The sequence below is a fragment of the Rhizobium sp. WW_1 genome (genome assembly GCF_003610155.1).
In the GTDB taxonomy this organism is placed as follows: domain Bacteria; phylum Pseudomonadota; class Alphaproteobacteria; order Rhizobiales; family Rhizobiaceae; genus Rhizobium; species Rhizobium tropici_A.
Genome location: NZ_RAIN01000002.1, coordinates 1 through 112,216, shown reverse-complemented (window position 1 = coordinate 112,216; position 112,216 = coordinate 1). Strand labels below are relative to the sequence as shown.

Below are 112,216 nucleotides of genomic sequence, written 5' to 3'. Positions count from 1 at the left end.
AACGACCGTCTCGAGCGCTATTTGCGGGTGCAACTGACCCTGTCGAACGGCAAGGAAACGGCAGACCGCGAGCATCGCCACCTGCTGGCCCTCTGCGAAGCGGGCGATGTCGATAGGGCGGCCGCATTCTTGACCGATCATATCATGCAGGCTTGCCGGTCGCTCCTCCACCATCTTCCCAACCGCCGCAGCTGACTTGTGGGCGGCAAAGCATCCAGCCCCCGGCGGGTAGGTTGCGCAGTCACCCTTCATTCTCCAGATCCGTCTTGAGCCTGTCCAGGATTGTCACGGCATGTTCGGCATAGCTGCCGATCCATCGATCGTGGATGTGCTTGATCGGCAGCGCGTTGAGATGATTCCAGCGCTCGCGCCCTTCGCGGCGAGTGATGATCAGGTCGGCGTTTTCCAGCACCTTGAGGTGCTGCATCACCGTGCAGCGATCCATGTCGGCGAAGGTCTCGCAAAGCATGCCGGTGGTTTGCGCCTCGTGCTTGAGCCGATCCAGCATCGCCCGTCGGCGGGGATGCGCCAGCGCTTTGAAAATCAGGTCGTCGTCCGGCTCGCTTGACATGTTATATTTTTATAACATATTTTGGCGTCGTGCAATGAGAAAGGGTTTGATGAAGCGGAAGTTCGAGAATGCGTGTCGGGCCGACAAACCGGTGCAAGCGGCAAAGTCACCAGCCACTGCTCTCGCGCACCGCCAACCAAATGCTGCTGAAACCTTGAGGAAAAGACATGACAACGACGATCTATGGCGGCATCGATATCGCCATGAAGGTGCCGCCGCATCAATATCAGGCTATGCTCGCCTTCTATCGCGACGTCGTCGGCCTGACGCCGATTACCGACAAGGCGCCCGCCGTGGGCTTCGAACTCGGGCCGAACAAACTCTGGCTCGATGAGGCGCCGGGGCTTAGCCAGGCCGAGATCTGGCTGGAACTCTTCACCGAGCGCTTCGATCAGGCCGCTGAACGGCTTGAGAAGGCTGGCGTCGTGCGCTGCGATGCCATAGAGCCGTTGCCGGAAGGCTTCAAGGGCGGCTGGATCACCAGCCCGGCCAATATCATCCACATGGTGCGTGAACCGAACGCCTGGTGATAGTGACGCGCACTCAGCTTATGCGAGGAGTGCGCTCTAGCCAGCGCGCATTAGGGTGTCGGCGATCGGTCCAACTTGGCTCAATGGCTTAGACGACTGTTTCGCCGCCATCGACGACGAGGATCTGGCCTGTCATATAGGAGGAGCGGTCGGAAACGAGGAACAGGATTGGCTCGGCAATTTCGGAGACGTCGGCCCATCGTCCGAGCGGTACTTTTTCGGCGATATAGCCCTCGATGGCGCTGCGTCCTCCCATCTGCGCAATGAATGGCGCATTGAACGGGGTGTCGACCCAGCCGGGGCAGAGCGCGTTGACGCGGATGCCGAAACGGGCATAGTCGCCGGCCATCTGCCGGGTCATGGCGATGACCGCATGCTTGGAGGTAGTGTAGGCGATCATCTCGCGGTCATAGAGCACGCCTGACGACGACGAGGTGTTGAGAATGACACCCTTGCCCGCTTTCTTCATGACGGGCATGACGAAGCGCGAAGCCATGAAATGCGCGCGGACATTCAGGTTCCAGGACGTATCGAAGCCGGAAACCGCGACCTCCTCCAGATTGCCCGCTACCTGAGAGCCTGCATGATTGTGCAGGATATCGATGCGGCCGTGCCGTGCTGCGATCTTGGCGATACCGGCATCGAGCGCCTGGTCATCCATGACGTCGACAACGAGGCTTTCGGCAGTTCCGCCAGCCTTCGCGATCTGGCTTGCGGTTTCCTCGGCGTTTGCCGAATCGATGTCGGCGACGATCACATGCGCACCTTCGCGCGCCATGATCAGCGCGCCGGCGCGGCCGATGCCGGAGCCGGCTCCGGTGACGATTGCGACCCGATCCTTGAGTATCATGTGTTTTCCCTGGTCAGTTTGTCGTTGTCTTTTCGCGCATCAGGAAGCGCGCGATGAGAATGAGGCAGAGCGATGCGATCAGCACCATGGTCGCGATCGCATTGATCTCCGGCGTGACGCCGCGGCGGATCGAGGCGAAGACGTAGATCGGCAGCGTCGTATTCGACCCCGCGACGAAGAAGGCGATGATGAAATCGTCGAAGGAGAAGGTGAAGGCGAGCAGGAAGCCGGCGAGGATCGACGGCATGATCTGCGGCAGCACGATCTGCCGGAAGGTGGTCAGCGGCGTCGCGTAGAGATCGCTTGAGGCCTCGACGATATCGCGGCCGAGACTGGCAATGCGCGCTTTCACGATCATTGTCACCAAGGCCATGGTGAACAGGCCGTGCGCGGCGATGATCGAGCCGTAGCCGAGCGCGAATTTCGGCGGCTGGTCGCCGGGCCAGACGGCCGCGATCAGCGGATTGATGATGCCGAAGACTTCGACCAGCGCCACCAGCGTCGCAATCCCGATGACGACACCCGGAACGACGATCGCAGCGGCAAAGAGCCCGTCAAAGACCGCTCGCATGCCTGAACTGAGCCGTTCCAGGCCGATCGCCGCCATCGTGCCAAAAATCGCGGCCAGCGCCGCGCTTGTGAAGGCGATGATAAGGCTGTTTTGCAGCGCTTCCATGAGGAAGGTGTTCGATAGCGCCCGCCCGTACCATTGCGTCGAAAAGCCGGTGAACTCGCTCGCGTTCCGCCCGGCATTGAAGGAGAACAGCACGACGAGCGCAATCGGCGTATAAAGGAAAAGATAGACGAAAGTAACGAGTGCGCGCATCAGACGAGATCCACCTGGCGGGTGCCGGCAACGCGCCAGGCGATGCGCATCGCAACCAGCAGCACGATGACGACGACGGCAACGAGCGTCACGGCGATCGCCGATCCGAACGGCCAGTTGCGTGATTGCAAGAAGAGATCGACAAGCGCATTGCCGATGAAGAACACCTTGCCGCCGCCCAGCAGCTGCGGGATCAGATACTCCCCAAGCAGGAGGATCGTCACCAGCGCCACGCCGGTCATGACGCCGGGCAAGGATAGCGGTAGCGTAATGCCGAAGAATGTCGAAATGGGCTTGGCGCCGAGGTCGGCGGATGCCTCCAGCAGCCGGCGGTCGAGTTTTTCGAGGCTGACATAGATCGGCATGATCATCAGCGGCAGATAGCCGTAGACGATACCGAGCAGCACAGCACCCGGCGTATTGATGAGCCTGACGTTCTCGATCCCGAAAAACTCGAGCAGATGAGGAATACCGCGCGCGCCGAGCAGGTACATCCAGGCATATGTGCGCACTAGCAGGCTGGTCCAGAACGGAACGACGACAAGCGAAACGAGCAGCAGGCGGCGCTGCGGACTTGCCTTGATCGCCAGATAATAGGCGACCGGATAGGCAACGAGCAGGCAGGCAGCCGCGCCGATCGGCGCAAGGATTAGCGTATTGATAAACGCAGCCGAGCGCGAGCCGAGATTGGCGAATTGCGCGAAGGTGAAGGCAGCCTGATAGCCGCCTTCCGGCGCACGCTCGCCAAAGGCGAAGACGATGATGGCGATGAAGGGCAGCACCAGGAAGACGAACAGCCAGATACTGGCCGGACCGACAAGGGCGGCGGTGACGAGGCGCCGTTTGGTGGCAGGGTTAAGGGGCATCGAAAAGTTCTTTATCCGCCGGTTCTAAGCGCGAGGCCGGCCCCTTGCCGTCATGACGGCAGAGGCCGGAGTTGGGCGAGGGCGATCAGGCCGACTTGAAGCGTGCCATCAGCTCGGCGCGGCTCGGGTCGGTGAGCGTAACGGCGGCACCGAATTCGAGCGGTGTCAGGGCGGCCTCATCCGGATAGACGATCTTGTTCGAGGTGATATCCTTCGGCAGCAGCGCGATGACGCGGCTGTCAGTGGTCGGCGCGCCGTTGGCGATGTGCTCCTTCACGGCGTTCTTCGGGTCCATGAGATAGTTGAGAAGCGCATAGCCGGCGGCCTTGTTCGGCGCATCCTTCGGAATGGCGTAGTAGTCGGTCCAAATCTCGCCGCCGTCCTTGCCAAGCACATAGGCAAGCTCGGGCATGTCACGGTTAAGCTGCGCGCCGTCATTGGTCCAGCACATCGTCAGCCACGCGTCCGTCGAACGCATCGAGGGCTGGTAGTCGGAGTTGATGGCGAAGAGATGCGGCTTGACCTTGATCAGCAGCTCCTCGGCTTTGGCAAGCTCTTCGGGTTTGATCGAGTTGAAGTCGTAGCCGAGGGAAACGAGCGCGCTGCCGATGGTGGTCAGCTGGTAATCATGCACCATGGCGCGGCCATCGGCATCGGTTTGGGCGATTTCGAAGAAATCCTTCCAACTTGTAAGCGTCTTCTTGATCTTCTTGGTGTTCACGGAAAAGCCGGTCGTGCCCCAGTTTTTCGGCACGGCATAGGTCTTGCCGTCGATCTGCCCTTCCTTGGTGAAGCGTGGGCTTTCCGTTGTCTGGCTGAAGTTCGGAACCTTGGAAAGATCCAGTTCCTCGATGAGGCCGAGCTTGTGATAGGTCGAGATCGTGTAATTGGTCGGCACGAAGAGCGACCAGCCGGAGGCCCCGGCCTGGAGCTTTGCCAGCATTTCCTCGTTCGAGCCGAAGACGTTGACCTCGACGGCGACGCCGGTCGCGGCCTTGAAGTTCTCGAAGGTCGCGGGGTCGTGATAGTTCGGCCAGGTGGCGATCGACATCTGCGTGCCGAGTTCGCCGGCGGCATAGGCGGGCGTCGAGAGCGCGCCGGGGAAACGCGAGAGTACCGCGGTCGCAAGGCCGAGGCCAGTGATGTTCAGGAAGTGACGACGGCTGACGGAGCCGCGCTTCAGGCGCATGAATTCGTCCATGAAGCCTTCGGCCGAGATGGGGAGATTGTCCTTGTAATCCTTGCTCATGATGCTGTTCCCTTGTTTTGGCTTATGCATTCGATGCTGGAAAGACATGTAAGGTCTTGGGATCGAAACCGAGGAAGACTTCCTCGCCGGGACCCACGAGATCGCTCTCGTTCATGCTGCGTCGATCCGAGGTGATCAGGAAATCGCCCAGCCCCGGAACGGTCACCGCATATTCGGCCGAGGAGCCCAGGAAGATGCGGTGGGTCACCGTGCCCTTGAAGGACATGCCTGATGCGGCCATGTCGCGGCTCAGATGGATCGCCTCCGGGCGGAGAGCGGCGATGGCCGCTCCCGGCGCAAGCCGTTTGCCCGCCGAAAGCGCGGAGCCGTCTGCAAGACGAAGCGTTTCGCCGTCAGCCTCCATCGTCGCTTCTATGCGGTTCGTCTTGCCGACAAAATCGGCGACGAAAAGATCGGCGGGACGGTCATAAACCTCCTGAGGCGTGCCGAGCTGGCGGATGCGACCGGCGCTCATCACGCAGACGATATCGGCCATCGACAGCGCCTCTTCCTGATCGTGAGTGACGAGAACGAAGGTAATGCCGAGTTCGCGTTGCAGCGTCTGAAGCTCGATCTGCATGGCCGAGCGCAGCTTCTTGTCGAGGGCGGCGAGCGGCTCGTCCAGCAGGAGCACGGAGGGGCGGTTGACGATGGCGCGCGCCAACGCGACGCGCTGCTGCTGTCCGCCCGACATTTCATGGATGCGCCGCTTGGCGAAGCCGCCGAGGCGAACCATCTCCAGCGCTTCGGCGACGCGCCGGTCGATTTCGGCAGCGCCGACTTTCGGCCGCATCTGCTTCAGCCCATAGGCGACATTCTGTGCGACGTTGAAATGCGGAAACAGCGCATAGTGCTGAAAGACCATGTTGACCGGGCGCCGGTAGGCTGGCACGCCGTTCATCTCGCGCCCGTCGATCAAAACGGTTCCTTCGCTCGGCTGTTCGAAGCCGCCGATCATGCGCAGGCACGTCGTCTTGCCGCAGCCGGAAGGCCCGAGAAGCGCCAGGAACGCGCCCTTGGGCACATTGAGATTGATGTCCGTTACGGCGGTCACGGCGCCATAGTTCTTCGTGACCGAACGGAATTCGATATCGTTCGTTGAAGCGGATGCCACGTCTGTTCCCTGCGGTTGGTCGGCAGTCTTTGATCTGCCTTATTGCCACCGTCGTTAAAGAAAGAGTAAGCCCGGGCTTCCTGCGAGGTATATACCCCGAAAGAGGTATTTTCGCGCAAAGAGGTTCGTGGAAGGTGTATATAGGGGCTGCGCTGAACTGTGCAGGGCGGCAAAGGGGACCCGTCATATGAGCACCGACCTTGAAGGACTGTTTACCGCCTTCAACGCCACGATCGGCCGATCGACGATGGCGGATGCCGAGTTCGGGGAGACGTTCCGCCAGATGATGGCGGCGCTGGTGCGGTTCGATTACGTCGTCGTTTTCGCCTATCGCGGCAAGGAACGGCCGATCGATCTCTACAGCACTTTCGACCGCGAGGAGCATGTCGTCTTCGTCACGCTCTACCAGGCCGGCCCCTATCTGCTGGATCCATTCTACCACACGGCCCGCGGCCGCCGGGAAGGCGTGCTCAGGATGCGCGAGCTGGCGCCGGATCGCTTCTTCTCCAGCGAATATTACCGGACCTATTATGTGCAGACGGGGCTTGCGGAGGAAATCGGCTTCTTCGTCAATGCCGACGAGGACATCACCATCGTCCTGTCATTGATGCGGCGTGAGAAGACCGGTGTTTTCCCGCCCGCGGAATTCATGACGCTGAAGAAGGTCGAGCCGCTCGTCGCAAGCATGGTCAGGCATTATTGGTCGGGCCTCGCCTCGCGCTTCGATGCGCAGTTGGCCGCCGGCAGCAGAAGCCGGCGCAGAAAGGGCGAGAACGAAACCGTCCCACCAGCCGAAGCCGTCTGGCGGGACCTCAATCTGACGAGCCGAGAGACTGCGATCGTTGATCTCGTCTTGCAGGGACACTCGTCGGAATCCATCGGGTTGAAGCTCAATATTTCAACCGGTACGGTGAAGGTTCACCGTCGCAATGTCTACCGCAAGCTCGGCATTTCCTCTCAGACGCAGTTGCTCTCGCTCTATCTGAAGAATCTAGCCTAGCGTCTCGGCGACTTAGTCCGACACGCGAGCGTCATGCCCTTCTCTTGTGAGCAGCCTTAACCACGGGCCGCAATGAAAGAGGCTCATGAGCAGATACATCGGCACCATCCCGCTGAGCATCGGACTGTCCTGCGCCGAGCAGATCATGTCGCCGCCTGCGCCATAGGCCGATAGGGCAGTCATAAAGGCGAAGCTTGGCGCTGCCGCCAATGCCAGCCACCGGCTGGCGTTGGCGGGTAGAGCAGGGACGGCGGCATAGCCGCCGACCCTTTCATTGTTTTCGGATGAGCTAGACATCAGTTTGCTCCATACCGATCGTGATGCTTCCACCAGACGCCGGTCTCGTTGCGGCCGAGCGGCGCGCGGTCGAGCCACTGATACATGCCCCAGAGACCGTCGAGGCCGCGGGCATAGGACGAATAGGTGTGGTAGATATCGCCGTTCTGGATGGCGAAGGCGCTGACGCCCGGCCGGTCGCGCGTATAGGTCGCGATATCCGTTCCCGTCATCGAGGCGATCTGTGCGACCGGGCCTTCGCTGCCACGCAGTTCCCATTGCTGCATCGTCTTGCCCGCCTGAGCGTCGGGCATCGGCGGTTCGCGGCGATAGTTGTATTCGATGCCGCCGCCGCGTTGTTCCTCAGGCGTGAACCAGACATTGAAATCATGGTTGAAATCGCTGTTGGCAGAAGAAGCCCAATCGAAGGTCCAGCCCATCCGCCGCTTAAACTCCTGCAGCTTTGCGAGTGGTGCGCGGGAAATAGCCGAGAAGGCGACATCGTGATTTTCAAGATGCACGGCGATGCCGTCGAAGCCGTCGGCGATCGAGGAGCAGGACGGGCAGCCGGCCGTGTAATCCGGTCCGAACATGAAATGATAGACGAGAAGCTGCGAGCGACCCTTGAAAAGGGCCGAGAGCGGAACCTCGCCCCTCTCGGTCTCAAGGCGATAATCCTTCTCCACCTTCACCCAGGGCAATTCCTGGCGGCGGGCGGCAATCTCGTCGCTGCGCCGGGTCAGCTCCTTTTCCTGTTCCAGCAGGGATAGTCGTGCCGAAAGCCATTCCTTGCGCGTTCCTGTCTTATGCATCGTCATGGTTCGTCTCCTCTTGCCTTTGTGAGGTTTGTCCTGTCGGCGCTGTATCTTGCCGGCCGATATGCGATACCTTACGGCTGGAGGCCCAACGGGTGGGAGTTACAAGTGTGACGGGATTTCGATGGACTCGCTGATCGTTGCGGCGGCTCAGGCGCTTGCTGCTGGCGATGCGTTGGGCGCGCTGAAGCGCGTGGCACTGCGCGACGACGGGCCGGCGCTGGCGCTGCGCGGCATCGCCATGGCACAGCTCGGCGATCTCGTCCGTGCAAAGACGCTTTTGAAGAGCGCGGCGCGTGCCTTCGGTCCGCGCGAGGCTGTCGCCCGCGCTCGTTGCGTGGTGGCCGAAGCTGAGATCGCCCTTGTCTCGCGAGATCTCGGCTGGCCGGAAAAGGCACTGGAGACGGCGCGGGCCGTTCTCGAGAAACATGGCGATCGCATCAACGCCGCCCATGCCCGCAATCTGCAGATACGCCGGCTGCTGCTGATCGGCCATCTGGACGAAGCGGAGCGGCTGTCGACGAAACTCGATCCATCGCCGCTGCCGCCCGCCGCAAGGGCAAGCCATGAACTGGCAGTCGCCGGCATCGCCATTCGCCGCCTTCGTATCGAACCGGCCCGTGCCGCCTTCGCGCGAGCCACAGAAGCAGCTCTCAAGTCGGGCATCCCCGCTCTTGCAATCGAGGTGAGCGATGCCACGCGCATTCTGCATGAACCGGCCGCCCGTCTGCTCGCGCAAGGGAGCGAGAGGCTGGTGTCGCTCGACGAGGTCGAGACGCTTCTGACGTCGGATGTTCTGGTCATGGACGCCTGTCGAAACGTCGTGCGCAGCGGCGCAGACATCATATCGCTTGCGAGCCGGCCCGTACTTTTTGCCCTGGCACGCGTGCTTGCAGAGGCGGCGCCAGCCGATGCGCCGCGCGCACTATTGCTCTCTCGGGCATTTCGCGCCCGCCACGCCGATGAATCTCACAGGGCACGATTAAGAGTCGAAATCGGGAGGCTCCGCGCCGCCCTGGAGCCGCTTGCCGAGATCAGCGCGACACAGCACGGCTTCGCTCTGATCTCGCGCGGAAAGCGCGACGTGGTTGTTCTTGCGCCACCCGTCGAGATCGAGAACGCCTCGCTGCTTGCCCTTCTTTCGGATGGAGAAGCCTGGTCGAGTTCGGCATTGTCGATTGCGCTCGCGACAAGTCCGCGCACGGTGCAGCGTGCTCTTGAGGCGCTTGCGGCAGAAGGCGTCGTACAGAGCGTTGGCAACGGCCGAGCGCGCCGTTGGATGATGCCGCCAGTCGTCGGCTTCCCGACAACATTGTTACTCCCGGGCCCACTGCCGAGCGACTAGGCTCCCGCATCATCGACAACAAACCGATCCCGACTGGAGGATGGAAGCATGAAAAGGTCCCAAGCGGAAATCATTCGCGAATACGGTCCCTTCGACAACGCGCCGCGCGTAAACGGCGTCACCTTCGACGGGCAGCACGTCTGGTTCGCCTCCGGCGAAAAGCTGCATGCCCTGAACCCGGAAAGCGGCGAGCAAGTGCGCACGATCGACATCGCCTCTCATGCCGGCACGGCTTTTGACGGCCGCTATCTCTATCAGATCGCCGAAGACAAGATTCACAAGGTCGACCCTCAGACGGGCAAGATCGTCGCGACCATTCCCGCACCGGGCAATGGCGGCGATTCCGGTCTTGCCTGGAGCGATGGCAGCCTGTGGGTCGGGCAGCATCGGGGCCGCAGGATCTACGAAATAGATCCCGAGACCGGCGGCATCAGGCGCACCATCGAATCCAATCGTATCGTCACCGGCGTGACATGGGTCGATGGCGAGCTATGGCACGGCACCTGGGAGGGTGACGAAAGCGATGTAAGGCGCGTCGATCCGGTGACCGGCGAAGTTTTGGAGCGGCTCGAAATGCCCGAGGGTGCTGGTGTCTCCGGCCTCGAATCCGATGGTAAGGACCGCTTCTATGCCGGTGGTGGCGGCAGCGGAAAAGTGCGAGCGCTCCGGCGTCCCCGCTAACCGACCGCCTCGACACTTGCGGACGTGCCTTCGGCATGTCGCGTCGCATGTCTTAAGTCTATCTGCGAGAGAGGCAGTTTCTTCGAGGCGGCCAAAGGTCTATGGGAAAGGAAATATCATCCGATAGGCATCCGATCCCATGAGACCCTTGCCCCAAGAAGCCTGGAATGCGTGGCATCCGGCCGAGCTGATGAAACGGCTTGGCACGGATATTCACTGGTATGTCGTCGGCGGCTGGGCGCTGGACCTGTGGCATGGGCGGCAGACGCGTGATCATGAGGATTTGGAATTTGCCGTGCTTCGTGAAGATATCGAGCGTGCCCGCTCACTGCTCGGGAAGCTCACATTCTTCACGGTTGTCGATGGCCAGATCGATTATCTTCCGTCATCGGTGCCGCCGGCAGCGCATGTTGCGCAGCTTTGGGGCGCCGACCCGGTGGAGGGGCGCTGGCGCGTCGACATGATGCCCGAACGCGGCACGCCTGCGACCTGGGTCTATAAGCGCGACCTTTCATTGACGATGCCCCGCAGTGCTATGATCCGCAAGACCAGTGACGGTCTTCCCTTTCTTGCTCCGGCCGCGATCCTGCTTTTCAAGGCCAAGCACCGGCGCGACAAGGATGAGAAGGATTTCGATCTCGCCTTACCCAGGCTTGCCGCTTCGGAAAGAGATGACTTACGCAGATGGCTGGAAAAGCTGCACCCGGATCACGACTGGATCGCGCGGCTTTAGAGCAATTCCGTGAGAAGTGCGCAGCGGCTTTCCGTCTGGAATTGCGCGAAAACAATGCACCACCAAAACCCGGGACCAAACACTTAATCCGAGGCGTCAAGGGCGTATTCGGCAGCTGTTTACGGTCCGCTGGTTTCGTTTTTCTTCTTCTCTTGATCTCGATGCCACTTGATGGCGAAGAACATGCCCGTGCCTAACACGAGAACCTTGAGCGGAAAGAAGACTAAAGGGAACCAATCCCACATTTTGGATACTTCCAAGCTATTACTTGACACATTTATCGTGGGGAGCACTACCTCAAAACTGCTGCATACGACATCAGCCATGTTGACGCAGATGAGATCATGACCTTCCCATTCACACGGCATAAGCGGTGCTATCATCCATTTCGCCGCAGCTGTCATCAATTCAAGATGAATCCCCATCGCGCTTGGAGTGGTTCAGAGATTTCATGAAACGTTGAACCGCTCTGGAAGCAATCGGGCAAGCAGCTCGCGTCTTCGCGTGTCTGCGGAACAGTGCGCATGGGCTGCCATGCGCCCTCCGCATGGAAGCCATGCCTTGCCGCTTCCGGCGTTCATTGCCATATTTCAGTCATCAACCGCATTTCAATCGTTTCCAAGTTGCAAGCTGCGCCGATCTCGACCGATGTCGTGACTGTTCGTGCGCGCCAAGGAGAGATCATGGATGACATCACGAAAAGTCTTGGTGAAATGAACCTGCAGGAGCGGGCCGACCTGATGGGGGCGGTCGCGGATGTACTGCAGGCCACCGCAGAAGAGGCCGAGGAGGATGGCGATGCGCTTGCCGCTACCAATTCGCTGTTTCTGGCATGCAATCTGCGCGGCTGTTCGTCCGATCTTGGCCCGAACGATCTGAAAGCCGCCGAACTCCTGCTGGAGCAGGGGATTACCTTCATTCATCTCCTGAACGGGCGCAAGAAAAGCCGCGAGCTGGTGCATTGAAGGCTGTGAGCATTCGAGAGCTAGGCCCGAAAGCATGGGGCCTAGCTCTATCAGATTGACGCGCAAAGGCGCGCCTTAGAAATTGAGCGGACGCTCGCCCTCTTCGTCGCGGATATAGGTCGGCAGGCCGATCCGGTTGAGGATGTTGAGGAAGGGCCTTGGCGGCAGCTCCTCGACATTTACCATCTTCTTCGCATCCCACTCGCCGCTGGCGACAAGCATGGCGGCGGCCACCGGCGGGACGCCGGCGGTGTAGGAAATGCCCTGGCTGCCCACTTCGTTGTAGGCTTCCTTATGGTCGGCCACATTGTAGATGAAGACCGTCCGTTCCTTGCCGTCCTTTAGACCCCTAACGAAATCGCCGATGCAGGTCTTGCCTTCGTATTGCGGCGCCAGCGACGCCGGATCGGGCAGGCAGGCCTTGACCACCTTCAGCGGAACGACATCGAGGCCTTCCGCCGTCTTGATCGGCTGTTCTGACAGAAGCCCGATGCTCTTCAGCACGGTGAAGACATTGATGTAGTGATCGGAAAAGCCCATCCAGAAGCGTACGTCAGCGCCACCCATGTTCTTCGCCAGCGAATGAACCTCGTCATGGCCGCAGAGATAGGCCTTGCGTTTGCCGACGACGGGCAGGTCGTATTCCTGACCGATCTCGAACATCTTGTTCACTTGCCACTGATTGTCCTGCCAGGAATAGACGACGCCGGTGAATTCGCGGAAGTTGATTTCCGGGTCGAAGTTCGTGGCGAAATACTTGCCGTGGCTGCCGGCATTGATGTCGACAATGTCGACATCCGTCACCGTGTCGAGGTACTCGTCCTTGGCAAGGCGCGCATAGGCATTCACCACGCCCGGATCGAAGCCGGCGCCCAGGATGGCGGTCACGCCCTTGTCGGCGCATTCCGCTGCCCGCTGCCATTCGTAATTTCCGTACCACGGCGGCGTCTCGCAGATCTTGCCGGGCTCTTCGTGGATCGCGGTATCTATGTAGGCCACGCCCGTGTCCATGCAGGCGCGTAGCACCGACATGTTGAGAAAAGCGGTGCCGACATTGATGACGATCTGGCAACCGGTCTTGCGGATCAGTTCCCTGGTCGCCTCGATGTCGAGCGCGTTCAGTGCATGGGCTTCGAGCACGCCCGGCTGCTTCATCGCCTTCTTTTCATGCACGCTCTCGATGATTGTGTCGCATTTCGCCTTGGTACGCGAGGCGATGTGGATGTCTCCCAGGACATCGTTGTTCTGGGCGCACTTGTGCGCCACCACCTGGGCGACGCCTCCGCCGCCGATGATGAGGACGTTCTTCTTCATGATATCGGATATCTCCTTCTATCCCTTCGATAAGCCTCAGGAGAGGCTCTGCTCATAGTCCGCGTAGGTGAATTCGCGAACCGTTCTGATGGTGCCGTCAAGTTCCTTGACGGCGATCGCCGGCATCTTCACGCCATTGAACCAGTTCTTTTTGACCATTGTATAACCCGCCGCATCCTGGAAAGAGATACGGTCGCCGATCTTCAACTCCTGCTCAAAATCGAACTCGCCGAAGATATCGCCGGCAAGGCATGACTTGCCGCAGACCATATAGCGATGCGGCCCGGCATTCGGCCGAAGCTTGGCGTTTTCGCGGTAGATCAGGAGATCGAGCATGTGCGCTTCGATCGAGCTGTCGACGACGGCGAGGTGCTTACCGTTGTAGAGCGTGTCGAGGACCGTCGTCTCCAGCGTCGTCGATTTGGTGATCGACGCTTCGCCGGGCTCCAGATAGACCTGCACGCCATAGTGCTGCGAAAAGGCGCTCAGGCGATCGGCAAAGGCGTCGACGGGATAATTCTCGCCGGTGAAATGGATGCCGCCGCCAAGGCTGACCCACTCGGCTTTCTTCAACAGGGTGCCGAATTTCGCCTCGATCTCGCCGAGCATGCGGTCGAACAGACCGAAATCCGAATTCTCGCAATTGTTATGGATCATGAAGCCGCTGATTCTGTCCATCATCCCCTCGACCTTTGTGGCATCCCATTCGCCAAGCCGTGAGAAGGGGCGGGCGGGATCGGCAAGGTCGAAGCTCGAGGAGCTGATCTGCGGATTGAGGCGTAGGCCGCGGACAACTCCTGAAGCCCTGTCGGCAAAGCGTTCCAGCTGGCTGATGGAGTTGAAGATGATCTTGTCGGCGTGAGACACGACCTCGTCGATCTCATAATCGGCGTAGGCGACCGAATAGGCATGCGTTTCCTTGCCGAAGCGCTGCTGGCCGAGGCGCACCTCATTGAGGGACGAGGAGGTCGTGCCATCCATATAATCGCGCATCAGGTCGAAGACTGCCCAGGTGGCAAAGCATTTCAGCGCGAGCAGCGCCTTTGCGCCCGAACGTTCCCGCACATAGGCAATCTTCTCCATATTCTGCAGGAGTTTTGCCTTGTCGATCAGGTAGTAAGGTGTCTGGAGCATTTCGCGCGGTCTTAGTCCTCGTTGCTGTCGAGGGGGTATTGCCGCAGTTGAGCACAATGATCAACCCTCCGACCGGCACCTTGATGCCGACCGAAGGGCTTCCTGGGAGGAAGTTTGCAATGGGTGGAAACGCCGCGGGCAGTTGCGCCACGGAAGCGAGCATCATTCAGGTACGATGCCCGGCTGATCGGACGGGAACTTGGCGATATCGGCAGCGGTGATGTTCAGATGCTGCTCGACGAGAGCCGGCGGCGTATGGGTGAGCCAGGACGACAGACCGATTTCCTGATACTCGGCCACCTTGAAGACGGCGACGAATTGCAGATCCGTCTTGCCGGTGTTCTCGATGATGTGGCCCTGGCTCTTCTTGACATAGCCGATGTCGCCGGGCCGGAAGTCGGCGGTCTGGCTGCGCGGGCCGGAATCGAAGACCGTCATGCGGCCCTCGCCCTTGATCCAGTACTGCCATTCGTCGGCATTCGGATGCCAGTGCATCTCGCGCACGCCACCGGGCTTAATCGTCTCGATGGCCGCGGCGATCGTCTTTGAGACTTTGAACGTGTTGCTGTCGGCAAGCTGGAGAATGCCTGAGGCGTTCTGCTTTATCGGCGCGGACGCGGTCAGCTTGTAGGTGAAGGGATAGGGCGGCAGGCCAGCCGAAGCAACGGCTTCCTGGTCGGCCGAGAGCGGGCCTGGTTCCTTGCCCTGGAATATCCAGAGATCCTGCAGTGGAATATTCTTGAATGTATCCTGAGGGACGCCGAAATTCTTGGCGAGTACATCGGGCGGAGTGTGTGCGAACCAGTCCGTCACCAAGAGCGTATTGTATTCGGACTGGTCGCCCTGGTCGAAGACGATCACGAATTCGCAGCCGTCAGGACCGAGCCCCTGCAGCGAGTGCGGGAAGCCGGCCGGGAAGTACCAGAGATCGCCGACGCCCACATCCTGCACATAGGCGCGTCCCTGTGTGTCGAGAACGGTGATGCGGCAGCGTCCGTTGGTCATGATCGCCCACTCGGCGGCGCGATGCCAGTGCATTTCGCGAATGCCGCCGGGGCCAAGGCGCATGTTGACGCCCGACACGGCTTCGGAAATGGCGAAGTCGGCCTTGGTAACTTGACGCGCCCAGCCGCCGTTCTGGATGCGTTTGGTGGCATTGTTGAATGAGCCCCAGAACAGCTGCATATCACCGATGTCGGTTGCGGGCGGACTTTGAAAGGAGGGAAACTGCTCGTAAAGCGCGGGGTTTTTCGGACCGGGATCGGAGAGGCCGGCCGGATTGGCGTTGATGGCACCTTCCGCCGGTTGATCGGGATTGCCGAAGGCCGCCGCCTGGGCGGCACCCGTCGCGATTGCCGCGCCTCCCAAGGCTCCAAGGGCCAGGACTGAGCGTCTTGACAGAGAATCCATTGCTATCACTCCTTTGACGTTGATAGGTTTATCCCGCCGGAGACCGCGCCTCGGCAGCCGGACACCGGCACCGGCCGGTAAAGCATCCCGTTTTTTGGGGTTGCCGAGAGGCGGCGGCGGCGAAAGGTAATGTCCCGATCCGGTCTATGCCGCTGGAAGGCTAAGTGACCGGAGGACATGGGGGCGTTTGTCGACAGAGCGGGATTGCGGACACCATACCGCACGCCGGTATCGGCAAGTGGTCGAGCCAAGATGGTGGTCTCTGTAAAGAAGCCGGACAATTGCATGCTCCTCTTCCCGAATGTGATGAGCAAAAGCTACAACCGAAGAGGCGGACGCACACCTAGACGTAGGTCTAGGCTGCTTTCTCGAAAAGTATGTATTCGTGTCGGGACGCGAGTCCTCGCGTCGGTCGGCCGGAGCCTTTTCGTGCGTCGAAAGAGCCGCGATAAAGCATGACGATGGTGGGATAGACGATAGAGGCGGATAACCCGGGGTGGGCAGCTGGGATGCGGCACGTTGCTTCAGCCGTTAGTGACCGAGCGCCGACTCCAGATAGCCGATCAGCTTTTCGATATCGACCGGCTTGCCAAGGAAGGCGAAAGCGCCGCCGCTCATGGCCGTTCTGCGCGTCCGTTCGTCCTTGTGGGACGTTATGAAGATTACCGGCGGATGCTTCGAATGTTTGTTGAGTTCGGCCTGGAGTTCGATGCCGCTCAGACCCGGCATCTTCACATCGATCAGCATGCAGTCGATCGTCGACGGCTGCTCGAACGCCAGGAATTCCTCCGCCGACGCAAACAGTTGGGACTCGTAGCCACAAGACTTGACGAGATCGTCCATCGCTTCGCGAATGGCGTGATCGTCATCGACAATGGCTATGGTGGGAACTGGGGGCAATAATGCGACCTTTTCTGACTGCCTTTCTAAGTCCGATAAGCCTTTATGCGCCTAAGCTTGATCCAGGGATATCATACTAAGATACAGGTTTCGCACAGATTTGGCCGTCTTTTGTGCTCGGGACGACGAGACCCGTCGAATATGCCTTCGTCATCCACAATGGAATGGCGCGGACTATGATGCAAGCTGCAAAGGACGATCGGCGGGAACATCATGGATGTCCCGCCGATCCTATTCGGTCGAGCGCGCGTCGGCAGCAATCTTTCTGCCGAACCGACCCTCTCAATCCTCCTGGATGGCACTGTTCTTGGCGGTATCGCGCATGAAGAGATAGACGATGAGCGAGATGCCGATCATCGCTGTCACATACCAATAGAACCCCTGTTCCCAACCGCTGCTCTTGAATTTGAGCGCCACGAATTCGGCCGTGCCGCCGAAGAGCGTGTTGGCGAGGGCGTAGGGAAGCGCGACGCCGAGAGCGCGGATGTGGGCGGGAAACAGCTCCGCTTTTACGACAGCGTTGATCGAGGTGTAGCCGGTGACGATGACCAACGCGGCCATGACCAGCAGTCCCGCGATGATTGGATCTCTCGTGGTTTCGAGTGCCGAGAAGATCGGATAGGTAAACAGCACGCCGCAGATGCCGAAGCCGATCATCAGCGGCTTGCGGCCGATCTTGTCAGAAAGCCCGCCGGCAATAGGTTGCAGCAGCATGAAGATGAATAGCGTGATCGCGTTGATCTCGCTCGATGTTTCCCGGCTGAATCCGGAGGTGTTGACCAGGAATTTCTGCATATAGATGGAATAGGCGTAGAAGGCGAGCGTGCCGCCGGCCGTCAGCAGCATGACGAGCGCAGTTTCCTTTGGATGCCGGGTGATGAGCATCCAGAAACCGGACTTCTGCGTATCGCTTGCCTTCACGTTCTTGAAGCTCTCGGTCTCGGCAAGGCCGCGACGCAGCCAGAAGACCACGACCGCAAGCGCCGCTCCCATGAAGAAGGGAATGCGCCATCCCCAGGCGTTCAGCGCTTCCGTCGTCATCACGGCCTGCAGCAGGATCAGCAGGGCGATGGCAAGTAGCTGACCGGAAATCAGCGTGACGTACTGAAAGGACGAGAAGAAGCCGCGCCGTTCGCGACCGGCCATTTCGGAGAGATAGGTCGCCGAGGCGCCGTACTCACCGCCGACGGACAGGCCCTGCATCAGGCGTGCGAGAACCAGAAGCGCGGGCGCTGCGACGCCGATCGTTTCGTATCCCGGCGTCAGCGCGATAATCAGCGAGCCGGCGCACATCAGCGTCACCGAAAGAGCGAGACCGGCCTTGCGGCCCTTGCGGTCGGCATAGAGCCCCATGATCCAGGCACCGATCGGCCGCATGACGAAGCCGACGGCAAACACCGCTGCCGAATTCAGCAACTGCGCCGTCTGGTCGCCGGCGGGGAAGAAATGCGGTGCGAAATAAAGCGCGAATGCGGCATAAACATACCAGTCGAACCATTCGACCAGATTGCCGGTGGAGCCACCGATGATCGATTTCAGACGTTTGCGCCGTTCGGCCGCTTCCGCCGCTGCAGTCGTTGCAATGGGATCTTGTAGTGTCTTCAGCATTGTGCCTCTCCTCCCGTTCTTGCTTCTGGTCGTCGTGGCCGAGCGGTTATTCGCTGCGGACGACGGGTTCGCCGGGAGAGGCCGTATGCATTCCGACGGCCACCAGCCGATCTCTTCAAGACGGCGCCGGTAATGCCGGTTGACCGGCTGACAGCCGGCTCTTTCTGCGTGTTGAGGACCACTCTCCCAGTACCTGCATTGATACGTGGGGATGGAGAGCGGCACGAGGTTCAGGGAGTGGGCGGAATACCATATTGATATATTTAATTTTTCCCCGGATTCCGGGCCGCTCTGCGAGATAATCTGCGCAAGATTATGCATAGCCATTTCGCAATTTGTGCAATATTCTGCACAAATGAAAGGTTCTGGTATCAAGCGAATTGTGCTGCTGACTGCGATTGGCTTCGCCGCGGCGGCCGCTATTTGGTATGCGGCTCTTTTGTTTTCGCGTCAGGATGCGCTTCGGCGCCTGGGCGTAGAGGCGAGTGGACTTGCGGCACAGCATAGTCGCTTGCTTGACAGCGAACTGGCGCGCTTCCGGCTTCTTCCCATCGTTCTCGGCGAGTATCGCGATCTCGGCGAAGCGCTTGCAAGCCCTACGACCGATGCGGCCCGCCGGCTTGACGAAAAGCTCGGTTTTCTGGCCCGTGAAACTGGCGCCTACATCATCTACCTGGTCGATCAAAAGGGACTTGTCATTGCCGCCTCGAATGCAGGCACAGAAGACAGTTTCGTCGGAAAGAACTTCAGTTTCCGTCCCTATTTTTCCGAGGCGCTGAAAGATGGCACGGCGGAATATTATGGCGCGGGAGCAATCAGCGGCAGGCCGGGACTGTTTCTGGCCCGCAGGGTCGGTGACGCCGCGGCTCCAGCAGGCGTCGTGGTCGTCAAATTCGAGTTCGATGCCGTCTCACGCATCTGGGCGAACGATCCCGGCGAGACGCTGGTCGTCGATGAGCACCAGATCATCCTGGCCGCATCCGATCCGTCGCAGGTATTGACCGCGCTTGCACCCCTGTCGCCGGAAGACCGGGCCGGCATCGTCGCGAGCGGCCAATATCGCGACGCGGCACTTGGCCCAGGGAACTATCGCGCCGAGGATGCTGGTCGCATACGCGGTCCGCGAGGTCGGATCATGATTGCGGCAGAGCAGCCGGTCGTCGGTACGCGCTTGCGTCTCCTGCACCTTCTCGATACCCGCACGGCGTTGCAGGACGCATGGGCTAAGGCCTGGCTGCTGGCCTTGCCCGCAATTCTGGGGTTGGCCGTTGTCGCGGCTGCGATCTGGTGGCGAATGACCCGCGCTGCGCGTGCTGCGGCGGACCGGCGAGCGCTTGAGGAGGCCGTCGCGGCGCGCACGGCCGAGCTGCGCGACGAGATGGCCGAACGCGCCCGCGCCGAAGATCGCTATCGCGATGCCCGCGAGGAGCTCGCCCAGGCCAATCGGCTTGCCTCCGTCGGCTCGATCACGGCGGGCTTGATGCATGAAATCAACCAGCCTGTCGCGACGATCCGCACGCTTGCCGAGAATGCCCGTCACCATCTTGCGGCCAATCGCCTCGATCGCGTCGGCGCCAATCTCGATGCCGCAGTCGAGGTGACGGCGCGCATCGGCACGATTACGCAGGAGATGCGGCGGTTCTCGCGCCGGGGACGGCAGGCGGCCGGGGCAGAACCGCTCGATGCCATCATTGCCGGGGCTTTATTGCTCGTCGGAAACCGGTTTCGCAAGGCGGGAGCAAAGCTGGATCTTCCGGCGCAGGGGCAGCCGCATGTGTTTGCCGAGCGGGTGCGGCTGGAACAGGTCATCGTCAATCTCTTGCAGAATGCCATCGACGCCGTTGCCGATATCGCCGATCCGCACGTCGCCGTACTTGTCGATATCGCGGCGAAGGACGTGGTGACGCTGACCGTCGCCGACAACGGCCCTGGCATCGATCCGGCGCTGTCCAAGCAGATATTCCGCCCGTTCGTGACCGGCAAGCCCGATGGGCTCGGGCTTGGGCTCGGGATTGCGCAGGACATCATGAGCGATCTCGGCGGATCGTTGACAACAGGTCCGTCGCCGCTCGGCGGCGCGGCTTTCGTAATCACGATGAGGCGGGCATGACCCTACAATCACAGCAGAAAGTTCTCCTGGTCGAAGATGACGGCCCCTTCAATGCCGCGCTTGCCGATTCCTTCGTCATCGCCGGCTTCGAAGTTGAAACCCACGGCGACGGGCAGTCGGCGCTGGCGAGCCTTGCGACCACGTTGCCGGGCGTGATCGTCAGCGATATCCGTTTGCCGCGCATCGATGGGCACGATCTGCTGGAAGCAGTGTTGGCGCGAGACCCGGATTTGCCCGTCATCCTGATGACTGGTCATGGGGATATCGCCATGGCGGTCGGCGCGTTGAAGCAGGGCGCCTATGATTTCATCGCCAAGCCCTTCGCCACCGATCATCTGATCGCGTCGGTGCGGCGGGCGCTGGAGACGCGCCGGCTGGTGCTGGAAAATCGGCGTTTGCGGCAGGCCGCCGCCGAGGCCGAGGATGCGTCGCCGCTTCTCGGCCAGTCGGCGGTCATGGCACGATTGCGTGAAACGATCCGGCAAGTCGCAAGCGCTGATGTGGATGTTCTGGTCGAAGGCGAAACGGGCACCGGCAAGGAGCTCGTTGCCCGTCTCATCCATCGCTGGAGCAGGCGGCGTGGCCGCAGCTTCGTTGCGGTCGATTGCGCTGCCCTGCCGGACGCGATCGCCGACGAAACTTTGTTCGGAAACCGTGTCCGGCGAGGGCGCATTGCCGAGGCCGATCGCGGCACGCTGTTTCTCGACGAGATCGACAGTATGTCATCCTTGCTGCAGGGGCGGCTTCTGCGTGTTGTCGAAGAGCGCGAGCTGCCCTCTGCGGGCGGCGAGCCGGCTCCCGTCGATCTGCGCATTGTGGCGGCCACGAAGAGCGATCTGCATTCTTTCGTCGCCGAAGATCGTTTTCGCGCCGATCTGCTCTATCGGTTGGAAACCGTGCGAATTCGCATTCCCCCGCTGCGGGAGCGTCGCGCCGACATAGGGTTGCTGTTCAGCGCTTTTCTCGACGAGACGGCGCGCCAGCTCGGCGTGCCGCGTCCGCCCATCGACGCCGCCATGGAAGCACGATTTCTGACGGACGATTGGCCGGGCAATGTCCGAGAACTGCGCAACTATGCGACACAGGTGGCGCTTGGGCTTGCCTCCGCTCAGATCCGGCCGCCCCCGGAACTGGGGCTCTCCGATCAGATGGACCAGTTCGAGGTGAACGTTCTGCGGGCCACGCTGGAGCGGTTTGAAGGAGATATCGCAGACGTCGCACAGGCACTGAAGCTGCCGCGTCGCAGCCTCTATGCCCGTCTGCAGCGCCACGGCATTAATCCATCGGCCTATCGTAAACGAGATGGTTCACATGGCGGAAGCGGAGTGAATTAGAGTATCTCCGCTTTTAGACGGGATTGCCGAAATGCCCTATCGTCTTGTTTTCGCGTAGTTCGCGACAAAGGTTGCTCCGCGTCGTGCCGGAATTGCTTCGAACGGGTATAGTGTCACTTGCCCAACCTGACGTGGCAGCGCGTATTGAGTGTAGTGTAGATCTGAATTTCAAATGATTATGGTGTATAAACTAGATTAACTGTGTATTAATCATAATTTATGCTGCGCGACCATAGAAGATAATTAATACATACCCCGATATTGTAGCTTGTCTGCATGATGCAGCGTTTAAATTAGAGAGCTATGATATGCTTGATATACCTAAACTGATGCAGTTATTACTATTTGCTGCCGTCATACTTTTATTTTTTCGCTGGGTGGTCGAAGACATGAACAGGTAGCCGTCTCGGGCGCCTGAAGATCCCAGCACAGCAGCGATTTGCCTCTTCAGTTCACCGTTTCTCCTATCTTCCGGCCAAGACAGTGCGCGGCCTCGGCTCGTGCATGGAGCAAGCTGATCGTGATGATCCGCTGTCGCCTCTTTGTCTCCGCTCGGCAGGCTAGGCAGGAATCGAACGATGGCGCCCGGAAGTTTCCGAACGCCATCGAGGCACCGCATGATCTTCATGGCGGAGGCGCACGCCTCGTTCGTATGCTCGCGTCATTGCGTGCGCCTGAAGCCGGCTGGCTTAGTGAGCGCCAGCGCCGCCACCTGCCTGAGGGCGCTTGGTGAACAGCACGGTGATCGCGGCAATGGCGAGGACGACGCCGATAACGGCGAAGGTGTCGCTGAAGCCCATGATCAGCGCTTGTCTCTTGATGATCTGGCCGAGGGCGATCACTGCCTTCTGCTGGGCCACCTGATGGTCCGAGACACCATGCGACAGGAAGTAGCCGGTCATCTGGTCGATGCGTTCGCGAACCTCATCGCGGGCGAGGGTCACGGATTGACCGATGATGTTGGAGTGAAACTGTTCGCGCTTCGTCAGAATGGTGCCGAGGGAGGCCGTGCCCACCGCGCCGCCGAGATTGCGCAGCATATTCGTCAGGCCCGAGGCGGCGGCTGCGTCGGCCGGAGCAATACCGGCGGTCGTGATCGCGGTGACGGGCGTGATGACGAAGGCCTGGCCGATTGCACGGACGATGTTCGGGAAGAAGAACTGATCGCCGGCATTGTCGGCCGAAAGCGTGACGTTCATGAAGCAGCTGAGCGCAAAGACCGCTATGCCGAAAAAGGCCAGCCAGCGCACATCCACCCGCTTCATCATCAGCGGAACCAGCGGGATCAGAAGCAGTTGCGGCAGACCCGTCCAGGCCAGAACGTTGCCGATCTGCTCGGCATTGTACTTCTGCACCTGGCCAAGATATTGCGGCAGGATATAGACGGTTCCGAACAGCGCGACGCCGATGAGGATGTTCGCAAGCACGCCAAGCCCGAAGTTTCTCTGCTTCAGCAGCTGCAATTTCACCAGCGGCTTGGAAACCTTGAGCTCGATGATGATGAAGAGCGTCAGGAACACGGCTGCGACGATGCTCAGGCGAACGATGAAAGGCGAGGAGAACCAATCGTCCTTGTTGCCTTCTTCAAGCACTGTCTGCAGCGCCGACAGGCCGATGGCCATCGTGACGATGCCGGCCCAGTCGCCTTCGCGCAGCAGTTTGAGCTGCATCGGCTGCTTGTCCAGCGTCAGGGCAAGCGCCACCACCATGATGGCGCTCGGTCCGGCATTGATGAAGAAGATTGTCTGCCAGCCGTAGTTTTCAGTGAGATAGCCGCCGATTGTCGGGCCGATGGCCGGTGCGAAGGTGACCGATAGCGCGAAGATCGCCAGCCCCAACGGTTGCTGCGGCTTCGGAAGCTTCGTCAGCACCATGGTGAAGGCCATCGGGATCAGCACGCCGCCGGCAAAACCCTGCAGGCCGCGCAGCACGATCATCGTGCCGAGATCGTGCGCGAAGGCGCAGGACAGCGAAAACAGCGGAAACAGCACCGAATTCACGAGAATATAACGGCGAAACGAGAAGACACTGCTGAAATAGGCCGTGAGCGGAATGACGACGATTTCGCCGATGAGATAGGATGTCGAAATCCAGGCGCCATTGTCTACACCCGTGCCGATGCCGCCCTCGATGTCGAGAAGCGAGGCATTGGTGATCTGGATGTTCAGGATCGCCATGAAGGCGCCGATCATGCCGGCCAACACTGCGATCCACTCTCTTGTCGATGCGCGCGGCTGTGCCGCAGCGGCCGGCATCGGACGGCCGTCCATTGTAGTCGTTGACATGGTGGGGGCTCCCGCCGGCAGTTTTAGTGCGCGGCGCCTGCTTTCGTGTTGATGCTCGGCTCGACGGACATTCCGGGGCGCAGCTCACCGCTATCCATGGTCTGCGGGTCCAGAGCTATTCTCACCGGGATTCGTTGCACGACCTTGGTGAAGTTGCCGGTGGCATTGTCCGGCGGCAGCAGTGCGAATTCCTGGCCGCTCGCTGGCGCGAGGCTGTCGACGTGACCGTGGAAGACCTTGCCCGGGAACATGTCGACTTCGATATCGACAGGCTGGCCGGGATGAACATCCGTCAGCTGCGTCTCCTTGTAGTTGGCGACGACATAGGCCTGATCGGTCGGCACCAGCGACATCAGCTGCGTTCCGGCCTGAACATACTGACCGATGCGCAGGGTGCGATTGCCGATGGTGCCATCGACCGGGGCGACGATCGTCGCATAGGAGAGGTTCAATTCGGCCTGATGCTGGATTGCCAGGTTTTTCTGCAGAGCGGCATTTGCCTGTGCGACCTGGGCCTTCAGGAGCGCGACCTGCTTGATGGCGCCTTCCAGCGTCGCGGTGTCCCTGACGATGGTGGCCTGGGCCGAGGCGATTTGCGAGGCTGCCTGCTGTGCCGTCTGCACGGCCGCATAGCCGTTTGAGGCAAGGCTGGTATAGCGTTTGTTGTTCTGTTCGGCGAAAGTCTCATTCGCCTTGTCCACGTCCAGTGTCGCACGGGCCGCGGCGATCGTCGATTGCTGGATATCGAGCGAGGCCTGATCGGCCTCTATCGTTGCCTGCGCTGCGGCGACATCGGCTCTGGCCTGGTCGAGCGCTGCGCGGAAATCGCGATCGTCGATGCGCGCGAGTGGCTGGCCGGCCTTGACGACCTCGTTGTCCTTGACCAGGACCTCGGCCAGATAGCCGGAGATTTTCGGGGCGATTGCGCTGTTGTCCGCCTGCACGTAGGCATCGTCGGTCGATATCTCGAAGCGGCCGTTTTGCCAGTAGTCGTGCCCGTAATAGCCCGCCGCGGCGATGATGGCGATCAGGCCGGCGCCGTACATCAGTCGGCGGGGCGTCTTGCCACGACCCGTTGTCGTGTTGGCGCTTGCCTCGCCCTTCGGCGCTTCGGGACGGGGATCGGCGACTAATCCGTCCTTGGCCTTTGACTCGATGCTCTCCTGCGTTTTGCCGGAGGCCCCTTCGGGTGTCACGATATGCAGATTGTTAGCCATGTACTTGCTCCTGACAGACGGTCGCTGCCGGGCAGGGGTAGCGGCCAAGTTCATTTTGGAAACTTGATATTTTCCAAAATAAGCGCTATAAAGTGCAAGTCAACTAGATTTTGGAAAATATCTATGGTCCTAAATCAAAAAACCACGAAACGCCCAAGGGGGCGCCCTCAGGTCCGCTGCGATGACGACACCCGAGCGATCGTGCTTTCGTCCGCGCGCAAACATTTTCTGGAGGCGGGTTATGCTTCGTCCTGCATCAACGACATCGCTCAGGAAGCCGGCGTCTCGACGAAGACGGTCTACCGGCTGTTCGAAAGCAAGGGCGAGATCTTCAATGCGGTGATTACGGATCGCATTGGCCGTTTCAACGTCGAAGTCGATCAAGGGCTGCTCAAGCACCCGGATTTACACCATGGGCTCGAACAGATCCTGATTGCCTATGGTCGCCTGGCGCTGGACCCGGAAACGATCGCCATCAATCGCCTCGCCATTGCCGAGGCCGATCGTTTTCCGGAGATCGCGGCATCGTTCTATCAGCGGGCGATCGTCGCCACGACCGCAGTCTTTGAAGGCTGGCTGCGCAGCCAGCGCGACAAGGGAGCGATCAGAATCGAAAACATCTCCCTTGCCGCCGGCTTCCTCCGGGGCATGATGACCATGGAACCGCAGCGGGCCGTCATGCTGGGCCAGCGTCCGGCGCCCGACGACGAAGAGATCAGAACCCGCGCGACGGAGTGCGCGGCGATCTTCCTGCAGGGTTCTATTTCCGGCTCAGCCTGAGTCTGCCAGCGTCTGGCGGGATACGTCACATCGAGCCGGATGCCATCGTCCGGAAGGTAAAGCCGCCCGCGTCGTTGCGGACGGCTTCCGGACGTCAAGGTGCGATGGTGAAACCATAGGTCCCGTTGGTCTTGTGGCCGTCCGTCGAGAGTGCGTGCCATTCGACCGTGTATTTGCCGGGCGCAAGCTTGTCGGTCACGGGCACCATCAGCGTGGTGCCATCGTTCATCAGCATGCCCTCGCCGGTCTTGACCGCCGCTTTATCGGGCCCGGTCACCTTGATGCCGCTGAATTTCAGGTTAAGACCTTCCGAAAAGGTGAGATCGAGTTCCGATGGCGCGGTCTTGACGGCGCCGTCGACCGCCGGAACGGCGGACTTGAGATGGGCATGTGCCAAGGCCTCGCCGGCGAAAGCGATGCTGATGGCGGCAGCGGCGAGGAGCAACTTCTTGATCGGGGGCATTCTGATTTCCTCATCATGTTGATGACCCGCGGGTAACCTGCGGATCGGGTGACGGCGATCGGTCGATCGCCCCTATCCGCCGGCGGGTGGGCCGTACGGAATTCTCGTCTTCCGCTGGCGCCTGTGCGCCACGGAACTAGTTCTGCAGCAGCAGATTCCGGATCTTCTGCAGGGCGACATCGTTGTTTTCCTGATAGGCGATCGTGCCTCTAAGGTTGCCGCCGGCATCGACCAGCAGCACGGAGGCGGTATGATCCATGGTGTATCCGCCGTCCGGACTGGGTACCTTCTTGGCGTAGATCCGCCAGCCCTTGATGACTTTCTGCATCTCATCGAGATTGCCTGTGATGCCTGTAATCCGGTCGGTGAAATTGCCGGTGTAGCTGTGCATGACCTCAGGCGTGTCGCGTTCCGGATCGACGGAGAAGAAATAGGCCTTGAGCCCGTCGGCCTGCGGCCCAAGCGTCTTGAACCAGCCCGACATGTCGTAGAGCGTCGTCGGGCAGACGTCCGGGCAATGCGTGTAGCCGAAATAGACAAGCGAGGGATGTCCGGCGAGGGCTTTTTCCGTAATCTGTTGTCCACGGTCGTCCGTGAGCGTGAAGGCTGTACCGATGCTGCCAGCAGCCTGCGCTCGCGGCATCATCAGGAATGTTGCATAGCCGATGGCCCCAGCGGCGATGACTGCTATGGCGGCGATCGCCATTTTGGCAAAGCGAGATGTGTTTGACATGGAGTATCTCCTTCTTGGTCGCGGCCGGGCTAGTCGATCCGGGTCTTGGCGAGAGGCGCCGCACCGGTCTCGACGCTGCCGCCCGGTCCGGTCCCCATCGGCGTGCAGAGTGCGGCAACGAAAGGCTTGGTGGGCCGAACCGGCGTTTTGTTCCAAGGGTCGCTCTTGTTTGCCAGGCGGATAACGTTGTTGATCCCTTCCATGCCGCCGCCGCCATTTGCGTCGATGCGCATCATCTCGTTCACGCACATCTTCGACTGGTCGACGCACATGTTGAGAATGGCGTCGTAGAGCTGCGGATCGAGATGCGAAAAGTACCGAACCGGCTCCTTCTCGCTCGGCTGTTCGAGCTTCAGATATTCGGAGCGACCGAAGGAACTACCTTGGGCGCGCGCCTTCTGCACCCAGGCATCGAAGTCCGCCGGGGTAAGGCCGTGAAAGCGGAAGCGCATATTCGAGAAGCCGGCGCCGCTGTAATTGGCCGAAAAGCCCTGATATTCGCCGGGCCGGTTGATAACCGCATGCAGCTTCGTCTCCATGCCGGGCATGGCATAGATTTGCCCGGCAAGTGCCGGGACGAAGAACGAATTCATGACGGATGTCGCCGTAATCTTGAAATTGATCGGCGTGTCGACGGGCGCAGCCAGCTCATTGACGGTTGCTATCCCCAGATCCGGATAGAGAAACAGCCATTTCCAGTCGAGCGCGACGACTTCGACGGTCACCGGTTTGACGTTGGGCGGCAGCGGCTTGCCGGCCGCGATGCGGTCGAGCGGCCGATAGGGATCCAGTTGATGGGTGGCGATCCAGGTCACCGATCCCAATGCGATAATGATGGCAAGGGGAGCCGACCAGATGACCAGCTCGAGCTTCGTCGAATGATGCCACTCCGGATCGTAGGTCGCGCTTGTGTTCGACTGTCGGTACTTCCAGGCAAAGAAGAGCGTCAGCGCAATAACCGGCACGATGATCAGCAGCATCAGGACCGTGGAGATGAGGATGAGATTGCGTTGCTGCATGGCAATGTCGCCGGAGGGCGCAAGCACGACCATGTTGCAACCTGACAGAGGCAAAATCGCACTGAGAGCAACGACTGATTTCAAGCGCGCAGGCAAGCCGCGCAAGGAAGGACTGCGGTCGTGCTTGAAGGGACTATTTGTTATGGCCGGCATGGTCGCCTCCCGCATGGGCAGCCTCAGCCTGATCCATCATCACCGTGCCCTCGAAGCTCGAAAACAGAGCCAGGGTCTTGGCGTCGAGCTTGGCCTCAGCGGTGGCAAGATCGGTGGCGATGGCCTGTGCGTCATCGCGCGATAGGCCGATCTTCTCCAGGGCGTCGGCGTTCTTCAGGCTGTCGCCGCTGCAAAGATGCACGGCCCATCCGTCGAGGCCCTTCTTCAACAGCGCCCGGCCGCCGCGGCCATCCTGCACCCATCCGGCCACCGCCCAGTCGCCATGCGAGACCACCGGCTGAATGGCCAGCGGCTTTTCCGGCGTCTCGAACAATGCTTTCATCGTCGCGGGGATATCGCGTTGCGGATCTCCGGATACGTGTGCCTCACCCATGTCCATGCCCTTCATGCCCGAGATGTCGTCACCGGATTTTGCGTCTTCGTCTGGCTTGCTTGCCGCCAGGGATCCGACGGGGAAATCGATATCGACCGAACCGGCCTTTTCGAATGTCAGGGTCGTGCGGATGGTCTGGCCCTGAAGGAAGGGCTCGGCGACCTTCATGAACATCACATGGTAGCCGCCGGGTTTGAGCTCGACCGTTTTGCCCGCCGGGATGGGCAGGCCGTCGGGAAGCTCGCGCATGATCATGACGTCTTTGTCCATCTTCATCTCGTGAATCTGGACCGTTGCGGCGCGCGACGAGCTTGCAGCGACCAGCCGGTCGTCGGTGTCGCCCTTGTTGGTGATGGTCAGGTAGCCGCCGCCGACCGGAGCTCCGGGCACCATGGCGCGAACATAGGGCGCGGAGATGGTGAGATTGCCGATTTTGACGTCGTCGGCAAAAGCGAGGGAAGAAGAAAAGAGGGCCAGCCCGAAGGCGGCGAGAGCAAAAATACGTTTCAGCATGGTCGATATCCTTGATCCGGAAGAGGAGGGTGCGGCGAAGCCGTCGGCTCCGCCTGGTCTCGTCACGAAAAGAAACGTCGAAGTGGCGGCACGAAGCGAACCACGAACTGGTCGAGGAGCAGCATTGCGACGATCGCGGCTCCCGTGAGCGGAAAGGCGACACCGAAGATGATGGCGATGAGCCACAGGCCGACATAGACCGTTTTCTGCGGCGGCATCGGCGGCACACCAAGGCGGCCGGATGGCCGGCGCTTCCACCACATGGTCGCGGCCGTGACGCAGCAAAGGATGATGGCAAGACATGCCGCAAGCATCAGGAGTTGGTTGAAGAGGCCCCATTCCTGTCCCTGATGGACGTTGATGCCCCATTCGATCGCCTTGCCGAGCGCCGGATACTGGTCGTAGGAAATATCGACGAGTGGCTTGCCGGAATATTGGTCGATATGGACAGTTCGCTCCTCGCCGAGATCGCCGAAATAGTGACTTGCGGTATAGACGCCGGTTTCATCTGTCGGGATGGCAAGGTCTGAACCGGCCACCATGCCCAGACCGTGCATGATGTGGACGGCCCTGTTCAGGCCGATCGGCTTTGCCGATTGCGCCGCGGCGATATCGGAGAGCGGAACGGGCGCATTCTCGACCACCCAGCCGGCGCGGCCGACGACATCCTGCGTGACCTTCGTCGATTTCGGCACATCATCCCAGAGTGCGGCCGGCGTTCCGAAATTGTGGGCGGTCAACCAGGTATTGACATTGGCGCCCCAGTAGCCGGACCAGGGCATGCCGCTGAAGGCCAGGAAAAAGATGAGGACGCCTGCGAGGGCGCCGGTCACGGCATGCAGATCGCGCCAGAAGACGCGCCGTGATGGATTGCCGCGAACCGTGAGCACGCCTCCGGCCTGCTGGCGCGGCCACCAGAGATAGATACCGGTCACCACCAGGACGAGGGCGAAGCCTGCCGCGATCTCGATGAGACGGTTGGTCCATTCGCCGAAATATTCGAGGCTGTGGATACGCTTGACGACCCAGCCGAACTCCTGCTTCGAGCCGACCGAGCCCAGGATGCTGCCGTCATAGGGATTGACGTAGACGATGGTCGATTGGCCGTCCCTGGAGACCGTGACCCAGGCCGAGCGGTCTGGCGCCGATGCCTCATGATAGGAGGTTGCGCGGGCGCCGGGAAAGGCTGCGAGTGCGGCATCGACGATCTGCTGCGGCTGCCGCATCGTGCCAGTCTCGGCAACGAGATAGCGATGCGAATAGAAGGTGTCGGCAATCTGATCCTTGAAGAGATACAAAGACCCGGTGATTGCCAAATTGAGCATGAAGGGAATGACGAGAAGACCGGCGAAAAAATGCCAGCGCCAGATTGCACGATAGAGTGAGATATTATGGGTAGCTGCGACAGCAGGTTCAGCAGCGGTAAAGGCAGACATGAAAATCCTCCGAAGATCGGCGGGCTGCCGCAAGCGATCGATCCGGGGAGGGGCGGCGATTGTTCGCCGTTTGAAATGCGCCTGCTTCGCGTGAGCGGCCGCAGCGGCTCGTTCGGCGAAGTTTTGCGGAAAACACCAATCCTCGGATTTCACGACTTGAAGGTCGCGCATGACGGCAGCCGTTGACGGCGGGCGTCACGACAAAAGCCGCAACGCCGGTTCAGCCAACGATGTCGAGGATGGGTGGCGCCCTTGGGCCGGTGTTCGGTGGATAAAGCTGCCGATGGAAGGCTTCCGATCTTGCAACGACGGTCTCTCCGCGCTGAGAGGCGAGGCGTTCGCAAATCTCGGTCGGAGGTATGGGCAGAACCGCGGCGGAAGCGATCCGGCAGGCTTCGCACCCGGGCGCATAGGCTTTTCCATGCACCTTGCCGTCCGCGTCCTTGTAGGTGATGCAGAGAATGGGCAGGGACCCGTCCGGCAGCCTGTATTGCGCAAGTTCTATGGGAGATATCTCATCCGCCGTGGCGACGACCGGCTGATGGGCAAAGCCGACAAGCAACAGCGCCATGGCGCAGACGATGCGCGCACTCCACTGCCATGTACGCGAAATTGTCTTCCGCATTCTTGTCCCCACCACCCGCATCCCGCGGATAAGGTTGCAGTCATAGGACAGGCTCATTACAAGCGCAATGCGTCAATTCGTGCCGCCGCAAAGTTTGCGGACATCGATGACAGCGCAGCACCGACAGCGTCGAAACGCCCAGCGGAATGCCAAATTGACCGGCAGCTCTTGATCGCCAGGCGCGCGGCGCCAGATAGCGTTGACCATTCGGATCTATCGGCCGCGCCCGATATCGCCTGGCTCGCATGACAGAATCCGGAGACAGCCATATTGAGACGCATTGCTTCAGAAGTTCGATTGCGACGATGACCTCCGCCCACAATTCCCGTCCGAACACCATCGCCAGGCCGCCAATCAGCGAGAGGCTTGGTAAACCATTTTACGGAGATCGCATGGTATCCGGCATCGACTTCGACTATGCCGATACCGGTCATTCGTTACGGCTAGTCGCGAGGACTGGGAATAGCAATGGAAATTGAAACACATTTGGTCTCGCTCATTCGCGTCCTCGGCCAGGTGGCGATCATTGTCTATGCCTATTCCTGGGTGATCCGCATCGTCGAGCGCGGCGCTTTGAAATCGGCTGCCGTCGGGCTGTTGTTCGGGCTGGTCGGTATCCTGTCGATGGGCGATCCCATACAGTGGATGCCAGGCGTCATTCAGGATGGCCGCTCGATCCTGCTTGTCCTCATACCGATCTACGGCGGCCTGCTGGGAACGATCGTGGCCGCCGCGATGATGGCCCTGTTTCGCTTCATGGTCGGCGGGATGGGCGCCATGGGCGGTGTTGCCGGTATCGCGATCGTCGCGGCCGCCGGCTATGCGCTCAGCCTGTTGCCGCGGCAATGGACCGGCACGGGATGGAAACGATCGGCCCTGTTCGGCCTGGCGACCTGCACGTCGCTCGTGGTTCTCCTCTTTCTGCCGTGGGTGGTTGCGCGCGCGCTTCTCCTTTCGGCCGCGCTCCCGGTGACGATCGTCAATATTCTTGGCGTCATGCTGCTGTCGGATCTGCTGCAGCGGGAGCAATATCGCATCGGCATCCAGCGCGCGCTGGAGAATGAAGCCACCCTCGATCCGCTGACGAGGCTTCCCAACCGCCGGGTGCTGCAGCGCGAAGGCGATCGATGCAGCAAGGAAGCCGGTGTGCGGCGCATTCCCTTCTCGATCATCATGCTCGATATCGATCACTTCAAGAAAATCAACGACAATTGGGGCCATTCCTTCGGCGACACCGTTCTGGCGCGGGTGGCGGATGTCATCCGGCAAACCGTGCGCAAAACCGATATCGCGGCCCGCTATGGCGGCGAAGAGATCGTCGTCCTGTTGCCGAACACCGACATGAGGGCGGCCGCCGCCGTTGCGGAGAAAATTCGCAGCGATATCGAGACGACGATGCTGATGTTCGATCAGGACGCCGTCCATGTCACCGTCAGCATCGGCATTGCTTGCTCGCTCGAGCCGACCACGGATTTCAAGCATGTGCTCGAAGCCGCCGACAAGGCGCTTTACCGGGCGAAGGCGGGCGGAAGAAATCGTGTGGAGCAGGCCGAGGCGGCTTAGCATTGCTGGGGCCGTTGGCAATGAGCATGATGTGCCCCTTCCTCTTTACTATCCATGCGTTCTTGACGGGAAGGGTCCGTCCGGAATAACTGGACGCGACGGTTCCCCAAGGAAGACTCCGCGGGGATTAATAGGGAACACGGTGAGGGCGACCCAAGAGGGACCTAGACCGTGGCTGCCCCCGCAACTGTAAGCGGATTGCCGATCATCCCGGGGTGACCTTTTCCGGCTCGCTCCAGAGGCTTTGAGCCATGCCACTGCAGCCAAGCTTGCGGGAAGGCAGATGATCGTCAGATATCCGCGAGCCAGGAGACCTGCCGTCGATCACGATCCAATCAGCCGGGCGGGGATGCTCGGAAAGGACAGAGAATGATTGACCTGCGCCTTCGACATTATCCGAGCTTTTTCGGCCTTGATTGGGATCTTCGCAACCGGCGGCGACCTGCCTGAGCGCGATTGTGCTGACACCGCCCAGTTTCCTTGTCCTATCGAGATCTTTCATGCGCCATTTTTTGACGACCATTACATTTGCACTCGGGCTGACCGGGTTTGCCGCGTCCGGCTTCGCCGCGACCCAATATCCCCTCACGATCAATAATTGCGGCGAGAAGGTCACCTTCCAGAAAGCGCCGGCCAAGATCGTTTCGATCGGCCAGGGTATGACCGAAATCCTCTTTTCGCTCGGCCTTGCCGACAAGATTGCGGGAACGGCCGTGTGGGTCGGCCCGGTTCTGCCGCAATATGCCGAAGCCAATGCCAAGATCCCCCGGCTTGCCGACAACGATCCGAGCTTCGAATCCGTGGTCGGCAAGGAGCCGGATCTCGTGGCTGCCGAATTCGAATGGCATGTCGGCACACAGGGCTCCGTGGGCAAGCGCCAGCAGTTTTCCGAGCTCGGAATCAATACCTACGTCGCCCCAACGGATTGCGTCGCCAAGGTCAATACCGATGGCGGCGATGGCGTGCGCAAGGAGCTGTTCACGATGGGTCTGGTCTACCAGGAGATCGATGAACTCGCTCAGATCTTCGACGTTAAGGATCGCGGCGATGCCTTGATCGCGGACCTGAAGAAGCGCGAGGCGGATGCTGTTGCCTCGATTGCCGGAGCCAAGGCGAAGGATCTGCCGATCGTGTTCTGGTTCTCCAGCAAGGAAGTCAGCGGCGATGCCTATATCGCCGGCAAGAACAGCGCCCCGGCTTATATTCTGAAGACGATCGGCGCTCGCAATGTCGTCACGACCGAAGAGGAATGGCCGCTGGTAGGGTGGGAGACGATCGCACAGGCCAATCCAGCCGTGATCGTCATCGCCACCATGGATCGCCGCCGCTACGCGGCCGACGACCCGAAGGTCAAGGTCGACTTCCTTGAGAAAGATCCCGTCACCAGCCAGCTCGATGCCGTCAAGAACAAGCATTTCGTCATGATGGATGCGCAGTCGATGAACCCGACCATCCGGACGATCGACGGTATCGAAATCCTGGCCAAGGGCATCAAGTCCTTCGGTCTGGCACAGTAAAATATGAGCCTCGTTGCAGAACGTCGGCCATGGTGGGCGCTTTGGGCGCTCGCCATGGCTGCGGTCGTCCTCCTCGCTTTCATGATCAGTCTCGCCGTGTCGATCGGCGAGATCTCGATTCCGCTGTCGACCACTGCGAAGGCCGTGTCGAACCGCTTGTTCGGCACGGGCTTCGAACTCAGCCGGATCCATCAGGGGATCGTCTGGGATTATCGGTTGAGCCGCGCGCTTGTCGCGGCGAGCGCCGGTGCGTCGCTGGCGCTGTGCGGCGTGGTTTTGCAGGCCCTGCTGCGCAATCCGCTTGCCGAGCCCTATGTGCTCGGCATTTCCGCCGGCGCTTCCACCGGCGCGGTCTGCATCATGATCCTCGGGCTCGGTTACGGCATTCTGGGCCTCTCCGGCGGCGCTTTTCTCGGCGCGGTCGCGGCCTTCCTGTTTGTCGGTCTGCTTGCCGCCGGCGTCGGCGGCACGAGCGAGCGCATCATTCTCTGCGGCGTCGCCGGCTCGCAGCTTTTCAATGCGCTCACCTCCTATATCGTCACCACCTCGGCCAATGCCGAGCAGGCGAGGGGCGTCATGTTCTGGCTGCTCGGCTCCATGAGCGGCGTGCGCTGGCCGGACGTCTATCTTTCCGGACCTGTCGCCATCATCGGCTTTGCCGTTTGCATGGCGCATGTCCGGGTACTCGATGCCTTCATCTTCGGCACGGATGCGGCGGCCTCGCTCGGGATTGCGGTCCGGCGAGCGCAGATCGTCCTGCTTGGCGTGACGGCCTTGATGACCGCGGCGGTCGTCAGCATCGTCGGCTCGATTGGCTTCGTCGGGCTCGTCATTCCACATGCAGCGCGTTTTGTGGTTGGACCAAGCCATGATCGGCTGCTGCCGGCGGCGGCGCTGGCCGGCGCCATTTTCATGGTTGCTGCCGATATCATCTCGCGCATCATCATTCCCCAGCAGATCCTGCCGATCGGCGTCGTCACCGCCCTCTTCGGAGCTCCGGCCTTCGCCCTTATTCTCTATCGCGCCCGGAGGACGGCATGAGCATCGCGGTTGACACGGTGACGTTTGCGGCCGGCGATAGTCTGATCGTCAACGGCGTCAGCCTGACGGTCGAAAAGGGCAAAGTCCTCGGCCTTCTCGGGCCGAACGGTTCTGGAAAATCCAGTCTGCTGCGGCTGATATGCCGGCTGCGCAAGGTCAAGAGCGGCGTCATCCGGCTTGGCGGCAGCGATATCGCCTCGATTTCGCGCGGCGATATTGCCCGCCGCATCGCGCTCGTTGAACAGCAGGCGACAACCGATACGCAAGTGACCGTGATGGACGTGGTGCGCCTCGGTCGCACGCCGCATCGCGGCCCCCTGTCGGCCTGGAGCGCTCAAGACGATGCGGCGGTTTCGGATGCGCTTGTTCGCGTCGGCATGCAGAGCCGCGCTGGGCAATTATGGCAAACCCTCTCCGGTGGAGAGCGGCAGCGGGTCCATATTGCAAGGGCGCTTGCCCAGACACCGAGCGAGCTTCTGCTCGACGAGCCGACGAACCATCTCGATATCCAGCATCAGCTCGACATTCTTGGCCTGGTCTCCAGGCTTGACGTTACATCGATCGTCGCGCTGCACGATCTCAATCTTGCGGCGATGTTTTGTGACAGTCTCGCCGTGCTGCAGAAGGGCGAGGTGGTCGCGGCCGGCCCGCCGGAAGACGTGCTGACGCAGGAATTGATCGAACGGGTTTTCGGCGTGCGTGCGCATGTGCAGAAATCTTCGGTCCACGGCCGCTGCAACATTCAATACATGGCAGGTTGATTGCATGGACGGCGCCAATTTCGATCTCAAGGAGGAGATCAGGGACTATTGGTCGAAGCGCTCTGAAACCTTCGATCTTGCCTTCGGGCATAAAATCGCGCCTGGCCCCGAGGCCGATGCCTGGCAGGAGCCGATCCGCGCGGCGCTCGGTCCCCAGCCGAAGCGCGTGCTGGAACTTGCTTGCGGCACAGGAGAAGTCACCCGCCTGATCCATGATCTCGGTCATGACGTGACGGCACTCGATTTTTCCGAGGCAATGCTTGCCGTCGCGCGCCGGAAGCATGCGGGCAAGCCGCGTTTGCGCTTTCTGCTGGCGGATGCCGAACAGACCATGGAACCGGACGAAGCCTATGATGCGATCGTCTGCCGGCATCTGGTCTGGACGCTGACACGACCGGAGGAAGCCCTGAAGGAATGGCGTCGCTTGCTGAAGCCCGGTGGGCGCCTCGTGATCTTCGATGGCGATTGGGCTGCGCCGAAGCCAGGCGGCAGGGTTGCAACGCTGCTGATACGCTTGATCGACCGCCTGATCGGCGCCGACAAGAACTATGATGGCGCGCTCAGCAGCCGCCATGCCCGTATCATGGAAGCATTGCCTTTCGGCGGCGGGCTACGCTCGGATACGCTGATCCCGCTTCTTGCAGATGCCGGCTTTGCGGATATTCAATTGCAGTCGCACGCGCCCATCGCCAGGGCGCAGCGGAAGAACGCAAATTTGAGAAACAGGCTGCGAACCTTCGTCTATCGCCGGTTCATAGTTGTCTGCCGACGCCCGGCACTCTAGTCAAACTCCCCAGGGGTTGCCAATCCACCGGTCAACGGCTGCGTCACCGGTCTCTTATGTGCTGCGTGGTTGTCAACGCAGCGGTATCCAGAGCGGCGACTTCCAGGCCCGCAAGGCGTCCAGAAAAGCCTGCAGTTTCGACGGCAAGAAGCGGCGGGTCTGGTAGACGGCATGGACGAAGATCTCAGGCGAAGACCATTCCGGCAGGAGACGGACAAGCTCGCCGCGCTCGATGCGCTCGTCGCAATAGTTCGATGGCAGAAGGCCGATGCCGTGGCCCTGATAGGTGAAAGCACTGACGGATTGGAAGTCACGGCTCGAAATCGGCCCGGAAACAGCGATTTTCGCCGACTTGCTGGCGCTGACGAGATGCCATTCCGCCTCGTTGTTGCGGCCGTTGAGCAGAATACAGTCATGCTCGCTCAGATCTTCCGGCCTTGCGGGCGCTGAACGGCCTTGCAGGTAGTCCGGCGTTGCAACGAGATAACGGACGCTCTTGCCGATGCGCTGGGCGATAATCGACGAATCCTGCAGTTCTCCGAAGCGGATGGCGACATCGACATTCTCGGCAATCAGGTCGAGGAACGTATTGGTGATGAAGAGATCGACCTGAATGCGTGGGTAGCTTCTCAGGAATGCCGATACGAAGTCGTAGAAGGGCTGTTGTCCGAGGACTACCGGCGCTGAAATCCTGAGCAGCCCCTCCGGCGCCCTTTGTGAGTGAGTAAGAATGTGTTCGGCGTCATGGAGACGGTCGAGCGGCTCGCTGCATTGGTTGAAATAGGCGCGCCCCTGCGCCGTCAGGTTCAATTTTCGGGTCGTGCGCTGCAGCAGCGTAACGCCCAATTGCTCCTCCAGGGCCGTGACCCTGCGGCTGACCGTCGAGACCGGCATTCCCAAGGCATGGGCCGCCCGGCTGAAGCTCTCGAACTGCGCCACCTTCACAAAAATCGCGATATCATTCAGATCTGTCATCTTGCAACTTTTGCATAGATGGAAAATTGATTCCATATATTTCCATCTAATCGCATAAAGCCCGAATGGGCATATTCCTTTCACGAGAGCAAGCCAACCGCCTCATCCCCTCTCGATCACGCCAGTCTTTCAGACGGGCGCGCGGCGATGGGGCTGCTTCGTGCAAAGGAGAATGACAATGCAGACGGGAAGAACTGTTATCATAACGGGTGCCTCTCAAGGCATCGGCGCGACAATTGCCAATAGCTTCCTCGATCGCGGCTACAACGTGGTTGCGACCTCGCGGCGCGTGACGCAGACCAGCGAGATCAAGTCGTCCGAAAAGCTGGTTCGTGTCGATGGCGACATCGCTGACCCCGCAACGGCGCAAAGGGTTGTCGACGCCGCGCTCGCCGGTTTCGGCAGGATCGATGCGCTTGTCAACAATGCCGGCATCTTCGTTGCCAAGCCGTTCCTCGACTATACGCTTGAGGATTACCGCCGGCTCGCCTCCACGAATCTGGAGGGCTTCATCCATCTGACGCAGCTTGCCGTGCGCCAGATGCTGAAGCAGAAGTCCGGGGGCAGCATCGTCAGCATCACGACGCCGTTGGTCAACCATCCGATTGCCGGCCTCAATGCCTCCGTCGCCATGGCCACCAAGGGCGGCATCGAGGCGATGTCGAAAAACATTGCCCTTGAATATGCAAAGGATGGCATCCGTGTGAACACCGTCGCCCCCGGTGTGGTCGATACGCCGCTGCACAAGGACAATCCCAGGGACTTCCTGAATACCCTGTCGCCAATGCCCGGCATTTCCGCGCCGCAGGAAATCGCCGACGCCGTCCTGTTCCTGACCGAAGCTCCGCGCATAACCGGGGAGGTGCTCAACGTCGACGGCGGCGCGCATTTCGGAAAATGGTGAGCGCTGCTACAGCGCCTGCCGCTGGCGCAGAACAGCGGCTAAGGGATCTTGGTTACGTGCTTCCGCCGCCTCCGACACCATTTGGAGCTTACGTGGAAGGGGTACGGATCGGAAAGCTCCTGTTCCTGAGCGGCATGCTGCCGGTTATCGACCGCAAGCCGCAATATGTCGGCCGCCTTGGCGCGGAACTATCCGTCGATGATGGATACAAGGCTGCCGAGCTTGCAACTCTCAGCGCATTGTCGGCGATCAAGGAGCATCTCGGCTCGCTCGACAAGGTAACCGCGGTTGCCAAGCTCGGTGTCTATATCGCGACACAAGGTGATTTCCGCGATCACCCGAAGGTCGCCGACGGAGCCTCCGAACTGCTCTTCAAGGTCTTTGGCGCTGAACTGTTGTCGGGCCGCGTGGTGCTTGGAGTCGCCAGCCTCCCGCTCGGTCTGCCGGTTGAAATCGAGCTTGTACTTGAGGTCGCAGATTGAGATGTCTCGCCCCGGTCGAACAAGGTTCGGATCGGGGCGGATCATCGGATGACATGTCTAGTTCAAACGGTGGCGGAACATCCAGGCGGCAACCGGCATCGTTGCCGCAGCAATCGCGACGAGCGCCAGCATATCGGGAAGCAGGGTATCGATCCCCGCGCCTTCGAGATAGACGCCGCGAGTGATGTTGATTGCGTATTTCAGCGGATTGATCATCGTCGCATACTGCAAGATCTCCGGCATGTTGTCGGTCGGCGACATCAAGCCGGAGAGCAGCATGAACGGCATGAGGAAGACGAAGCAGAGGATCATCGCCTGCTGCATGTTGGCGGCGATGGATGACAGGAACAATCCGAAGCCGATGGCTGCGGCCAGGAAGAGGCTGAGCCCGAGGTAGAGCGTCAGGAATGAGCCCGCAAAGGGGATGCGGAACCAGAACAGGGCGACCAGCAGGATGGTCGATGCCTGGGTGATGCCGACGATCATCGAGGGGACGGCCTTGCCGATCATGATCTCGGTCGGCGTGAACGGCGCCACAAGCAGCTGATCGAAGGTTCCTTCCTCGCGTTCGCGGGCGACCGACATGGCGGTCAGCATCATCGTCATCAGCATGGTGATCGTCCCGATGAGCGAAGGGACCATGCTCCACCGCGTTTCCAGCTGCGGATTATACCAGGCGCGGGTCGTGACATCTACGCCATTGCCGGGGTAGCCCTTCTGGGCAAGCCAGCCGGCGGTGAAGTCTGCGATGATGGTGTTGGCATAGCCTTGCGCGATACCGCTCGTGTTGGAATTACGGCCGTCGCCAATAACCTGCACCGTGCCGGAGGCACCCGATTCCAATTGCCTTTCAAAGTCGTGCTCGATGACGATGATCAGCACGGCCTCCTTGTTATTGAGCAGCTTTACGGCCTGGCCGGTTTGCGCCAGTGTCGCCACCCTTTCGAATATGCCCGATCCCTCGAGCTTCGCGACGAGGTTCCTCGATGTGGTCGTCCTGTCCTGGTCGACAAGCGCATAGGGAACGGTGTTGAGGTCGTAGGTCGCGGCGTAGCCGAAGATCAGGCATTGCAGGATGGGTGGGACGACGAGGCTTGCCCGGCTTCTCGGGTCCTTCAGGATGACGAGGAGTTCCTTGCGGATCAGCGTCAGGATGCGCAGAAGCGATGCGATCAGCATGGTCATGCGATCCTCTTGCGGGTCATGCGCACTGCAAGCGCCAGAAGCGCGATCGCCATGCCGGCCAGGACGGCGGCATTGGGCAGGATGACGCTCCAGATATTGCCGGCGAGAAACAGGGTCTGCAGCAGGGTGACGAAATATCGGCCGGGGAAGATGTAGGTGATGACCTGCACCGCCAGGGGCATGCTCCTGGGGTCGAACATGAAGCCGGAGAGCATCATGGCCGGCAGGAAGGTGACGAGAACGGTCACTTGGCTGGCGATGAACTGGCTTTTGGTGATCGAGGATATGGCAAGGCCAAGACCGAGCGCGACCAGAAGATAGAGCATGGAAACGACCGTGAGGATCAAAAGCGATCCCCGAAGCGGCACGCCGAAGAGCAACCGGCTGCCGACGACGCAGAGCGCCAACCCGGCAAGCCCGAGAAGAAAATAGGGAACCGTCTTGCCGAGCAGGATCTCTGTCGAGCGCACCGGCGTCACTAAGAGCGCCTCGAAGGTGCCGCGCTCCCATTCGCGCGCCATTACGAGGGCGGTCAGAAGCGCGCCGATCAACGTCATGACGAGGACGACGAGACCGGGAACGAGGAAATAGCTGCTGTCATTGGCTTCGTTGAACCAGAGACGCGATTCGATTGTGACGCTGCTGCCGGCAGGTGCCGCTCCGCGGGATGCTTCCTTGGCGGCCCAGACGCCGACCGCCGCTTCGGCGTAGCTAAGCGAGATGCGGGCCGTATTGGCATCACTGCCATTGACGACCACCTGTACCTCGCCATTCCCCAGCGCGACCTTGCGCGCGAAATCCGAGGGAATGCGCAGGATCGCCCTGGCCTTGGATGACAGGAGCATCCTTTCTGCCTCGGCCATCGTCTTGACCGGCTTCGGCGAGAAGTAACTGGAGAGCTCAAAGGCCGAGGCCAACCCCCGCGCTTCGGCGGAATTCTCTTCCATGACAATCGCAACGGGAACGTTCTTGACGTCGAGATTGATGCCGTATCCGAACAGGATCAGCAGCGCGACCGGCATGACGATGCCGATCGCGATACTGCTCGGGTCGCGCAGGAGCTGCCAGGTTTCCTTGCGGATGAGCGCGCGGATGCGGCGCAAGCTTGCGCGAAATCCCTGGCCTGGCCTGTCGACGGAACCATTCATGCCGCCGCCTCCATCTTCTTGTGGCGCTCTTTCTCGACGATGGCGATGAAGGCCTCCTCCATTGTCGCTGCCGCCTCTCCATGCGTGCCGGCATGGGCGCGGATCTCGACCGGCGTGCCCTCGGCCAGGTTCCTGCCGGCATCGAGGATGATGATCCGGTCGCAATATTCGGCTTCTTCCATGAAATGCGTCGTGACGATGATAGTCACGCCCTGCTCCGACAGAGCCGTGATCCGCCCCCAGAACTGCCGTCGCGCCAGCGGATCGGCGCCGCTCGTTGCTTCATCGAGGAAGAGGATATCCGGTTCGTGCAGCAGAGCGGCCGCGAGCGCCAGACGCTGCTTGAAGCCGCCGGGCAACTGGCCGCTTGGCAGTCTTGAGAACTGGTCGAGCTCGAACTGGCTCTTCAACGCGGCGATCCTGTCCTTCCGGTGTCTGCCGCGCAGACCGTAGGCGCTTGCGAAGAATTCCAGGTTTTCGTCCACGCTCAGCTGGCCATAAAGCGAAAATTTCTGTGCGACGTAACCCAGCCGCTCTCGCGCCTTGGCACCTGCCGTCAGCAAGTCGGCGCCTGCGACCATCAACGTGCCGCCGCTTGCGGGAAGCAGGCCGCACAGCATCCGGAAAGTCGTGCTTTTTCCGGCCCCGTTCGGGCCGAGCAGGCCGTAGACCTCACCCTTGCGGACGCTGAAGCTGACATGGTCGACGGCGGTGAAATCCCCGAATTTGCGCAGGAGGTCGTGAACCTGGACGACCGTTTCATCGCCATTGTGATGATCCGATGGCTGGCCGGCATGCATCTGGCGCTCGGCATCATCGACGACGGCGGCAAACAGCATCATGAAGGCATCTTCGAACCGCGGCGCGACGCTTTCGATATCGAGCCTCGCCTCGTCCAGTTCCAGCGGCTTGCCGTTCTGATCGGGCTTTCGCACGATCCGCACGCGCCCGGCTTCCGGCACCGCATCGACGATACCGGGCTGTGCGAAGAGGCGGGCCTGCAGGGATCGCGCAGGCATGCCATCGGGAGTGCTGACCATGAAGCAGCAACCGTTTGCCTTCGCCGTGATTTCGGCCGGCGGACCCTGATCGAGGATCTTTCCGGCATGCATGAGCACGGCGTGTTCGCAACGCTCGGCCTCATCGAGATAGGAGGTTGCGACGATCACGGAGAGCCCGTCCTCCTTGACGAGCTTGAAGACGATTTCCCAGAGCTCGCGCCGCGACAGCGGGTCGACGCCGACGGTAGGCTCGTCGAGGAGCAGCAGCTCCGGCGCCCGCACCAGCGTACAGGCAAGGCCGAGCTTCTGTTTCATACCACCAGACAATTTGCCTGCCGGACGTTCCTTGAAGCGGCCAAGCTGCGTCATCTCGAAGAGGCGTGGATAGGTTTCGTCGCGCTGGGGTTGCGTGACGCCATGCAGATCGGCGTAGAGGTCAAGGTTTTCCTGAACGCTCAGATCTTCGTAGAGGCCGAATTTTTGCGGCATATAGCCTATCCGGTCCTGAACATGCTGCGGTTCCTTGGCGATGTCGACGCCGATCACCTGCAAGTTGCCGCCATCCGGCACAATGAGGCCGCATGCCAGCCGCAGCAATGTTGTCTTGCCCGCGCCATCTGGGCCGACGAGCGCCGTTAGTGCTCCCCTGCGGACGTCGAGCGATACATCGGCGAGCGCCTCCACCGTTTCGCCGGTATCCCGCCGAAACGTCTTGCGTAAATTCTTTGCTATGACGGAAAGATCGCCGTCGCTCATGGCATCCCCGTTCTATTGCTGCTGCCTGGTTGCGACGTTCGTTTGGTCGCCCGAAATCGGTCTGACGGTTGCAGGCATGCCAAGTCGAAGCGCGTTGTCGGGGTCATCGACGAAAACGCGGACTTCGTAGACGAGGCTGGTGCGCAATTCCTCCGTCTGCACCGACTTCGGCGTGAACTCTGCGACCGAAGAGATGAAGCCGATCCACCCGGGGATCGTACGCCCAGGCAGCGAATCCACCGTGACATTCGCCTTCATGCCGGGGCGGAGCATCCCAAGCTGGGTTTCCGAGACATAGGCCCGCACCCATTTCGGGCTGATCGTCGCAAGCGAAAAGGCTGCGCGCGTTGGGGACGCCATTTCGCCGGGCTCGATCAGCCTCGATTGCACGATCGCATCGGCGGGCGCCTTCAGTTCGGCATCGGCAAGCTGCTGGTGGAGTAGCGCGACATTGGCTTCCGCCGCATGCAGTTGGGCTTCCGCCTCTTGAATATCCTCGATGCGGGAGCCGACGACGAGCAGATCGAGCGCCTTCTGGTTCGCGACGACCTTGGCGTCAGCGACCGCCGCCGCCGAACGGGCTTCATCCAGCGCCTGCTGGCTCACGGCGGCTTTGGGAGCAAGTGCATTCTGGCGCTCGAATTGCGCGCGGGCATTGACGGCTTCCGCCCTGGCCGATTCCAGATTGGCGCGCGATTGGGCTATCTCCTCTGGGCGGCTGCCGTTCCTGAGGCGGGCGAGATTGGCGCGCTGGCTGGCCGCCTGCGCCTCTGCTTGAGCGACCTGAGGCACGAGCCGGCTGGTGTCCAGCCTGGCGAGGATCTGCCCTTTCTTGACTTGCGCGCCTTCTTCGACAAGGACTTCGGCGACACGTTCGCTGCCGTTGAAGGCGAGAGCGAGCTGCCTGAAGTCGATATTTCCGTAGAGAACGAGCTCGTTGTTGCCGCTATCCCTATGGAAGTACCACCAGGCGCCGCCGGCGAGGGCGATCAAGAGGACCAATATGACGATGACGCGCTGCATGCTGAATCTGAACTCCAAGGGGATGCCGGCTTTGACGAAACGGACTGTGACCCGGATCGATCCGCAGTGATTATAGCACTTGTAAAATTCAAATTTCAAATTAATATTTGAATTAATGGAAGGCAGACGCAATGGCGAGAGGCAATAGACGAACGGTCCGATCTCGGGATCGGCAGGATGGCGCGACGACGCGGACGAGCCTGCTCGAGGCAGGCGGCGCTGTTTTCGCGGAATTCGGCTTCGACCGCGCCACCGCAAAGGAAATTGCCCTGCGCGCGCAAACCAATGCCGCGGCGGTCAACTATCACTTCGGCGGCATCGAAGCTTTGTATGAAGACGTCCTTGCCGAGGCGCATCGTCGCCTGATGAGCTATGAAGTGCTCGCCGGCACCGCCACGGCGGATATCGATCCGAAGGAGAAGCTGCGCCGGTTCATCGGTCTGCTGGTCAAGGTGGTGCGGACCGGGAATGAGAATTCATGGCCGGCCAAGGTCATCGTCCGTGAATTGATTGCGCCGACGCCGCACATCGGCAAGCTCCGACGCGAAGAGATCGAGCCGAAGAAAGCTCTGCTGTTTGGAATCCTTGCCCAGATTATCGGTGTCGAGCCGGACCATCCGCTCGTTGCTCAGGGGGCATTTTCGACGATTGCGCCGTGCTTCATGCTTCTGGTCGCCGACAAACGCGTGTCCGAAATCATTCCGGCGCTCGGCCGGGAAACAACGACGGATGAAGAACTGACGGATCGATTGTTTCGCTTTACGCTCGGCGGTCTCGCGCAGCTTGCGCTGTCGGTACTGCCGCCAAGATCAGCCGATCAGCCCAACTGAACCTTGGCAGACCACACAGTAAAAGCTTGCACTAGCCTTCGAAGCCGAACCGCTCGACATCGAAATCGTCACCATCGTAAGCTCCGGCCTGTGCCTCCGCCATGTCGTCGTGCATCGGGATTGGCGCGCTGACGAGGCTCGGAAGCGTCATGTTGACGGCCATGCCCGGCGGCTGCAGAGCCCAGGCGACGATCGCTCCGGTCGACATGGCGCCGACGCCGCCGGAGACTTCCTGGGCGGTGGAGCTCGGTAGCTGCGCCATTGGCTGCATCCTTGCCATGGTGCTATCGGCCGTATTCCTCGCATTATCAGATACGACGAGCTTTCCGGCGTCGTTGCGTCCGACCACCAGGCTTGCAAGCACAGCAGGAGGGACGGGTCTTTCAGGGGCAGCCGTCGGTATGACGGCAACGCTGGTGGTTGGTCGCCATGCGGGCAGCGGGACGGCATAAGCAGCCAGGTCGGCGAAGGGTTGGGTCTTGCGTTCCTCTGCCACGCGTTTGCCGAGTTGGGCCTCCAGCCCATCTACGGCCCGGCTTCTGGGTGTCGGCAGCATACTGGTCAAAAGGCTGCGATCGGGTTCGACGCTGCGAGACGCGATAGATGATCCGGCATCGTCATCGTCGTCATCAACGGCTGTGATCTTGCTCGCCATCTGGGAAGGGCGCTTTTTGGATTGCGCGATTGCCACCTGATAGCCCGGCAGCGGTCTGCCATCCGCCGGGACATGCAGCGTCTGTCCGTTCGGGAAAAGCCGTGCGAGTTCCTGGCGCGACATTCTCGGCCAGGCGCGCACCCTGCCGACATCGAGATGCACGAAGGGCGAGCCGGAGTTGGGATAAAAGCCGACGCCGCCGATCTGCATCTGCATGGCGATCGCGCGCAGGCTCGCAAGTTTCACGCCGGGGATGTAGAAATCCATCGCCTTGCCGAGCGTATGCTGGCTGTGTTTTGCAACGCCAGAACCGCGCGAGCGATTGCGCAGCATGCTGTTGGTGGAAGGGGAGCGGTAGGCCGAGACGACGTGAATAGATTCCCTGGCGCCGCTGCGGCGATAGACCTCCCAGACGAGATCGAGCAGTTCCGGATCAATCCTGGTTGGTTCGTTCTTTCGCCAGTCGCGCAAAAAGCGGTTGATCTGGGCAAGACCTCTCGGGTCATATCGGCCGCCGCGCTTGAAGACGATGGTCGCTCTTTCCCCCGTATGGGTGAAGAAGAGCTTGAGCGCCCGATCCTCGGCGGCCGCCGAGCCGGCAAAGGCTCCGAGCATCAGCATCGCGATTAGCGCCACCCGGCAAGCGACGAATGAGAAAGTCGTGGCGAAAACTGTCGCCGGAATGGAAAAGATCACGTGGTGCACGGATACGACTTTCGCCCTTGCTAAGAGACACAGAAATCAGAGGCGCCGCGTCCGCGGCATCGCTATACCGTCCAATTATGGTCAACAAATCCCTAACGGACCGTTTATGGCTGGAAATGGCGAAATTTTGTCCGCCGAAGCGCATTCATTACATGATGAAACCGGCACGTCATTTTGCCGGGCTAGCTTCGGCCTTTTGTGGTATCTTCGTAAAAATTCAATCTAAAAATGTATAGATCGATATTTCGGATAATGACAAAAACCAGCCTTGCAAACGTTTTCGCGTGGGTTGCAAACTGGCTGCCAAGACAGCATCATCCCGCGCCATGAGTGGACAGAATCGATTTGCTCCCCCGTCCAGCGGGCAGCAAACAATCAAACGTAGCGACCTGTTGCGGCAGCTTCGGCGGGCCGGGCTGCGCCGTTTGACGACCATTGTCGCGCCGGCCGGCTACGGCAAGACCTCGCTGGCCGTTCAATGGTACGAATTGCTGAAGGAGGACGGCGTCAAGCTCTGCTGGGTGTCGCTCGATGCCGAACATACCAATCAGGAAGCTTTCCTCCTTGCGCTGATCGATGCGTTGCAGACGTGGCTGAAAGAAGATGGCGCCGATGCCGGCAGCCTGTCTGCGACAGCCCTGCTTTCGGTGCTGGCGACACGCCTGCGCAAGATCGAAGGGCCGCTCGTCGTCTTTCTCGACGATTACCATTTCGCCCAGACGGACGCGACCGAGGCGCTGATGGCGAAGATCCTCGCCGATCTCTCGCTCGAACATGTCAGGCTGGTGCTCATCAGTCGCAGCCCGCCGCGCTTTCCGCTTTCGGCACTGCGGCTGCGCGGCGAGTTCAAGCAGTTCGGCGTCGCCGAACTTGGCTTCACCGATGCCGAAGCGGGGGAGCTTTTCGCCGGCAAGGGCGCGCATCTGACCGAGGCGCAGGTCGGTTCTTTCAACCGCCGGACCGAGGGTTGGGCGGTGGCGCTGCAGATGGTGAGCCTGCTGGTCTCGGAATCGGAGGAAAGCGATAGCATTCTGGCCTCCTTCGACGGCGGCGGCGCGGACATGGGTTCCTATCTGTCGGAGCAGGTGTTTGAACATCTGCCCGAAGATATACGCCAGTTTCTCATCGAGACGGCCGCTCTGCCGGCTTTCAATCATTCGCTGCTCGAAGCGGTTCTGGGCGGCAGAGAACATGCCGATCTTAGCGAGAGGCTGGCCGAATACGCGCTTCCGGTCACCTTGCTCGCCGGCCCGGGTAACTGGATGCGGTTTCACCCGGTCTTCAACGAATTCCTGAAGAAGACCGCCAGTCGCAGGGGCGTCGATGCCAATCTCGCACTCAATCGCGCGGCGCACTGGTTCGAGGCACAGGGCGATGTCGATCGCGCGGTTCATCATGCGCTCTTGGCGGGCGATGCCAATCTTGCCGCACGCATCGTCGAAACTGCCGGCGGCTGGCGGCGCATCTACGCCACGACCCGCGGTGGCGCGACGCTCTTCCAGGCCTTGAGCGCGCGGGCGTCGGAAATCGATCTGGTTCGCTTTCCGCTTGTGACCCTCGGGCTTTCGATTTTCAACGCCAAGGCGGCGCAGCTTGCTGCCGCCAATCACTATCTCGTCATTGCCGAGCGGGCTGCTGCGGGTGACGCGATCCTGGCAAAGGATCTGCGTGTCGTACGCATCCTGCTGGCGCTTTATACGGATCATTGGGCCAGCTCTGCCGATCTTTCCGCGCTTGAGGACGATTTGCGGCAGCCTGATGGGATGGAGCTCATTCACCGGGCGCTGGCGCTCAACATGCTTTCCTACAATTTCCTGATCCGGAGCGAGCTCGACCGGGCATTGCACTATGGTCATCAGGCCACGCGCGCCTTTCGTGACGGTGGTGCCGATTTTGGCGCGATGCACCTCTATACCCATGTCGGTCAGGCGTTTTTTCTTTCGGGCGATTGCGCCAGCGCGCTTTCCTCCTACGAAGAGCTGATCAGCGAAGCCCAGGCCAATATCGGCTCTGGCAGCGATTTCGACGCTGTCGGCCAGGTTCTAAAGGCTGAAGTCCTGTCGATGCGCGGCGAGGTCGATGTCGCCGCCGAAATCCTCAAATGGGCGCTGCCGCATCTCGAACTTCATGACACCTGGTTCGATCTTCTGGCCGCGGGCTTCATGGCCGAACAGCGCGTCTTGCGCATGCGCGAGGATTTGCTCGCCGCCCATGCGGCCATGGATCGCATTCGCGCCGTGGCGCGCCGTCGCGGCTTCGATCGGCTGACGCGGTTGATCGATGGCGAGCGCGCCATGCTGCTCATGGGGTCGGGTGATCTCGATCAGGCAATCCGACATGCGGAGGCCAGCGGTTTCGGCATGCAGGCCATCGTCTCGGACCGCGCCAATACGCTCGCTATCCACTTGAGGGGGGCGACGCCGGCGATCTTCTGGACGCGCGCCTACCTGGCCCTTGGCGAGAAGGCCAAGGCACGCGAAGTCTTCGATCAGTTCAGGACGCGACAGGCGCAGCGGCCGCATGTCCCGCGCACGATCGAGCTTACGCTCATCGAAATGGCGATCCTCCTGGCGGAAGGTCGTGCGGATCTTGCCGCCGCGCGCCTTTCCGATCTCGTGTTGACGATGCCGCTTGGCGATTACCGCGCGCTGCTTCATCTCGACTATTCCACGGGTCTCGACGAACTTCGCACACTCGCCAATCATCAAAGCGTCGCCAATCTCACGCGAAAGCGTCTCCAATCTCTGCTGGTGACTGGAGAGCCGGCGCAGGAGCAGGCCGCCGAGGACGGTGCATATGTCTTTACCGGCCGGGAACGCATGGTACTGGAGCTGCTAAGCTCAGGGCTTTCCAACAAGGAAATCGGCCGGAGGCTGGCGCTGTCCGACAATACGATCAAGTTTCATCTGCGCAATATCTTTGGAAAGCTCAACGTCTCGACGCGGACCGCGGCCGTGACGGCAGCGCGCCAAAAGGGCATGCTCAATCGATAACCTACCCGAACGGGTAGGTTTTGGTATGTATGCCCACCCATCGGGAAGGCTATCGACGGCCGAAAAAACACCTAATCTGCACTCGTGCGAATATAATAATGAGGGGGTAGATTCGTGGTCGTCGTCGATCCGGTGACGCAGGAGATTATCGAGGGCAAGCTGGCCGCCACCGTCGACGAGATGGGTGTGGTCATGGCCAGGACTTCGATGAGCCCGGTCATCTATGAGGTCCTTGATTTCGCGTGTGGCCTTCTCACTTGCGAAGGCGAGCTTGTTGCGCAGATGAACGGCATTACCCTGTTCACCGGCACGTTCGGCACTCAGGTCAAATCGCTGATCGCGCTTTATGGCGATGATCTGCAGGACGGCGACATCCTGTTGACGAACGACCCCTATTCCGGCGGCACGCATGCCTGCGATTTTGCCATCGTCAAGCCGATCTTCTTCGATGGGCGCATACTGGCCTATGCGATCAACGTAGCCCATTATCTCGATGTCGGCGGCTCGGTTCCGGGTTCGCTTGCGCCCAATGCAACCTCGGTCTTCCAGGAAGGGTTGAGGCTTCCCGGTGTGAAGGTGGTGCGCAGCGACCGCTTTTCAGGCGAAGTCCTGCGTATCATCCGCGAGAATGTCCGGTTGCCTGAGGTCGCCATCGGCGATCTCACGGCTCAAGTCGCGACCGTCCGCGTTGCCGCGCGCCGCATGGGCGAACTTGCCCGTAAATATGGCACCGATGTCGTCGAGGCCGCATTCGACCACCTCCTGTCGGTCAGCGAGAAGCAGGCGCGCGCCGCCATCGCTGCATTGCCAGATGGTGTCTATGAGGCAGCGGATATCATCGACGGTGATGGCGTCACTACCGATTCTATCCAGGTCAAGGTGGCTGTGACGATCGCCGGAGATCGGCTCACCGCGGATTTCACCGGTTGCCCGCCAGCGGTCGCAGGCCCGATCAATTGTGCGGCGGGCGCGCTGCACTCGGCCGTGCGCACCATATTCAAGGCGCTGGTTGCGCCGCAGGCCCCCTCCAACGAGGGTTGGTTCCGGCCGCTCTCCGTCATAGCGCCGAAGGGTTCGGTTTTCACCGCGGAGAAGCCCTCTCCGACCGGCTGGTATTACGAGGGCTCGGTGCATGCGTCCGAACTCGTCTGGAAGGCCGTTGCCGGGCTGATGCCCGAGCGCTTCTCCGCCGGTTCCTATACGAGCCTATGCGTCGTCTATATCGCCGGTAAGGATGCGGCGGGACAGCCATTCATCCATATCGAGCCGCAGCACGGCGGCTGGGGTGCGAGCAGGGACGGCGATGGCGCCAATGCGCTGATCGCGCTCACCGATGGCGATACCTATAACTACTCCGTCGAAGTGATCGAAGCACGCTTTCCTTTGCTCGTGCGCCGCTATGGGCTCAATGTCGAGGGTGGATCGGGTGCCGGGCGCCGTCGCGGCGGCTTTGGCGTCATTCGCGATTATGAGGTCCTCGGAGACGGTGCTTCGGCCTATTGCAGTTTCGGGCGAACCGACACGCCGCCATGGGGGATCGAAGGCGGCGAGCCGGGCAGCATCAATCTCCTGCAGGTAAAGGACAACGGCGGTGATGTCAGCAATTTCGGCCGCGAGCCGCATATCGGACTGAACCGCGGCGATCTGGTGCGGATCATCACCGGCGGCGGCGGCGGCTGGGGCGACCCGCGAGCTCGCGAGCCGGAACGGGTCCGCCGTGATCTCGAAGACGGTTATATCACCAGCGAAGTGGCGCGCGGTCTGTACGGATATGAAGAGGGGATGGCGCGATGATCAGACTGGCGACGGATGTGGGCGGCACCTTTACCGACCTCGTCGGCTATGACGAGCGAACGGGCGAAATCTTTACCGCCAAGAGCCTCACGACCGTTCACGATCAGTCCGAAGGCGTGCTGACGGCGATCGAACTTGCCGAAAAGAAGGACGGGCTTTCGACGCGAGACGTGATCTTTTTCGCCCATGGCGGAACGACCGTCATCAACGCGATCACCGAACGAAAGGGCGTTCGCACCGCACTTGTCACCACCGCCGGCTTTCGTGACGTGCTGGAGATCGGCCGCGGCAATCGCCCGGATCTCTATAATCTCCAGTTCAAGAGCCCGGAACCATTCGTGCCGCGCAGCCTGCGCTTCGAGGTGCGCGAGCGCATGGACGCCAAAGGCCATGTGCTGACACCGATCGAGCTTGGCGATCTCGAACCGATCATCCGTGAATGCCGCGCTCGCAAGGTGGAGGCGGTGGCCGTCATTTTCCTTCACAGCTACGTCAATCCCGAACATGAGATTGCCTGCGCCAAAGCGATCGCTGAAGCTTTGCCTGACGTGACCGTCTGCGCCAGCCACGAAGTTTCCCGTCAGTGGCGGGAATATGAGCGCTCCAATACGGCCGTGCTCAATGCCTATGTGCAGCCGATCATCAAGCGTTATTTTGCCCGGCTTGAAAGTGCGTTGACCGAACGCGATCTCACCTGCCCCTACTATGCCATGCAGTCGAATGGCGGTATTTCCACCTTCGATCAGGCGCAGTTAAGTCCTCTGACGCTTGTGGAATCCGGACCAGCCGGCGGTGTGGCGGGTGCTGCGCGCATCGGTACCGTGCTTGGTGAATCCGAGGTGCTGTCGCTCGATGTCGGCGGCACGACGGCGAAATGCTCTTTGATCCATGACGACAGTCCGACGCTCGATAGCGAATACAAGCTCGAGCATACCCGCATCGCGCCCGGCTATCCGGTGCAGGTGCCTGTGGTCGATATCGTCGAAATCGGCGCCGGCGGCGGCTCGATTGCCCGCATCGACGAGCGCGGCGCACTTTGCGTCGGACCGGAAAGTGCCGGCTCGACACCGGGGCCTGCCTGCTACGGCCGCGGCGGGACCAAGCCCACCCTTTCCGACGCGTTGCTGACACTCGGCATTTTCGATCCGGCAAGCTTTGCCGGCGGCCAGATGCGGCTCGACAAATCCAGGGCCGCTGCCGCCATCGCCACGGTTGCCGGGCCGATGGGGCTGTCGGTCGAGGATGCGGCTCTCGCGATCGTCGAAATCGCTCATGCCTCGATGATCAATGCGCTGAAGCTGGTGACGGTTCAGCGCGGGCACGATCCGCGTGATGCGGCTTTCGTCATTTCCGGAGGCGCGGGTCCGGCGCTTGCCGCACGCCTCGGGCGTGATCTCGGCGTGAAGATGACTGTAGTCCCCCCGCATCCCGGCATCTTTTCGGCCTGGGGAATGCTGGCGGCGGAGCCGCGCGCCGATTTCCGCAGCACGTGGTTCGCGCCCCTCGACCCGGACGCCATCAGCAATCTGAAGCGCCGCTTTGACGAGTTGAAGCGTGAGGCGGTCAAGTACTTCTCCAAAGGCGACGCAGCCGAGATACGCTATGCCTGCCGTGTCGAAGCCCGGTATCGCGGGCAGGAACATGGTGTCTTCGCTCTTTTCGAAATGGAGGGTGATGCCGAAAGCTTTGCGGAACGCTTCCATGCCGCGCATGAGCGTGCCTATACGTTCAGCCTGCCCGGTTCGCCTGTGGAGATCACGATGATCCATCTGGAGGCGGTGCTCCACGGCCCGATCATCGCTATCCCGAAACTCGCTGGTGCAGACCGCTCGCTGGCGACAGCCTTCAAAGGATATCGCGACGTTTATTTCGGCGGGGCGACCGGATGGGTGTCCTGCCCCGTCTACGAGCGCACGCGGCTGCCGCCTTTCGAAAAGATCGCCGGCCCCCTCATCGTCGAGGAGGCGACGGCGACATCGTTGGTGATCGCCGGTCAGGAGCTTGAAGTGAGTGAGGAAGGCTTGCTGCTCATTCGCGAGCGAGATGGGAGAAGCGTCTGATATGGCGATAGCGATCGGTCTCGACCATATCGTCAGAAGCTACGGGCCGACGCGAGCCGTCGATGACGTCACGCTCGACATCAGGGCAGGGGAGTTCTTTACGCTGCTCGGCTCGTCCGGTTGTGGCAAGAGCACGCTCTTGAAGCTGATCGGTGGTTTCGACAAGCCGACCTCGGGCCGTGTGCTTTTCGATGGAAAGGACATGGCGGCCGTTCCGGCCAATCGCCGGCCGGTGAATACGGTTTTCCAGTCGCTTGGATTGTTCCCGCATATGAATGTCGCTCAGAATGTCGGCTATGGGCTGAAGCTGCGGGGATTGTCGGGCGCGGCGCTGAAGACCAAGGTCGATGGTGCATTGGACCTCGTCGAGCTATCCGGTTTTGCGGATCGCGACGTCAATCTTCTCTCAGGCGGCCAGCGTCAGCGCGTCGCGCTTGCTCGCGCGCTCGTCATGGAACCCGGCATCCTTCTGCTCGACGAGCCGCTGACCGGGCTTGACGAGCGGCTGCGCCAGCAGATGCGTGACGAGTTCGGTCGTCTTCACAAGCGCACCGGCGCAACCTTCATTCTCGTCACCCATAATCAGGACGAGGCACTCAGCCTTTCCGATCGCATGGCCGTCATGCACAAGGGGCGGATCGAACAGATCGACGTGCCCTCGCGCTTCTTCGAGGCTCCGGCCAATGCTTTCGTTGCCCGTTTCGTCGGCATCGATACGCTGTTGAAGCCTGAGACTATTTCGGTTTCCGGCAACAAGGCCATCGCGACGATTGCCGGACAACGCGTCAGCGCGGGCTTTTCCGGCGCCGCGCCGCCGCCCGACGCGCTCGTCGCCATCCGCCCCGATCGGGTCGAACTGATCCAGGCAGGCGAAGAGGCCTCCGAAATAATTGAACTTAAGGTTGTCGAAAGCATCTATCGCGGACTCAGCCATGACGTTACGCTTGCGTTCGCCGACAGCCAGCGTGTGGTGTTAACGACTAGCGCGGACGCAATTCCGCCCTTGCCGGGCGAAAGCGTGCGCGTGTGTTTGAAGCCGGGTGCTGCGCTCCTGATCGATCGTTCCGGAATACCGGCCTTGGCTGGAGGCGATGAGTAATACCCGAATAGCTGAATTAAGCGAAAAATGAGGGAAGGGAATGACACGATGAACAAAAGCAGTGATCTCGTCTCCTCCGCCTTGAGGAGTAACATGCAGCGCCGTGACATGCTCAAGCTGATGGGTGCGGGTGCGGCCGCGCTCTCTTTCGGCGGGCTTTCCGCCACGCGCGCCATGGCCGACGATGCAAGCGTTGCATTCTGGGCGACGGCCACGCTCGACATAGGCGACAAATGGCAGGAGTTTGCCCGCCAGAGCGGCGTCTCGCCTGAATTCACCGACAACGGCAACGATGTCGGTCCGGTCGTCGCACGTCTCGCCGCCGGCAATGCCAACGATCTCTTCGATGTCGGCGGCTTTCAGGGCGGCGCGGAGCGCGAACTCGCCAAGCAGGGACTGATCGCCCCCTGGGACGTTTCCAAGATCTCCAATTTTGCCGGCATCTGGCAATGGGCCAAGGATATCCCGACCTTGACCTATGAGGGCAAGCAGTACGGTATTCCGACTGTCGTCAACGCCGATTCCATCATCTATCGCCCCGACAAGCTCGGCAAGGTCGACAGCTACGGCGTCATCTTCGACCCCAAGCTCAAGGGTCGGGTCGCCATGGAGGATGCCTGGATCAATAGCGCCATCTTCACGGCCATCTACCTCAAGGAAGCAGAGAACAAGCCGATCAAGGAGCCGGGCAACCTTTCGGAATCCGAGCTCGGTCTCGTCATGGAATTCCTGATCAAGCACAAGAAGGACGGCCAGTTCCGTACCTTCTGGAATGGTTGGGAACAGGGCGTGCAGTTGGTCGCCAACGAGGAAGTCGACGCCATGACCGGCTGGGAGCCGATCGTCTATGAAGGCCGCAAGCGCGGGCTTCAGGTGGAATATGCCGCACCCGTCGAAGGTTATGAGGGCTGGGGCAACAACACGGTTCTGCTCAAGGGCGCAGCGGAGCGCGGCAAGGCCGAGGCCGCCCATAAATTCGTCGATGCGCTGCTTGCCGGCTTCTATGGCTGCGAGCTCGGCAAGGCGCGCGGCTATCTCGTGCCGACGGACAACAACCTTGCCTACGCCAAGGCCCATTCGGACGAATACAAGGCCGACGACGTCGCCAAGCTTGCCGACCATGTGAAGGCGAAGTTCTCGGGCAAGGTCTACTGGCAGAATTGCCGCCCGGACAATTTCCAGCTCTACGAGGAGTGGTGGCAGAAGCTGCGCAACGCCTGATTTAACGCGATGGACCGGGGCTGGCTCATCTGTCGAAGGACAGGCCGGCCCCGAGCCGATGGGATCAACGCCAAGAGAAGGGAGACTGGACCATGAAGACATCGGCGCTTTTGCTAGCTGCTCCGCTTGCGGCGATCCTTGTGCTTGGCCTTGCGCCGCTTGTTCTCGTTGTGGTCTGGAGCTTCTGCGCCTGGGACTCGGCTACTTACTGGATCAAGCCGGAGTTCAGCCTTGCCGCCTACGGCGCTATCCTGGATGCCGGGCGCTGGAGCGTGTTCCTGTCGACGCTCGGCAAGGCATTCCTGACATCGGCGATCTGCCTCGTCATCGCCTATCCCACGGCCTATGCCATGTATTTTCTGGCCCGGCGAAGGCTGTCGGTCCTGCTTGCCGCGCTCCTGACCATCCCGTTCTTCACATCCTATCTCATTCGTTCCTTTTCCTGGCGGTTGCTGCTCGGCCGCACCGGCGTCATCAACACGCTTCTCCAGCAGGCCGGCATCACGGATGCGCCGCTCGATTGGTTGCTGTTCAGCGATTTCGCCGTCATCGTCGGGCTTGTCGCCTCGTACCTGCCGTTTGCGACTTTCCCCATCCTGCTCTCCATGCGCCGCGTCGATCCGGTCGCGCTGGCGGCATCGCGCGATCTCGGCGCCGGCTTCTGGACGATGGCGCGAACCGTGTTGCTGCCGCTGACCTATTCCGGCGTTTTCGCCGGTTTCCTGTTCGTCTTCGTCATGGTCGCCGGCTCCTCGACGGAGGTGCAGATGCTCGGCGGTGCCGGCGCCTCGATCGTCTCCGTGATGATCAACGATGTGATGCGCGTCGCGAATTTCCCGCTCGCCTTTGCCATTTCGACGCTGATGCTCGTCATCGTGTTCGGACTGGTGCTGATCGGAGACGCCATATTTGGCCTCTCTTCGCTGTTCGAGGAGCGAGGCCAATGATCGTCCGGGAAGGAGCGACGCCGCGCATCGTCATCTGGACGCTGACCGTCTTCGGCCTCCTCGTCATCTATGCGCCGCCGCTTTATCTGCTCGGCGTGTCGTTCAATCCGGCGCTGCAGCCGGGCCTGCCGCATTTTTCGGACATTACCCTGAAATGGTATCTTGCGCTCGGCTCGGAAACCGCGCTCGTCGCAGCACTTGGCCAGTCGATCGTCATCGGGCTTGCGACGGCAGTCATCGCGACGCTGCTGTCACTGGGCGCGGCGCTCGCCCATCGCGAGCTTCACCGCGGGCGAAGCCTGTGGTTTCTGACCGTGCTGCTGCCGATGTTCGTACCCGGCGTCATCCAGGGGCTGGCGCTTTCGACCGTCATCAGCCGCGTCGGCGTGAAAGCATCCGCCCTGACCGTCATTGCCGGCCATCTCTTGTGGGCGATGCCCTTTGCCTTCATCGTCATCCTGACGAGCTTTGCCGCGGTCAAGCGGACCTATCTGATGGCGGCCGACGATCTCGGCGCCGGCCGTTTCCGGCAGTTCTGGGACATTACCCTGCCATTGATCCGGCCGGGCCTCGTCAGTGCCTTCATCTTTTCGTTCCTGCTGTCGCTCAACGAGTTTACGCGCGCCTTCTATCTGGCAGGCCGCCAGAACACGCTGCCGGTGGTGCTGTTCGGCAAGATGAACTCCGGCGCCTCGCCGACGATCTACGCGATGTCAGGCGCAATCTTTCTCGTTTCCAGCGTTTGCGTAGTGGCCGTAGCCCTGCGTTCGCTGTTCATGCAACGCCGAGTGGGGTGACCAATATGCAAGTAGGACTGACAAGTCGCAAGTTCCGCCCGCCCTTAGACCTCCATCAACGGGAGTATAGAGGATGAAACAAGAGTCGAAACTGATGGCGCTGATCCGCGCGGGGAAAAGGCAGGAGGCGCTTGATATGGTCGAGCGGCTAAAGGCGGTGACGCAGTCCTTGCCGACATCCATCAAGGTCGATCGGACGGGCGCGGTCAGCTATTATAAAGGAAACCGCCGCTTCATCAGAAACATCCAGGGCGGCTGGGATCTGGTACCGAAGAAGAAATGATTTATCGGCTGTGGATCTCGGCTTCGAGCACGATGTGACGTGCCGGGCTTGGTATCGAAGGGAGCGCCGCCGCCGAGGTGTCTCCACCGACTTGCGTCGAGGAGCGAGGCGGATAAAGGAAAGCGTGGAAACGGGGCCTTGCCGGGTGCCCTTAGCCGGAAGTTAAAGAGATAGACGTTCTTCAGTGCAACGACAATTTCATCAAGTATTCAACATCTTTAAGATGTAATCATATTAGAAAATACCTTATTTAGAAATATAAAATTAACGTCCGAAGCCTAAGGTCTCCTCGACCGTCATCGAACAGATGAAGGTCGACTGAAGGAGACAGGACTATGTATCGTGTTTCTCATTTCTACAGGGAGAATAAGGGGGCCGCAGCGGTCGAATTCGCTCTTATCGCGCCGCTTTTTTTCCTTCTGCTTCTCACACTGGTCGCCTTTGCCATCTATCTCACCGCCGCTCACTCGCTGCAGCAATTGACGGCCGATGCCGCCCGAACGGCAATCGCCGGGCTATCGGCAGACGAGCGAAGCCAGCTTGTTCAAAGCTTCGTCACCAATTCGACGATCAATGACGCTTTCATCGACAAGACCAAGCTGACGGTGACCGTCGCCACCGACCCGACCAACGCCAACCAGTTCACGGTCAGCGCCAGTTATGACGCGTCGGCTCTTCCGATCTGGAATCTCTATACGTTCGCAATGCCGAACCCAACCATTCGTCGCTACTCGACCATTCGCATGGGAGGACTGTGATGAAACGGCTTCTCGGTCGGCTTGCGTCGCTTCGAGACAAGCGAGGCAATGTCGCCGTCACGACTGCCCTTGTCTCGCCCCTGATCCTCTATTGCCTTGGCCTCGGCATCGATTACGGGATGATGACGTTGCAGCAACGGCGCCTGCAGCAGTTGAGCGACATCGGTGCAATCTCGGCTGCTTCCGATATCGCAAATGCCCAGACCGCACTTTTGAACAATCTCGTCAGCAACGGCACCACCCCGGCGATTGCCTCGGGCAGCAGCTATATGACGAGCAACGGCCTCGTCAACGCGGCTACGGCCAACTCCGGTCAATATGAGACCGTAGGCAATCTGGTACTTGGCGCCTACACGGCGGACACATCGATCCCGGTTGCAAATCGCTTCTCTTCCACAGGAACTTCGCCATACGATTCGGTCAAGGTGACGTTGACCCAAAAGGCCGTGATGCCGTTCGCTTCCGCCTTTTCCACGCCGCCGACCCTGAGCGCGACGGGCACGGCATCCAATGAGCGTCTGGCCGCCTTTTCGATCGGATCGCGGCTTCTGAGCCTCAATGGCGGCATTCTGAATCAGCTCCTGAGTACGCTGCTGGGAACGCAGGTTTCCCTAAAAGTTGCGGACTATCAATCGCTCATCAGTGCGAACGTCAATCTTCTGAGTTTCCTCAATCTCCTGGCGACGGATCTCAAGCTGACCGGCATAAGCTATAATCAGCTTCTGGCGACGGATGTCACTTATGACAAGATCCTCGGCGCTCTTGGCAAGTCGACCAATCTTTCGGCGGGGGTCGTGACCCTTATCAACAATCTCGGCAAGACGCTTGGTACGACGAAACTGACCGTCAAGCTGCAGGATATTGTCAATCTTGGTCCTCTGGGACGCAATGTCGTTGGCACCTCTCCCAATCTGACCGCCAATATCAACGTGCTGAACCTGATCTCGGCGACGGCGATGGCCGCCAATCAGCAAAGGCAGATCGCCATCGACCTAGGTGTCGCGCTGCCCGGTCTGGCGACAGCAACGCTGACGCTGGCGATCGGTGAAATGTCGCAACAGACCCCCGCCCTTGCCGTAGGGGCGCCCGGCACGATCGTTCGCACGCCGCAGGTTCGGACCGCACTCGAAGTCGCCATCACAGGCCTGTCCCTGATCGCCGGCCTGAAAATCAGGATACCGCTTTACGTCGAGCTTGCTCCTGCCGAGGCCAAGCTTGCTTCGATCACCTGTGTCGGCGGCGCCATGCCGAACGCCGTCGTCGGGATTGACGCCGTGCCGGGCGTTGCAGAAGTTGCTTTGGGTGATGTTAACACGTCAGCCTTCGTAAATTTCGGCTCCACGCCGAGGGTGACACCGGCCGCGATCATCGATTCCCTCCTTCTGAAAGTGATTGCAAGCGCACAGATCGACATCGCAAACATGAGCCCGACGCGGGTGACTTTTCAGCCTCCGGAGATTTCGGCAGGTACGATCAAGACCGTCTCCACCAATAGTGTCCTGACTTCCACGGTCTCGTCCCTGCTGAAAAACACCACCATTACCATCCAATTGCTCTTCCTGACGATCGGAACGCCGAAGGAGGTGCTCTCCGCCCTCGCCGACACGCTGTCGATTGTCACCGCGCCGCTCGATCAGGTTCTATACGGTCTGCTCGGTCTGCTCGGCATCGGTATCGGGCAAGCCGATATAAGCGTGACTGACGCAAGGTGCACGCAGCCTGTCTTGGTGCAATAATGGCTTGCGCAAGCACGCGGCCGGGCGATCGCATGTTGAAGCGCAAAGCCGGAAATACCACCAGGGTAGAGGATCAGGAATTCGTGCCCGGCAGGCTATAGGCCTGCTGGAAATAGCGCCTGAAGGCAAGCATCGGCTGGCTGAACTCGACATTGGCGCGCCAGGCCAGCCCTACATCCATGGGCGGAACCGGGTCCTGAATGTTCACGGTCTCGATGCGCCGCCCTTCAAGCGACCAAGGGCGGTGTACCATGTCCGAAAGGATTGCTACACCGAGGCCGTTGGCCACCATCGATCGCACAGCCTCGATCGAGCTGGTCCGCAAAAGCACCTTCGGCTGATAAGGGCCTCGGCTCCAGTATCGCAGTGACGAGTGGGCGGCTTCATCGACCGTTAGCATGATATAGGGTTCTTCCGCGATTTCGCGCAGGCCTATGCCGTCGCGCCGCTGGAGATCGTGGCCTGCGGGCAACCAAAGGCGCCTAACGGAACTCAGGAGCGTTTCGGTCGTCAACATCGGGTTGAGGATGTTCGATGTCAGCAGTACCGAGATGTCGTAACGATTGGTCAGAAGGCCTTCTTCGATCGACTCGCGATTGACCTCGTAGAGCTGAATTTTCAGTTTCGGATAGAGGCGGCGGATGCGCTCGATATGCAGCGGCAGGAAATAGCCGATGACGGTATAGGTGGCGGCAACGACGAGCTCTCCCTCGATATCGCTGCTGACCAGATTGAGATGGGTCGCTTCATCGACCTTTGCCAGGATCTCATAGGCATGCGACAGGAATTGCCGGCCCGCCGTGGTCAACTCCATGCCCTGCGGCGTACGGTTGAACAGTGATACGCCGACCGTCAGTTCGAGATCCTTGATCGCCGCGGTGACGGCGGACTGCGAGATCGACAGGTTGACGGCCGCATGCGAAATCTGCCCGTATTCCGCTGTTGCGACGAAATAGCGAAGCTGCCGGAGGCTCAGACCCATGAGGCTTTTCCCATCTATTTTTCTGAAAGCTGCTGTGCTGTTTCAGATTTCGTGGATCTGAAATGAGCTTATTCTCGATATATTCTTGCGCAGTTTCCGTATGCTATTGATATCAATTAATATTTCCTGATGCTATTTCAGGCGCTGATATCAATTTATCAGATAATGTAACTTTAAAAATTGTATTTTTCAAAGATCCTCTTTGCCCTTAGCGTTTCGGTATCGGTCCTGAGCGGGACGCAAGTGCGAGGGAAGGCATTTGAAGGAAGCTGTCGATATCAATTGCGACATGGGGGAGGCTTTCGGCCGTTGGCGGATCGGCGACGCGCATGACGAGGAACTCATCTCGCTCATCAGTTCGGCCAATATCGCAACCGGCTTTCATGCCGGCGATCCCAATCTCATGGACGAGACCGTGCGGATGGCGGCTGCCCATGGCGTCGGCGTTGGAGCTCATCCCGGCTACAACGATCTCCAGGGCTTCGGGCGGCGCAAGATCAACGGCACCAGCCGTGAACTGGTCAACGATCTGGTCTATCAGGTCGGCGCGCTGCGGGAATTCGCCAGACGCTACGGCGTGCCGGTGCAGCATGTGAAGCCGCATGGCGCGCTTTACATGGAGCTTGCGGCAAACCCGGATCTCTCGCAGATCTTCATACAATACATGCGCACCGCGGCGCCGAACATGTTCGTCTTCTGCATGGATGGTTCCGCCACCTGCCTTGCGGCCGAGGAAGCCGGCCAGCCTGTCGTCCGCGAGTTCTATGCCGACCGCGACTATGGCGATACCGGCTGGATCGTCTTCACCAGGGATGTCGGCCGACCCGATCCGAAGGCGATTGCCCGCAAGGTCGTGCGAGCCTGCACCGAGGGCGTCGTGCGCACCGTCAACGGCGCGGATATTCCGATCGCCTTCGATTCCATCTGTTTTCATTCCGATACTTTGGGTGCGCTCGATATCGTGCGCCACATGCGCGAGGCCCTCATTGCCGAGGGTATAAGAATTGCACCCGTTTCACAGATTTTGAACAGCGACGCAGCACGGAGGTCCCATGAGCAAGCTTGAGATCAGATCACCCCTTCCGGGAACTTTCTACAGGGCTTCCTCTCCGGACACGCCGCCCTTCAAGGCTGACGGCGATGCGGTTGCCGCAGGCGATACGATCGGCCTGATCGAAGTCATGAAGACCTTTCAGCAGATACCGGCTGGGCTTGATGGCAAGAACATCACCTTCCTTGTCGACAATGAAGAGCCTGTCATGGCCGGCCAGATCATCGCGGAGGTGGACCCATGACCATCCGCTCCGTTCTGGTTGCCAATCGCGGCGAGATCGCCGTCAGGATCATAAAAGCTGCCAAGGCGCTCGGTATTCGCACCGTGCAGGTCCATAGCGCTGCAGACGCCGATATGCTCGCGGTGAAACTGGCAGACGAGGCGATCGATATCGGTTCGCCAGCGCCGAAGAAATCCTATCTGAACATAGAGGCCATTGTTTCGGCCGCGCGAACAGCCGGCGTGGATGCCGTTCATCCTGGATACGGGTTTCTGTCTGAAAACGGCGATTTTGCCGATGCCGTCGAGGCAGCCGGGATGATCTTCATCGGACCGAGCGGCGAGGCCATACGATTGCTCGGTGACAAGGTGGCGGCGCGAGCAATTGCCGCGCGCGCCGGCGTACCGACGGTGCCGGGAAGTGATGGTCGCGTTGCAGATATTGGTGCTGCCGAGGCGATTGCCGAACGGACTGGCTTTCCCGTGATGATCAAGGCGGCCGCCGGTGGTGGCGGGCGCGGCATTCGCATCGTCCAGTCGCTTACCGAACTCAGGGAGCAGTTTCCGCTTGCTTCGGCGGAGGCCGCCGCTGCTTTCGGCGATGGTGGCCTCTACATGGAAAAGGTCGTCACCCGCGCCCGGCACGTCGAGGTGCAGATCTTTGGTGACGGACGCAACTTCGTGCATTGCTTCGAGCGCGAATGCTCGTTGCAGCGTCGTCGCCAGAAGGTGTGGGAGGAGGCGCAAGCCTTCCTGCTGCCCGAAGATGTCCGGCAGCGCCTTTGCGCCAGTGCCGTGGCCCTTGCGGCGGAGGTCGGCTATCGCGGCGCGGGGACGGTCGAATATCTCTACGACGAGGATAGCAGGCAGTTCTACTTCATCGAGGTGAACACGCGCATCCAGGTCGAGCATCCGGTGACCGAGATGATTACCGGCATCGATCTGGTGCAGGAGATGTTCAAGGTGGCGGGTGGGGCACCCTTGTCGCTGTCGCAGTCCGATATTCGCGTTCGTGGCCATGCCATCGAGTGCCGGATCAATGCCGAGGACCCGGCCAAGGGCTTTCTTCCGGCGCCGGGCACCGTGACAAGACTGTCCGTTCCGGAAGGCGAGGGCATCCGTTTCGATACGATGCTTTATGCGGGCTATACCGTGCCGCCCTTCTACGATTCACTCCTCGGCAAGCTGATCGTCTGGGCTGAGGATCGCAACGCCTGCCTCGAGAGATTGGCTGGCGCCCTTTCCAATCTTATGATCGAGGGATTGCCGACGACGATCCCTCTGCACCTGGCGCTTGCCCGCGACCCGTCGGTACGCAAGGGGACGTTCCACACCCGTTTTCTCGAATCCTGGCTGGAGACCGATTTTACCGCGGTTAACGGCATATCGGCGGAGGTTGCCTGATGCCCGCTCGCTTTACGTTCGGAGGTGACGAGCATCTCTTCGTCGAATGCAGCGACGAGATGTCCCTCGAGGCGTTCTTCAAGAGCCTGTCGATGGCCAAGGGCGTGCGCGAAAGCGCCATCAGGGGCGTCACCGAAATCTGCCCCGCCAATGCGTCCTTCCAGATCAAGTTCGATCCGGACCTGATCAAGCCGGACGATCTCTTGAAAGAAGTCAGGGCGATCGAGGGCGCCGCCGAGAAGGCAGAGCCCGTGATCACGACCCGCATCGTCGAAATCCCGGTTTTCTACAACGATCCCTGGACGCATGAGACGCTGATGCGCTTCCGCGAGCGGCATCAGGAGCCGACGGGCACGGATCTCGACTATGCCGCCAGGATCAATGGTTATGGAGCTGTCGAGGACTTTATCTCGGCCCATGCCGGCTCGCCGTGGTTCGTCTCCATGGTCGGCTTCGTCGCCGGGCTGCCGTTCATGTATCAGATGGTCGAGCGGCAGCGGCAGATAGAAGTGCCGAAATATCTGCGCCCGCGAACCGATACGCCGCGGTTGACTGTGGGACATGGCGGCTGCTTCGGCTGCATCTATTCGGTGCGCGGGGCAGGCGGCTATCAGATGTTCGGCATCACGCCGATGCCGATCTTCGATCCCACGCAATCGACGAGCTATCTGCGTGATTTCATGGTGTTCTTCCGTCCTGGCGACATCGTAAAATTTCGACCGATCGATCGTGATGGCTATGACCAGGCCGTCGAGGATGTCGACAAGGGACGCTTTGCGCCGCCGATCCGCGAGGTTCGCTTCGACCTTCGGCAGTACCAGGCCGATATCGACGGATACAACGCCAAGCTGGAGGGTGCGCTTCATGGCCATTAAGGTTCTTCATCACGGCCTTTCCACCACCATTCAGGATCTCGGACGGCCCGGTTACTTTCATCTCGGCATTCCCGTCGGCGGCGCCATGGATCGTTACGCCATGCGGGCAGCCAATCTTCTTGTCGGCAATGACGAGAGCGCCGCCGGGCTCGAGGCCGTCTTCATGGGGCCTAAGCTCGAATTTCAGGACGATGCGCTGATTGCCGTCACCGGCGCCGACATGCCGGTCAGGATCGATGGCGAGCTGCAACCGGGATGGACCGCCCTCAAGATCAAGGCGGGGCAGATCGTAAGCTTCGACTTTCTGAAGTCCGGCGCGCGGGTCTGCATTGCGGTATCGGGTGGCATCGACGTTCCCGAAGCTTTGGGCAGCCGATCGACTTACGTGATCGGCGCCCTCGGTGGCCTTAACGGTAAGGCCATCGCTATCGGCGATGAGCTTCCCGTCGGCTCCGGCTCGATGGCAGGTGTCGGCCGTTCGGTTGCAGAAGAGCTGCGCCGCAAGCCCGGTACGCCGGCCGAACTCAGGGTCTTGCCGGGGCTCTATTGGGATCGGTTGACTAAGGAGACAAAGAGCAATTTCTTTGCCGATCAGTGGAAGGTGGCGCCGGAAGCAGATCGCATGGGTTACCGTTTCCGTGGCGGCCGCAAGCTCGAATTCGTAGAGCGCAAGCAGCCCTTCGGCGCCGGCTCCGACCCCTCCAATATCGTCGACAGCTGCTACCCCTATGGTTCGATCCAGGTGCCGGGCGGAACGGAACCGATCATCCTGCATCGCGACGCCGTTTCCGGCGGCGGCTATTTCATGTTGGGAACGGTGATCTCCGCCGACATGGATCTGATCGGGCAATTGCAGCCGCATACGCCGACGCAGTTCGTCGAGGTTACGATGGATCAGGCGCTCGCGGCGCGGGCGGACCGGCAGGCGCTGCTTGCGCGGCTTCGCGCAGCCCTGGCTTAGAGGATCAATAGATGGTCGCCTTCCCGATCCCAGCCTTCCCGAACAGACGGAACACGGCCGGGATCGACCGTGCCTCACTCGAGAACGCGGGTCAGATAGGCGGCCGTCACACCGGGACCGGGGATGATGGCGACGATCTTCATTTGCGCGATTGTCCGGTTGACGGAAGCCTCGAGATGGGTCTCCATCATCGCCGCTGCCGCCTTCACGGCGCCTCGCAGCAGCAGTTCAACGATGAGGCGCAGCTCCGTGATGATGGCAAGGTCGCCGGGCAGCCCGAGCCGCCGCAGCAAACGCTCCGTCGCCGTGACAGGCAGCAGGTTGTTGCGGATAGATTCCTTCAGCCGCTCGTTCGGCGTCGCGAGGATGCAGATATCGATGAAGTCCGCATGGATGGTTTCCTGCGCTGCCAGGTGATCGGCGGCTTCGCGCCGCTCGAGATCGCTAAGGCGCAAAAACAGGTCGTTCAACCGTTCCCGGTCGACCCTGCCGGCCCCGGCGACCAGGGCCTGCGGTTCCAGCATGCCACGCAGGCCGTAGTGATCCTTGATCATCTGCGCCGTCAGCGGGCCGGCGATCCAGTGGGACGATTGGTTCTTGCGCACGAGACCGCGTTCGCGCAGACGGGTCAGCACGTCACGCACGACGGTACGGCTGACGTTGAAGTGATCGGCAAGTTCGATCTCGATGATGCGATACTGGCCGAAGACGACACAGCCGGCGACGTCGGCCTCGACGGTATTGTAGATCCGCTCCCAGGAAGAGCGGCTCTGCAAAGCCTCGTCGGCATGGCGCGGAATGGTCAGGCCAAGTGTCTTGATATCGATGCGGTTCGGCTCGATGCCCCGACCGGCGGGGCCGACGAGATAGCCGCGCCCGTCGAAGCGGTGAACCAGCCCTTCGCTTTCCAGTGTCTGCAGCGCCCGCTGCACGGGCGCGCGCGAGATCTGCAGGATATCGGCGATCGGACCTTCGAGCAGCACCACGCCTTGCGGCAGCGTATTGTCTTCGATGTTGCCACGCAGAACATCCTCGGCGATCTCGTAGCGCTTTTGCGCGCTGGGGCGCGCTCGGTCTTCGGTCATCTGATGCAATGGACTCACGTCGTTCTGATGCCTCACTCTTACGCTTTTTGCAGCGCTAACATAGCGCAAAAATAAATGACTATTGAATACAAAATATGTTTTGTTTTGCAATTTTGATGCGCGACCTGGCGATGATTGCCGTTGCGCAAGGTTGCGATACGTGTTGTTTGCCTAGGGGCCCCATCACACGCGAGTGCTGCCGAACAGGCGCTCGCGGCGGGCATTTGCGACCGATACCGCGAAGCGGTTATGTGTTTATCCTCTCGTCGCGACACGCTCTTCGCCTGGTTGTCGATTTAAAGCTTCGACTTTCAGAAAAAGTCTATTGAATACAAAAATCATTTATGTAATGCTTCAATCATCAAGGCGCTCGTCAGAAGCGCCGTAGGTGGAACTCTTTGAAACGCCAAGGAACATCTCTTTGACGCGCATGTGATGATGCGCGAATGCAGACCGACGTCTGGTGTCCGGATCGATGTAATCCCGGCGATGGCGACGCTTTGCCTGAAGGATGGTCCTTGCCTGGAAACTGGTAGGAAATCGGTGTCGACCGTTCTTCAGCTCAGCCAAGTCACCAAGTCCTATGGCGCGTCTGCCGCGCTGGACCGGGTAGATTTCTCTCTGCCCGACAACGCCTATATTTCGCTGCTCGGGCCGAGCGGCTCCGGCAAGACGACGTTGCTGCGCGTCATTGCCGGCTTCGAGGAGCCGGATGCCGGTTCGATCCTCTTTCACGGCCAGCGGCTCGATGGCGTGGAGCCGCATGATCGCGGCATCGGCTTCGTCTTCCAGAATTTCGCTCTGTTCCCGCATCTCTCCGTTGCCGAAAATGTCGCCTTCGGCCTGCGCAATCGCAAGGTCGACCCTGTGACGGATGCGCGTGTCCTGGCGAAGCGGATTCAGGACATGCTGTCGCTGGTCGGTCTCAAGGGATTTGACGATCGCGCGGTCACGCAGATTTCCGGCGGCCAACGTCAGCGCGTTGCCCTGGCGCGTACACTGGTGACGGAGCCGAAGATGGTGCTGCTGGACGAGCCGCTCGGTGCGCTCGATGCCAATCTTCGCGGCCGCATGCGCAACGAGCTCAAGATCATCCGCGAGCGCTGCGGCGTGACTTTCCTTCATGTTACGGGCAGCGAGAGCGAAGCCCTGGCAATGGGGGATCTGGTACTCGTTCTCGATCGCGGCCGCATCGCGCAGGCCGCTGCTTCCGATGTGATCTATAATCGCCCAGCAACTGCGGCTGTCGCCCGTTTCCTCAATTGCTACAACCTCTTTGCCGGCGATGTCGTCGAGGATGCCTTCGTCGGGCCTGCCGGCCGCTTTCCGCTGAGTGGATCGCGCAGGAAGGCGCCGCAGCCGGCTTACGCTATCCGCTACGACCGTGTTTCGATCCGTCTACGCGGTGCGGCACTCTCGGACGATGAGGTCGGTATCGAGGCCGACTTCATCGCCAGCGAATATTCCGGAGCAGCGGTCAATTCCTTCTTTGCGCTCAATGGTGGCCACGTCTTCGAGGTCGAATCTCACCTTAGCCATGCCCGCCCGCCGACCTTCGTCGAAAAGGACCGGTACGCGCTGGTCTGGAAGAAGGAGGACGCCCTTGTTTTCGGCTGATGTGAGCCCTTCGAAACCCTTCCCCGGCCCCTCCAAGGAGAGCGAGAAATGACCATGGTTGCGACAAGCGAGGAAGCCGTGCAGGAAGGCCCGACCATCCGCCGAAAATCGAGCAAGACGCTCTGGCTTCTGGCGCCGGGCATGATCTGGATGGTCGCCTTCCTCGTCCTGCCGATCCTGATGATGGTCTACGTGTCTTTCTGGACGCAGACGACCTTCAAGATCGAGCCGACATTGACCTTGCAGAGCTGGATTACCTTCCTGACGAGCCCGACCTATCTCGGCGCGCTCTGGACGACGATCCGCATCTGGCTGCTCGTGCTGATCTCGACGCTCCTGGTCGGCTATCCCGCTGCGCTCTTCGTTGGGCTTCTCATCAAGAACAAGACGCTGCAGACAGTGCTACTCGTGCTCTGCGTCATCCCTTTCTGGACCTCCTTCCTGATCCGCGTGCTCGCCTGGCGGCCGATGCTCGGCACCGAGGGCGCGATCAACATGATCCTGATGAATCTCGGTGTCATTCGGCAACCGATCGAGGTGCTGCTGTTTTCGGAACTGTCCGTCATCATCGGCATGACGCAGATCTACTGCGTGTTCATGGTGGGGCCGATCGCCTTCATGATGGGCCGCATCGACGCCTCGGTGATCGAGGCGGCGCAGGATCTCGGTGCAAGCTTCTGGCGCATCTTCCGTACGATCATCCTGCCGCTCTCCATGCCGGGCGTTGTGGTCGGCGCGATCTTCGTTTCCGTCATGGTTCTCGGCGAATTCGCAACGTCTGCCGCACTCTCCGGCCGCAAGGTCAATCTGCTCGGCAATATCATCGTCACCCAGGTCGGTTCGCTGAAATGGGCCTTCGCCGCAGTCGCCGGCGTCGTCCTGACGATCATCATGGGCGCCGTTGTCGCAGCCCTTCTCAAGGTCGTCGACCTCAGAAAGGAGCTCTGATCATGAATGCTGGCGGTATCAAGCTCGGCCTTGGCGTCTATACGACCCTTTTCCTGATCTTCCTCTACGGACCCCTAGTGGTTCTGGCGATCCTGTCGTTCCAGACCGGCCCGGAGGGCGGTCCGCAGTTCCCGATCATCGAATGGTCGACCTATTGGTATCGGCATCTCTTCGGCCTGACGCCGCCCTCGCGCATCGCGCCCCTGCCGATCGACCAGGCGCTGATCCGGTCGCTTTCGCTGGCGCTGATGACCATGATCGTCTCGACCGTGCTTGGCGTCATGTCCGCCCAGGCCTTTCGCCGCAAGTTCCGCGGCTCGGGCGTGGCATTTTATCTGATCGTTCTCGGCATGATGGTGCCGGGCGTGCTCGTCGGCCTCGGCATGGCTCTTGTCGCCAATGCCCTCGGCATCGACCGTCACTGGTGGAGCACGGCCTTTGTCCTGCATGTGGTCTATACCTTCCCCTTTGCCTTTCTGGTCATGCTCGCGATCTTCAACCGGTTCGATCCGAGCATGGAGGAAGCATCCTGGTCGCTCGGCGTCACGCCGGTACGCACCTTCCGCAAGGTCACGTTCCCGCTGATCTTCCCCGGCGTGCTCTCGGCCATGCTGTTTGCTTTTACGCTCTCCTATGACGAGTTTTCGCGCACCTTGTTCGCCTCCGGCCGCGAGCTGACGCTGCCGCTCGCCATCTACGGCACCTTCTCTGTCGAGGTCCATCCAAACGTCTTTGCCTTCGGCGTCCTGACCACCTTGTTTTCCTTCGCGCTCCTCGGCACCTACGCGATCCTGATGGGGCTGTCGGTCCGGCGCGCCAAGCGCGTCCGCATCCAGGAGGACGCGTGATGGTGCAGAGAGTTTCCGACCCCATCTCTGCTCCCATCTCTGCCATTGTCACTGGTGCCGGCTCCGGTATCGGCCGCGCCATTGCACTGCGTCTCGGCGCCGATGGCTATGCGGTTCTAGTCAATGACCTCTCGGGCGAGCGCGCCGAGGCTGTCGCCTCGGAGATCCGAAAGGCGGGCGGTGCGGCGACCGCGATCGCCTGCGACGTCGCCAGACCCGAGGATGTGGCGGCAATCCATGCCGCCGCCGAGGCCTTGCATGGTGACGTCGCCCTTCTCGTCAACAATGCAGGCATCGCCCATCAGGCAGCATTCGAGGACCTCGAAGTTGAGGATTTCGACCGGATGTTTGCGGTGCATGTGCGCGGCACCTTCCTGATGACCAAGGCCGTCCTGCCGTCGATGCTGGCACGGGGCGAGGGCGTCATCGTCAACGTCGCCTCGCAGCTCGGGCAGATTGGCGGCATCGAGCTGGTTCACTACTCCGGCGCCAAGGCCGCGATCATCGGCATGACCAAGGCGCTTGCCCGCGAGGTTTCCAGCCGCGGGGTGCGCGTCAATGCCGTGGCGCCGGGGCCGATCAATACGCCTCTGGTGCTAGGCCTTTCCGAAGAGTGGCGCGAACGCAAGAAGCGCGAATTGCCGCTCGGCCGCTTCGGCGAACCAGAGGAGGTGGCCGCGACCGTCGCCTTTCTGGCGTCGCCGGCAGCAAGTCTTTTCGTCGGCCAGACGCTCGGGCCGAATTCCGGCGACGTGATGCTCTGAAGGAGAAAGCAGATGGACAGTCTAGAGAAGCGAGTTGTCATCGTCACGGGCGCAGGCATCGGCATTGGCCAGGCGGCAGCCAAGGCGTTTGCCGCACTCGGCGATCATGTCGTCGTCACCGACATCCTCGAGAAGGAAGGCGAACAGACGGTTCACGACATTCTTGCCGGCGGTGGCTCCGCCGAGTTTCATCTTTACGATGTGCGCTCGACCGAGGCGGCGAACCGGCTGGTCGCCCATGTCGAGGCGCGCTTCGGCAGGATAGATATCATCGTCGCCAATGCCGGCATCGCGCATCGGACACCTCTCGACAAGCTCACCGACGATAAGTGGGACCTGACCATGGATGTGGACCTGAAGGGTATCTTCAGGCTCGTGCGTGCCACCGTGCCGGGCATGCGTGCTCGCAGATCGGGCAGCATCGTCGCTCTCTCGTCGATCATGGGTGTCGCCTATGGATGGGACGAGCATGTCCATTATTCTGCGGCGAAATCCGGTGTCGTCGGCCTGGTGCGCGGGCTCGCCGTCGAGCTGGCAAAGCACGGCATCAGGGTCAACGGCATTGCCCCGGGCTACATCCGCACAGCGCAGCTTCTCTCGGAGGAGAATTCGCTCGGGCCCGCGGGCGCCGAAAAGGCGGCGGAGTTTATTCCGATGGGCCGGCTCGGCGAGCCGGAAGATATCGCCGACGTGATCGCATTCCTCGCTTCGAACGGCGCGAGATACATGACCGGTCAGGTTCTGGTCGTGGATGGTGGCCTCCTCGTGGGGCGGTACTGATCGCCCCGGTCCGGCAACGGCCGGGCAAGGCGATACGGCAATGAAATAAGCCCACCAAGGGCTCAGGGAACAGCAATCAGCACTGGAGAACAAAATGTCCAAAATGGAAATGAACAGACGCTCTCTGTTGAAGCATTCCGCCGGCGTGATGGCGCTCGCGATCGGCGGCGGCACGCCCTTCCTGTCGTCGCGGGCAGCCTACGCACAGGCTGCCAACCTTGCCAAGGAGCAACTGCGCACCATCGGCCTTTCGGTAACAGTTCAGGAGCGTATCCTCGACGACTTCCGCAAGGTGAGCGGCGTCGGGCAGACCTCCGGCACGGCTGCGACCTTTCCGGACGCGCAGACCAAGATCCTTTCCGGCTCCAAGGATTACGATTGCTGGGAAATCATCGCCGAGCGGCTGCCGTCGATCGTCATGACAAACAATGTCGAGCCGATCCCGGCCGCCTCCCTGAAAAACTGGGCCAATATCCGCGACACTTTCACGACGCCTTCCGGCAAATGGCAGCCGAAGCAGCAGATCGTCGGGCAGATCTGGGCCGACGATGCCAAGACAACGCTGAACATGGTGCCTGCGGTCTATAACTACGACTCCATCGGCTACAATCCCGATGTCCTGTCGGCCGAGGAGGCCAATACATGGGCAGCGATCTTCGATCCGAAGTTCAAAGGAAAGTCCGGCCTTAATACCGATCCGCTGATTGCTTTCGGCCAAGCCATCATGGCGATGAACACGCTGGGGCTCTCAAACGTCAAGAATCCGGCCAATCCGACGACGGCCGAAATCGACGAGGCCGCGAAGTTCCTCGTGTCGAAAAAGAAGGACGGGCAGTTCCGGGCGCTTTGGGGCGATTTCGGTGAGCTGGTCAACCTGATGGCATCGGGCGAAATGGTCGTCTGCGATGCATGGCAGCCGGCGGTCATGGCCGTCAAGGCCCAGGGCAAGGCGTGCAAATACGCCGTACCGAAGGAAGGCTATCGCGGCTGGGCGATCGGACCTTCGATGATTGCTGGCACTTCCAACAAGGAAGCCGTGATCGCCTATGCCGACTACTGGCTGTCCGGTGAGCCCGGTATCACCGTGTCCGAGCAGGGCTACTACTCGCCATCGACCAATATCGAGAAGGTTATGGCGCCGGACAAATACGCCTTCTGGTACGAGGGTAAGCCCTGGGTCGGGGCTGCCGAGCGCGGCATCAAGGAAGGCGACCTGCGTGATGGCGGCTCGCTGGCCGAGCGCGCCAAGAACGTCGCCTATTGGCACCAGTGGCCTGACGAATATGATCATCTCGTCCAGAAGTGGGATGAATTCCTCAATGCGTGATCTGGTGGCGTTCGCCATCTGCCCTCAGCTCCGCGAGGAGGCGATATCCGCCTTCTCGCCCACGCCCGGAGATCTCTCGTGATGTATGATTTGGAACTCATCAATGTCGGCAAGGTCTATGACAATGGCACGCCAGCCGTCATCGACTTCAATCTTTCGATCAGGAAGGGGGAGTTCATCGCCTTCCTCGGCCCGTCGGGCTGCGGCAAGACGACGACGCTTCGCATGATCGCCGGCTTCGAGAGCATCTCCTCCGGCGACATGATGATCAAGGGCGAGCGCATGAACGATGTCAGGCCGCAGAAGCGGCCGACATCGATGATCTTCCAGAACTATGCGCTGTTTCCGCATATGACGGTGCGACGGAATGTCGGATACGGCCTGGAGGTCAAGGGCATGGCGAAGGCCGAGCGGGATGCGCGGGTCGACCGCATTCTCGCTACCCTCGGGCTGGAGGATATTGCCGAGCGAAAGCCGGACAAGCTTTCCGGCGGCCAGCGTCAGCGCATCGCGCTTGCCCGCGGCCTCGTGGTCGAGCCGGACGTGCTGCTTCTCGACGAGCCGCTAGGTGCCCTCGATGCCAATCTGCGTAAGGCGATCCAGAACGAACTCAAATTGCTGCAGAAGAGGCTTGGCGTCACCTTCGTCTTCGTGACGCACGCGCAGTCGGAAGCGCTGGCGCTGTCCGACCGCATCGTGGTGATGAACCAGGGCAAGGTGGAGCAGATCAGCCCGCCGCATCAGCTCTATACGCGACCGGACACGCCCTTCGTTGCTCAGTTCATTGGTCGCAATACCATCTTCGAAGGCGAGGTTGCCGGCTCGCAGGCCGACAGCACATTCGTCACGACCTCGTTCGGCACGCTGTCAGGCTGCGCCAATGGTGGCCTGTCCAGCAAGGTCAATATCGTCATCCCTTCGGAGGCGATCGAGGTTCATGCGGCGAGCGTCTCGGGACGCGAGAATCTCGCCCGGACCTTTGGCGGCAATGTGGTCGGTGCGCGCGTCGATCGTTTCGATGTCGTCGGCCATATCTCGCAGATCGGCATCAGCCTGCCCGACGGCCGCGGTCTGGCGCTGGAGGCGCATGTCGACAAATACCAACCCGGTGCCTTTCCGGTAGGCGCCGATGTCATGCTTACCTGGGATCCGGCCGACGCGACCGTCATTCCAGCCCACTGATTAAAGAAAACCCGATCAAAGGAGGTCATCCCATGGCAAAGGAAATCTTGTGCAGTTTTGGTGTCGACGTCGATGCCGTGGCCGGCTGGCTCGGCTCTTATGGCGGCGAGGATTCACCTGACGATATCTCGCGCGGCCTCTTTGCCGGCGAAGTCGGCAGCCTGCGGCTGGTGAAACTCTTCGAGCGCTTCGGCATCAAGACGACCTGGTTCATTCCCGGCCACTCCATCGAGACGTTCCCGGAGCAGATGCAGGCCGTGGCCGACGCCGGCCATGAGATCGGCATCCACGGCTATAGCCACGAAAATCCGATCGCCATGACACGCGAGCAGGAGACTGAGATCCTCGACAAGTGCATCGAACTGGTCACCAAGCTTTCCGGCAAGCGCCCGACCGGCTATGTCGCGCCCTGGTGGGAATTCTCCACCGTCACCAACGAGCTGCTTCTGGAGCGCGGCATCAAGTACGACCATTCGCTGATGCATAATGACTTTACGCCCTATTATGTGCGCGTCGGTGACAGCTGGACGAAGATCGACTATTCGCGCAAGCCATCGGAATGGATGGTGCCGCTGAAGCGCGGCAAGGAAACCGATCTGATCGAAATCCCGGCATCCTGGTATCTCGACGATCTGCCGCCGATGATGTTCATCAAGAAATCCCCGAACAGCCACGGCTTCGTCAATCCGCATCACATCGAGCAGATGTGGCGCGACCAGTTCGACTGGGTCTATCGCGAGATGGATTATGCGGTTTTCCCGATCACCATCCATCCGGACGTTGCTGGTCGGCCGCAGGTGCTGATGATGCTGGAGCGGCTCTATGCGCATATGATCAAGCATCCGGGCGTGAAGTTCGTCACGATGAACGAGATCGCCGATGATTTCGCCGCCCGCTTTCCGCGCAAGAAATAGCAGGCTAGGCTGAAGTACTCAGTGCATCTCAAGGAGGCTATCGCCATGTGTTCACTGTGCGGCGTGCTTGGCGGCAACGAGCACTGGACCGATGCTGCCGCGCGGCCAGGTGTGTTCACGCGCAATCACGCCAGCGTCGACCGGCGGCGCGAGCGCGCCGAACGCGTCCGTGCCGCCAATGAGATGCTCTCGGGCTTCGGCCTTGTCCTTTCCGACTGGCAGGGCGCATCCTTCGTGCTGTCGACGCGAACAGGCAGGAGCGAGATCATCGAGGATCTCGGTCACCTGTGGCCGGCGGCCGAAAGGCTCGTCGGCCGGGCCTGCGATCCCCTCGACATGGCCTTCATCGCAAGAATGGAGGCGCGACATGTCGATTGAGGCGAGCGGTTTCCTGCCGATCAATCTGCTGACGGGCTTCCTCGGCTCCGGCAAGACGACGCTGCTGAAGCGCATCCTGGCGGACTCAGCTTTTGCCGATACGGCGGTGCTCATCAACGAATTCGGCGAGATCGGGCTCGATCACGACCTTGTCGAAAGCGTCGATGGCGAAATGGTGCTGCTGCGGTCGGGCTGTGTCTGCTGCACGGTGCGCGGCGAACTCGCAGCCGCGCTCAAGGAGCTTTATTCACGCCGCGAGCGCGGGCTGGTGCCGCCGTTCCGGCGCGTCATCATCGAAAGCACAGGCCTTGCCGATCCCTTCCCGGTTCTGTCGACCATCAAGGCCGACCCTGTTCTCCGGCATCACTTCTGCGCCGGCAACGTGATTACGACGGTCGACGCGGTAAACGGGCTGCATCAGCTCGACACCTATATCGAATCCAACAGGCAGGCGGCGGTCGCGGATCGCTTGATCGTGACCAAGACCGATCTTGATCCGGACCGTGACGGGCAGGTGCTTCATGCTCGCCTTCGCAGGCTCAATCCCGATGCGCCGATCCTGATCGCGACCGATACTGATCTCGATCTCTCTTCGCTTGTTGCCGCGCAGAACAACATTTCGCCCAGTAGCGGCCTGTCGCAAAGCGGCTTTTACTGCGAGGAGCCGGTGCGGCTCGTCTCGTCGGACGGCGCGCTGCATCAGGCGGCTATTTCCTCGATTTCGCTCAGCATCGACAGACCGGTCGACTGGACGGCCTTCGGGCTCTGGCTGACCATGCTGCTCAATCGGCATGGGGAGCGCGTGCTGCGGGTAAAGGGCATTCTCAATCTCAGCGGCGAGGAGCGCCCCGTTGCCATTCACGGCGTCCAGCATCTTGTTCACACGCCGGTTCATATGGATCGCTGGCCTTCGGAGGATCGCACCTCGCGCCTCGTCTTCATTCTCGATGGGCTCGACGGCGCTCTATTGAAACGCTCTTTCGAAGCCTTCACACTGGCGCAGATGCCGTCCGCCGCATCTACCTTCATCGCCGCGGCGCAATGAGACAACCGGTCTACATATGAACAAACACCAATCCGTTGCAAGAAACCTGAGCGCTCCTGCCCTGCATCTGGCTGGCCGGCCCCGCTTGCGAATTCTTGGCACGGCAATATCGTTGCTGGAAGAGCTGCGTCTGCGCGCGCAGGACGATCTCGGCATTGACGTCACCTTCGATAATAACGACTTTCTGACGACGCAGTACAAGGCGGCCCGCGAGCCGGAAACCTACGATATCTACGACCAATGCTTTCACAATCTCGATATCGTCTGGCACTGGCGCGCGATCCAGCCCGTGGACACCCAGCGCATCGTGCTTTGGGATGAAGTCAACGATCTCACCAAGACCGGCCATATCGGCCCCAATCCCAGAATGGGGCTTGGTGACGTGCCGGCACGCAAGCTCTTCGTCCAGCCCAATCTCGCTCTAGGAGATACGCCCTCGCGCTTTATCTCGATGCTGCCGACCACCCATAATTTCGACAGCTTCGCCTACCGGACTGATCTCGCGCCGAACGGCGTCGGCATGCACTCCTGGGGCGCGCTTTTCGACGAGCGCTGGGCAGGTAGGGTAGCGCTGGTGGACGAACCTGCCATCGGCATCTTCGATGCGGCGCTGGCGGCTCAGGCAGCCGGCCTCATGTCGTTCGACGATATCGGCAACATGTCGGTTCAGGAGATCGACCAGCTGATCGATCTGCTGGAGGAGCGCAAGAAGGCCGGCTTCTTCCGCGATTTCTGGAAAACCGCCGAGGATGCGGCACGGCTGATGATCGCCGGCGAGACCAGCGTCCAGAGCATGTGGTCGCCCGGCATCGGTATCCTGAATTCCAGGGGGTCTCCCGTCGAGCAGGCCGTGCCTGCGGAAGGCTATCGCGCCTGGCATGGCGGCCTGTGTCTTTCGAAGCATCTGAGCGGCCGCCTGCTCGATGTCGCCTATGACTATCTCAATTGGTGGATCTCGGGTTGGCCGGGCGCCGTCGTCGCGCGGCAGGGCTATTATATCTCGACGCCGCAGCGCTCGCGGCAGTTCATGACGCAGGCCGAATGGGATTACTGGTACGAAGGTGCTGCCGCGATCGAAGATCTGCCCGGCCCGGATGGGCAGATGCGGATCAGAAAGGGTTCGGTTCGCAGCGGCGGTTCCTACTGGCAACGCGCCAATTGCATTGCCGTTTGGAATACGACAATGGATGAGCACAATTATCTGGTGCGCCGCTGGATGCAGCTCGTCGGCGGCAGAGGAGAGCAGGGCCTATGACACAGACACATCTCGGCAAATCGATCGCGCAGCTGTCGGTCCTGATCCAGTCCGGCAGTCTCGATCCGGTAGCGCTGACCGAGGAGACGCTGGATGCGATCCGGACCTACAAGGATCAGGCGATTTTCACGCGGCTGCTTGAGACACGCGCGAAGGAAGAGGCGGCGGCTTCGTCCAAGCGGCTGCGCGAAGGGCGTTCGCGCGGGCTGCTGGATGGCATTCCTATTGCCTGGAAGGATCTCTTTGCCATTGCCGGCCTGCCGACGACGGCCGGATCGATCGTGCTCGCCGATGCGGAGCCTGCGCAGGATGATGCCGATGTAGTGAAGGCTTTGAAAGCAGCCGGCATGGTTGCCGTCGGTCGCGTCAATATGAGCGAGTTTGCCTTTTCCGGCCTCGGCCTTAATCCGCATTATGGCACGCCGCTCAATCCTCTAGCCTCGGATGTCGCGCGCATTCCGGGTGGTTCGTCTTCCGGTTCCGCGGCCGTCGTCGCGGCAGGTCTCGTGCCGGTATCGATCGGCACCGATACCGGCGGTTCCGTGCGCATACCGTCCGCCTTCAACGGTCTTGTCGGCTATAAGGCCAGCCATGGCCGCTACAGCATGAACGGGGTCTTTCCGCTGTCGGCCAGCTTGGACTCGCTCGGTCCCTTGTGCCGCAGCGTCCAGGATGCCATCTGGGTCGATGCGGCGATGCGCGGTCGTTTTGTCCCTGAGGTGGAGCGCGCCGAGGCCACACAGCTTTCCGTCGTGGTGCCGACCAATGTCGTCATGGATAATGCGCAGGATGGCGTTCTCGCAGCATTCGAGGCGACGCTTGCCCGATTGAGCGCTGCGGGCCTCAAGATAAGACGCGCGGCGTTTCCGGTCTTCGAGACGCTTTTTCAGCTGATGGCAGAATACGGGCCGCTCGTTACGGCAGAAGCCTTTGTGCTGCATCATCGCCGCCTGGCGGGACCCGAGGCAGAAGCCATGGATCGGCGCGTCGTGGCGCGCACGCGCATGGGCGAGAAGACGACTTTGGTCGGCTATCTGGAAACGCTCAAGGTGCGCGAGCAGCTGATCAAGGAGGTTTCCGGAATGCTTGGGCCGAATGAATTCATCGCCTATCCGACGGTCGCCCATGTTGCACCTGCGCTCGCGCCGCTTGAGGCCGATGACGAGGTGTTTACGAAGGTCAACGGCAGAACGTTGCGCAATACGTCGATCGGCAATTTCCTCGATTGGTGCGGCGTGTCCCTGCCTTGTGGTACGGGTGAAGCTGGCATGCCGGTCGGCTTCCTGCTGTCGGCGCCCAGGAACCATGACGAACGGCTGCTGGGTGCTGCCCTGGCACTTGAAGAGATCGTTGCCGGTTAGAGCATCGGGTTGATCCCCGCCGGCCTATAGGCGGGGATCGAACGTTTGTCCGTTTAATGCGTGCGACTGCTACCGGCTGCCGGTTCGGCATCGACGATCCAGCGGCGATGCGAGCCGAGCGCGATCAGCAGCACCACCGAGAAGAAGCAGCAGCCGGCAAGAATATAAAAGCCGATATCGCCGTTGCCTGTCGCGGCATCGACATAGGCCTTGATCTGCGGCGAGGCGAAGCTGCCGAGATTGCCGAGCGAAACGATGAAGGCAATGCCGCTTGCCGCGCCGACGCCGCCGAGATAGCGGGTCGGCAGGCTCCAGAAGACTGGCTGCGAGGATGCAAGTCCCGGAACCGCGATGCAGGCGGCGATCACCATCACCCAGGGGTTCATGGTCAGGCCGATCGTTCCAAGCGCGATGGTGCCGGCCGTCAGCATGGCGATGCAGACGATCCGGTGGTTGTCGTGCTTGTCGGCATAGACGGTGAAGAAGCGGGTGGCGAAAAGCGCGCATAGCCAGGGCAGGCCGAGCAGGACGCCGACCCAGGTGTTGACGCCGCCGCCGAGCGCTTGTGCCAACCGGGCCGGCAGGTAGAAGGTGATCGGGCCGACACCGACCTGGATGAACAGATAAATGCCGATGAAGGCAAGGACGCGCCAATCCTTCAGTACGCTGAAGACGGAATGCTTCACCTCGGAAAGCTTGCTGCGCTCTTCCGCTTCGATGACGGCGTTCAGCGCATTTTTCTCTTCGGTCGTCAGCCACTTCGCCTCGTTGGGACGGCTGGTCAGGAAGAAGAGAGCGAGGACGCCAACGACAGTCGCCGCCAGGCCTTCGACTGCGAACATCCATTGCCAGTTGGTGAGGCCGAGGACGTCGTGATGGGTGAGCAGCCAGCCGGAAAGCGGCGCGCCGATCACCAGCGACAGGGGAATGCCGAGATAGAACAGGCCTGTTGCGCGTGCTCGCTGCTTGGCGGGGAACCAGTAGGTCAGATAGAGCAGCACGCCGGGATAGAAACCTGCCTCGCAGACGCCGAGCAGGAAGCGGACGATGTAATAGCTCATCGGCGTATGGGCAAAAACCATGCAGGCCGAGACGATGCCCCATGTGATCATGATGCGGCTAAGCCACAGGCGGGCGCCGACGCGCTGCATGATCAGGTTGCTGGGCACTTCGAAGGTGGCATAGCCGAGATAGAGAATACCGGCGCCGAAGGCATAGGCCGCATCCGAAATGCCGGTATCGGCCTGATAGGCCACCTTGGCAAAGCCGACATTGGATCGATCGAGAAAGTTCAGGATCAGCATCAGGCCCAGAAAGGGCAGGAGGCGAATGGTCGCCTTGCGCACGGCGCTTTGCAGCGCCGGATTGTCGTCAGTCATATCTACTCCTCCCAAAGGCAGAGGCCTTGCCGCGAGACCATCGCGTGCAACGCATGCCCTTATGCTCAAATCAGACCCCGACCGAGCCATTACCGAGACGATCACCAAAAGGCGATCAACTTTGCATATACGCAGAATATATTTATGTATGAAAAGGTCAATAGTTGCAAGACGTCGAGAACCGGGCGGGCAGCCATGCCGGCTGCCCCTGCTCGGAACCAGTCTCCAGGCCCTCGTCGGCTCCGGTGGATTGATGGAAATGAGGGCTGCTGGCCACGGTGCATCGATCCCACCGCGGGTTAAAGCGCGGAGAGGGCGCCGAACGCCATCGAGGGTCGATCAGGTTCGGAAGGCTCTACAAAACTGCTCCTAGGACACGGGCGTGTGCGTCCGTCAAAGGCGTTCCAGTGCACCCAGCAATTTGTCGAGCAGCGACATCAACTGCTGCCGTTCGGCCTCGTCAAAGTCCGTGAACAGATCCTGGTTCAGCCGCCAGGCAAACATCATGACATCGCGGTGCAAGGCTTCACCCTTTTCGGTCAGCATCAGTTCGATGACGCGCTGATCCTCCGCGTTCGGTTTTTTGGCGAGCAGGTCGCGCTTGACGAGGCCGCTGACGTAACGGCTGAGCTGCCCTTCATCCTGCTGCGTCGTTCGCGCGAGCGTGCGCAGCGAGGGGCGGCCAAGATAACGGATCGTCGCCAGCGCCCGCCACTCCCCCAGAGTGATCCCGTACTCCTCGATCAGCACCGTCTGCGCGTGGCGATCGTTCAGCCGCACGAAATAGGCAAGCCGGTAGGAGAAGAGGTCTCGGATGTCGTGCGGCTGCGCCCAAGGTGACGGAGTCGGTCCGAAATTTTCTACAGAAGTTGGTTCGATTTTTTTGTTTGACATTGTCAAGCAACTACCACACACTTTGCTCAATAACTAGGCCGTAAGGCGAATGCGTCTCGCAAGCAAGAATCAAGGGGAACTTATATGCATATACTTAACATGTTCAGTAAAACGCGAAAATCACTCGCGATCGCAACACTTGCCGTTGCGCTCACGAGCGGCATGGCACAAGCCGAGAACATCAAGCTTCGTTTCGCCTATCTGCTGGCGGATTCCATGCTGCCGATCATCGCTGCGCAGAAGGCAGGGGCCTATGAAAAGGCCGGCATCGATCTTCAGCTCACCGAAGTCCAGAGCGGCCCGGCCGTCGTCGCCGCGATTGCCTCGGGCGAAGCGGATATCGGCTATGCCGCACCCATTCCGCCGATCAATGCCCGCCTCAACGGTGTCAACGTCAAGATGATCCTGGCTCTCGCCCACGAGGTCGATCCAGACACCAAATTCATCTGGCTGATCGCCTCCAAGGCCTCCGGCGTCACCAAGCTCGACGATATCAAAGGCAAGAAGATTTCGTTCAATGCCAATGGCGGTCTCTGCGAACTCGCCTGGCGTGACCATTTGATGAAAGCCGGTCTATCCTTCGATGATATCTCGCCCGTCGTGCTGCCGTTCCCGCAACAGGAAGCAGCGCTCGAGCAAGGTAGCATCGATGCCGCCTGCACGGTCAATCCCTTCTATTCCTCGATCACGGTCAACAAGGCGATCGGCTCGTCGGTGATCGCCAAGGGCATGCTGGCAGACGAGAAGGAACCCGTCATCAACGATGTGATCTTCGCGACGGACGACTATCTTGCCGCCAATCGTGAGGCACTGAAAAAATTCGCTGAGGTCACCGACCAGGCCTACAAGGACCTGCTGGCAGATCGTGCGAAGGAGGAAGCCGCGGCCGTCGAATTCCTCGGCCTTACGCCCGAAGCCGCCAAAACTTTCATCCTGCCGACCATTGAGCGCGACATGAGGATCGAGACGGCGGACGTCCAGAAGATTCTCGATTCCATGCACAAGACGGGAATGTTGCCCGACGCTGCGAAGGCCGACGACATGGTCGACAATCTCGCAAAGTGAACGGGCAAGCTGGGGCTGGCGGCCATCGCCGGCCCTTTTCATTCGGGAGGAATGGAAATGGATGTGATGCTGGATGCCAGGGAGTTGGCAAAGGCCTATGGATCGGGCGAGGGTGCCCTTAAAATTCTCGATGGAATAAGCTTCTCCGTAAAGAAGGGAGAGTTCGTCTCGATCGTCGGTCCGTCCGGCTGCGGCAAGACGACCCTGCTGATGACGCTCGCGGGATTGCAGAAGCCGGACAGCGGTTCGATCAGCTTCAAGGGGAAGGCATTGAGCGGCCCGTCGACCGGCATCGCGGTGGTTTTCCAGGATTACTCGCGCTCGCTGTTTCCATGGAAATCCAATCTCGAAAACGTGGTTTTCGGCATGGTTCGCAATGCAACCCTCACAAGGGCCGAGAAGCTGGCGCGCGGGCGCGAGCTTCTGGCAGCCGTCGGGCTGGATGGCTTTGCGGACCGGTTTCCCTGGCAACTGTCCGGTGGCATGCAGCAGCGCGTCGCCATCGCAAGAGGGCTCGCCTCGCAAAGCGAATTGCTGCTGCTTGATGAACCTTTGGCGGCAGTCGATGCGCAGACGCGCGCCGACATGCAGGACCTGTTGCTCGATCTGGCCGAACGCTTCCGACAGACCTGTATTCTCGTGACCCATGATGTCGAGGAGGCCGTCTACATGGCCGATCGCGTCGTCGTGCTCACTCGCCGCCCGACCCGCGTGGATCATGACATCGTTGTCGGCCTCGGCAAGAAGCGCGACCAGATCACCACGCGCGAAGATCCTCGTTTCCTCGAGATCCGCCATGACGTGATGGCAGCGATCCGTCGTTTCCGTGCGCAGACGCCGGTTTCGGAGATGGCCTGACCATGGGTTTCGAACGTTGGCTGCTTCGGTTTCGGGCACTTGTCTCCTTCCTGCTGATCGTGGCGATCTGGCAGCTGGTCGCAACGCTGGAGCTCGTGCCGAGCAAATATTTCCCATCGATCACAGCGATTGCCGCTGCCTTCTGGTCGATGCTGATGTCAGGCGAGTTGCTGGCCGGGGACGGGCTGACCTTGATGCGTGCCATCATCGGCATTGTCGGATCTTCGCTGATCGGCGTCGGGCTGGCATTGCTGGCCGAAATCTCGCCGACCTTCCGCGCCGGGTTCCGGCCGATCGCGGCACTCGTCCAGCCGATCCCGCCGGCAGCATTGGTGCCGATGGCGGTCTTCATGCTCGGCCTTGGCTTCAAGCTCTACGCCTTCGTCATCATTCTCGTGACGATCTGGCCGCCCTATCTGAACGGCGCTGCCGCCCTGTCGGCCGTCAGCGACGTGCAGGTGAAGACCGGTAAGATGCTCGGCCTTTCCGAACGCGAAATCCTGTTCCAGATCAAGCTGCCCGCCGCCTGGCCGGAGATCTTTTCCGGCATCCGCTATGCCGCGACCATCAGTCTGATCGCCGTCGTGGTGGCGGAAATGCTCGCCGGTCACGATGGTCTGGGCTTCATGCTGATCCGAAAGGCCTTCGCGACCCGTATCCCGGACGTCTACGCGCTGATGTTCGTCTGCGCCTTCAATGGCGTTGTCATGAACTGGCTGGTCAATCTCGCACGCTGGCGCGTCACCGGCTGGCACATGCGCATGACGGAGCGATTTGCATGAAGATGATCGACAAACACGTCGCCTGGAATGCGCTTCTGTTGCCGATCCTGATCCTGCTCGTCTGGCAGGGACTGGCGTTGCGGGCGCATACGCCGCTCTTTCCGGGGCCCTGGCAGATCATGCTGTCGATCGGCCGCCTCTATCCGCAGATCGTCGGGCAGCTTGGCCACACGCTCATGCGCGCCTGCATCGGATTCCTCGTCGCGGCAACGCTGATGGTGCCGCTCGGCATTCTTCTCGGGCGGTTAAAGCTGCTCGGCCAGATCCTCGAACCGGCAATCGACATGCTGGCGACGCTGCCACCGCCTGCCGTGGTGCCGATCGTGATGCTATTTGCCGGGACCGGCGACGCGGCCAAGATCGTCATCATCTGCTATGCGGCTTCCGTGCCGTTGCTAATGAATACCTACGAGGCGTCGAAGACGGTGCATCCCTCCGCCAATCTTGTCGCAAGAGCGCTACATCTGACGCGCCTCGAGGCGATGTGGCACATCGACCTGCCGGCGGCCTTGCCGATGATCGCCACGGGCATCCGGCTCGCCGTATCCTCGGCGCTGCTGGTCAGCGTTACCTCGGAAATGCTGCTTGCGACCAATGGCATCGGCGTCTTCATCCAGCGTCAGCAGGAAAACTTCCAGATCGCCGGCGGCCTTGCTGGCATCGCCTTCATCTCACTCGCAGGCCTCATCATCAACAGCCTCGTCTTCCAGTTCGAGAAGCGCTGGCTGTTCTGGCACTACCGCAATCTCGACACGAACAGCAAGGGTTGATCCGTGACCACGAAAAAGAACGTCCTCTTCATCATGTGCGACCAGCTGCGCTACGACTATCTGTCCTGTGCCGGACATCCGGCGCTGAAGACGCCGAATATCGATAGTCTTGCCGCTCGTGGGGTGCGCTTCACCAATTGCTATGTGCAATCTACCGTCTGCGGCCCTTCGCGCATGAGCGCCTATACTGGTCGTTACGTTCGCTCGCATGGCTCGACACAGAACGGGATTCCACTGCGTGTCGGCGAGCCGACATTGGGCGATCATCTGCGCGAGATCGACGTGCGTTGTGCGCTCATCGGCAAGACGCACATGGTCGCTGACCAGGAGGGCATGGAGAGGCTCGGCATAGACCCGAATTCGATCATCGGCGTGCATGTCGCTCAATGCGGCTTCGAGCCTTACGAACGCGATGACGGGCTGCATCCCTCGAGCAATTATGATGCCGATCCGGTCTACGACACCTACCTCCGGGATCATGGTTTCGATGCCGAAAACCCTTGGGAACACTGGGCTAACTCCGGCGAGGGGGAGGACGGCGAGAACTTCAACGGCTGGCTGCTTGCCCATGCCGACAAGGCCGCTCGTATTCCAGAGGAGCATTCCGAAACGCCCTACATGACCCGCCGCGCCATGCGCTTTATCGATGAGGCGGAGAGCAAGGGGCAGAGCTGGTGCGCGCATCTCTCCTATATCAAACCGCACTGGCCCTATATCGTGCCGGCGCCCTATCACGACATGTACTCGGCAAAGGACGTGAAGCCGCCTGTCCGCGCCGCGTCAGAGCGGGTGGATCCTCATCCGGTCCTGGCCGCCTTTCAGCGCGAGCGCTACTCGGTCAATTTCTCGCGCGACGAGGTCCGCGAGACGGTGATCCCGGCCTATATGGGCCTCATCAAGCAGATCGACGATCAGATGGGGGTGCTCTTCAAGTTTCTGGAAGAGCGCGGTCTATTCGAAAACACGATGATCGTCTTCACCTCGGATCATGGCGATTATCTCGGCGATCACTGGCTCGGCGAGAAATACATGTTCCACGATATTTCCGTGAAGGTGCCGTTGATCATCTACGATCCCTCGCCGGCCGCCGACGCGACGCGTGGCGTGGTGATGGATCAGCTGGTCGAGATGATCGACATGGCTCCGACCTTTCTCGATTATCTCGGCGGCGGCGGCAAGCCGCACGTGCTGGAAGGTCGCTCGATCCTGCCATTGCTGCGAGATGAGAAATCCACCTCCTGGCGCCGCTTCGCCGTCAGCGAATATGATTATTCCGGCGAGCGCGCGCGGCTGGCGCTTGACCTGCTCGTTGGCGATTGCCGGCTGTTCATGATCACCGATGGCCAGCACAAGCTCGTCACCGGCCCGGGCGTGGCGCCGATCCTTTTCGATCTGATCGCCGACCCCGACGAGCTTGTCGATCTCGGCCGCGATCCTGGTAAAGCGGATGCCATTCATGGGCTGCAAGCCGCGCTTGAGCGCTGGCTGCAGACGCCCGCAAACCGCATCACGGTGTCGGATGCTTGGGTGACGTCAGCCGACGAAAAATTTCCGCATTTCGATCCGCTGATCGAGCCGGGCGTCCTCATCGGCTATTGGGACGAGGCGGAACTTGCCGAGCAGCATGCCGCACGTGATCGCTGGCTGGCATCGCGCTAGTGGCCACGTGGTGGTTGCACTCAGGTAATTGCACGGGCGCCTGAGCGCAACGGCATGCAATCATGTCAGATAGGGACCGACGCGATCCGCTACGGATACAACATCCGCAACCCGCATCCCGGCCACGTTGATCCTGCCGGAATCCGGCATGTAGATACCGTGTTCGGACCGAAGACTTTGGACATTTTCCGGGGAGATCGGCAGAAGGGAGAACATGCCTTCCTGGGAGCCGATATGGGCGAGTTCGGGACGGAATTGAGCAAAGGCTTCGGCGGCAGCGTGGCGGATTTCGGCGATGCGCACGCGCATCTCGCGGAGTTCATCAACCCATGCCTGGCGGCGTGATGGGTCTTGCAGGATCGCGGCAACAATGGCCGCACCATGCGCCGGCGGCATGGAGTAGCTTGTACGGGCATGGCTTGCCAGATTGCCGACGCCCTTGTTCAGCGGCGCCTGTCGATCGCCGAAGAGATAGGCCGCGCCCGTACGCTCTCGGTAAAGCGAAAATGATTTAGAGCAGGAGACGGCAACCATGGCCTCGCCGACTGCCTCGATGACACTCATCATGCCCGCTGCGTCTTCGACGGGGCTGCGGCCCAGACCTTGATAGGCATTGTCGAAGAGCGGGAACAATCCCTTGGCAGCGATAACGGCGGCGATGTCTCGCCAGTTCTGCGATGAAAGTCCAGCGCCGGTCGGGTTATGGCAGCTCGTTTGCAACAGCACGGCATCGCCGGGCGCGGCATTCTGCAAGGTCGTCAGCATCTCGTCGACGAGAACGGTCTGCTTGGCGATATCGAAGAAACGATAGGTTTTGACCTCAAGGCCGACGGCGGCAAAGATCGCGCGATGATTGACCCATGTCGGCGTTCCGATCCAGATCTTGCGTTGCTTGTCGAGGGCAAGCAGTTCTGCGGCGAGACGCAGGGCGCCGGTGCCGCCCGGCGTCTGAATTCCCGCAAGCAGCCTGCCGCCATGGCGCTCTTCGAACACTTCCGTTGCCAGAGCCCTGAGGAAGGCGGGATCGCCCTCAGGCCCGATGTAGGATTTGGACTCCTGGGTTTCCCAGAGATGGTGCTCTGCGGCCTTGACTGCTCTCATGACCGGGGTACGGCCCGTTTCGTCACGATAGACGCCAACTCCGAGATCGACTTTTCCCGACCTCGGATCGGCCGCGAACTTGGCGATCAGCTCAAGCAGAGGGTCCGGCTTCTGTTCCGCCAGGCTGTCAAAAACCGCTGTCTTGTTCATTTGTTCCTCCCTTGCGCTCCGCTCACGCGAGCCGCCATGCATGTCTTCCAATGGTCAAACGGGAGCTGAGCCTCTCGCCGATCCCGAACATGCCTTCCTGACCGCCCTGTTGCGCGTGAAGGCGCATGACAAGGACCGGCACAGTCGCGATGCCGACAGCTGCGCATTCATTCGGGCCAGCTCTGCAGCACGCGCACGAACTCGTTCAGCCAGGTATTCGTCTGATGGCCGTCTAGCGAGCGATGGTCGATCGTCAGGGAAACGTAAGCCATCGGGCGGATCTGGATCGTATCGGTTCCATCGACCTCCCGCACCACGACACGCTTCTCCAGCTTGCCGATGCCGAGAATGGCCGATTGCGGCTGGTTGATGATGATGGGAGATGCGAGCAATGAACCGGATACGCCGTGATTGGAGATCGTGAATGTTCCGCCCTTGAGTTCATCGGCCTTGATTGCATTGGATCGCGCCCTGGTCGTCAGGTCCTGAAGGCGGGCAGCAATGGTCTCCAGCGAAAGTGTCTGCGCCTGCGGCATTACCGGGGCGACGAGGCCCTTGTCGCCCAAGGCGATGCCGATACCGATGTTGATGTCTTCGAATATCTCGAGGCCGTCGTCGTGCCACTGGCTGTTGACCTCGGGCACCAGCTTCATTGCCGCAACGGACGCGGCCACGAAGTAGGCGGTGTAGGACAGGTTCACGCCTTCGGCCTTGAGGCGATCCTTATGGCGTTCACGATGGCGCATGATCGCCGTGAAATCCGCCTCGAAGACCGCGGTGACTTGTGGCGCTGTCGTCAGGGATAGGGCCATGTGCCTTGCGATGGAAAGCCGCATGGCGGAATGCGGCACGGTGCGGGATTTGCTGCCAGTCTGCACTGTAGGAAAAGGCTGTTCGGCCACCATCGGCGGCGACAGGGGAGCGGATGGGCTGGGCCTGCCGGCTTCCAGCGCGTGATCCATATCGGCGCGCGTAACCCGGCCGCCCTTGCCGCTGCCCTTCAGGCTGGCCGGATCGATCCCATGTTCCTCGGCGGCCTTGCGAACGGCCGGTGAATAGTAGGTGGATGTGGAGGCAGTTGTTGTCGAAGAGGCGGACTGTGCCTGCGGGAGAACCGCGGATGTTTCCGTCCGAGCGTCGCTTGCACCCACCCTCATTCGCCCGAGGACCGCTCCAGGTTCGGCGTCATCGCCATCCGACATCGAGATTTCGCTCAGGACGCCGTCGCACGGGGCCGCAATTTCCTGCGTCACTTTGTCGGTTTCCAGTTCGACAAGCGCGTCGCCCTCGCGAACGCGGTCGCCGATCTGCTTCAACCAGTTCCGAACGACGGCCTTCGTGCCTTCCTGCTCGATCGGAGCCGTGATCTCGATGATATCGGTCATCCTCAGAACTCCAGGATTTCGGCGATACGCTTGGCGATCCGTTCCGTCGACGGTACGGCCCAGTCGAGAAGCACGGGATTATGCGGGCTTGGAATATCGGGCATGGTCAGGCGGGAGACCGGCGCATCGAGATCCGTGAATGCCTTGTCTGCAATGACAGCGGCAATCTCGGCGCCGAAACCGGCAGCTTCGAGATCTTCGTGGACGATGAGGCAGCGATGCGTCTTGGCGACCGATGCAAGCACGGCCTCGTGATCCCAGGGCATCAGGGTGCGAAGATCGATGACGTCGGCGGAGATGCCTTCGGCGGCTTCCTCGCAGCGATGCACCATGGCGCCCCAGGTGACGATGGTGATGTCGCTTCCGGTCCGCGTCAGCTTAGCCTTGCCGAAGGGAAGTGCGAAATTGTCGCCGGGATAGGGGCGGCGCGCCCAGGCATGATCGAGCATCGCCCGGTGCTCGAAGAAGATGACAGGATCATTGCCGCGCATCGAGGTGCGCAGCAGTCCGACGGCATCCTCCGCATTGGAGGGAACGGCGACTTTCCAGCCGGGCTGGTGAATGAAAGCCACTTCGTTTGTCTGGCTATGCCAGGGATCGCCGCACTTGAAAAAGCCGCCGGGCATGCGCACGACGATTGGAGCGGCGAAGCGATTATTGGTGCGCCAGCGGATGGTCCCGCAGTCGTTCAATTGTTCGGTGGCAGGCTCCGCATATTTCCGGAACTGGATTTCGGGAACGGGGACGAGCCCGGCCAGCGCCATGCCGACCGCTCGGCCGATGATGCTCTCTTCGGACAACGAAGTATCGAAAATCCGCTCGGCGCCGAATTTCTCCTGCAGACCGAGGGTAACAGCATGCACGCCGCCCTTCGGGCCGATATCTTCGCCGAACATGACGACGCGCTCGTTGACCGACATCTCGTGTTCGAGCGTTCGGCGGATGGCGGTGACCATGTTGATACGCGGACCTGCGGTCTCGGCTTCGTCGGTCGCTGCCGGAGGCACATATCCGCCGGGATGCTGGCCGCCCATTACCTGCATGTCGCCATCGAAGAACACATGGCGCGTCACGGATGAGGGATCGGCGACGGGCCTGCCTTCGGCGGCTGAGCGGGCGTTTTCGGCCATCTCGTGCGCTTGGCTTTCGCAGGCGTTCCATTCCTCCATCGTCATGACGGCGGGAACGAGGAATTCCTTCAGGCGCGGCAGGGGATCGCGCTCCCACTCACGCTTCACCGTCTCCTCGCTCTTATAGGTCTGCGTATCCTGGAAACTGTGACCCTCCAGGCGTGGAACAGTCAATCGCAGCAAGGCGGGCTTGCGCTCTTCGCGGACGAAGGAAACCGCCTCCTGGATCAGATGAGCTGCCTCGGCCGGATCGCAGCCGTCGCCATCGAATATTGCCAGGTTCTTCCAGCTGGCGAGGTTTGCCGCAATGTTTCCGCCGGGGGTCTGCGCTGTCGAGGGAACTGAAATGCCAAAGCCGTTGTCCTCGATGTAGAATAGCATCGGCAATTGCTGCGTCGTCGCCGCTGTAAGTGCGGCCCAGAAGCCGTTCGAGGCAACGGAGCCATCGCCGCCAAGCACGACGCCGATGTCCCGGGCATATTCCTTGCGTCCAAGCGTGGTCGCATAATATTTCATCGCCTGTGCCCACCCGGCCGTCGGCGTATATTGTGCGCCGACGCCGCCGCACATCGGCAAGGCGGAAGCGCCCGAGTGGTTCGGATAGTTGAAGACGACGCCGATGTCCCGGCCGTCGGAATAGCCGCCTGCACGGCCCATGGCGGAGCCGAGAGCGTCGGCCGGATCGACACCCAGCGAAAGCAGAAGTGGCCGTGAGCGATAATAGCCGCAGGTGGCGTCGTGCAGGCTTGTCAACTGGGTTCCGAGGAGGACCTGCGCCATATCGTGGCCGCGGGCGGAAAATTGATAGAGAACCTTCTTTTCCGGAACGAGGCGCTTTTCTTCCATCTCGTCGAGGGCTCGTGAAAGGTGGACGAGATACGCCACTCTGCGCCAGTCGATGCGATCGTCGGGCGCATTGCGCTCATGGTTCCTGAAGGCTAGCTGGGCCATGTGATTCTCCTCCATATGGCACCGTGATTCTAATTCAGAATGCTCGCGCTATTCCTTTCAATTTCGCGGTTTTCGCGTTAGTATTTGAGGTGTTTATTTCATATATGGCGGCTTTTTGAATGGAAGACTTCAATCTCGATCACGTCGACAGAGCGATCCTGCGGGTATTGCAGGAGGAGGGCGATATCAGTCAGGCGTCGCTCGCCGAAAAGGTCGGTGCGTCGCCCGCCTCCTGCTGGCGAAGGATCAAGGCGCTGGAAGGCGCCGGTGTGCTGGGCAGGACGGTTCGCCTCGTCGATCCAGACAAGATCGGCAAGGGTCTCAACGTCTTCTGTCAGGTCAAGATGAAGACCCACGATCCGGCAACGCGCCGCGATTTCGAGCAGTTCATCGCAAGCTATCGCGAGGTTCTCGAATGCTATTCCATGTCGGGAGAGTGGGATTATCTCATCCGGGCGGTTGTCGCCGATGTCCGAGAGTATGAGGGGCTGTTGATGCGGGGTATCTTGACGCATGAAGCGGTGTTGAGCTCGTCGTCGCACTTCTCGCTGAAATGCGTCAAGTACACCACTGCCTTGCCGACCAATGTCACGCGATGACAGCCGCGAACCGTGCTTGCCTTGAACACCATGCACTTCTCGCGCTAATAAACCCTATCGATTGCAGATGCGGAGCAGGGTTGGATTGTCGGCCGATAACGTCAAACTCGCAGAGGATTTGGGCGAAACGGTCGCGGCGCTCCTGATCGACCTGCCCATCAAGGCCGCGAGTTTCATTGTCACGATTTACGGGGATGTCGTCGAGCCGCGCGGAAGCGTCGTCTGGATCGGCAATCTCATCGAGACATGCAAGCGCGTCGGCATCACTGAAACACTGGTGCGCACTGCAGTCTCGCGACTGGTTGCAGCCGGTCAGCTCGCGGGAGAGCGGGAAGGGCGCCGCAGCTATTACAGGCTGACGGACGCCGCCCAGGCGGAATTTGCCGAAGCCGCCAGCCTCTTCTATGGCCCGGAGCCTGCTGTCCGCTGGCAGTTCGTGCTGATCAACGGACCCGCGCCAGAGGAGATCATGCAGGGGCTCGAACGGGATGGCTTTGCGAGACTCAGCCCGCGTCTTGCCATGGGAACGCATCCTGCGCCGCCCTTGCCCGGCCGAGTCGTGGTCTTCGACGCGCAACTTGCGACCGAGAACGGGGCTCTGAAGGAGTTTGCGGAGGAGGCCTGGAACCTCGAGCGTTTTGCGGAAGCCTATAGCGAATTTATCGCTCGTTTCGGGGCGTTTTCGCAGCGCGTCGGCGATTGTGCGGCTTTGTCACCATTCGATTGCCTGATCGCACGGCTGCTGCTTGTCCATCAGTATCGCCTGATCATGCTGCGCGAACCGCATCTGCCGAAATCGGCCCTTCCCGCCAACTGGCCGGGCGAGGGCGCGCGACGCCTGTTTGCCGATCTCTATCAAATATTGTCGAAGAAGGCCGATGCCTATGTCGGCCGCCATTTCGTCAACGAGACCGGCAAGCTGAAAGAAGCGACACCGGCGAGCCAAAACCGGCTCGATCGCCTCAAGTCTCTCTAAAAGATCAATTCGTTCAGCCACATAGCACGCGAGTTCTTCTCGTATCGCAGCCCTAAGGCGTCAAATGTCACAGAAAACTCAAAAAATTCATTTGTGATGTGACATATCGCATGCTAATACAATGACCGATCGGTCGGTTAATGCGTTTGCTGTCGGATCGCTGTTTCGTGGAGGAGAACGAGAAACAGGCCTATACTGGCGGCGCCGTGAGGCTCTGGTCTTGCTGAGGACGTCAAGTTGCCCGCAGGCCTGTGATTATTCTCGAGCGCGCCGGGTGCGCGAAGACGGAGGAAAGATCAATGTATGCACAGATGGTGAAAACCGACGGCGCCCGCATCCGTTCCCTCGACGAGATGGACCCGCAAGATCGTGCCTTTCAGGAGCGCGTCGATGCCGGCCAGAAGATCGAACCGAAGGAGTGGATGCCGGAAGGCTATCGTAAGACGTTGATCCGCCAGATCAGCCAGCACGCCCATTCCGAGATCGTCGGCCAGCTTCCGGAGGGCAACTGGATTACCCGCGCCCCGACCCTGGAGCGCAAGGCGATCCTGCTCGCCAAGGTGCAGGACGAAGCCGGCCACGGTCTCTATCTCTACTGCGCCGCCGAGACGCTCGGCATCAGCCGCGACGAGATGTACGAGCAGCTGCACTCCGGCAAGGCCAAGTACTCCTCGATCTTCAATTACCCGACGCTGACCTGGGCCGATATCGGCGCGATCGGCTGGCTGGTCGATGGCGCAGCCATCATGAACCAAGTTCCCCTGCAGCGCTGTTCCTATGGCCCCTATTCGCGGGCGATGATCCGGATCTGCAAGGAAGAGAGCTTCCATCAGCGCCAGGGCTTCGATATCCTGATGAAGATGGTGAAGGGCACGCCGGCTCAGAAGGCCATGGTGCAGGATGCCTTGAACCGCTGGTGGTGGCCATCGCTGATGATGTTCGGTCCGTCTGACGACGCCTCCGTGCATTCGGCTCAGTCGATGGCCTGGAAGATCAAGCAGAATTCCAATGACGAGCTGCGCCAGAAATTCGTCGACCAGACCGTGCCCCAGGCCGAATATCTCGGCCTGACCGTCCCCGATCCCGAGCTGAAGTGGAACGAGGAAAAGGGCGGCTATGATTTCGGCGAGCCGGACTGGGAAGAATTCTTCAACGTGATCGCCGGCAACGGCCCCTGCAATGCGGAGCGGCTGAATGCCCGCAAGCAGGCCTGGGCCGATGGCGCCTGGTTCCGCGATGGCCTGACGGCGCATGCCGAGAAGATGGCCGAGCGTCGCGGCGCCGCAAAGATCGCCGCCGAATAAGACGGCCCGAATAGTCAGGGAGTGAGAAACATGTCCAGCGAATGGCCGCTTTGGGAAGTCTTCATCCGTGGTCAGCACGGTCTCAACCATCGCCATGTCGGCAGCCTGCATGCGCCCGATGCCGAGATGGCGATCAACAATGCGCGCGACGTCTATACGCGCCGCAACGAGGGCGTCAGCATCTGGGTGGTGCGGTCTTGCGAGATCACTGCCAGCGCGCCTTCCGAAAAAGGTCCGCTCTTCGACCCGTCCAATTCGAAGGTCTATCGTCACCCGACCTTCTTCGACATTCCGGATGAAGTGGGGCACATGTGATGGCGGCCGCTGCCCTTGAGCCGGCGATCGACCCGGCCGTCCTCCTCGAATTCCTCCTGAGCATCGGCGACAACACGCTGGTCCTCGGCCATCGCGTCTCCGAATGGTGCGGCCGCGGGCCGGCGCTGGAAGAAGATATCGCGCTTGCCAACACGGCGCTCGACCTCATCGGTCAGACGCAGCTCTGGCTCGGTCTGGCGGGTGAGGTGGAGGGCAGAGGTCGCTCGGCCGATGATCTTGCCTATCTGCGAGACGGTTTCGAGTTCCGCAATGTCCTGCTGGTCGAGCGCCCCAACGGCGATTTCGGCAAGACGCTGATGCGGCAGTTCCTCTTTGATGCCTGGCATTATCTGATGCTGAGGGCGTTGAAGGGGTCGACTGATCGGCGGATCGCCGAGATCGCGGAAAAGGCCTTCAAGGAGGTCTCCTATCATCTCGATCGCAGCCGCGACCTGATCATCCGCCTTGGCGACGGCACGGCCGAAAGCCATCGCCGCATGCAGGAGGCGCTCGATGAACTCTGGGCCTTCACGGGCGAAATGTTCGTCGGCGATGCGTTCGATGCGGCGCTGGTGCAGGCCGGCGTGATCCCGGAACCGCAAAGCCTCAAGGCCGGCTGGGATGAGATCGTTTCCGATGCGCTCGTGGAGGCGACACTGAAGCGACCGGCGGATGGCTATATGCACAAGGGAGGCCGGCGCGGCGTTCATACCGAGCATCTCGGCTATATGCTGGCCGAACTGCAATTCCTGCAGCGCGCCTATCCGGGCGCGACCTGGTAGGAGGCGGAGATGACGACCGCGCTTCATCCTTCGGTCGACGAGGTCTGGCACTGGCTGTCGGAAGTGCCGGACCCGGAGATACCGGTGATCTCGCTGACCGATCTCGGCATCATCCGCGATGTCGGCTGGCAGGAGGATACGCTTGTCGTCACGGTGACGCCGACCTATTCGGGCTGTCCCGCAACGACCGTGATCAACCTCGAGATCGAGCGGGCGCTGTCTGAAAAAGGTCTCGACCGGGTGCGCCTTGAGCGGCGGCTATCGCCCGCCTGGACGACGGACTGGATCAGCGACGAGGGACGCGAGAAGCTGCGCGCCTATGGTATTGCGCCGCCGATCGATGGCACGGCTGCAGACGGCGTCTTGATGAAACGCATCGACCGGCTTTCCGGCCGCTCCAACCTCACCATCGCCTGTCCGCGCTGCGGATCGGCGGCGACGGAAAAGATCAGTCAGTTCGGTTCGACGCCATGCAAGGCGAGTTATCGCTGCACCGACTGTCTGGAGCCCTTCGATTATTTCAAGTGCATTTGACCCCAGCGAGGCCCGCGTTCATGGCACGTTTCCATCCCCTGACCGTCACCGATGTGCGCCGCGAGACGCGCGATGCGGTCGTCGTCACGCTTGCGCCATCCGAGGAGGATCGGGCCGTCTTCGATTTCACGCAGGGCCAATACCTCACCTTTCGCCGCAAGTTCGACAACGAGGAATTGCGCCGCTCCTATTCGATCTGCGCCGGCAAGGATGAGGGCGTACTGAAGGTCGGCATCAAGCGCGTGGATGGCGGTTGCTTCTCGACTTGGATCAATGAAAATCTGAAGGCCGGCGACACGCTGGAAGCCATGCCGCCGATGGGCGCCTTCTTCACCGCGATCGAGCCTGCCGCCGCAAGGCATTATCTCGGTTTTGCCGGCGGCAGCGGCATCACGCCGATCCTGTCGATCATCAAGACCGTGTTGGTGCGCGAACCGCGCTCCGTCTTTACGCTCGTCTACGCCAACAGGCAGATCAGCTCGATCATGTTCCGCGAAGAGCTTGATGATCTGAAGAACCTCTATCTCGGCCGCCTGTCAGTGCTGCACGTTCTCGAAAGCGAGGCGCAGGAGATCGACCTTTTCACCGGCCGCATCGATGCGGAAAAATGCAAGGCGCTCTTCAAGAGCTGGATCGATCTGAAGTCGGTCGCGACAGCCTTCATCTGTGGTCCCGAGCCGATGATGCTGGCGATCGCTGCGGCGCTGCGTGAGCATGGCATGCGCGACGATCAGATCAAATTCGAGCTCTTTGCCTCATCGCAGCCCGGCCGCGCCCGCCGCAAGGTGGAGAATGTTGCGACAGCCGATCATGGAACGAGCTGCGAGGCGACGGTGACACTCGATGGCGCTACGCGCGTCTTCAAATTCCCGAAGCAGGGCCAGTGCCTGCTCGATGCTGCGCTCGAAAACGCGATGGACGTGCCCTACGCGTGCAAGGCCGGTGTCTGCTCTACCTGCCGCGCCAAGGTTCTCGAAGGCGAGGTCGAGATGGAGGTCAACCATGCGCTTGAAGATTACGAGGTACGCCAGGGCTATGTGCTGACCTGTCAGTGCTATCCGCTGACCGACCGCATCGTCGTCAGCTACGACCAATAGGCCGGGCCGCATCGAAGGGAGGAACGACATGTCCGATACGATGCCGATCGAGCAATATCTGGAGGAAGGCGGCATGCTCTCCTCGCCCGATAACGTGCCTCCGCGCTATCGCGGCGAACTGCTGCGTCTCATGGCGAGCTTCGTCGATAGCGAACTGGCCGGTTCCGCCGGCTTTGCCGACATCATCAACGATGCGCCCGGCATTCAGGAACGCATTTCCGCGGCGCGGATCGTACTGGAAAAGACCGACCATGCCGGTCAGGTCCTGAAAATCATGGAGACCTTCGGGGTGGATGGCGGCCGCTATGCCGTCCATCATCCCTGGGCCGTACGGCTCTCTCGCGAGGCTGATATCGGCGCCGTCAGGCAGGGTGGCGACATGCGGCTTTCTGTCTTCCACTATCCGCTTGAAGGCTGGGTGGATGCCGTCGTCATGAATGTACTGATGGGCGCTGCCAGCGTCGTGCAGCTGAAAGAGCTCGCACGTGTCTCCTACCAGCCACTTGCCGAAGTCTTCCGAGCCATCCTGCCGCGTGAAAAGCGGCATGCGGAACTAGGCGTCGCGGGCCTTGCCCGCATCGTCGCCGGGGATGAGGGGCGGGCGCAGGCGCTAGTTTCGATCGCCTATTGGTATCCCCGCGTTGCCGCAAGCTTCGGCCATGCCGGCTCCACCCGCTTCGAAACATTGTCGCGCTTCGGCCTTCGCCATACGCCCAACGAAACCCTGCTTGCCGACTGGCGGGCCGATGTCGATGCGCAACTGTCTGCGCTCGGATTGAATTGAGCAATTCGGGGAAAGCGCTTGGCCTTTCCGTTCGGGTTGCCGGACAAGATGAAGGAAGGAAATTCGGATGAACATCATGGCAAACCAGCCGCGTCGGCTTGAAAGCTATGTCGGCGGCGCGTGGGTCGCCGGCGCCAAGGAGGGCGTGCCGCTGCTCGATGCTTCGACCGGCGTGCCCGTCGCGTTTATCGATTCCTCCGGCATCGATTTCAAGCAGACATTGGCTTATGGCCGCGACAAGGGTGGCCCGGCGCTGAGGCGCATGTCCTTCCATGAGCGCGCTGCGATGCTGAAGGCGCTCGGTCAGGCGCTGCTTGAGAGAAAGGATGAATTCTATGCGCTCTCGACGGCGACCGGTGCGACGCGCCCTGATAGCTGGGTCGATATCGAAGGCGGCATCGGAACCCTGCTGTCCTACGCCTCCAAGGGCAGGAGGGAGCTTCCGAATGCGCGTGTGCTGCTCGATGGCGATGTGGAGCAGCTGTCGAAGGATCAGAGCTTTTCCGCGCAACATGTCTTGAGCCCGCTGCAGGGCGTTGCCGTTCATATCAACGCCTTCAACTTCCCCTGCTGGGGCATGCTGGAAAAGGTCGCGCCGACCTTGCTCGCCGGCGTCCCGGCAATCGTCAAGCCGGCAAGCCAGACGGCTTATCTCACCGAGCTCATGGTCCGCCGCATCATCGAAAGCGGCCTCTTGCCGGAGGGGGCGCTGCAGCTTGTCTGCGGCTCGGTCGGCGATCTCCTCGATCATGTCGAAGGCCAGGACGTGGTGACGTTCACCGGCTCTGCCGCAACTGGCCAGCGTCTGAAGACACACAAGGCGATCATCGAAAATTCCGTGCGCTTCACCATGGAGGCCGACAGCCTCAATGCGGCCGTCCTCGGTCTCGATGCGGCGCCCGGCACGGAGGAATTCGATCTTTTCGTCAAGGAAGTCGCCCGCGAGATGACTGTGAAGGCCGGTCAGAAATGCACGGCGATCCGCCGCGTCATCGCGCCCCGGGCCTATAGCGAAGCGCTGATCGAAGCTTTGAACGATCGCCTCGGTAAGATGGCGATCGGCAATCCTGCCGACGAGACGGTTCGCATGGGGCCGCTTGCAAGCCTCGACCAGCGCGAAGAAGTGCGGGCGCGCATTCGGGACCTTGCCACCGAGGCGGAGATCGTTGGCGGCGATCCGGACAATCCGCGCGTCGTGTCCGGCGATGCAAGCGCCGGCGCCTTTCTCAATCCTGTGCTGCTCTATTGCGACAAGCCGGGCTCTGCGCGCGCCGTTCACGATGTCGAGGCCTTCGGCCCGGTCAGCACCGTCATGCCCTATGATACGGCGGAGGAGGCGGTCGATCTGGCGCGTCGCGGCAAGGGCAGCCTCGTTGCCTCCGTCTTCACTAACGATCCGCAATTCGCCGAGGAGGTCGTTCTCGGTCTTGGGCCGTTCCATGGCCGCGTGATGATCGGCAACCGCGCCAGCGCCAAGAGCTCCACGGGCCATGGCTCGCCTCTGCCAGGCCTGGTTCACGGTGGCCCCGGCCGTGCCGGCGGCGGCGAGGAACTCGGGGGTATTCGCGGCGTGAAGCATTATATGCAACGCACCGCCGTGCAGGGCACTCCACGCCTTCTCTCAGCAGTGACGGGTCGCTGGATGGACGGCGCGGATGCCCGAACCGACGGCGAGCATCCGTTCCGCAAGTCGCTCGCCGAACTCAAGATCGGCGACCAGCTCATCACCGCCACCCGCACTGTTACACTGGACGATATCGAGCATTTTGCGAGCTTCACCGGCGACACGTTCTACGCCCATATGGACGAGGAGGCTGCCAAGGCTAACCCGTTCTTCGAGGGCCGCGTTGCGCACGGCTATCTTATCGTCTCTTTCGCCGCCGGCCTTTTCGTCGATCCGGCTCCGGGTCCGGTTCTTGCAAATTACGGTGTGGACAATCTGCGCTTCCTGACACCGGTTAATCCGGGTGATACGCTTAAGGTGCAGTTGACCTGCAAGGAGATCAATCCTCGCATCAATGCCGAGCACGGCGAGGTGCGCTGGGATTGCAAGGTAACGAACCAGCTGGATGCCGCCGTCGCGCAATATGATGTTCTGACGATGGTGGCGAAAACGAGAGAGTGAACGCATGACGACGATCGAGCAAGACCCGCATCGCCTGGAAATGACCGTGCTGATGACGCCCGACATGGCGAATTTCAGCGGCAAGGTGCATGGCGGCGCCCTTCTGAACCTGCTCGATCGCGTCGCCTTCTCCTGCGCGTCGCGCTATTCCAAGCAATATGCCGTGACGCTGTCGGTCGATCAGGTGCTGTTCAAGGAGGCGATCCAGGTCGGCGAACTCGTCACCTTCCGCGCCTCGATCAACGATACCGGTCGCACGTCGATGGAAGTCGGCATTCGGGTCGAGGCGGAGAATATTCGCTCCGGCCAGCGGCGCCATACCAACTCCTGTTATTTCACCATGGTTGCCGTCGACGAGGCTGGCCGCCCGGTGCGTGTGCCCGAGTTGGTGCCGGTAACGCCGGTCGATATCCGCCGGCACAAGGCCGCTCAGCTTCGCCGCACCTTGCGCCGCGAATTTGCGCAACGGCTGGAATCCGTGGCGGAGACCGGTCACGACGTCGAAGTTTCGGGAGCCGGCTGAATGGCGCAGATCTACTCCTATGACGGCGTGATCCCCGTCATCGATCCCGCAGCCTTCGTGCATCCGGCCGCAACCGTCATCGGCGATGTCATCATCGGTCCCGCCTGCTATGTAGGGCCGGGCGCCGTACTGCGCGGCGAGGCCGGGCACATCGGCCATGGCGCGGTGCTGCATGGCTGCCGCATCGGACCCAACGCGATGGTCGGCATGAATGCCGTCATCATGGACGAAGCCGTCATCGGCGAGAACGCCATTGTCGCCGCCATGGCCTTCGTCAAGGCCGGCGCCGAAATCCCGGCCAACAGTCTCGCCGTTGGTTCGCCGGCGCGTGTCGTGCGGGAACTGACGCCGGATGAGATCGCCTGGAAGCGGCAGGGCACTGCTATCTACCAGCGCCTGGCGCTGGAAGCGAAGGAAAAGCTGGTCGCCGTCGAGCCGCTGACCGCGCCGGAGCCGGATCGCCGCCGCATCCGCGCGCCTGAGTATGATCCGCTTATCCTCGAGAGAATGAAGTTCGGCGACTGAGGCGTGGAGCTAGCGGACGGCCTTGACGCCTTCGAGGATGAGGGTGGTGGCGATATCGGCATATTCGTCGCGGGTGATCGGGCCATTGGGCCTGAACCACATATAGACCCAGTTCATCATGCCAAAGAGCGACATGGTGACCGGCATCAGCAACGGCCTGTTCTTGTTGAGATCCGGGTTGAGGTCCTCGATGACGCTCGAAAAGCGCCTGACGATCCGCCGTTCGATCGTCCGCAGTTCCGCAAGCTGCTCCGGCGATAGGGCATGGGTGCCGTTCAGCTGCACCTGATGCTCGTTGTCGGCGCCTTCGTAGTTTTCCAGCACGGCTTTGACGAGCAGACGCAGCCGTTCCTGCGGCGTCACATCGGTGCGGTCCGCCGCGTCGATCGCGTTTTCCAGCTCCGTCAGGTGGGTCTGGACGATATCGAAGATCAATGCATCCTTGCCGGGGTAATAGTGGTAGAGCAGGGCCTTCGAGACATTGCCGTGCGAGGCGATCATGGACATGGAAGCTTTCTCCATGCCGACCTCGGCGAAAACAGCCGCGGCGCTAGCAAGGATACCACGCTGCTTTTCCTCGAAATCAACTGCGCGCGTGCGTGCCATGTTGTCCTGCTTTGCCCATTCCCCGTCGGTCGTGGTCGCTTCGTGCGGCCGGTCTTCCTATATACAGTCAAATCCTTGCCAGGCTATCCCGCTGGATGCCCAATCATTCCTTGGGTCGATTGTCGACGACGCGCTTCGCCTTGCCTTCCGAGCGCGCGACGCCGCCCGGCGGATGCACGGTGATCTTCGTCGTTACGCCGACCACGCTCTTGATATGATGGACAAGCTCCTTGGCCGAAACGTCCCGTGCGGTTTCATCCGCCGCCTCCAGCGTGCATTCCACATGGACGGTCATATTGTCCATGCGGCCGGAGCGCGTCAGTTCGATTTGAAAGTGCGGCGCAAGCCCGCGGCATTTGAGGATCTGCTCCTCGATCTGTGTCGGAAAGATGTTGACGCCGCGCAGGATCATCATGTCGTCGGAGCGGCCGGTCACCTTCTCCATGCGGCGCATGGCGCGGGCGGTTCCCGGCAGCAGCCGAGTCAGGTCGCGCGTGCGATAGCGGATGATCGGCAGGCCTTCCTTGGTCAGCGTGGTGAAGACCAGTTCGCCGATCTCGCCGTCGGGCAACACCTCACCGGTGACGGGGTCGATGATCTCCGGATAGAAATGGTCTTCCCAGATATGCAGCCCGTCTTTGCTCTCGACGCATTCGTTGGCGACGCCCGGTCCCATGACCTCCGAGAGGCCGTAAATGTCGACGGCGTGCATGTCGAAGGCGTGCTCGATTTCCTCGCGCATGGCATTCGTCCATGGCTCGGCCCCGAAAATGCCGACAGCGAGCGAGCTCTCGCGCGGGTCGAGGCCCTGGCGGCGGAATTCGTCGAGGATCGAGAGCATGTAGGAGGGTGTGACCATGATGATGCGCGGCTTGAAATCCTGCATCAGCGTGACCTGACGTTCCGTCATGCCGCCGGAAATCGGCACGACCGTGCAGCCGAGCTTTTCTGCGCCGTAATGCGCGCCGAGGCCGCCTGTGAAAAGGCCGTAGCCATAAGCGATATGAACCAGATCGCCCGCCCGTCCGCCGGAGGCGCGGATACAGCGGGCGACGAGGCTCGCCCAGGTGTCTATGTCTTTTGCGGTGTAACCGACGACGGTCGGCTTGCCAGTCGTGCCCGACGAAGCGTGGATGCGCGAGAGCTTTTCGCGCGGCACGGCGAACATGCCGAAAGGATAGGTATCGCGAAGATCCTTCTTCGTGGTGAAGGGAAACTTGGCGAGATCCGACAGCGTCTTCAAGTCGGAGGGATGCACGCCGGCTTCGTCAAAGCGCTTGTTATAGAAAGGAGAATTCTCGTAGGCATGAGTGAGCGACCATTTCATGCGCTCAAGCTGCAATGCGGAAATCTCGTCGCGCGAGGCTGTCTCGATCGCCTCAAGCTCGCCGGCGCGCGGGGAAAGGTTTTCCATGAATGTCTCCTCCAGAAATGCTAGACGCCGCTGACATGAGCCTTATTCCGGCAAAAGCATGCCCTTGACCGTTCGCGAGTGGCCGCGGAATTCCGCGATCTGCTCGCCCTCCTGATTGGTAATCGCGATGTCGTAGATGCCGCCACGGCCGCGTCGCGACACCTCCCGCGCCGTCGCCGTCAGCCGATCGCCCGCAAAGACCGGTGCGATAAAGGTCACCGAACAGTGCTGGGCGACGGTGCGCTGGTTGTAGCTATTGCAGGCGAATGCGAAGGCGGAGTCGGCGAGTGTGAAGATGTAGCCGCCATGGCAGGTGCCGTGACCGTTTGTCATTGCCTCGGTAATCACCATCGAAAGGGTCGCCTCGCCGGGTGACACGGCTTTCAGTTCCATGCCGAGGTGACGGCTGGCGTTGTCTTCGTCCCACATGGATTTTGCGCAGGCTTCGGCGAGCGCTTGTGGCGAAAGGTTATTGCTGATGCTCATCGTCCCTTGAACTCCGGCTTGCGCTTTTCGAGGAAGGCGGTGACGCCTTCGGCATAGTCGGCGCTGCTGCCGGCTTCGCGCTGCAGGTCGCGTTCAAGATCGAGCTGCTCGTCGAGCGAATTCGTCGCCGCCGCCTGAATGGCGCGCTTCGTCAGGCCGAGCCCCTTCGTCGGTCCGGCAGCGAGCCGTGTGGCGAGCGCTGCTGCCTCGTCCATCAGCTTGTCATCGTCCACCGCGCGCCAGATGAGCCCCCAACTTGCTGCCGTCTCGGCATCCAGGGGCTCCGCGGTCAATGCCAGCGCCTTGGCGCGGGCTTCTCCGATAAGTCTCGGCAGGTTCCAGGTGCCGCCGGAATCCGGCACGAGGCCGATTTTAGCGAAGGCCTGGATGAAACGGGCCGAGCGGGCCGCAAGGGTGATGTCGCAGGCAAAAGCGATGTTGGCGCCGGCGCCGGCGGCCACGCCATTGACGGCGCAGATGACAGGCTTTTCCAGGCTGCGGATGAGGCGCAGCAGTGGATTGTAGAATGTCTCGATCGTATGGCCGAGATCCGCCGTACCCTTGCGCGGGTCGCGATCGCCAAGGTCCTGGCCGGCCGAAAAGCCGCGGCCGGCGCCGGTGAGAAGGACGGCGCGGACATCGGCATCCTTATGGGCACGCTCGAAACCGGCGCGCAAAGCGAGGTGCATTTCCTCGTTGAAGGAGTTGAGTTTGTCGGGTCGATTGAGCGTGAGGCTCAAGACGCCGTCGGCCAGTGCCGACAGAATGGTGTCGGATTCGGACATGTTTCCTCCCTGTCGCCCTTCCAGGAGCAACGATAAAAGCCTTGCATAAACCGACCGGTCAGTCAATTATAAAACAAAGATCGGGAGGAAGATCATGACCGTCGCCATTAGCCACGAGGGCGCAATCGCTATTGTCACCGTCGATAATCCGCCGGTCAATGCGCTTTCGCAAGCCCTGCGTCAGGCGTTGATGGAGGCGGTCTCCGTCATCGATGCGGATGAGAGTGTAACCGCTGCCGTTCTTATCTGTGCCGGCCGCACTTTTATTGCCGGCGCGGATGTCAGTGAATTCGACAAACCTGCGGCGCCTCCGCACCTTCCCGATGTTGTCGCGAGTATCGAGGCTGCGAAGAAGCCGTGGGTGGCTGCGATCCATGGCAGCGCGCTCGGTGGCGGTCTCGAAGTCGCGCTCGGTTGCGCCTATCGCATCGCTGCCGTGTCGGCAAATCTCGGTCTGCCGGAGGTGAAGCTCGGCATCACCCCCGGTGCCGGCGGCACGGTTCGTCTGCCGCGGCTGATCGGTATTTCCGAGGCGGTCGATCTGGTGACAACGGGCAGTCCGGTCGATGCGCGAAAGGCAGAGGCGCTCAGGCTTGTCGATGCCGTTGTCGGGGGCGATCTGCTAGAGAATGCCGTGGCCGTCGCACGCGATGCCGCCAACAGGCCCAGGCCACAGCCAATTTGCGAGCGCAGCCTTCCGGCGGTCGATGCCGGTTTCTGGGAGCGCGCGGAAAAGAGTGTCGCGGCCAAGGCGAAACGCGAGATTGCCCCCCTTCGCGCGCTCGCTTGCATCCGCCGCGCTAGTGAGGAGGATTTTGCGACCGCGACGGCCTTCGAGCGTGAGACCTTTCTGGAGCTTCGCGGCTCTGCTCAAGCTGCTGCGTTGCGTCACGTCTTCCTTTCGGAGCGGGCTGCGGCCCGTCCACCGGAGCTTGGCGGTGTAACCCCGCGCGATGTCCGTTGCGCTGCAGTCGTTGGTGGTGGAACGATGGGGGCGGGCATCGCAGCCGCTCTCAGGGACGCCGGTCTGCCGGTCATTCTCGTCGAGCGTGATGAGGCGGCCGTCGAGCGGGGACTTGTCAATATCAGCCGGATTTTCGATGGCTTCGTAAAGCGGGGTCGTATCTTACCCGAGGTCGCGGCGGAGCGGATGGCCGGTGTAACCGGCACCGACGACTATGGCGTGCTCGCCGATGCGGATCTCGTCATCGAGGCGGTTTTCGAAGATCTCGCCGTCAAGCGTGCCGTCTTCTCCAGGTTGGAGATGGTCTGCCGCGCAGATGCGGTGCTGGCGACGAATACGTCCTATCTCGATCCGGAGGAGATCGGCGAGGGACTTGCGCAGCCGGAACGCTTCCTGGGGCTGCATTTCTTCAGTCCCGCTCACGTCATGAAGCTTCTGGAGATCGTGCCGACAGGAAAGACGACGGCGGGTGTGTTGGCGACGGGTTTTGCACTTGCCCGCCTATTGGGGAAAATTCCCGTCCGCGCCGGCATTTGCGACGGCTTCATCGGCAATCGGATCCTGAAGGTGACGCGGGCACAGGCGGAGCGGCTGCTGCTTTCGGGCGCCACGCCAACTGTCGTCGATGCAGCCATGCGGGCCTTCGGCCTGCCGATGGGACCTTTCGAGGCGCAGGATCTCGGCGGACTCGATATCGCGGCCTTCCAGCGCAAGGCAGCCCACGAACGCGGCGAGGTGCCATTTGCTCCCGTCGCCGACCGTCTCTGCGCCATGGGGCGTTTCGGCCAGAAATCCGGCGGCGGCTGGTACGACTATCGACACGGCGAGCGGGCGCCGCAGCCGTCCGAGATCGTCGGCGCCACCATCGTCGAGGAGGCCGCCGGATGGCGGCAAGAGACCTGGGACGAGGTGTCGATTGCCGATGCCATCATCCTGCCCATGGTGAACGAGGCGGCGCTGATCCTCGAAGAGGGAATGGCGGTCCGTGCCGCCGACATCGATCTCGTCAAGATCCATGGCTACGGCTTTCCGCGCTGGCGTGGCGGTCCGATGCACTATGCGCAAGAGCGCGGCCTTGCCGAAGTCGTCGGCGTCCTGGATCGGCTTTCGGCGTCGGGTCTTGCGGAGCAGCCATGTGCAGCTCTGCGTCGTGCGGCGGAAGATGGCGGCTTCAGGTCGCTCGAGGGGCGATAGTCAGCCGACTTCTGCAATCCTTTATGCGTTCGTCATCACGTGTCCGGAAAGCGATGACGTTTTTGCTTTGCTCCGTGTCCTCCGATTCTAATGGGCGCACGAGGCCGTGCAATCTGGCGGAATCGATATATTGAAGCCTGGCTCCAAGGTGCTTTCTTAAGGCAAAATTTGGAGAGGCTAATGTTACAGATATTGACCCGTCGAGACCGCACTGCGGCGTCCTCGTATTTCGCTCAGATGTTCCACGCTCGTGCGCTTGTCTTTCGAGACCGGATGGGATGGGACGTCAATGTCGAAGGCGGTTTGGAAATCGATCGCTTCGACGACGAGCATGATCCCATCTATTTGGCCGTAAAGGAAGATGGCGATGAGCTAACCGGCTCGTTGCGGCTGCTGCCAACGACGAGCGAGACGATGCTTTCGAGCGAATTCCGGCATTTTTTCAACGAGGATCTCGATATCTGCAGCCCCTCGATCTGGGAATGCACCCGGTTTTGCGTGCATCCTCCGACCAAGGCCGGACGCGCCTCGTCGCAAACTGCTGCCGTCGAGCTTCTTTCCGGCCTTTGCCGTCTGAGCCTGAAGTCGGGCATCGAGCACATCATGGGCGTTTATGATGCGTCGATGGTCGGGGTCTATCGAAAGATCGGATGGTCGCCGACGCCGCTCGCCCGCTCGCGTCCGGAGATCGGCAATCTCTATGTGGGTCTGTGGGAGGTGAGCGAGGAAGCCGACCAGCGGCTCGAGCAGCGGCTGAGGACGATGCAAGGCCGGGACGACAAGACCCCGACCTTGCAATTCGCGTCTTCGTCGCCGGGCAATATCCAGTTCAGCTTTTGATGAGCTCGAGCGAGATTGCTTTCGCGATGGCCTGGTTCGTGGTGCTGACATGAAGTTTGCGGCGGCTGGAGCCGAGATAAAGGCGCACGGCGCTTTCGGAAATCCCGAGAATGGACGTGATCTGCTTTGGAAGCAGGCCGCGCGCCAACAGCTCAAGGCATTCGGTTTCCCGTTTCGAAAGCCTGCGTCCGATACTTTGCTCCCGCAGGCCGGAAACGATCAGCGACTGTTCGTGAAGATAATAGGCGATCACCTGCAGATCGCCTATTATGTTGTTTCGCAGTTGTTCCCAGTCTCCGCTCTTCAGATTCGAAGTAACGGTAAACAGCGATCGTTCGCCATGCGGTCCTCGAACCACCAGCGTCAAACCATAGCGACCGACGTCAAAGGTTTCGGCTTCGCGGAAGAAGGAGACGCTTTGTGGAGACTGCAAATCGAGGGACGACCAGTCGAAAGGCAGGAAGCCGTTGCGTCCGGCTTGTACAACGGGATCGATCGCGAAGTAGTCGTGAGCGATATATGTCTCCACCCATTCCGGCGGGTAGGTCAGCAGCAATAGCGGATTTCGCTGCGACAGCGCAGCGATCTGCGTCACGTGAAAAACTGCGTTTGCCAGACCGTACAAGGAGCAGAACTTGAACAAAAACTGACGCAATTCATCGACGTTGTTTGCCTGAGCTATCTCAGACAAGCAATGAGATTGGCGTGATCCTGTCAACATAGACTCACCGTAGAATCCGAGATGAAAGCGATGCTCGAGCTATGGGCAGCATGTTTGGGAGCTCTTCTGAACCCGAAGATTGCTCCCTGGGCGCTGCAGTCGCACGCACAGCTATTCAGAAGCCAATTTTTCGAGGGCATGATTGGCTTTCTAAAATTGTCGAAAACATAGTCATTGCCAATCATACTGGGGTTGTGTTGATTCATCTTTGAATACACGCAGAGGATATAGGCTCGCTAGCCCTCGCTGTATGTCCATATGCGGCATAAGTAGGCCGTTCGATCGACCAGGTGGGGGCCGGATGCCAGCTCGAAGATCGGGTTGGATAAGAGGCAGCCTGACAATATTCGATACGTTACCCAAGGTCTTTACAAATGACCGACGGTCAGTCATAGATATGCCTTGTTATTGTCGAAGGTTGGAGAGATCCGCATGGTCGCTCGTAATGATGGAGCGGTAACGGCCGCGCGAGACGGCCTCCATTGCTGTCTTGTCGCATCGAAGGATACCCAATCATGATCCGTCACGATCTCACTCATTGGCCGTTGGTTCTGTCTGCCGCCCACGGCGTTATGTCGCTCGATGAGCAGCTTGCCTTCTTCTCGGATTGGGACGGCTGGCTCGATCGCGGCGAGTCCTTTTCGACATTGCGTGTCTTCACGGATGCCGAGGCGCTTAAGCGGCCGGAGGGCGGCGCGAAGGAGGCAAAGGTCTGGCTTCAGGCCAACGGCGAGCGGATCAGGCAGCTCGTCATCGGCATGGCGACCGTGGTGCCGCCGGAGGCTCTGGAGGATATGAGCCGCATGAATGCCGAAAAGCTGTTCGGGGTTCCCGCGCAGATGTTCGACGATGTCAACGAGGCGGCGATGTGGCTTGCCTCCCTTGAGGCGACGCAAGGAAGGCCGCTCGATGTCGGGAGGGCGCTGCGAGGCTTGACGGCTTTGCGCCGGCAGTCATGACCATGCCTCTGCCCGCACTGCCGGAGGGGGATGAGACGCATTGGCCGCTGGCAATATTGGTTGCCGAAAAGCTGCTCGACGCGGACGGTATACGCGCAGGCCTGGATACGGTCGAGCGTTGGCTGAAGCGCGAGCAGCCCTTTGCGCTTCTCCTGATTGCCGGTTGCGAATTCGTGGCTCCGAGCGATGCGGCGACACTCCCGATTATTATGCAACGGATCGGTCTTGCGCGCGAGGCGCTTTGCCGCTCGCTTCTCGGGATTGCCGTCGTTGCCCCCGCATCGGCCGTCGACGCCGCAAGACGAAGTCTTGCTCGTCTTCCGCTCGATATGCCGCTAGAAGTCTTTGAGAAGGGGTCGCTGGCGGTTAGGTGGTTGTGCGCATCCGCCCTCTCGCCGGCGGGTCTCGTCATCGACAGTCTATGAACAGCGAGGAGAGCCCGTGACCGTTACAGACCGCCCGCGCCCGCGCACCAAACCGCCGGAAGTCCGCCGTGAGGAATTGATGGACGCCGCCCAACAGCTGTTTCTGGAAAAGGGTTTTGCCACGACCAGTGTCGCGGAGATCGTCGATGCTGCGGACGTCGCCAAGGGTACCTTCTACCTCTATTTTCAGACCAAGGATGATGTCCTCGCTGCCTTGCAGGCGCGTTTCGTCAAGCGCTTTTGCGAGAGGATCGACGCTGCGGCGAAGGCCGCGGCTGCTGACGATTGGATGCAACGGCTTGACGTCTGCATGCGCGCCTGCGTGATTGGCTATCTCGACGAAGTTGCGCTCCACGATCTGGTATTTCATCAGTTCCAGCCGACGAAGCGAGATATGAAACGCGCCAATCCCCTTGTCAGCCGCCTAACCGCATTCCTGCTTGAGGGCCAGGCCGCCGGCGCATTCTCCTTCGTCGATGCCCGCCTCACTGCCGTTATGCTGTTCAATGCGATGCACAGCGCCGTGGATGACCGTCTGGCCGAAGGGCTTGAGGTCGATCGGCCCAAGCTCGTCGCAGCCGTCACCGATTTCTGTCGACGCGCCGTCAGCCCGTAAGCCACAAGAGCCGGCGGCGTTTGAACTCTTCCTGAGGTCAAGAAGACGGAGCGGCAGGGCCTCTCCGTCTTTTGCGCTAAGCGCTTGCCGGCAACCGAGCAGCTTTTTGGTTGGTGTTGATCGCGCCAACGAAAAGTTCTGCAAGTCGAAGCAACAAGCCACCTTTGCCACTGGGGCCGATGTGATCCGCCTGCTTCAGGAAAAGCACTCGATCTTGGGGGACGTGGACAATCAGCGGTTTTCCCCGATTGATCTTGACGAAATCTGGTTCAATGGCAAGTGACGGTGATTTCTCGCTGTTTTCCTTGTTCAGAATCTAGGATCGACAAACCCAACGCGCACTTCCGACTGACTAAAGCGTGACCGTAACGCCCGATAACGCAACGCGTGGCAGTTTAAGATTGTTGGACGCCGCTGCGGACTACATTGCCATCATTATTATAAAACACGATAGCTTGGGCTTGGCAAAAGTCTCTGCTTGCCACCAAACCAGACCAACCTTGTGGGCATGTCATCGAACCAAGGGTAGTCAACTAAGTCCGGCCAATCCGGATGGGGTCTATTGCGATATGGCGTCTCGTAATTTGTCTTGAACCACCGATTGAGGACCGTGACAGGTCGCTCAGGAGGCTTTCTAGTCTTCTTTTCGTTCAAGGGGAGCTTAAGAAAATGCGCGTGGAGCCATTCGGCGTAATCGAGAGTTGCTTGCGTCATTTTCAGTTTCTTGCCGGAAGGCTCGGCGCTCGACGGCTGGCCAAGCCAAATTTGTCGACTATCTGTGACTTCGCTGAGCTTGTGGTGAGAATTCACCAAGCGAGTATGCACGGTCCCGCCAATACCAATGTATTGCAATTGTACTGACCGTTGGCTTTTAACCCGGCCGGTGCACATATACAGCCCTGAGCCCAATTCTTCCTTCGCGCTCTGCCGTGCGTCGTCAAGCGACTTAAATGGACCAAACCAGTGAATGGCAATCATTAAATGCTTGGGCATTTTTCGTTTGAAGCTCTCTCTGAGATCACGATGGCTCTCTCACAAGTTTGGCGAATGCCAGTTAAAATGCTTCAAATCAATCGCTTACAAGTTGTCCGATTTTCTCTCTTAGGAGAACAACCGTCGCATTCGGTTACCGTCGGATTAAAACACTAGATGGAGCCGATGGATCTTTTTCTCTGTGACAGCTCTTGCATTGGAAATTGAAACCGCAAGAACCTTATGCACTCGCGAGTACCATGCCAGCCGGGCTAGGAGGTTGAAGGTGTCCAGAATTTTGGAGATTGAGCGCCTTATTCTGCAGCCCGTATCTGCCTTCCAGAAATATACTAGCGCTTTAAGGCTTTAACAACCCTCGCGTTTAATTCGCGGTTAGTCGTTCCTTGTTATCCAAGAAGCCATAGAGACCCCATCGTGAGCAGGTTACACATGGCATCGCGTAAAGCGGACAGCTTTTTTGGTTCTGTTATACTCGCGGGAATTGCAGTCGTCACACTAGGAAGTGCTATGTGGGAAGGGGCCAAAGCGCATCCTGTTTTCGTTTTTGTCGCAATTTGCATCATAGGATTCGGGTTTGTTGCGGTTTTCGCGCTGGTAAAGTGGGCAAAAGGAAATGCTGCAAGAGTAGCCACGGCAAAGTGCCTGGAACTCGCTAGGGAGCATCAGAGAGCTCTTCTTGCCAAGAAGCGCCAAAACCTTCTTGTCGGAGACTATGGTGAAGTCCAGAGAGCTGGGTTCGATCGGGAGCTGGATTACTTTCTCGCAACCGTGGTTTTGCCCCAAATTCAGCCTCAACTGGCCCTACTCGGAGACCCACACTTAATTGGCCCGTCTCGGATTGTGTTGCGAGATCTTATAGAGAGGGAGGTTTGTGAGTTCGAACGAGTATCAGGGCATAAACTAACCGCTGACCTTCCTATAGATCCGCTTGAGTTTGAACTTTGGTGCACGGAAAAATTGAAGTCCAAAGGCTGGAAGGCCCGTATCACAAAGGCTTCAGGCGACCAAGGCGCTGATATAATTGCTTCGTGGAAGGGTGCGGAATTGGTGGCTCAATGCAAGCTTTATTCAAAACCAGTCGGCAATAAAGCGGTGCAAGAGGTTGCGGCTGCACGGCTACACTATTCAGCCGAATTCGCCGCCGTGATATCCACGTCCGGTTACACTAGGTGACCGACTCATAAGATCGTATCCAAATCCGAATTGATGCGAGCTGAACGGCTGCGAGGAAATTGTCGTCGCGTTTGTCGTATCGCGTT

General features: G+C 60.6%; 109 protein-coding genes, 1 pseudogene and 1 riboswitch (1 of these 111 cut by a window edge). Of the genes and pseudogenes, 68 read left to right on the top strand and 42 right to left on the bottom strand.

Annotation, left to right across the window (positions count from 1 at the left end):
- Window positions 1-195 carry the 3' end of a GntR family transcriptional regulator gene (locus BJ928_RS07990; protein ID WP_120296476.1) on the top strand. 480 nt of this gene lie to the left of the window's left edge, so 195 of the gene's 675 nt are visible here — the last part of the coding sequence; its start codon lies off the left edge, out of view; it ends in the stop codon at window positions 193-195.
- Window positions 196-241: 46 nt separating this feature from the next.
- Here BJ928_RS07990 and BJ928_RS07985 read toward each other — a convergent pair whose 3' ends face one another.
- A complete protein-coding gene (locus BJ928_RS07985; protein WP_047635696.1) occupies window positions 242-571 on the bottom strand; it encodes a metalloregulator ArsR/SmtB family transcription factor in 330 nt (109 codons plus the stop codon).
- 167 nt (window positions 572-738) lie between these two features.
- On the opposite strand from BJ928_RS07985, the gene BJ928_RS07980 reads away from it, so the two are divergent.
- Window positions 739-1,101 (top strand): glyoxalase/bleomycin resistance/dioxygenase family protein, encoded by a 363-nt coding sequence (locus BJ928_RS07980; RefSeq protein ID WP_047635694.1) that lies wholly within the window; start codon window positions 739-741, stop codon window positions 1,099-1,101.
- 88 nt (window positions 1,102-1,189) lie between these two features.
- Here BJ928_RS07980 and BJ928_RS07975 read toward each other — a convergent pair whose 3' ends face one another.
- The 5 genes from BJ928_RS07975 to BJ928_RS07955 form a co-directional block, all read right to left on the bottom strand.
- Window positions 1,190-1,951 (bottom strand): SDR family oxidoreductase, encoded by a 762-nt coding sequence (locus BJ928_RS07975; RefSeq protein ID WP_047635693.1) that lies wholly within the window; start codon window positions 1,949-1,951, stop codon window positions 1,190-1,192.
- A 13-nt stretch (window positions 1,952-1,964) separates the two neighbouring features.
- Window positions 1,965-2,777 (bottom strand): ABC transporter permease, encoded by an 813-nt coding sequence (locus BJ928_RS07970; protein WP_047635691.1) that lies wholly within the window; start codon window positions 2,775-2,777, stop codon window positions 1,965-1,967.
- On the bottom strand, window positions 2,777-3,643 hold the full coding sequence (locus BJ928_RS07965; protein WP_047635689.1) for an ABC transporter permease: 867 nt from the start codon (window positions 3,641-3,643) through the stop codon (window positions 2,777-2,779). Before BJ928_RS07965 ends, BJ928_RS07970 begins: the two co-directional genes overlap by 1 nt.
- 85 nt (window positions 3,644-3,728) lie before the next feature.
- Complete coding sequence (locus BJ928_RS07960; protein ID WP_047635687.1) at window positions 3,729-4,892, bottom strand: spermidine/putrescine ABC transporter substrate-binding protein; 1,164 nt, start codon at window positions 4,890-4,892, stop codon at window positions 3,729-3,731.
- 22 nt (window positions 4,893-4,914) lie between these two features.
- Window positions 4,915-6,006: an ABC transporter ATP-binding protein gene (locus BJ928_RS07955; protein ID WP_047635685.1), complete on the bottom strand. Its 1,092-nt coding sequence runs from the start codon at window positions 6,004-6,006 to the stop codon at window positions 4,915-4,917.
- Window positions 6,007-6,193: 187 nt separating this feature from the next.
- Here BJ928_RS07955 and BJ928_RS07950 point away from each other — a divergent pair, with 187 nt between their 5' ends.
- Window positions 6,194-7,006, top strand: coding sequence for a helix-turn-helix transcriptional regulator (locus BJ928_RS07950; RefSeq protein ID WP_047635683.1), 813 nt, complete (start codon window positions 6,194-6,196; stop codon window positions 7,004-7,006).
- A gap of 12 nt (window positions 7,007-7,018) precedes the next feature.
- Here BJ928_RS07950 and BJ928_RS07945 read toward each other — a convergent pair whose 3' ends face one another.
- Both BJ928_RS07945 and BJ928_RS07940 read right to left on the bottom strand, forming a co-directional pair.
- A complete protein-coding gene (locus BJ928_RS07945; protein WP_047635681.1) occupies window positions 7,019-7,303 on the bottom strand; it encodes a hypothetical protein in 285 nt (94 codons plus the stop codon).
- Entirely contained in the window at window positions 7,303-8,100 is a 798-nt protein-coding gene (locus BJ928_RS07940; protein WP_047635679.1) for a thioredoxin family protein, read from the bottom strand. The genes BJ928_RS07945 and BJ928_RS07940 overlap by 1 nt, the downstream gene beginning before the upstream one ends.
- Before the next feature lie 121 nt (window positions 8,101-8,221).
- Between BJ928_RS07940 and BJ928_RS07935 the strand changes: the two genes are divergently transcribed.
- The 3 genes from BJ928_RS07935 to BJ928_RS07925 all read left to right on the top strand — a co-directional run bounded on the left by BJ928_RS07935 (window position 8,222) and on the right by BJ928_RS07925 (window position 10,856).
- Entirely contained in the window at window positions 8,222-9,442 is a 1,221-nt protein-coding gene (locus BJ928_RS07935; RefSeq protein WP_047635677.1) for a hypothetical protein, read from the top strand.
- Between the two features lie 48 nt (window positions 9,443-9,490).
- Window positions 9,491-10,123 (top strand): PQQ-binding-like beta-propeller repeat protein, encoded by a 633-nt coding sequence (locus BJ928_RS07930; RefSeq protein ID WP_047635675.1) that lies wholly within the window; start codon window positions 9,491-9,493, stop codon window positions 10,121-10,123.
- 139 nt (window positions 10,124-10,262) lie between these two features.
- Complete coding sequence (locus tag BJ928_RS07925; RefSeq protein WP_047635673.1) at window positions 10,263-10,856, top strand: hypothetical protein; 594 nt, start codon at window positions 10,263-10,265, stop codon at window positions 10,854-10,856.
- 119 nt (window positions 10,857-10,975) lie between these two features.
- Here BJ928_RS07925 and BJ928_RS07920 read toward each other — a convergent pair whose 3' ends face one another.
- Window positions 10,976-11,263, bottom strand: a complete 288-nt coding sequence (locus tag BJ928_RS07920; protein WP_147413892.1) for a hypothetical protein — start codon at window positions 11,261-11,263, stop codon at window positions 10,976-10,978.
- Between the two features lie 276 nt (window positions 11,264-11,539).
- On the opposite strand from BJ928_RS07920, the gene BJ928_RS07915 reads away from it, so the two are divergent.
- Window positions 11,540-11,821: a hypothetical protein gene (locus tag BJ928_RS07915; RefSeq protein ID WP_047635722.1), complete on the top strand. Its 282-nt coding sequence runs from the start codon at window positions 11,540-11,542 to the stop codon at window positions 11,819-11,821.
- 75 nt (window positions 11,822-11,896) lie between these two features.
- Here BJ928_RS07915 and BJ928_RS07910 read toward each other — a convergent pair whose 3' ends face one another.
- The 5 genes from BJ928_RS07910 to BJ928_RS07890 form a co-directional block, all read right to left on the bottom strand.
- A complete protein-coding gene (locus BJ928_RS07910) occupies window positions 11,897-13,135 on the bottom strand; it encodes a saccharopine dehydrogenase family protein (protein WP_047635668.1) in 1,239 nt (412 codons plus the stop codon).
- A gap of 36 nt (window positions 13,136-13,171) precedes the next feature.
- Entirely contained in the window at window positions 13,172-14,269 is a 1,098-nt protein-coding gene (locus BJ928_RS07905; protein ID WP_047635666.1) for a carboxynorspermidine decarboxylase, read from the bottom strand.
- Between the two features lie 162 nt (window positions 14,270-14,431).
- Entirely contained in the window at window positions 14,432-15,679 is a 1,248-nt protein-coding gene (locus BJ928_RS07900) for an oxalate decarboxylase family bicupin (protein ID WP_047635664.1), read from the bottom strand.
- Window positions 15,680-16,210: 531 nt separating this feature from the next.
- On the bottom strand, window positions 16,211-16,579 hold the full coding sequence (locus BJ928_RS07895; protein ID WP_047635662.1) for a response regulator: 369 nt from the start codon (window positions 16,577-16,579) through the stop codon (window positions 16,211-16,213).
- Between the two features lie 282 nt (window positions 16,580-16,861).
- Window positions 16,862-18,187, bottom strand: coding sequence for an MFS transporter (locus BJ928_RS07890; RefSeq protein ID WP_052227924.1), 1,326 nt, complete (start codon window positions 18,185-18,187; stop codon window positions 16,862-16,864).
- Window positions 18,188-18,542: 355 nt separating this feature from the next.
- On the opposite strand from BJ928_RS07890, the gene BJ928_RS07885 reads away from it, so the two are divergent.
- The gene (locus BJ928_RS07885; protein WP_047635661.1) at window positions 18,543-20,297 is read left to right on the top strand and encodes an ATP-binding protein; all 1,755 of its coding nucleotides are present in this window, start codon (window positions 18,543-18,545) and stop codon (window positions 20,295-20,297) included.
- Window positions 20,294-21,631, top strand: a complete 1,338-nt coding sequence (locus BJ928_RS07880) for a sigma-54 dependent transcriptional regulator (RefSeq protein WP_047635659.1) — start codon at window positions 20,294-20,296, stop codon at window positions 21,629-21,631. The genes BJ928_RS07885 and BJ928_RS07880 overlap by 4 nt, the downstream gene beginning before the upstream one ends.
- Before the next feature lie 689 nt (window positions 21,632-22,320).
- Here BJ928_RS07880 and BJ928_RS07875 read toward each other — a convergent pair.
- The gene (locus tag BJ928_RS07875; RefSeq protein ID WP_047635658.1) at window positions 22,321-23,901 is read right to left on the bottom strand and encodes a DHA2 family efflux MFS transporter permease subunit; all 1,581 of its coding nucleotides are present in this window, start codon (window positions 23,899-23,901) and stop codon (window positions 22,321-22,323) included.
- 38 nt (window positions 23,902-23,939) lie between these two features.
- A complete protein-coding gene (locus BJ928_RS07870; protein WP_082011985.1) occupies window positions 23,940-25,133 on the bottom strand; it encodes an HlyD family secretion protein in 1,194 nt (397 codons plus the stop codon).
- A gap of 123 nt (window positions 25,134-25,256) precedes the next feature.
- On the opposite strand from BJ928_RS07870, the gene BJ928_RS07865 reads away from it, so the two are divergent.
- The gene (locus BJ928_RS07865) at window positions 25,257-25,913 is read left to right on the top strand and encodes a TetR/AcrR family transcriptional regulator (RefSeq protein WP_047635655.1); all 657 of its coding nucleotides are present in this window, start codon (window positions 25,257-25,259) and stop codon (window positions 25,911-25,913) included.
- 94 nt (window positions 25,914-26,007) lie between these two features.
- Here BJ928_RS07865 and copC read toward each other — a convergent pair whose 3' ends face one another.
- The 6 genes from copC to BJ928_RS07835 form a co-directional block, all read right to left on the bottom strand.
- Window positions 26,008-26,376 (bottom strand): copper homeostasis periplasmic binding protein CopC, encoded by a 369-nt coding sequence (copC, locus tag BJ928_RS07860; RefSeq protein WP_047635653.1) that lies wholly within the window; start codon window positions 26,374-26,376, stop codon window positions 26,008-26,010.
- 136 nt (window positions 26,377-26,512) lie between these two features.
- Window positions 26,513-27,109 (bottom strand): SCO family protein, encoded by a 597-nt coding sequence (locus tag BJ928_RS07855; protein ID WP_052227922.1) that lies wholly within the window; start codon window positions 27,107-27,109, stop codon window positions 26,513-26,515.
- Between the two features lie 29 nt (window positions 27,110-27,138).
- Entirely contained in the window at window positions 27,139-28,185 is a 1,047-nt protein-coding gene (cyoA, locus tag BJ928_RS07850; RefSeq protein ID WP_281024122.1) for a ubiquinol oxidase subunit II, read from the bottom strand.
- A 76-nt stretch (window positions 28,186-28,261) separates the two neighbouring features.
- The gene (locus BJ928_RS07845; RefSeq protein ID WP_082011983.1) at window positions 28,262-29,188 is read right to left on the bottom strand and encodes a copper uptake system-associated protein; all 927 of its coding nucleotides are present in this window, start codon (window positions 29,186-29,188) and stop codon (window positions 28,262-28,264) included.
- A gap of 62 nt (window positions 29,189-29,250) precedes the next feature.
- Complete coding sequence (locus BJ928_RS07840; protein ID WP_047635650.1) at window positions 29,251-30,624, bottom strand: PepSY domain-containing protein; 1,374 nt, start codon at window positions 30,622-30,624, stop codon at window positions 29,251-29,253.
- A 220-nt stretch (window positions 30,625-30,844) separates the two neighbouring features.
- Window positions 30,845-31,249 (bottom strand): hypothetical protein, encoded by a 405-nt coding sequence (locus BJ928_RS07835; protein WP_047635648.1) that lies wholly within the window; start codon window positions 31,247-31,249, stop codon window positions 30,845-30,847.
- A 468-nt stretch (window positions 31,250-31,717) separates the two neighbouring features.
- Between BJ928_RS07835 and BJ928_RS07825 the strand changes: the two genes are divergently transcribed.
- The 5 genes from BJ928_RS07825 to BJ928_RS07805 all read left to right on the top strand — a co-directional run bounded on the left by BJ928_RS07825 (window position 31,718) and on the right by BJ928_RS07805 (window position 36,915).
- Window positions 31,718-32,812 (top strand): diguanylate cyclase, encoded by a 1,095-nt coding sequence (locus BJ928_RS07825; protein ID WP_047635645.1) that lies wholly within the window; start codon window positions 31,718-31,720, stop codon window positions 32,810-32,812.
- Window positions 32,813-32,894: 82 nt separating this feature from the next.
- Window positions 32,895-33,149, top strand: a riboswitch (cobalamin riboswitch).
- A gap of 163 nt (window positions 33,150-33,312) precedes the next feature.
- A complete protein-coding gene (locus BJ928_RS07820; protein ID WP_047635641.1) occupies window positions 33,313-34,329 on the top strand; it encodes an ABC transporter substrate-binding protein in 1,017 nt (338 codons plus the stop codon).
- Between the two features lie 3 nt (window positions 34,330-34,332).
- The gene (locus tag BJ928_RS07815) at window positions 34,333-35,370 is read left to right on the top strand and encodes an iron chelate uptake ABC transporter family permease subunit (protein ID WP_047635640.1); all 1,038 of its coding nucleotides are present in this window, start codon (window positions 34,333-34,335) and stop codon (window positions 35,368-35,370) included.
- Window positions 35,367-36,131 (top strand): ABC transporter ATP-binding protein, encoded by a 765-nt coding sequence (locus tag BJ928_RS07810; RefSeq protein ID WP_047635638.1) that lies wholly within the window; start codon window positions 35,367-35,369, stop codon window positions 36,129-36,131. Before BJ928_RS07815 ends, BJ928_RS07810 begins: the two co-directional genes overlap by 4 nt.
- Window positions 36,132-36,135: 4 nt before the next feature.
- Complete coding sequence (locus BJ928_RS07805) at window positions 36,136-36,915, top strand: class I SAM-dependent methyltransferase (protein ID WP_047635636.1); 780 nt, start codon at window positions 36,136-36,138, stop codon at window positions 36,913-36,915.
- Window positions 36,916-36,987: 72 nt separating this feature from the next.
- On the opposite strand, the gene BJ928_RS07800 is transcribed toward BJ928_RS07805, so the two are convergent.
- Window positions 36,988-37,890: a LysR family transcriptional regulator gene (locus BJ928_RS07800; RefSeq protein ID WP_047635634.1), complete on the bottom strand. Its 903-nt coding sequence runs from the start codon at window positions 37,888-37,890 to the stop codon at window positions 36,988-36,990.
- A 178-nt stretch (window positions 37,891-38,068) separates the two neighbouring features.
- Here BJ928_RS07800 and BJ928_RS07795 point away from each other — a divergent pair, with 178 nt between their 5' ends.
- Window positions 38,069-38,794, top strand: a complete 726-nt coding sequence (locus BJ928_RS07795; protein ID WP_047635632.1) for an SDR family oxidoreductase — start codon at window positions 38,069-38,071, stop codon at window positions 38,792-38,794.
- Window positions 38,788-39,276, top strand: a complete 489-nt coding sequence (locus BJ928_RS07790; protein ID WP_047635631.1) for a RidA family protein — start codon at window positions 38,788-38,790, stop codon at window positions 39,274-39,276. The genes BJ928_RS07795 and BJ928_RS07790 overlap by 7 nt, the downstream gene beginning before the upstream one ends.
- Before the next feature lie 57 nt (window positions 39,277-39,333).
- On the opposite strand, the gene BJ928_RS07785 is transcribed toward BJ928_RS07790, so the two are convergent.
- Genes BJ928_RS07785 through BJ928_RS07770 form a run of 4 tightly spaced genes read right to left on the bottom strand, consistent with a single transcriptional unit; the run spans window position 39,334 to window position 44,389 of the window.
- On the bottom strand, window positions 39,334-40,461 hold the full coding sequence (locus tag BJ928_RS07785) for an ABC transporter permease (RefSeq protein WP_245432253.1): 1,128 nt from the start codon (window positions 40,459-40,461) through the stop codon (window positions 39,334-39,336).
- The gene (locus BJ928_RS07780) at window positions 40,458-41,609 is read right to left on the bottom strand and encodes an ABC transporter permease (RefSeq protein ID WP_052227920.1); all 1,152 of its coding nucleotides are present in this window, start codon (window positions 41,607-41,609) and stop codon (window positions 40,458-40,460) included. Before BJ928_RS07780 ends, BJ928_RS07785 begins: the two co-directional genes overlap by 4 nt.
- Complete coding sequence (locus tag BJ928_RS07775; RefSeq protein ID WP_047635630.1) at window positions 41,606-43,366, bottom strand: ATP-binding cassette domain-containing protein; 1,761 nt, start codon at window positions 43,364-43,366, stop codon at window positions 41,606-41,608. The genes BJ928_RS07780 and BJ928_RS07775 overlap by 4 nt, the downstream gene beginning before the upstream one ends.
- Window positions 43,367-43,378: 12 nt before the next feature.
- A complete protein-coding gene (locus BJ928_RS07770; protein WP_047635715.1) occupies window positions 43,379-44,389 on the bottom strand; it encodes an efflux RND transporter periplasmic adaptor subunit in 1,011 nt (336 codons plus the stop codon).
- 131 nt (window positions 44,390-44,520) lie between these two features.
- Here BJ928_RS07770 and BJ928_RS07765 point away from each other — a divergent pair, with 131 nt between their 5' ends.
- Window positions 44,521-45,219: a CerR family C-terminal domain-containing protein gene (locus BJ928_RS07765; protein ID WP_052227919.1), complete on the top strand. Its 699-nt coding sequence runs from the start codon at window positions 44,521-44,523 to the stop codon at window positions 45,217-45,219.
- A gap of 31 nt (window positions 45,220-45,250) precedes the next feature.
- On the opposite strand, the gene BJ928_RS07760 is transcribed toward BJ928_RS07765, so the two are convergent.
- Window positions 45,251-46,579, bottom strand: a complete 1,329-nt coding sequence (locus BJ928_RS07760) for a DUF882 domain-containing protein (protein WP_183079382.1) — start codon at window positions 46,577-46,579, stop codon at window positions 45,251-45,253.
- Window positions 46,580-47,004: 425 nt separating this feature from the next.
- On the opposite strand from BJ928_RS07760, the gene BJ928_RS07755 reads away from it, so the two are divergent.
- From BJ928_RS07755 to BJ928_RS07710, 10 genes are all read left to right on the top strand, one after another.
- Window positions 47,005-49,572 (top strand): LuxR C-terminal-related transcriptional regulator, encoded by a 2,568-nt coding sequence (locus BJ928_RS07755; RefSeq protein ID WP_245432252.1) that lies wholly within the window; start codon window positions 47,005-47,007, stop codon window positions 49,570-49,572.
- Window positions 49,573-49,686: 114 nt separating this feature from the next.
- The gene (locus BJ928_RS07750) at window positions 49,687-51,366 is read left to right on the top strand and encodes a hydantoinase B/oxoprolinase family protein (RefSeq protein ID WP_047635627.1); all 1,680 of its coding nucleotides are present in this window, start codon (window positions 49,687-49,689) and stop codon (window positions 51,364-51,366) included.
- Window positions 51,363-53,426 (top strand): hydantoinase/oxoprolinase family protein, encoded by a 2,064-nt coding sequence (locus tag BJ928_RS07745; protein ID WP_047635626.1) that lies wholly within the window; start codon window positions 51,363-51,365, stop codon window positions 53,424-53,426. The genes BJ928_RS07750 and BJ928_RS07745 overlap by 4 nt, the downstream gene beginning before the upstream one ends.
- 1 nt (window position 53,427) lies before the next feature.
- A complete protein-coding gene (locus BJ928_RS07740; protein ID WP_047635625.1) occupies window positions 53,428-54,525 on the top strand; it encodes an ABC transporter ATP-binding protein in 1,098 nt (365 codons plus the stop codon).
- A gap of 48 nt (window positions 54,526-54,573) precedes the next feature.
- Window positions 54,574-55,746, top strand: a complete 1,173-nt coding sequence (locus BJ928_RS07735) for an extracellular solute-binding protein (protein WP_047635623.1) — start codon at window positions 54,574-54,576, stop codon at window positions 55,744-55,746.
- 92 nt (window positions 55,747-55,838) lie between these two features.
- Window positions 55,839-56,693, top strand: coding sequence for an ABC transporter permease (locus tag BJ928_RS07730; protein WP_047635621.1), 855 nt, complete (start codon window positions 55,839-55,841; stop codon window positions 56,691-56,693).
- Window positions 56,690-57,490 (top strand): ABC transporter permease, encoded by an 801-nt coding sequence (locus BJ928_RS07725; RefSeq protein WP_047635619.1) that lies wholly within the window; start codon window positions 56,690-56,692, stop codon window positions 57,488-57,490. Before BJ928_RS07730 ends, BJ928_RS07725 begins: the two co-directional genes overlap by 4 nt.
- 94 nt (window positions 57,491-57,584) lie before the next feature.
- Window positions 57,585-57,773, top strand: coding sequence for a hypothetical protein (locus BJ928_RS07720; RefSeq protein ID WP_245432251.1), 189 nt, complete (start codon window positions 57,585-57,587; stop codon window positions 57,771-57,773).
- A gap of 335 nt (window positions 57,774-58,108) precedes the next feature.
- Window positions 58,109-58,531, top strand: coding sequence for a TadE/TadG family type IV pilus assembly protein (locus BJ928_RS07715; protein ID WP_047635615.1), 423 nt, complete (start codon window positions 58,109-58,111; stop codon window positions 58,529-58,531).
- Complete coding sequence (locus BJ928_RS07710) at window positions 58,531-60,267, top strand: pilus assembly protein TadG-related protein (RefSeq protein ID WP_047635614.1); 1,737 nt, start codon at window positions 58,531-58,533, stop codon at window positions 60,265-60,267. Before BJ928_RS07715 ends, BJ928_RS07710 begins: the two co-directional genes overlap by 1 nt.
- A gap of 73 nt (window positions 60,268-60,340) precedes the next feature.
- Here BJ928_RS07710 and BJ928_RS07705 read toward each other — a convergent pair whose 3' ends face one another.
- Complete coding sequence (locus BJ928_RS07705) at window positions 60,341-61,249, bottom strand: LysR family transcriptional regulator (RefSeq protein ID WP_047635613.1); 909 nt, start codon at window positions 61,247-61,249, stop codon at window positions 60,341-60,343.
- Window positions 61,250-61,508: 259 nt separating this feature from the next.
- Between BJ928_RS07705 and BJ928_RS07700 the strand changes: the two genes are divergently transcribed.
- The 5 genes from BJ928_RS07700 to BJ928_RS07680 are packed head-to-tail and all read left to right on the top strand — an operon-like array spanning window position 61,509 to window position 65,762.
- Window positions 61,509-62,315: a 5-oxoprolinase subunit PxpA gene (locus BJ928_RS07700; RefSeq protein ID WP_047635612.1), complete on the top strand. Its 807-nt coding sequence runs from the start codon at window positions 61,509-61,511 to the stop codon at window positions 62,313-62,315.
- Window positions 62,302-62,544 (top strand): acetyl-CoA carboxylase, encoded by a 243-nt coding sequence (locus BJ928_RS07695; RefSeq protein ID WP_047635610.1) that lies wholly within the window; start codon window positions 62,302-62,304, stop codon window positions 62,542-62,544. Before BJ928_RS07700 ends, BJ928_RS07695 begins: the two co-directional genes overlap by 14 nt.
- Entirely contained in the window at window positions 62,541-63,926 is a 1,386-nt protein-coding gene (locus tag BJ928_RS07690) for an acetyl-CoA carboxylase biotin carboxylase subunit (protein ID WP_047635609.1), read from the top strand. The genes BJ928_RS07695 and BJ928_RS07690 overlap by 4 nt, the downstream gene beginning before the upstream one ends.
- Entirely contained in the window at window positions 63,926-64,801 is an 876-nt protein-coding gene (locus BJ928_RS07685) for a carboxyltransferase domain-containing protein (RefSeq protein WP_047635607.1), read from the top strand. Before BJ928_RS07690 ends, BJ928_RS07685 begins: the two co-directional genes overlap by 1 nt.
- Window positions 64,791-65,762 (top strand): biotin-dependent carboxyltransferase family protein, encoded by a 972-nt coding sequence (locus BJ928_RS07680; RefSeq protein ID WP_047635604.1) that lies wholly within the window; start codon window positions 64,791-64,793, stop codon window positions 65,760-65,762. The genes BJ928_RS07685 and BJ928_RS07680 overlap by 11 nt, the downstream gene beginning before the upstream one ends.
- Before the next feature lie 74 nt (window positions 65,763-65,836).
- On the opposite strand, the gene BJ928_RS07675 is transcribed toward BJ928_RS07680, so the two are convergent.
- Entirely contained in the window at window positions 65,837-66,847 is a 1,011-nt protein-coding gene (locus BJ928_RS07675) for a GntR family transcriptional regulator (protein ID WP_047635603.1), read from the bottom strand.
- Window positions 66,848-67,390: 543 nt separating this feature from the next.
- On the opposite strand from BJ928_RS07675, the gene BJ928_RS07670 reads away from it, so the two are divergent.
- From BJ928_RS07670 to BJ928_RS07615, 12 genes are all read left to right on the top strand, one after another.
- Complete coding sequence (locus tag BJ928_RS07670; RefSeq protein WP_047635712.1) at window positions 67,391-68,464, top strand: ABC transporter ATP-binding protein; 1,074 nt, start codon at window positions 67,391-67,393, stop codon at window positions 68,462-68,464.
- A 48-nt stretch (window positions 68,465-68,512) separates the two neighbouring features.
- A complete protein-coding gene (locus BJ928_RS07665; protein WP_047635601.1) occupies window positions 68,513-69,412 on the top strand; it encodes an ABC transporter permease in 900 nt (299 codons plus the stop codon).
- Between the two features lie 2 nt (window positions 69,413-69,414).
- Entirely contained in the window at window positions 69,415-70,260 is an 846-nt protein-coding gene (locus BJ928_RS07660) for an ABC transporter permease (protein WP_047635600.1), read from the top strand.
- Window positions 70,260-71,024: an SDR family NAD(P)-dependent oxidoreductase gene (locus BJ928_RS07655; protein ID WP_047635598.1), complete on the top strand. Its 765-nt coding sequence runs from the start codon at window positions 70,260-70,262 to the stop codon at window positions 71,022-71,024. The genes BJ928_RS07660 and BJ928_RS07655 overlap by 1 nt, the downstream gene beginning before the upstream one ends.
- A 12-nt stretch (window positions 71,025-71,036) precedes the next feature.
- Window positions 71,037-71,804: an SDR family NAD(P)-dependent oxidoreductase gene (locus BJ928_RS07650; protein ID WP_047635596.1), complete on the top strand. Its 768-nt coding sequence runs from the start codon at window positions 71,037-71,039 to the stop codon at window positions 71,802-71,804.
- 94 nt (window positions 71,805-71,898) lie between these two features.
- Window positions 71,899-73,131, top strand: a complete 1,233-nt coding sequence (locus BJ928_RS07645) for an extracellular solute-binding protein (RefSeq protein ID WP_047635594.1) — start codon at window positions 71,899-71,901, stop codon at window positions 73,129-73,131.
- 78 nt (window positions 73,132-73,209) lie between these two features.
- On the top strand, window positions 73,210-74,313 hold the full coding sequence (locus BJ928_RS07640; RefSeq protein ID WP_047635593.1) for an ABC transporter ATP-binding protein: 1,104 nt from the start codon (window positions 73,210-73,212) through the stop codon (window positions 74,311-74,313).
- Between the two features lie 32 nt (window positions 74,314-74,345).
- A complete protein-coding gene (locus BJ928_RS07635; RefSeq protein WP_047635591.1) occupies window positions 74,346-75,227 on the top strand; it encodes a polysaccharide deacetylase in 882 nt (293 codons plus the stop codon).
- Between the two features lie 45 nt (window positions 75,228-75,272).
- Window positions 75,273-75,605: a hypothetical protein gene (locus tag BJ928_RS07630; protein WP_047635711.1), complete on the top strand. Its 333-nt coding sequence runs from the start codon at window positions 75,273-75,275 to the stop codon at window positions 75,603-75,605.
- Window positions 75,595-76,650 carry a GTP-binding protein gene (locus tag BJ928_RS07625; RefSeq protein WP_047635589.1) on the top strand — a complete coding sequence of 352 codons (1,056 nt, stop codon included), beginning with the start codon at window positions 75,595-75,597 and terminating at the stop codon, window positions 76,648-76,650. The genes BJ928_RS07630 and BJ928_RS07625 overlap by 11 nt, the downstream gene beginning before the upstream one ends.
- A gap of 16 nt (window positions 76,651-76,666) precedes the next feature.
- Window positions 76,667-77,905 carry an extracellular solute-binding protein gene (locus BJ928_RS07620; RefSeq protein ID WP_047635588.1) on the top strand — a complete coding sequence of 413 codons (1,239 nt, stop codon included), beginning with the start codon at window positions 76,667-76,669 and terminating at the stop codon, window positions 77,903-77,905.
- Complete coding sequence (locus BJ928_RS07615; protein WP_047635587.1) at window positions 77,902-79,266, top strand: amidase; 1,365 nt, start codon at window positions 77,902-77,904, stop codon at window positions 79,264-79,266. Before BJ928_RS07620 ends, BJ928_RS07615 begins: the two co-directional genes overlap by 4 nt.
- 53 nt (window positions 79,267-79,319) lie before the next feature.
- Here BJ928_RS07615 and BJ928_RS07610 read toward each other — a convergent pair whose 3' ends face one another.
- Both BJ928_RS07610 and BJ928_RS07605 read right to left on the bottom strand, forming a co-directional pair.
- The gene (locus BJ928_RS07610; RefSeq protein ID WP_063769474.1) at window positions 79,320-80,645 is read right to left on the bottom strand and encodes an MFS transporter; all 1,326 of its coding nucleotides are present in this window, start codon (window positions 80,643-80,645) and stop codon (window positions 79,320-79,322) included.
- A gap of 393 nt (window positions 80,646-81,038) precedes the next feature.
- The gene (locus BJ928_RS07605; RefSeq protein WP_183079381.1) at window positions 81,039-81,425 is read right to left on the bottom strand and encodes a MarR family winged helix-turn-helix transcriptional regulator; all 387 of its coding nucleotides are present in this window, start codon (window positions 81,423-81,425) and stop codon (window positions 81,039-81,041) included.
- Window positions 81,426-81,623: 198 nt separating this feature from the next.
- Here BJ928_RS07605 and BJ928_RS07600 point away from each other — a divergent pair, with 198 nt between their 5' ends.
- The 5 genes from BJ928_RS07600 to BJ928_RS07580 are packed head-to-tail and all read left to right on the top strand — an operon-like array spanning window position 81,624 to window position 86,673.
- Window positions 81,624-82,604, top strand: a complete 981-nt coding sequence (locus tag BJ928_RS07600; protein WP_082011982.1) for an ABC transporter substrate-binding protein — start codon at window positions 81,624-81,626, stop codon at window positions 82,602-82,604.
- 57 nt (window positions 82,605-82,661) lie between these two features.
- Window positions 82,662-83,462: an ABC transporter ATP-binding protein gene (locus BJ928_RS07595; RefSeq protein ID WP_047635581.1), complete on the top strand. Its 801-nt coding sequence runs from the start codon at window positions 82,662-82,664 to the stop codon at window positions 83,460-83,462.
- A gap of 2 nt (window positions 83,463-83,464) precedes the next feature.
- Complete coding sequence (locus BJ928_RS07590) at window positions 83,465-84,244, top strand: ABC transporter permease (RefSeq protein WP_047635579.1); 780 nt, start codon at window positions 83,465-83,467, stop codon at window positions 84,242-84,244.
- On the top strand, window positions 84,241-85,014 hold the full coding sequence (locus BJ928_RS07585) for an ABC transporter permease (RefSeq protein ID WP_052227918.1): 774 nt from the start codon (window positions 84,241-84,243) through the stop codon (window positions 85,012-85,014). Before BJ928_RS07590 ends, BJ928_RS07585 begins: the two co-directional genes overlap by 4 nt.
- A gap of 3 nt (window positions 85,015-85,017) precedes the next feature.
- The gene (locus BJ928_RS07580; RefSeq protein ID WP_082011981.1) at window positions 85,018-86,673 is read left to right on the top strand and encodes an alkaline phosphatase family protein; all 1,656 of its coding nucleotides are present in this window, start codon (window positions 85,018-85,020) and stop codon (window positions 86,671-86,673) included.
- A gap of 60 nt (window positions 86,674-86,733) precedes the next feature.
- Here BJ928_RS07580 and BJ928_RS07575 read toward each other — a convergent pair whose 3' ends face one another.
- The 3 genes from BJ928_RS07575 to BJ928_RS07565 all read right to left on the bottom strand — a co-directional run bounded on the left by BJ928_RS07575 (window position 86,734) and on the right by BJ928_RS07565 (window position 91,390).
- Complete coding sequence (locus tag BJ928_RS07575; protein ID WP_047635577.1) at window positions 86,734-87,924, bottom strand: aromatic amino acid transaminase; 1,191 nt, start codon at window positions 87,922-87,924, stop codon at window positions 86,734-86,736.
- 167 nt (window positions 87,925-88,091) lie between these two features.
- Complete coding sequence (locus BJ928_RS07570) at window positions 88,092-89,309, bottom strand: 2-oxo acid dehydrogenase subunit E2 (RefSeq protein WP_047635575.1); 1,218 nt, start codon at window positions 89,307-89,309, stop codon at window positions 88,092-88,094.
- 2 nt (window positions 89,310-89,311) lie between these two features.
- Window positions 89,312-91,390 (bottom strand): transketolase C-terminal domain-containing protein, encoded by a 2,079-nt coding sequence (locus tag BJ928_RS07565; RefSeq protein ID WP_047635573.1) that lies wholly within the window; start codon window positions 91,388-91,390, stop codon window positions 89,312-89,314.
- Between the two features lie 119 nt (window positions 91,391-91,509).
- Here BJ928_RS07565 and BJ928_RS07560 point away from each other — a divergent pair, with 119 nt between their 5' ends.
- The 11 genes from BJ928_RS07560 to BJ928_RS07510 all read left to right on the top strand — a co-directional run bounded on the left by BJ928_RS07560 (window position 91,510) and on the right by BJ928_RS07510 (window position 100,954).
- Window positions 91,510-91,989, top strand: a complete 480-nt coding sequence (locus tag BJ928_RS07560) for an Lrp/AsnC family transcriptional regulator (protein WP_047635572.1) — start codon at window positions 91,510-91,512, stop codon at window positions 91,987-91,989.
- An 85-nt stretch (window positions 91,990-92,074) separates the two neighbouring features.
- On the top strand, window positions 92,075-92,965 hold the full coding sequence (paaX, locus tag BJ928_RS07555) for a phenylacetic acid degradation operon negative regulatory protein PaaX (RefSeq protein ID WP_052227917.1): 891 nt from the start codon (window positions 92,075-92,077) through the stop codon (window positions 92,963-92,965).
- Window positions 92,966-93,264: 299 nt separating this feature from the next.
- Entirely contained in the window at window positions 93,265-94,269 is a 1,005-nt protein-coding gene (gene paaA, locus BJ928_RS07550) for a 1,2-phenylacetyl-CoA epoxidase subunit PaaA (protein ID WP_047635571.1), read from the top strand.
- A gap of 30 nt (window positions 94,270-94,299) precedes the next feature.
- The gene (paaB, locus tag BJ928_RS07545; protein WP_047635570.1) at window positions 94,300-94,584 is read left to right on the top strand and encodes a 1,2-phenylacetyl-CoA epoxidase subunit PaaB; all 285 of its coding nucleotides are present in this window, start codon (window positions 94,300-94,302) and stop codon (window positions 94,582-94,584) included.
- Window positions 94,584-95,366 (top strand): 1,2-phenylacetyl-CoA epoxidase subunit PaaC, encoded by a 783-nt coding sequence (gene paaC, locus BJ928_RS07540; protein ID WP_047635569.1) that lies wholly within the window; start codon window positions 94,584-94,586, stop codon window positions 95,364-95,366. The genes paaB and paaC overlap by 1 nt, the downstream gene beginning before the upstream one ends.
- Before the next feature lie 9 nt (window positions 95,367-95,375).
- Complete coding sequence (gene paaD, locus BJ928_RS07535) at window positions 95,376-95,900, top strand: 1,2-phenylacetyl-CoA epoxidase subunit PaaD (RefSeq protein ID WP_047635567.1); 525 nt, start codon at window positions 95,376-95,378, stop codon at window positions 95,898-95,900.
- A gap of 20 nt (window positions 95,901-95,920) precedes the next feature.
- Window positions 95,921-96,997 (top strand): 1,2-phenylacetyl-CoA epoxidase subunit PaaE, encoded by a 1,077-nt coding sequence (gene paaE / locus BJ928_RS07530; RefSeq protein WP_047635566.1) that lies wholly within the window; start codon window positions 95,921-95,923, stop codon window positions 96,995-96,997.
- 28 nt (window positions 96,998-97,025) lie between these two features.
- A complete protein-coding gene (locus BJ928_RS07525; RefSeq protein WP_047635564.1) occupies window positions 97,026-97,781 on the top strand; it encodes a Phenylacetic acid catabolic protein in 756 nt (251 codons plus the stop codon).
- Between the two features lie 67 nt (window positions 97,782-97,848).
- A complete protein-coding gene (gene paaZ, locus BJ928_RS07520) occupies window positions 97,849-99,906 on the top strand; it encodes a phenylacetic acid degradation bifunctional protein PaaZ (RefSeq protein WP_047635563.1) in 2,058 nt (685 codons plus the stop codon).
- Between the two features lie 4 nt (window positions 99,907-99,910).
- Complete coding sequence (locus tag BJ928_RS07515) at window positions 99,911-100,429, top strand: acyl-CoA thioesterase (RefSeq protein WP_047635562.1); 519 nt, start codon at window positions 99,911-99,913, stop codon at window positions 100,427-100,429.
- Entirely contained in the window at window positions 100,430-100,954 is a 525-nt protein-coding gene (locus tag BJ928_RS07510) for a phenylacetic acid degradation protein PaaY (protein ID WP_047635561.1), read from the top strand.
- Between the two features lie 9 nt (window positions 100,955-100,963).
- On the opposite strand, the gene BJ928_RS07505 is transcribed toward BJ928_RS07510, so the two are convergent.
- From BJ928_RS07505 to paaG, 4 genes are all read right to left on the bottom strand, one after another.
- Entirely contained in the window at window positions 100,964-101,560 is a 597-nt protein-coding gene (locus BJ928_RS07505; protein WP_047635559.1) for a TetR/AcrR family transcriptional regulator, read from the bottom strand.
- Window positions 101,561-101,663: 103 nt separating this feature from the next.
- A complete protein-coding gene (gene paaK / locus BJ928_RS07500) occupies window positions 101,664-102,974 on the bottom strand; it encodes a phenylacetate--CoA ligase PaaK (protein ID WP_047635557.1) in 1,311 nt (436 codons plus the stop codon).
- Between the two features lie 42 nt (window positions 102,975-103,016).
- Entirely contained in the window at window positions 103,017-103,460 is a 444-nt protein-coding gene (gene paaI, locus BJ928_RS07495; RefSeq protein ID WP_047635556.1) for a hydroxyphenylacetyl-CoA thioesterase PaaI, read from the bottom strand.
- The gene (gene paaG / locus BJ928_RS07490) at window positions 103,457-104,245 is read right to left on the bottom strand and encodes a 2-(1,2-epoxy-1,2-dihydrophenyl)acetyl-CoA isomerase PaaG (RefSeq protein ID WP_047635555.1); all 789 of its coding nucleotides are present in this window, start codon (window positions 104,243-104,245) and stop codon (window positions 103,457-103,459) included. The genes paaI and paaG overlap by 4 nt, the downstream gene beginning before the upstream one ends.
- Window positions 104,246-104,339: 94 nt before the next feature.
- On the opposite strand from paaG, the gene BJ928_RS07485 reads away from it, so the two are divergent.
- Both BJ928_RS07485 and BJ928_RS07480 read left to right on the top strand, forming a co-directional pair.
- The gene (locus BJ928_RS07485; protein ID WP_047635553.1) at window positions 104,340-106,403 is read left to right on the top strand and encodes a 3-hydroxyacyl-CoA dehydrogenase NAD-binding domain-containing protein; all 2,064 of its coding nucleotides are present in this window, start codon (window positions 104,340-104,342) and stop codon (window positions 106,401-106,403) included.
- A 180-nt stretch (window positions 106,404-106,583) separates the two neighbouring features.
- The gene (locus BJ928_RS07480) at window positions 106,584-107,243 is read left to right on the top strand and encodes an acyl-homoserine-lactone synthase (protein WP_082011980.1); all 660 of its coding nucleotides are present in this window, start codon (window positions 106,584-106,586) and stop codon (window positions 107,241-107,243) included.
- Here BJ928_RS07480 and BJ928_RS07475 read toward each other — a convergent pair.
- Entirely contained in the window at window positions 107,233-107,964 is a 732-nt protein-coding gene (locus BJ928_RS07475; protein WP_047635551.1) for a LuxR family transcriptional regulator, read from the bottom strand. The two genes, BJ928_RS07480 and BJ928_RS07475, sit on opposite strands and share 11 nt — an antisense overlap.
- Window positions 107,965-108,479: 515 nt before the next feature.
- Between BJ928_RS07475 and BJ928_RS07470 the strand changes: the two genes are divergently transcribed.
- From BJ928_RS07470 to BJ928_RS38755, 4 genes are all read left to right on the top strand, one after another.
- Window positions 108,480-108,923, top strand: a complete 444-nt coding sequence (locus BJ928_RS07470; RefSeq protein ID WP_047635549.1) for a hypothetical protein — start codon at window positions 108,480-108,482, stop codon at window positions 108,921-108,923.
- The gene (locus BJ928_RS07465; RefSeq protein ID WP_047635548.1) at window positions 108,920-109,348 is read left to right on the top strand and encodes a hypothetical protein; all 429 of its coding nucleotides are present in this window, start codon (window positions 108,920-108,922) and stop codon (window positions 109,346-109,348) included. The genes BJ928_RS07470 and BJ928_RS07465 overlap by 4 nt, the downstream gene beginning before the upstream one ends.
- A 16-nt stretch (window positions 109,349-109,364) precedes the next feature.
- Entirely contained in the window at window positions 109,365-109,964 is a 600-nt protein-coding gene (locus BJ928_RS07460) for a TetR/AcrR family transcriptional regulator (protein ID WP_047635546.1), read from the top strand.
- Between the two features lie 106 nt (window positions 109,965-110,070).
- A complete protein-coding gene (locus BJ928_RS38755; RefSeq protein ID WP_156151460.1) occupies window positions 110,071-110,247 on the top strand; it encodes a hypothetical protein in 177 nt (58 codons plus the stop codon).
- Window positions 110,248-110,402: 155 nt separating this feature from the next.
- Here BJ928_RS38755 and BJ928_RS07455 read toward each other — a convergent pair whose 3' ends face one another.
- Window positions 110,403-110,957, bottom strand: coding sequence for a hypothetical protein (locus BJ928_RS07455; protein ID WP_047635544.1), 555 nt, complete (start codon window positions 110,955-110,957; stop codon window positions 110,403-110,405).
- Window positions 110,958-111,386: 429 nt separating this feature from the next.
- Between BJ928_RS07455 and BJ928_RS07450 the strand changes: the two genes are divergently transcribed.
- Window positions 111,387-112,130: a restriction endonuclease gene (locus tag BJ928_RS07450; protein WP_082011978.1), complete on the top strand. Its 744-nt coding sequence runs from the start codon at window positions 111,387-111,389 to the stop codon at window positions 112,128-112,130.
- Here BJ928_RS07450 and BJ928_RS07445 read toward each other — a convergent pair.
- Window positions 112,123-112,216, bottom strand: a pseudogene (locus BJ928_RS07445) (IS5/IS1182 family transposase); the annotation flags it as partial. The gene BJ928_RS07450 and the pseudogene BJ928_RS07445 overlap by 8 nt on opposite strands.

Bases quoted from the DNA above. Each gene is read 5' to 3' on its own strand.
- BJ928_RS07745 (WP_047635626.1), top strand. From the start codon at position 51,363: ATGATCAGACTGGCGACGGATGTGGGCGGCACCTTTACCGACCTCGTC.
- BJ928_RS07675 (WP_047635603.1), bottom strand. From the start codon at position 66,847: ATGACCGAAGACCGAGCGCGCCCCAGCGCGCAAAAGCGCTACGAGATC.
- BJ928_RS07930 (WP_047635675.1), top strand. From the start codon at position 9,491: ATGAAAAGGTCCCAAGCGGAAATCATTCGCGAATACGGTCCCTTCGAC.
- BJ928_RS07740 (WP_047635625.1), top strand. From the start codon at position 53,428: ATGGCGATAGCGATCGGTCTCGACCATATCGTCAGAAGCTACGGGCCG.
- BJ928_RS07765 (WP_052227919.1), top strand. From the start codon at position 44,521: ATGGCGAGAGGCAATAGACGAACGGTCCGATCTCGGGATCGGCAGGAT.
- BJ928_RS07650 (WP_047635596.1), top strand. From the start codon at position 71,037: ATGGACAGTCTAGAGAAGCGAGTTGTCATCGTCACGGGCGCAGGCATC.
- BJ928_RS07980 (WP_047635694.1), top strand. From the start codon at position 739: ATGACAACGACGATCTATGGCGGCATCGATATCGCCATGAAGGTGCCG.
- BJ928_RS07970 (WP_047635691.1), bottom strand. From the start codon at position 2,777: ATGCGCGCACTCGTTACTTTCGTCTATCTTTTCCTTTATACGCCGATT.
- BJ928_RS07965 (WP_047635689.1), bottom strand. From the start codon at position 3,643: ATGCCCCTTAACCCTGCCACCAAACGGCGCCTCGTCACCGCCGCCCTT.
- BJ928_RS07575 (WP_047635577.1), bottom strand. From the start codon at position 87,924: ATGAACAAGACAGCGGTTTTTGACAGCCTGGCGGAACAGAAGCCGGAC.
- BJ928_RS07845 (WP_082011983.1), bottom strand. From the start codon at position 29,188: ATGCTGAAACGTATTTTTGCTCTCGCCGCCTTCGGGCTGGCCCTCTTT.
- paaA (WP_047635571.1), top strand. From the start codon at position 93,265: ATGTATGCACAGATGGTGAAAACCGACGGCGCCCGCATCCGTTCCCTC.
- BJ928_RS07585 (WP_052227918.1), top strand. From the start codon at position 84,241: ATGAAGATGATCGACAAACACGTCGCCTGGAATGCGCTTCTGTTGCCG.
- paaZ (WP_047635563.1), top strand. From the start codon at position 97,849: ATGAACATCATGGCAAACCAGCCGCGTCGGCTTGAAAGCTATGTCGGC.
- BJ928_RS07820 (WP_047635641.1), top strand. From the start codon at position 33,313: ATGCGCCATTTTTTGACGACCATTACATTTGCACTCGGGCTGACCGGG.
- BJ928_RS07450 (WP_082011978.1), top strand. From the start codon at position 111,387: ATGGCATCGCGTAAAGCGGACAGCTTTTTTGGTTCTGTTATACTCGCG.
- BJ928_RS07960 (WP_047635687.1), bottom strand. From the start codon at position 4,892: ATGAGCAAGGATTACAAGGACAATCTCCCCATCTCGGCCGAAGGCTTC.
- BJ928_RS07475 (WP_047635551.1), bottom strand. From the start codon at position 107,964: ATGTTGACAGGATCACGCCAATCTCATTGCTTGTCTGAGATAGCTCAG.
- paaI (WP_047635556.1), bottom strand. From the start codon at position 103,460: ATGAGCATCAGCAATAACCTTTCGCCACAAGCGCTCGCCGAAGCCTGC.
- BJ928_RS07910 (WP_047635668.1), bottom strand. From the start codon at position 13,135: ATGAAGAAGAACGTCCTCATCATCGGCGGCGGAGGCGTCGCCCAGGTG.
- BJ928_RS07620 (WP_047635588.1), top strand. From the start codon at position 76,667: ATGAACAAACACCAATCCGTTGCAAGAAACCTGAGCGCTCCTGCCCTG.
- BJ928_RS07870 (WP_082011985.1), bottom strand. From the start codon at position 25,133: ATGGCTAACAATCTGCATATCGTGACACCCGAAGGGGCCTCCGGCAAA.
- BJ928_RS07805 (WP_047635636.1), top strand. From the start codon at position 36,136: ATGGACGGCGCCAATTTCGATCTCAAGGAGGAGATCAGGGACTATTGG.
- BJ928_RS07815 (WP_047635640.1), top strand. From the start codon at position 34,333: ATGAGCCTCGTTGCAGAACGTCGGCCATGGTGGGCGCTTTGGGCGCTC.
- paaE (WP_047635566.1), top strand. From the start codon at position 95,921: ATGGCACGTTTCCATCCCCTGACCGTCACCGATGTGCGCCGCGAGACG.
- BJ928_RS07685 (WP_047635607.1), top strand. From the start codon at position 63,926: ATGCCCGCTCGCTTTACGTTCGGAGGTGACGAGCATCTCTTCGTCGAA.
- paaK (WP_047635557.1), bottom strand. From the start codon at position 102,974: ATGGAAAACCTTTCCCCGCGCGCCGGCGAGCTTGAGGCGATCGAGACA.
- BJ928_RS07840 (WP_047635650.1), bottom strand. From the start codon at position 30,624: ATGTCTGCCTTTACCGCTGCTGAACCTGCTGTCGCAGCTACCCATAAT.
- BJ928_RS07510 (WP_047635561.1), top strand. From the start codon at position 100,430: ATGGCGCAGATCTACTCCTATGACGGCGTGATCCCCGTCATCGATCCC.
- BJ928_RS07690 (WP_047635609.1), top strand. From the start codon at position 62,541: ATGACCATCCGCTCCGTTCTGGTTGCCAATCGCGGCGAGATCGCCGTC.
- BJ928_RS07775 (WP_047635630.1), bottom strand. From the start codon at position 43,366: ATGAGCGACGGCGATCTTTCCGTCATAGCAAAGAATTTACGCAAGACG.
- BJ928_RS07485 (WP_047635553.1), top strand. From the start codon at position 104,340: ATGACCGTCGCCATTAGCCACGAGGGCGCAATCGCTATTGTCACCGTC.
- BJ928_RS07865 (WP_047635655.1), top strand. From the start codon at position 25,257: ATGGTCCTAAATCAAAAAACCACGAAACGCCCAAGGGGGCGCCCTCAG.
- BJ928_RS07695 (WP_047635610.1), top strand. From the start codon at position 62,302: ATGAGCAAGCTTGAGATCAGATCACCCCTTCCGGGAACTTTCTACAGG.
- copC (WP_047635653.1), bottom strand. From the start codon at position 26,376: ATGCCCCCGATCAAGAAGTTGCTCCTCGCCGCTGCCGCCATCAGCATC.
- BJ928_RS07825 (WP_047635645.1), top strand. From the start codon at position 31,718: ATGGAAATTGAAACACATTTGGTCTCGCTCATTCGCGTCCTCGGCCAG.
- BJ928_RS07900 (WP_047635664.1), bottom strand. From the start codon at position 15,679: ATGGATTCTCTGTCAAGACGCTCAGTCCTGGCCCTTGGAGCCTTGGGA.
- BJ928_RS07890 (WP_052227924.1), bottom strand. From the start codon at position 18,187: ATGCTGAAGACACTACAAGATCCCATTGCAACGACTGCAGCGGCGGAA.
- BJ928_RS07645 (WP_047635594.1), top strand. From the start codon at position 71,899: ATGTCCAAAATGGAAATGAACAGACGCTCTCTGTTGAAGCATTCCGCC.
- paaC (WP_047635569.1), top strand. From the start codon at position 94,584: ATGGCGGCCGCTGCCCTTGAGCCGGCGATCGACCCGGCCGTCCTCCTC.
- BJ928_RS07705 (WP_047635613.1), bottom strand. From the start codon at position 61,249: ATGGGTCTGAGCCTCCGGCAGCTTCGCTATTTCGTCGCAACAGCGGAA.
- BJ928_RS07655 (WP_047635598.1), top strand. From the start codon at position 70,260: ATGGTGCAGAGAGTTTCCGACCCCATCTCTGCTCCCATCTCTGCCATT.
- BJ928_RS07835 (WP_047635648.1), bottom strand. From the start codon at position 31,249: ATGCGGAAGACAATTTCGCGTACATGGCAGTGGAGTGCGCGCATCGTC.
- BJ928_RS07880 (WP_047635659.1), top strand. From the start codon at position 20,294: ATGACCCTACAATCACAGCAGAAAGTTCTCCTGGTCGAAGATGACGGC.
- BJ928_RS07950 (WP_047635683.1), top strand. From the start codon at position 6,194: ATGAGCACCGACCTTGAAGGACTGTTTACCGCCTTCAACGCCACGATC.
- BJ928_RS07810 (WP_047635638.1), top strand. From the start codon at position 35,367: ATGAGCATCGCGGTTGACACGGTGACGTTTGCGGCCGGCGATAGTCTG.
- BJ928_RS07940 (WP_047635679.1), bottom strand. From the start codon at position 8,100: ATGACGATGCATAAGACAGGAACGCGCAAGGAATGGCTTTCGGCACGA.
- BJ928_RS07710 (WP_047635614.1), top strand. From the start codon at position 58,531: ATGAAACGGCTTCTCGGTCGGCTTGCGTCGCTTCGAGACAAGCGAGGC.
- BJ928_RS07660 (WP_047635600.1), top strand. From the start codon at position 69,415: ATGAATGCTGGCGGTATCAAGCTCGGCCTTGGCGTCTATACGACCCTT.
- BJ928_RS07725 (WP_047635619.1), top strand. From the start codon at position 56,690: ATGATCGTCCGGGAAGGAGCGACGCCGCGCATCGTCATCTGGACGCTG.
- BJ928_RS07470 (WP_047635549.1), top strand. From the start codon at position 108,480: ATGATCCGTCACGATCTCACTCATTGGCCGTTGGTTCTGTCTGCCGCC.
- BJ928_RS07945 (WP_047635681.1), bottom strand. From the start codon at position 7,303: ATGTCTAGCTCATCCGAAAACAATGAAAGGGTCGGCGGCTATGCCGCC.
- BJ928_RS07665 (WP_047635601.1), top strand. From the start codon at position 68,513: ATGACCATGGTTGCGACAAGCGAGGAAGCCGTGCAGGAAGGCCCGACC.
- BJ928_RS07480 (WP_082011980.1), top strand. From the start codon at position 106,584: ATGTTACAGATATTGACCCGTCGAGACCGCACTGCGGCGTCCTCGTAT.
- BJ928_RS07560 (WP_047635572.1), top strand. From the start codon at position 91,510: ATGGAAGACTTCAATCTCGATCACGTCGACAGAGCGATCCTGCGGGTA.
- BJ928_RS07915 (WP_047635722.1), top strand. From the start codon at position 11,540: ATGGATGACATCACGAAAAGTCTTGGTGAAATGAACCTGCAGGAGCGG.
- BJ928_RS07515 (WP_047635562.1), top strand. From the start codon at position 99,911: ATGACGACGATCGAGCAAGACCCGCATCGCCTGGAAATGACCGTGCTG.
- BJ928_RS07590 (WP_047635579.1), top strand. From the start codon at position 83,465: ATGGGTTTCGAACGTTGGCTGCTTCGGTTTCGGGCACTTGTCTCCTTC.
- BJ928_RS07985 (WP_047635696.1), bottom strand. From the start codon at position 571: ATGTCAAGCGAGCCGGACGACGACCTGATTTTCAAAGCGCTGGCGCAT.
- BJ928_RS07800 (WP_047635634.1), bottom strand. From the start codon at position 37,890: ATGACAGATCTGAATGATATCGCGATTTTTGTGAAGGTGGCGCAGTTC.
- BJ928_RS07795 (WP_047635632.1), top strand. From the start codon at position 38,069: ATGCAGACGGGAAGAACTGTTATCATAACGGGTGCCTCTCAAGGCATC.
- BJ928_RS07505 (WP_047635559.1), bottom strand. From the start codon at position 101,560: ATGGCACGCACGCGCGCAGTTGATTTCGAGGAAAAGCAGCGTGGTATC.
- BJ928_RS07635 (WP_047635591.1), top strand. From the start codon at position 74,346: ATGGCAAAGGAAATCTTGTGCAGTTTTGGTGTCGACGTCGATGCCGTG.
- BJ928_RS07680 (WP_047635604.1), top strand. From the start codon at position 64,791: ATGGCCATTAAGGTTCTTCATCACGGCCTTTCCACCACCATTCAGGAT.
- BJ928_RS07625 (WP_047635589.1), top strand. From the start codon at position 75,595: ATGTCGATTGAGGCGAGCGGTTTCCTGCCGATCAATCTGCTGACGGGC.
- BJ928_RS07720 (WP_245432251.1), top strand. From the start codon at position 57,585: ATGGCGCTGATCCGCGCGGGGAAAAGGCAGGAGGCGCTTGATATGGTC.
- BJ928_RS07595 (WP_047635581.1), top strand. From the start codon at position 82,662: ATGGATGTGATGCTGGATGCCAGGGAGTTGGCAAAGGCCTATGGATCG.
- BJ928_RS07570 (WP_047635575.1), bottom strand. From the start codon at position 89,309: ATGACCGATATCATCGAGATCACGGCTCCGATCGAGCAGGAAGGCACG.
- BJ928_RS07465 (WP_047635548.1), top strand. From the start codon at position 108,920: ATGACCATGCCTCTGCCCGCACTGCCGGAGGGGGATGAGACGCATTGG.
- BJ928_RS07600 (WP_082011982.1), top strand. From the start codon at position 81,624: ATGCATATACTTAACATGTTCAGTAAAACGCGAAAATCACTCGCGATC.
- paaD (WP_047635567.1), top strand. From the start codon at position 95,376: ATGACGACCGCGCTTCATCCTTCGGTCGACGAGGTCTGGCACTGGCTG.
- BJ928_RS07875 (WP_047635658.1), bottom strand. From the start codon at position 23,901: ATGGACGGCCGTCCGATGCCGGCCGCTGCGGCACAGCCGCGCGCATCG.
- BJ928_RS07610 (WP_063769474.1), bottom strand. From the start codon at position 80,645: ATGACTGACGACAATCCGGCGCTGCAAAGCGCCGTGCGCAAGGCGACC.
- BJ928_RS07715 (WP_047635615.1), top strand. From the start codon at position 58,109: ATGTATCGTGTTTCTCATTTCTACAGGGAGAATAAGGGGGCCGCAGCG.
- BJ928_RS07785 (WP_245432253.1), bottom strand. From the start codon at position 40,461: ATGACCATGCTGATCGCATCGCTTCTGCGCATCCTGACGCTGATCCGC.
- BJ928_RS07525 (WP_047635564.1), top strand. From the start codon at position 97,026: ATGTCCGATACGATGCCGATCGAGCAATATCTGGAGGAAGGCGGCATG.
- BJ928_RS07855 (WP_052227922.1), bottom strand. From the start codon at position 27,109: ATGTCAAACACATCTCGCTTTGCCAAAATGGCGATCGCCGCCATAGCA.
- BJ928_RS07455 (WP_047635544.1), bottom strand. From the start codon at position 110,957: ATGCCCAAGCATTTAATGATTGCCATTCACTGGTTTGGTCCATTTAAG.
- BJ928_RS07780 (WP_052227920.1), bottom strand. From the start codon at position 41,609: ATGAATGGTTCCGTCGACAGGCCAGGCCAGGGATTTCGCGCAAGCTTG.
- BJ928_RS07735 (WP_047635623.1), top strand. From the start codon at position 54,574: ATGAACAAAAGCAGTGATCTCGTCTCCTCCGCCTTGAGGAGTAACATG.
- BJ928_RS07730 (WP_047635621.1), top strand. From the start codon at position 55,839: ATGAAGACATCGGCGCTTTTGCTAGCTGCTCCGCTTGCGGCGATCCTT.
- BJ928_RS07885 (WP_047635661.1), top strand. From the start codon at position 18,543: ATGAAAGGTTCTGGTATCAAGCGAATTGTGCTGCTGACTGCGATTGGC.
- BJ928_RS07905 (WP_047635666.1), bottom strand. From the start codon at position 14,269: ATGCTCCAGACACCTTACTACCTGATCGACAAGGCAAAACTCCTGCAG.
- BJ928_RS07935 (WP_047635677.1), top strand. From the start codon at position 8,222: ATGGACTCGCTGATCGTTGCGGCGGCTCAGGCGCTTGCTGCTGGCGAT.
- BJ928_RS07770 (WP_047635715.1), bottom strand. From the start codon at position 44,389: ATGCAGCGCGTCATCGTCATATTGGTCCTCTTGATCGCCCTCGCCGGC.
- paaG (WP_047635555.1), bottom strand. From the start codon at position 104,245: ATGTCCGAATCCGACACCATTCTGTCGGCACTGGCCGACGGCGTCTTG.
- BJ928_RS07925 (WP_047635673.1), top strand. From the start codon at position 10,263: ATGAGACCCTTGCCCCAAGAAGCCTGGAATGCGTGGCATCCGGCCGAG.
- BJ928_RS07975 (WP_047635693.1), bottom strand. From the start codon at position 1,951: ATGATACTCAAGGATCGGGTCGCAATCGTCACCGGAGCCGGCTCCGGC.
- paaB (WP_047635570.1), top strand. From the start codon at position 94,300: ATGTCCAGCGAATGGCCGCTTTGGGAAGTCTTCATCCGTGGTCAGCAC.
- BJ928_RS07790 (WP_047635631.1), top strand. From the start codon at position 38,788: ATGGTGAGCGCTGCTACAGCGCCTGCCGCTGGCGCAGAACAGCGGCTA.
- BJ928_RS07615 (WP_047635587.1), top strand. From the start codon at position 77,902: ATGACACAGACACATCTCGGCAAATCGATCGCGCAGCTGTCGGTCCTG.
- BJ928_RS07565 (WP_047635573.1), bottom strand. From the start codon at position 91,390: ATGGCCCAGCTAGCCTTCAGGAACCATGAGCGCAATGCGCCCGACGAT.
- BJ928_RS07630 (WP_047635711.1), top strand. From the start codon at position 75,273: ATGTGTTCACTGTGCGGCGTGCTTGGCGGCAACGAGCACTGGACCGAT.